Source organism: Pseudoalteromonas luteoviolacea H33-S, assembly GCF_001625695.1.
In the GTDB taxonomy this organism is placed as follows: Bacteria; Pseudomonadota; Gammaproteobacteria; order Enterobacterales; family Alteromonadaceae; genus Pseudoalteromonas; species Pseudoalteromonas luteoviolacea_B.
The window spans coordinates 1-115,343 of the sequence record NZ_AUXY01000001.1; the positions used below are offsets into that span (position 1 = coordinate 1).

At 40.5% G+C, this 115,343-nt stretch carries 105 protein-coding genes, 1 CRISPR repeat array and 1 riboswitch (1 of these 107 running past the window's edge); of the genes, 64 read left to right on the forward strand and 41 right to left on the reverse strand.

All coding sequences use genetic code 11. From position 1 onward, the window contains the following. Positions 1–59: 59 nt before the first annotated feature. Positions 60–2,435 (reverse strand): phosphoenolpyruvate synthase, encoded by a 2,376-nt coding sequence (gene ppsA / locus N477_RS00005; RefSeq protein ID WP_063364241.1) that lies wholly within the window; start codon positions 2,433–2,435, stop codon positions 60–62. Between the two features lie 141 nt (positions 2,436–2,576). Here ppsA and N477_RS00010 point away from each other — a divergent pair, with 141 nt between their 5' ends. After that, positions 2,577–3,386, forward strand: a complete 810-nt coding sequence (locus N477_RS00010) for a pyruvate, water dikinase regulatory protein (protein ID WP_063364240.1) — start codon at positions 2,577–2,579, stop codon at positions 3,384–3,386. A gap of 26 nt (positions 3,387–3,412) precedes the next feature. Here N477_RS00010 and N477_RS00015 read toward each other — a convergent pair whose 3' ends face one another. Next, positions 3,413–4,768 (reverse strand): class II 3-deoxy-7-phosphoheptulonate synthase, encoded by a 1,356-nt coding sequence (locus N477_RS00015; RefSeq protein ID WP_063364239.1) that lies wholly within the window; start codon positions 4,766–4,768, stop codon positions 3,413–3,415. Positions 4,769–7,163: 2,395 nt separating this feature from the next. Further along, positions 7,164–7,379 carry a hypothetical protein gene (locus N477_RS25840; protein WP_419555224.1) on the reverse strand — a complete coding sequence of 72 codons (216 nt, stop codon included), beginning with the start codon at positions 7,377–7,379 and terminating at the stop codon, positions 7,164–7,166. A 635-nt stretch (positions 7,380–8,014) separates the two neighbouring features. Here N477_RS25840 and N477_RS00020 point away from each other — a divergent pair. Then, positions 8,015–8,890, forward strand: coding sequence for a DNA replication terminus site-binding protein (locus tag N477_RS00020; RefSeq protein ID WP_063364238.1), 876 nt, complete (start codon positions 8,015–8,017; stop codon positions 8,888–8,890). A 48-nt stretch (positions 8,891–8,938) separates the two neighbouring features. Here the strand turns inward: N477_RS00020 and N477_RS00025 are convergent, their stop codons facing one another. Further along, positions 8,939–10,153 carry a hypothetical protein gene (locus N477_RS00025; protein WP_063364237.1) on the reverse strand — a complete coding sequence of 405 codons (1,215 nt, stop codon included), beginning with the start codon at positions 10,151–10,153 and terminating at the stop codon, positions 8,939–8,941. Positions 10,154–10,862: 709 nt separating this feature from the next. On the opposite strand from N477_RS00025, the gene N477_RS00030 reads away from it, so the two are divergent. The 6 genes from N477_RS00030 to rmuC all read left to right on the forward strand — a co-directional run bounded on the left by N477_RS00030 (position 10,863) and on the right by rmuC (position 19,143). Continuing rightward, on the forward strand, positions 10,863–12,092 hold the full coding sequence (locus N477_RS00030) for an AAA family ATPase (protein WP_063364236.1): 1,230 nt from the start codon (positions 10,863–10,865) through the stop codon (positions 12,090–12,092). A 17-nt stretch (positions 12,093–12,109) separates the two neighbouring features. Further along, positions 12,110–13,075, forward strand: coding sequence for a ParB N-terminal domain-containing protein (locus tag N477_RS00035; protein WP_063364235.1), 966 nt, complete (start codon positions 12,110–12,112; stop codon positions 13,073–13,075). 147 nt (positions 13,076–13,222) lie between these two features. Then, positions 13,223–16,321: a DEAD/DEAH box helicase gene (locus N477_RS00040; RefSeq protein WP_063364234.1), complete on the forward strand. Its 3,099-nt coding sequence runs from the start codon at positions 13,223–13,225 to the stop codon at positions 16,319–16,321. A gap of 341 nt (positions 16,322–16,662) precedes the next feature. Further along, positions 16,663–16,869, forward strand: coding sequence for a hypothetical protein (locus N477_RS00045; protein ID WP_063364233.1), 207 nt, complete (start codon positions 16,663–16,665; stop codon positions 16,867–16,869). Beyond that, the gene (locus N477_RS00050) at positions 16,869–17,558 is read left to right on the forward strand and encodes a response regulator (protein ID WP_063364232.1); all 690 of its coding nucleotides are present in this window, start codon (positions 16,869–16,871) and stop codon (positions 17,556–17,558) included. The genes N477_RS00045 and N477_RS00050 overlap by 1 nt, the downstream gene beginning before the upstream one ends. A 127-nt stretch (positions 17,559–17,685) precedes the next feature. Beyond that, positions 17,686–19,143 carry a DNA recombination protein RmuC gene (rmuC, locus tag N477_RS00055; protein WP_063364231.1) on the forward strand — a complete coding sequence of 486 codons (1,458 nt, stop codon included), beginning with the start codon at positions 17,686–17,688 and terminating at the stop codon, positions 19,141–19,143. 45 nt (positions 19,144–19,188) lie between these two features. Here the strand turns inward: rmuC and N477_RS00060 are convergent, their stop codons facing one another. The 3 genes from N477_RS00060 to N477_RS00070 all read right to left on the reverse strand — a co-directional run bounded on the left by N477_RS00060 (position 19,189) and on the right by N477_RS00070 (position 23,954). Next, on the reverse strand, positions 19,189–19,665 hold the full coding sequence (locus N477_RS00060; protein ID WP_063364230.1) for a hypothetical protein: 477 nt from the start codon (positions 19,663–19,665) through the stop codon (positions 19,189–19,191). Between the two features lie 197 nt (positions 19,666–19,862). Continuing rightward, positions 19,863–21,899 carry an ATP-binding protein gene (locus N477_RS00065; protein ID WP_063364229.1) on the reverse strand — a complete coding sequence of 679 codons (2,037 nt, stop codon included), beginning with the start codon at positions 21,897–21,899 and terminating at the stop codon, positions 19,863–19,865. A gap of 450 nt (positions 21,900–22,349) precedes the next feature. Beyond that, positions 22,350–23,954: an isocitrate lyase gene (locus tag N477_RS00070; RefSeq protein WP_063364228.1), complete on the reverse strand. Its 1,605-nt coding sequence runs from the start codon at positions 23,952–23,954 to the stop codon at positions 22,350–22,352. Positions 23,955–24,184: 230 nt separating this feature from the next. On the opposite strand from N477_RS00070, the gene N477_RS00075 reads away from it, so the two are divergent. From N477_RS00075 to N477_RS00105, 8 genes are all read left to right on the forward strand, one after another. Further along, entirely contained in the window at positions 24,185–26,362 is a 2,178-nt protein-coding gene (locus tag N477_RS00075; RefSeq protein ID WP_063364227.1) for a malate synthase G, read from the forward strand. A gap of 187 nt (positions 26,363–26,549) precedes the next feature. Then, positions 26,550–27,398, forward strand: a complete 849-nt coding sequence (locus N477_RS00080) for a MipA/OmpV family protein (protein WP_081216633.1) — start codon at positions 26,550–26,552, stop codon at positions 27,396–27,398. Positions 27,399–27,406: 8 nt separating this feature from the next. Further along, on the forward strand, positions 27,407–27,775 hold the full coding sequence (locus N477_RS00085; protein ID WP_063364225.1) for a DUF3019 domain-containing protein: 369 nt from the start codon (positions 27,407–27,409) through the stop codon (positions 27,773–27,775). 10 nt (positions 27,776–27,785) lie between these two features. After that, positions 27,786–28,478 (forward strand): response regulator transcription factor, encoded by a 693-nt coding sequence (locus N477_RS00090; RefSeq protein ID WP_063364224.1) that lies wholly within the window; start codon positions 27,786–27,788, stop codon positions 28,476–28,478. 29 nt (positions 28,479–28,507) lie between these two features. Beyond that, entirely contained in the window at positions 28,508–29,767 is a 1,260-nt protein-coding gene (locus tag N477_RS00095) for an ATP-binding protein (protein WP_063364223.1), read from the forward strand. 270 nt (positions 29,768–30,037) lie between these two features. Continuing rightward, positions 30,038–30,136, forward strand: a riboswitch (cyclic di-GMP riboswitch). Between the two features lie 88 nt (positions 30,137–30,224). Continuing rightward, on the forward strand, positions 30,225–32,456 hold the full coding sequence (locus tag N477_RS00100) for a DUF4955 domain-containing protein (RefSeq protein ID WP_063364222.1): 2,232 nt from the start codon (positions 30,225–30,227) through the stop codon (positions 32,454–32,456). A gap of 105 nt (positions 32,457–32,561) precedes the next feature. Beyond that, a complete protein-coding gene (locus N477_RS25845) occupies positions 32,562–32,732 on the forward strand; it encodes a hypothetical protein (RefSeq protein WP_155731744.1) in 171 nt (56 codons plus the stop codon). Positions 32,733–32,984: 252 nt separating this feature from the next. Next, a complete protein-coding gene (locus N477_RS00105) occupies positions 32,985–33,368 on the forward strand; it encodes a hypothetical protein (RefSeq protein WP_155731745.1) in 384 nt (127 codons plus the stop codon). A gap of 90 nt (positions 33,369–33,458) precedes the next feature. Here N477_RS00105 and N477_RS00110 read toward each other — a convergent pair whose 3' ends face one another. Together N477_RS00110 and N477_RS00115 are read right to left on the reverse strand one after the other, a co-directional pair. Further along, entirely contained in the window at positions 33,459–33,908 is a 450-nt protein-coding gene (locus tag N477_RS00110; RefSeq protein ID WP_063364220.1) for an Hsp20 family protein, read from the reverse strand. Positions 33,909–34,025: 117 nt separating this feature from the next. Further along, complete coding sequence (locus N477_RS00115) at positions 34,026–35,654, reverse strand: alkaline phosphatase D family protein (protein ID WP_231098173.1); 1,629 nt, start codon at positions 35,652–35,654, stop codon at positions 34,026–34,028. A 532-nt stretch (positions 35,655–36,186) separates the two neighbouring features. Between N477_RS00115 and N477_RS00120 the strand changes: the two genes are divergently transcribed. Continuing rightward, positions 36,187–36,894, forward strand: a complete 708-nt coding sequence (locus N477_RS00120) for a TorF family putative porin (RefSeq protein WP_063364219.1) — start codon at positions 36,187–36,189, stop codon at positions 36,892–36,894. Between the two features lie 56 nt (positions 36,895–36,950). Here the strand turns inward: N477_RS00120 and N477_RS00125 are convergent, their stop codons facing one another. After that, positions 36,951–37,676, reverse strand: coding sequence for a YebC/PmpR family DNA-binding transcriptional regulator (locus N477_RS00125; protein WP_039610508.1), 726 nt, complete (start codon positions 37,674–37,676; stop codon positions 36,951–36,953). 122 nt (positions 37,677–37,798) lie between these two features. Next, positions 37,799–38,404: an HAD family hydrolase gene (locus N477_RS00130; protein WP_063364218.1), complete on the reverse strand. Its 606-nt coding sequence runs from the start codon at positions 38,402–38,404 to the stop codon at positions 37,799–37,801. A 332-nt stretch (positions 38,405–38,736) separates the two neighbouring features. Here N477_RS00130 and N477_RS00135 point away from each other — a divergent pair, with 332 nt between their 5' ends. Together N477_RS00135 and N477_RS00140 are read left to right on the forward strand one after the other, a co-directional pair. Continuing rightward, positions 38,737–39,339: a hypothetical protein gene (locus N477_RS00135; protein WP_063364217.1), complete on the forward strand. Its 603-nt coding sequence runs from the start codon at positions 38,737–38,739 to the stop codon at positions 39,337–39,339. A gap of 1 nt (position 39,340) precedes the next feature. Next, the gene (locus tag N477_RS00140; protein ID WP_063364216.1) at positions 39,341–40,633 is read left to right on the forward strand and encodes a S41 family peptidase; all 1,293 of its coding nucleotides are present in this window, start codon (positions 39,341–39,343) and stop codon (positions 40,631–40,633) included. A gap of 83 nt (positions 40,634–40,716) precedes the next feature. On the opposite strand, the gene N477_RS00145 is transcribed toward N477_RS00140, so the two are convergent. Next, positions 40,717–43,509: a methyl-accepting chemotaxis protein gene (locus N477_RS00145; protein ID WP_063364215.1), complete on the reverse strand. Its 2,793-nt coding sequence runs from the start codon at positions 43,507–43,509 to the stop codon at positions 40,717–40,719. A gap of 260 nt (positions 43,510–43,769) precedes the next feature. Between N477_RS00145 and N477_RS00150 the strand changes: the two genes are divergently transcribed. Then, complete coding sequence (locus N477_RS00150) at positions 43,770–43,952, forward strand: hypothetical protein (protein ID WP_063364214.1); 183 nt, start codon at positions 43,770–43,772, stop codon at positions 43,950–43,952. Between the two features lie 359 nt (positions 43,953–44,311). Continuing rightward, positions 44,312–44,821 carry a GNAT family N-acetyltransferase gene (locus N477_RS00155; RefSeq protein WP_063364213.1) on the forward strand — a complete coding sequence of 170 codons (510 nt, stop codon included), beginning with the start codon at positions 44,312–44,314 and terminating at the stop codon, positions 44,819–44,821. 96 nt (positions 44,822–44,917) lie between these two features. Here N477_RS00155 and N477_RS00160 read toward each other — a convergent pair whose 3' ends face one another. Continuing rightward, positions 44,918–45,733, reverse strand: coding sequence for an aminotransferase class IV family protein (locus tag N477_RS00160; RefSeq protein ID WP_063364212.1), 816 nt, complete (start codon positions 45,731–45,733; stop codon positions 44,918–44,920). Positions 45,734–45,811: 78 nt separating this feature from the next. On the opposite strand from N477_RS00160, the gene N477_RS00165 reads away from it, so the two are divergent. Then, entirely contained in the window at positions 45,812–46,174 is a 363-nt protein-coding gene (locus N477_RS00165) for a MerR family transcriptional regulator (RefSeq protein WP_063364211.1), read from the forward strand. Positions 46,175–46,184: 10 nt separating this feature from the next. Here N477_RS00165 and N477_RS00170 read toward each other — a convergent pair whose 3' ends face one another. Continuing rightward, complete coding sequence (locus N477_RS00170; protein ID WP_063364210.1) at positions 46,185–47,042, reverse strand: LysR family transcriptional regulator; 858 nt, start codon at positions 47,040–47,042, stop codon at positions 46,185–46,187. 108 nt (positions 47,043–47,150) lie between these two features. Here N477_RS00170 and N477_RS00175 point away from each other — a divergent pair, with 108 nt between their 5' ends. Further along, complete coding sequence (locus N477_RS00175) at positions 47,151–48,215, forward strand: NAD(P)/FAD-dependent oxidoreductase (protein ID WP_063364209.1); 1,065 nt, start codon at positions 47,151–47,153, stop codon at positions 48,213–48,215. Between the two features lie 113 nt (positions 48,216–48,328). Here the strand turns inward: N477_RS00175 and N477_RS00180 are convergent, their stop codons facing one another. The 3 genes from N477_RS00180 to N477_RS00190 form a co-directional block, all read right to left on the reverse strand. Beyond that, a complete protein-coding gene (locus N477_RS00180; RefSeq protein WP_063364208.1) occupies positions 48,329–48,733 on the reverse strand; it encodes a GNAT family N-acetyltransferase in 405 nt (134 codons plus the stop codon). Between the two features lie 191 nt (positions 48,734–48,924). Next, on the reverse strand, positions 48,925–49,284 hold the full coding sequence (locus N477_RS00185; protein ID WP_063364207.1) for a ribonuclease E inhibitor RraB: 360 nt from the start codon (positions 49,282–49,284) through the stop codon (positions 48,925–48,927). 427 nt (positions 49,285–49,711) lie between these two features. After that, positions 49,712–50,212, reverse strand: coding sequence for a lactoylglutathione lyase family protein (locus N477_RS00190; RefSeq protein WP_063364206.1), 501 nt, complete (start codon positions 50,210–50,212; stop codon positions 49,712–49,714). Between the two features lie 92 nt (positions 50,213–50,304). On the opposite strand from N477_RS00190, the gene N477_RS00195 reads away from it, so the two are divergent. The 3 genes from N477_RS00195 (at position 50,305) to N477_RS00205 (ending at position 53,067) form a co-directional block, all read left to right on the forward strand. Beyond that, positions 50,305–51,177, forward strand: coding sequence for a LysR family transcriptional regulator (locus N477_RS00195; protein ID WP_063364205.1), 873 nt, complete (start codon positions 50,305–50,307; stop codon positions 51,175–51,177). A gap of 85 nt (positions 51,178–51,262) precedes the next feature. Further along, positions 51,263–51,442 carry a hypothetical protein gene (locus N477_RS00200; RefSeq protein WP_063364204.1) on the forward strand — a complete coding sequence of 60 codons (180 nt, stop codon included), beginning with the start codon at positions 51,263–51,265 and terminating at the stop codon, positions 51,440–51,442. A gap of 185 nt (positions 51,443–51,627) precedes the next feature. Then, complete coding sequence (locus N477_RS00205; RefSeq protein ID WP_063364203.1) at positions 51,628–53,067, forward strand: metallophosphoesterase; 1,440 nt, start codon at positions 51,628–51,630, stop codon at positions 53,065–53,067. A 76-nt stretch (positions 53,068–53,143) separates the two neighbouring features. On the opposite strand, the gene N477_RS00210 is transcribed toward N477_RS00205, so the two are convergent. Then, positions 53,144–53,689 carry a DUF6702 family protein gene (locus tag N477_RS00210; protein ID WP_063364202.1) on the reverse strand — a complete coding sequence of 182 codons (546 nt, stop codon included), beginning with the start codon at positions 53,687–53,689 and terminating at the stop codon, positions 53,144–53,146. Between the two features lie 504 nt (positions 53,690–54,193). On the opposite strand from N477_RS00210, the gene N477_RS00215 reads away from it, so the two are divergent. Genes N477_RS00215 through N477_RS00230 form a run of 4 tightly spaced genes read left to right on the forward strand, consistent with a single transcriptional unit; the run spans position 54,194 to position 60,039 of the window. Further along, on the forward strand, positions 54,194–54,430 hold the full coding sequence (locus N477_RS00215) for a hypothetical protein (RefSeq protein WP_063364201.1): 237 nt from the start codon (positions 54,194–54,196) through the stop codon (positions 54,428–54,430). A 55-nt stretch (positions 54,431–54,485) separates the two neighbouring features. Beyond that, positions 54,486–55,706, forward strand: coding sequence for an exonuclease SbcCD subunit D (locus N477_RS00220; protein ID WP_063364200.1), 1,221 nt, complete (start codon positions 54,486–54,488; stop codon positions 55,704–55,706). Beyond that, the gene (locus N477_RS00225; protein WP_063364199.1) at positions 55,703–59,356 is read left to right on the forward strand and encodes an AAA family ATPase; all 3,654 of its coding nucleotides are present in this window, start codon (positions 55,703–55,705) and stop codon (positions 59,354–59,356) included. Before N477_RS00220 ends, N477_RS00225 begins: the two co-directional genes overlap by 4 nt. Positions 59,357–59,367: 11 nt before the next feature. Beyond that, entirely contained in the window at positions 59,368–60,039 is a 672-nt protein-coding gene (locus N477_RS00230; RefSeq protein ID WP_063364198.1) for a class I SAM-dependent methyltransferase, read from the forward strand. Here the strand turns inward: N477_RS00230 and N477_RS00235 are convergent, their stop codons facing one another. Then, positions 60,040–60,582, reverse strand: coding sequence for a DUF6942 family protein (locus N477_RS00235; protein ID WP_063364197.1), 543 nt, complete (start codon positions 60,580–60,582; stop codon positions 60,040–60,042). It abuts the gene before it with no gap. Between the two features lie 131 nt (positions 60,583–60,713). Between N477_RS00235 and N477_RS00240 the strand changes: the two genes are divergently transcribed. From N477_RS00240 to N477_RS00250, 3 genes are all read left to right on the forward strand, one after another. Continuing rightward, entirely contained in the window at positions 60,714–61,253 is a 540-nt protein-coding gene (locus N477_RS00240) for a lipocalin family protein (RefSeq protein ID WP_155731748.1), read from the forward strand. 143 nt (positions 61,254–61,396) lie between these two features. Continuing rightward, positions 61,397–63,256 (forward strand): alkaline phosphatase PhoX, encoded by a 1,860-nt coding sequence (locus tag N477_RS00245; protein ID WP_063364195.1) that lies wholly within the window; start codon positions 61,397–61,399, stop codon positions 63,254–63,256. Positions 63,257–63,318: 62 nt separating this feature from the next. Further along, positions 63,319–64,971 carry a hypothetical protein gene (locus N477_RS00250; protein WP_063364247.1) on the forward strand — a complete coding sequence of 551 codons (1,653 nt, stop codon included), beginning with the start codon at positions 63,319–63,321 and terminating at the stop codon, positions 64,969–64,971. Between the two features lie 688 nt (positions 64,972–65,659). Here the strand turns inward: N477_RS00250 and N477_RS26650 are convergent. Both N477_RS26650 and N477_RS00260 read right to left on the reverse strand, forming a co-directional pair. Next, on the reverse strand, positions 65,660–65,995 hold the full coding sequence (locus tag N477_RS26650) for a DUF3325 domain-containing protein (RefSeq protein WP_063364194.1): 336 nt from the start codon (positions 65,993–65,995) through the stop codon (positions 65,660–65,662). Then, positions 65,992–67,581, reverse strand: coding sequence for a PepSY-associated TM helix domain-containing protein (locus N477_RS00260; RefSeq protein WP_063364193.1), 1,590 nt, complete (start codon positions 67,579–67,581; stop codon positions 65,992–65,994). Before N477_RS00260 ends, N477_RS26650 begins: the two co-directional genes overlap by 4 nt. 614 nt (positions 67,582–68,195) lie before the next feature. Here N477_RS00260 and N477_RS00270 point away from each other — a divergent pair. The 3 genes from N477_RS00270 (at position 68,196) to N477_RS00280 (ending at position 70,020) form a co-directional block, all read left to right on the forward strand. After that, entirely contained in the window at positions 68,196–68,762 is a 567-nt protein-coding gene (locus tag N477_RS00270) for a uracil-DNA glycosylase family protein (RefSeq protein WP_063364191.1), read from the forward strand. A 108-nt stretch (positions 68,763–68,870) separates the two neighbouring features. Beyond that, on the forward strand, positions 68,871–69,254 hold the full coding sequence (locus N477_RS00275) for a hypothetical protein (protein WP_063364190.1): 384 nt from the start codon (positions 68,871–68,873) through the stop codon (positions 69,252–69,254). 271 nt (positions 69,255–69,525) lie between these two features. Further along, the gene (locus tag N477_RS00280) at positions 69,526–70,020 is read left to right on the forward strand and encodes a DUF2314 domain-containing protein (RefSeq protein ID WP_063364189.1); all 495 of its coding nucleotides are present in this window, start codon (positions 69,526–69,528) and stop codon (positions 70,018–70,020) included. Here the strand turns inward: N477_RS00280 and N477_RS00285 are convergent. After that, entirely contained in the window at positions 70,017–70,499 is a 483-nt protein-coding gene (locus tag N477_RS00285) for a GNAT family N-acetyltransferase (RefSeq protein WP_063364188.1), read from the reverse strand. The genes N477_RS00280 and N477_RS00285 overlap by 4 nt on opposite strands. Before the next feature lie 98 nt (positions 70,500–70,597). Between N477_RS00285 and N477_RS00290 the strand changes: the two genes are divergently transcribed. The 4 genes from N477_RS00290 (at position 70,598) to N477_RS00305 (ending at position 73,450) form a co-directional block, all read left to right on the forward strand. After that, positions 70,598–71,515 (forward strand): LysR family transcriptional regulator, encoded by a 918-nt coding sequence (locus N477_RS00290; RefSeq protein WP_063364187.1) that lies wholly within the window; start codon positions 70,598–70,600, stop codon positions 71,513–71,515. 133 nt (positions 71,516–71,648) lie between these two features. Next, on the forward strand, positions 71,649–72,173 hold the full coding sequence (locus N477_RS00295; protein WP_063364186.1) for a chalcone isomerase family protein: 525 nt from the start codon (positions 71,649–71,651) through the stop codon (positions 72,171–72,173). Next, entirely contained in the window at positions 72,173–72,736 is a 564-nt protein-coding gene (locus tag N477_RS00300; protein ID WP_063364185.1) for a DUF3833 family protein, read from the forward strand. The genes N477_RS00295 and N477_RS00300 overlap by 1 nt, the downstream gene beginning before the upstream one ends. 162 nt (positions 72,737–72,898) lie before the next feature. Beyond that, positions 72,899–73,450 (forward strand): metal-dependent hydrolase, encoded by a 552-nt coding sequence (locus N477_RS00305; RefSeq protein ID WP_063364184.1) that lies wholly within the window; start codon positions 72,899–72,901, stop codon positions 73,448–73,450. A 51-nt stretch (positions 73,451–73,501) separates the two neighbouring features. Here the strand turns inward: N477_RS00305 and N477_RS00310 are convergent, their stop codons facing one another. From N477_RS00310 to N477_RS00320, 3 genes are all read right to left on the reverse strand, one after another. Then, the gene (locus N477_RS00310) at positions 73,502–73,819 is read right to left on the reverse strand and encodes a hypothetical protein (protein ID WP_063364183.1); all 318 of its coding nucleotides are present in this window, start codon (positions 73,817–73,819) and stop codon (positions 73,502–73,504) included. Positions 73,820–73,918: 99 nt separating this feature from the next. Beyond that, complete coding sequence (locus N477_RS00315; protein WP_063364182.1) at positions 73,919–74,869, reverse strand: GlxA family transcriptional regulator; 951 nt, start codon at positions 74,867–74,869, stop codon at positions 73,919–73,921. Positions 74,870–74,971: 102 nt separating this feature from the next. Further along, positions 74,972–75,511 carry an isochorismatase family protein gene (locus N477_RS00320; RefSeq protein WP_063364181.1) on the reverse strand — a complete coding sequence of 180 codons (540 nt, stop codon included), beginning with the start codon at positions 75,509–75,511 and terminating at the stop codon, positions 74,972–74,974. A 188-nt stretch (positions 75,512–75,699) separates the two neighbouring features. On the opposite strand from N477_RS00320, the gene N477_RS00325 reads away from it, so the two are divergent. From N477_RS00325 to N477_RS00335, 3 genes are all read left to right on the forward strand, one after another. Next, complete coding sequence (locus N477_RS00325) at positions 75,700–75,906, forward strand: hypothetical protein (protein WP_063364180.1); 207 nt, start codon at positions 75,700–75,702, stop codon at positions 75,904–75,906. A 212-nt stretch (positions 75,907–76,118) separates the two neighbouring features. Then, positions 76,119–76,445 (forward strand): hypothetical protein, encoded by a 327-nt coding sequence (locus N477_RS00330; protein ID WP_231098171.1) that lies wholly within the window; start codon positions 76,119–76,121, stop codon positions 76,443–76,445. Between the two features lie 277 nt (positions 76,446–76,722). Then, complete coding sequence (locus N477_RS00335) at positions 76,723–77,475, forward strand: substrate-binding periplasmic protein (RefSeq protein WP_063364179.1); 753 nt, start codon at positions 76,723–76,725, stop codon at positions 77,473–77,475. 30 nt (positions 77,476–77,505) lie between these two features. On the opposite strand, the gene N477_RS00340 is transcribed toward N477_RS00335, so the two are convergent. The 4 genes from N477_RS00340 to N477_RS00355 all read right to left on the reverse strand — a co-directional run bounded on the left by N477_RS00340 (position 77,506) and on the right by N477_RS00355 (position 83,387). Beyond that, on the reverse strand, positions 77,506–78,954 hold the full coding sequence (locus tag N477_RS00340; RefSeq protein WP_063364178.1) for a dihydrolipoyl dehydrogenase: 1,449 nt from the start codon (positions 78,952–78,954) through the stop codon (positions 77,506–77,508). Positions 78,955–79,021: 67 nt separating this feature from the next. Further along, positions 79,022–79,756 carry a glutathione peroxidase gene (locus N477_RS00345; protein WP_063364177.1) on the reverse strand — a complete coding sequence of 245 codons (735 nt, stop codon included), beginning with the start codon at positions 79,754–79,756 and terminating at the stop codon, positions 79,022–79,024. Positions 79,757–80,003: 247 nt separating this feature from the next. Continuing rightward, positions 80,004–82,166, reverse strand: coding sequence for an ATP-binding protein (locus N477_RS00350; protein ID WP_063364176.1), 2,163 nt, complete (start codon positions 82,164–82,166; stop codon positions 80,004–80,006). Between the two features lie 240 nt (positions 82,167–82,406). Further along, entirely contained in the window at positions 82,407–83,387 is a 981-nt protein-coding gene (locus N477_RS00355) for a DUF4097 family beta strand repeat-containing protein (protein ID WP_063364175.1), read from the reverse strand. A gap of 246 nt (positions 83,388–83,633) precedes the next feature. Between N477_RS00355 and N477_RS00360 the strand changes: the two genes are divergently transcribed. Together N477_RS00360 and N477_RS00365 are read left to right on the forward strand one after the other, a co-directional pair. Next, positions 83,634–84,401: an MBL fold metallo-hydrolase gene (locus N477_RS00360; protein ID WP_231098174.1), complete on the forward strand. Its 768-nt coding sequence runs from the start codon at positions 83,634–83,636 to the stop codon at positions 84,399–84,401. 272 nt (positions 84,402–84,673) lie between these two features. Then, positions 84,674–85,138 (forward strand): GNAT family N-acetyltransferase, encoded by a 465-nt coding sequence (locus tag N477_RS00365; protein ID WP_063364173.1) that lies wholly within the window; start codon positions 84,674–84,676, stop codon positions 85,136–85,138. Positions 85,139–85,143: 5 nt separating this feature from the next. On the opposite strand, the gene N477_RS00370 is transcribed toward N477_RS00365, so the two are convergent. Then, positions 85,144–85,383 (reverse strand): Rho-binding antiterminator, encoded by a 240-nt coding sequence (locus tag N477_RS00370; protein WP_063364172.1) that lies wholly within the window; start codon positions 85,381–85,383, stop codon positions 85,144–85,146. Between the two features lie 158 nt (positions 85,384–85,541). Here N477_RS00370 and N477_RS00375 point away from each other — a divergent pair, with 158 nt between their 5' ends. Further along, complete coding sequence (locus N477_RS00375) at positions 85,542–85,931, forward strand: response regulator (protein ID WP_063364171.1); 390 nt, start codon at positions 85,542–85,544, stop codon at positions 85,929–85,931. Between the two features lie 70 nt (positions 85,932–86,001). Here N477_RS00375 and N477_RS00380 read toward each other — a convergent pair whose 3' ends face one another. After that, positions 86,002–88,164, reverse strand: a complete 2,163-nt coding sequence (locus N477_RS00380) for a M3 family metallopeptidase (RefSeq protein WP_063364170.1) — start codon at positions 88,162–88,164, stop codon at positions 86,002–86,004. Between the two features lie 356 nt (positions 88,165–88,520). On the opposite strand from N477_RS00380, the gene N477_RS00385 reads away from it, so the two are divergent. Both N477_RS00385 and N477_RS00390 read left to right on the forward strand, forming a co-directional pair. Next, complete coding sequence (locus tag N477_RS00385; protein WP_063364169.1) at positions 88,521–89,096, forward strand: DJ-1/PfpI family protein; 576 nt, start codon at positions 88,521–88,523, stop codon at positions 89,094–89,096. A 101-nt stretch (positions 89,097–89,197) separates the two neighbouring features. Beyond that, a complete protein-coding gene (locus N477_RS00390; RefSeq protein WP_063364168.1) occupies positions 89,198–89,746 on the forward strand; it encodes a dihydrofolate reductase family protein in 549 nt (182 codons plus the stop codon). 20 nt (positions 89,747–89,766) lie between these two features. Here the strand turns inward: N477_RS00390 and N477_RS00395 are convergent, their stop codons facing one another. Beyond that, positions 89,767–90,204: a GNAT family N-acetyltransferase gene (locus N477_RS00395; RefSeq protein ID WP_063364167.1), complete on the reverse strand. Its 438-nt coding sequence runs from the start codon at positions 90,202–90,204 to the stop codon at positions 89,767–89,769. 188 nt (positions 90,205–90,392) lie between these two features. Here N477_RS00395 and N477_RS00400 point away from each other — a divergent pair, with 188 nt between their 5' ends. Beyond that, complete coding sequence (locus tag N477_RS00400; RefSeq protein WP_063364166.1) at positions 90,393–90,896, forward strand: GrpB family protein; 504 nt, start codon at positions 90,393–90,395, stop codon at positions 90,894–90,896. A 29-nt stretch (positions 90,897–90,925) separates the two neighbouring features. Here the strand turns inward: N477_RS00400 and N477_RS00405 are convergent, their stop codons facing one another. Further along, positions 90,926–91,681, reverse strand: coding sequence for an SDR family oxidoreductase (locus N477_RS00405; RefSeq protein WP_063364165.1), 756 nt, complete (start codon positions 91,679–91,681; stop codon positions 90,926–90,928). A 119-nt stretch (positions 91,682–91,800) separates the two neighbouring features. Here N477_RS00405 and N477_RS00410 point away from each other — a divergent pair, with 119 nt between their 5' ends. Further along, positions 91,801–92,274: an NYN domain-containing protein gene (locus N477_RS00410; RefSeq protein WP_063364164.1), complete on the forward strand. Its 474-nt coding sequence runs from the start codon at positions 91,801–91,803 to the stop codon at positions 92,272–92,274. Positions 92,275–92,335: 61 nt separating this feature from the next. On the opposite strand, the gene N477_RS00415 is transcribed toward N477_RS00410, so the two are convergent. The 3 genes from N477_RS00415 to N477_RS00425 form a co-directional block, all read right to left on the reverse strand. Then, a complete protein-coding gene (locus N477_RS00415) occupies positions 92,336–93,103 on the reverse strand; it encodes an alpha/beta hydrolase (RefSeq protein ID WP_155731746.1) in 768 nt (255 codons plus the stop codon). 112 nt (positions 93,104–93,215) lie between these two features. Continuing rightward, positions 93,216–94,052 (reverse strand): pirin family protein, encoded by an 837-nt coding sequence (locus N477_RS00420; protein ID WP_063364163.1) that lies wholly within the window; start codon positions 94,050–94,052, stop codon positions 93,216–93,218. A gap of 144 nt (positions 94,053–94,196) precedes the next feature. Continuing rightward, positions 94,197–94,901 (reverse strand): substrate-binding periplasmic protein, encoded by a 705-nt coding sequence (locus tag N477_RS00425; RefSeq protein ID WP_063364162.1) that lies wholly within the window; start codon positions 94,899–94,901, stop codon positions 94,197–94,199. 220 nt (positions 94,902–95,121) lie between these two features. Here N477_RS00425 and N477_RS00430 point away from each other — a divergent pair, with 220 nt between their 5' ends. The 4 genes from N477_RS00430 to N477_RS00445 all read left to right on the forward strand — a co-directional run bounded on the left by N477_RS00430 (position 95,122) and on the right by N477_RS00445 (position 99,432). Beyond that, positions 95,122–96,453 (forward strand): ABC1 kinase family protein, encoded by a 1,332-nt coding sequence (locus N477_RS00430; protein WP_063364161.1) that lies wholly within the window; start codon positions 95,122–95,124, stop codon positions 96,451–96,453. 310 nt (positions 96,454–96,763) lie between these two features. Then, on the forward strand, positions 96,764–97,441 hold the full coding sequence (locus N477_RS00435; RefSeq protein WP_081216629.1) for a M15 family metallopeptidase: 678 nt from the start codon (positions 96,764–96,766) through the stop codon (positions 97,439–97,441). Between the two features lie 209 nt (positions 97,442–97,650). Continuing rightward, positions 97,651–98,247 carry a hypothetical protein gene (locus tag N477_RS00440; protein ID WP_155731747.1) on the forward strand — a complete coding sequence of 199 codons (597 nt, stop codon included), beginning with the start codon at positions 97,651–97,653 and terminating at the stop codon, positions 98,245–98,247. 216 nt (positions 98,248–98,463) lie between these two features. Further along, on the forward strand, positions 98,464–99,432 hold the full coding sequence (locus tag N477_RS00445) for a phosphatidylinositol transfer protein (RefSeq protein WP_063364159.1): 969 nt from the start codon (positions 98,464–98,466) through the stop codon (positions 99,430–99,432). Between the two features lie 45 nt (positions 99,433–99,477). Here N477_RS00445 and N477_RS00450 read toward each other — a convergent pair whose 3' ends face one another. Beyond that, a complete protein-coding gene (locus tag N477_RS00450; RefSeq protein ID WP_081216628.1) occupies positions 99,478–100,509 on the reverse strand; it encodes a M48 family metallopeptidase in 1,032 nt (343 codons plus the stop codon). Between the two features lie 2 nt (positions 100,510–100,511). Next, positions 100,512–101,558, reverse strand: a complete 1,047-nt coding sequence (locus tag N477_RS00455; RefSeq protein ID WP_063364157.1) for a YjgN family protein — start codon at positions 101,556–101,558, stop codon at positions 100,512–100,514. A gap of 180 nt (positions 101,559–101,738) precedes the next feature. On the opposite strand from N477_RS00455, the gene N477_RS00460 reads away from it, so the two are divergent. From N477_RS00460 to N477_RS25530, 4 genes are all read left to right on the forward strand, one after another. Then, positions 101,739–102,611: a GNAT family N-acetyltransferase gene (locus tag N477_RS00460; protein ID WP_063364156.1), complete on the forward strand. Its 873-nt coding sequence runs from the start codon at positions 101,739–101,741 to the stop codon at positions 102,609–102,611. Between the two features lie 103 nt (positions 102,612–102,714). Beyond that, positions 102,715–103,569, forward strand: coding sequence for a cupin domain-containing protein (locus N477_RS25525; protein ID WP_081216627.1), 855 nt, complete (start codon positions 102,715–102,717; stop codon positions 103,567–103,569). Positions 103,570–103,657: 88 nt separating this feature from the next. Further along, positions 103,658–104,674: a tetratricopeptide repeat protein gene (locus N477_RS00470; protein ID WP_063364155.1), complete on the forward strand. Its 1,017-nt coding sequence runs from the start codon at positions 103,658–103,660 to the stop codon at positions 104,672–104,674. A gap of 40 nt (positions 104,675–104,714) precedes the next feature. After that, a complete protein-coding gene (locus N477_RS25530) occupies positions 104,715–105,761 on the forward strand; it encodes a GrpB family protein (RefSeq protein WP_081216626.1) in 1,047 nt (348 codons plus the stop codon). Positions 105,762–105,800: 39 nt separating this feature from the next. On the opposite strand, the gene N477_RS00480 is transcribed toward N477_RS25530, so the two are convergent. The 3 genes from N477_RS00480 to N477_RS00490 all read right to left on the reverse strand — a co-directional run bounded on the left by N477_RS00480 (position 105,801) and on the right by N477_RS00490 (position 108,188). After that, positions 105,801–106,406, reverse strand: a complete 606-nt coding sequence (locus N477_RS00480) for a DUF998 domain-containing protein (protein ID WP_063364154.1) — start codon at positions 106,404–106,406, stop codon at positions 105,801–105,803. Between the two features lie 120 nt (positions 106,407–106,526). Further along, positions 106,527–107,321 (reverse strand): tetratricopeptide repeat protein, encoded by a 795-nt coding sequence (locus N477_RS00485; RefSeq protein ID WP_063364153.1) that lies wholly within the window; start codon positions 107,319–107,321, stop codon positions 106,527–106,529. Between the two features lie 567 nt (positions 107,322–107,888). Then, entirely contained in the window at positions 107,889–108,188 is a 300-nt protein-coding gene (locus N477_RS00490) for a helix-turn-helix domain-containing protein (RefSeq protein WP_063364152.1), read from the reverse strand. Positions 108,189–108,298: 110 nt separating this feature from the next. Between N477_RS00490 and N477_RS00495 the strand changes: the two genes are divergently transcribed. The 6 genes from N477_RS00495 (at position 108,299) to N477_RS00520 (ending at position 114,119) form a co-directional block, all read left to right on the forward strand. Next, positions 108,299–108,793: a hypothetical protein gene (locus N477_RS00495; RefSeq protein ID WP_063364151.1), complete on the forward strand. Its 495-nt coding sequence runs from the start codon at positions 108,299–108,301 to the stop codon at positions 108,791–108,793. A 99-nt stretch (positions 108,794–108,892) separates the two neighbouring features. After that, a complete protein-coding gene (locus tag N477_RS00500; RefSeq protein ID WP_046356818.1) occupies positions 108,893–109,135 on the forward strand; it encodes a hypothetical protein in 243 nt (80 codons plus the stop codon). A gap of 28 nt (positions 109,136–109,163) precedes the next feature. Then, positions 109,164–109,604, forward strand: coding sequence for a hypothetical protein (locus tag N477_RS00505; RefSeq protein WP_063364150.1), 441 nt, complete (start codon positions 109,164–109,166; stop codon positions 109,602–109,604). 436 nt (positions 109,605–110,040) lie between these two features. Further along, positions 110,041–111,846 carry an ABC transporter ATP-binding protein gene (locus N477_RS00510; RefSeq protein ID WP_063364149.1) on the forward strand — a complete coding sequence of 602 codons (1,806 nt, stop codon included), beginning with the start codon at positions 110,041–110,043 and terminating at the stop codon, positions 111,844–111,846. Continuing rightward, positions 111,847–113,595: an ABC transporter ATP-binding protein gene (locus tag N477_RS00515; RefSeq protein ID WP_063364148.1), complete on the forward strand. Its 1,749-nt coding sequence runs from the start codon at positions 111,847–111,849 to the stop codon at positions 113,593–113,595. It abuts the gene before it with no gap. A gap of 245 nt (positions 113,596–113,840) precedes the next feature. Beyond that, positions 113,841–114,119 (forward strand): hypothetical protein, encoded by a 279-nt coding sequence (locus N477_RS00520; protein ID WP_063364147.1) that lies wholly within the window; start codon positions 113,841–113,843, stop codon positions 114,117–114,119. 209 nt (positions 114,120–114,328) lie between these two features. Then, positions 114,329–115,343: direct repeats of the CRISPR family, unit length 28 nt; unit sequence GTTCACTGCCGAACAGGCAGCTTAGAAA; it runs 333 nt beyond the window's last position.

Sequence of the window (115,343 nt, forward strand, 5' to 3'; positions counted from 1 at the left end):
TAGACGGTTTTACTAGATGGTATAAAAAAGAGCACCAAGTTTTGGTGCTCTCTCATTAGTTATTTATTGAACTTTTCAGCCAAATATAACCAAGTTTCTAATACTGTATCAGGATTAAGTGATACTGTATCAATGCCCTGCTCTACAAGCCAAGCTGCAAAGTCTTCATGGTCAGATGGGCCTTGGCCACAAATACCAACATACTTGCCTTTCTCTTTAGCAGTTTTTATGGCCATTGAAAGTAGCTTTTTGATAGCCGGGTTTCTTTCATCAAATAAATGTGCAATAAGACCTGAATCTCTATCGAGACCAAGAGTAAGTTGCGTTAAATCATTTGAGCCAATTGAGAAGCCATCAAAATATTCTAAAAACTCATCAGCAAGTAATGCATTTGATGGTAGCTCGCACATCATGATGACTCTTAGTCCGTTTTCTCCGCGCTTTAACCCGTGCTCTTCAAGAAGCTCGATTACTTTAGCTGCTTCTTCAAGTGTTCTTACGAATGGGATCATGATTTCAACATTCGTCAAATCCATTTCATTACGAACGCGTTTGATTGCTTCACACTCTAAAGCAAAACATTCTCTGAAATCTTCCGAGATATATCGAGACGCACCACGGAAGCCAATCATTGGGTTTTCTTCTTCTGGTTCGTATTGTTGACCGCCAATTAAGTTTGCATATTCGTTTGACTTAAAGTCTGACATACGAACAATAACTTTTTCTGGCGCAAATGCCGAACCAAGTGTAGAGATACCTTCAACTAATTTTGCGATGTAAAATTCTACAGGAGAATCATAGCCAGCAATGATTTCATTGATTTCTGCTTTTAATTCATCTGATTGGCTATCAAAATTAATAAGCGCTTTTGGATGTACGCCAATCATTCTGTTAATGATGAATTCCAAACGAGCTAAACCGATACCTGCATGTGGTAACTTTGCAAAGTCAAAAGCTCTGTCAGGGTTGCCCACATTCATCATGATCTTTAATGGTAAATCTGGCATTGAATCAATACGAGATGAAATGACTTCGTACTTTAGTTCGCCTGAGTAAATGTAACCAGTATCACCTTCTGCACAAGAAACAGTTACAGCATCGCCATGTTTTATAGTCGCGGTTGCATTACCACAACCAACAACAGCCGGTATGCCTAATTCACGTGCAATAATTGCTGCGTGACAAGTTCTACCACCGCGATTAGTAACGATAGCTGATGCACGCTTCATGATTGGTTCCCAATCAGGATCGGTCATATCAGTCACAAGTACATCACCCTGTTGTACTTTGTCCATTTCATCAATTGATGAAAGTACTCTTACAACACCGGTACCAATTTTGTGTCCAATGGCTCTGCCTTCGCAAACGATTTCAGACTTCTCTTGAAGTTGGAAACGTTCCATAACGTTTGAATCTTCATTTGAACGAACTGTTTCTGGACGTGCTTGAACAATATATAGCTTGCCATCATTACCGTCTTTTGCCCACTCGATATCCATTGGTCTACCGTAGTGCTTCTCGATAATAACTGCTTGTTTAGCTAACTCCTGAACTTCTTCGTCGGTGATTGAAAACTGGTTCGATAATTGTGGGTCCATGTCCACAATTTCAACTTGTTTACCGTGAGACTCATCAGCTGAGTAAATCATTTGAATTGCTTTAGAACCAATGTTTCTTCTTACAACAGCTGGCTTTCCTTTCGCTAGAGTTGGTTTGTGAACGTAAAATTCATCAGGGTTTACTGCACCTTGAACAACCATTTCACCTAGGCCGTAGCTTGATGTAACAAAAACAACATCTTCAAAACCAGACTCAGTGTCGATAGAGAACATGACACCTGATGATGCTTTATCAGAACGAACCATTCTCTGTATACCTGCAGACAAAGCAACGCCTCTATGATCATAGCCTTGGTGTACACGATAAGAGATAGCACGGTCATTGAAAAGAGAGGCAAAAACGTGTTTGATAGCGACCATTACGGCATCAATACCACGTACATTTAGAAAAGTTTCTTGTTGACCGGCGAATGATGCATCAGGCATATCTTCTGCTGTAGCAGATGATCTTACCGCAAAGGAGACATCATTTTGATCATCGCCATGTAAAGTGGCGTAGGCTTCGCGAATTGCTTTGTCTAATTCTGGTTGGAAGGGAGTGTCGATTACCCATTGTCTGATTTGGCTTCCTACTTTTGCCAATTCATTAACGTCTTCAACGTCAAGGGTGTCTAAAATGGTGTGGATTTTTTCATTGAGTCCAGATTGCTCTAAAAACTCATTAAAAGCTTCTGCTGTGGTTGCGTAACCACCAGGCACTTGTACACCAGCGTTAGCAAGGTTAGATATCATTTCACCTAGAGAAGCGTTTTTACCACCAACTCGAGGTACGTCTTGCATACCCAATTCTTGATACCAGAGAACGTAGTCTTGCACGGAACTGTCTCCAAAAACAAATTGTAATAAATGTGAGAGATTAATTGACCTTCCTTTAGGTCGAAGGCATTCTACAACGGTAAGTATAGCCTCGTAAACCAAGACTTGAAAAAATACTAAAAAAGTAATGAAAAGGTTAAAATGAGAACAGCATTTTATATATCAGATGGCACAGCCATTACAGCAGAAGTTTTTGGGCATGCAACTTTGTCTATGTTTCCTGTTGAATTCGACCATAAGACTTTACCCTTCATAGAATCAGTAGAAAAGGCTTTGGCTATAAAAGCCACAATTGATAGGGTTGCAGAGTCCAGTGGCGAGCCTCCGCTTGTTTTTTTTACTTTCGTGAACCCTGAATTGTCCGATATCATTTTGTCTTCAAAAGGTGTGTGTTATGACTTTTTATCATACGCTAGTGAAATTGTTAAACGCGAATTGAAAGTAAAACCTGTCCCTAAAGTTCACAGAACACATAGTATTCATGAAAAGACATATGACTTTCGTATTTCTGCTGTTAACTATGCGTTAGCCAATGATGATGGCGCTAATATTAAGGACTATGACGAGGCTGATATTATTTTGGTAGGTGTCAGTCGAAGCGGAAAAACACCGGCAAGTCTATATCTCGCGTTACAGTACGGCATCAAAGCGGCAAATTACCCAATAACAGAAGATGATTTAGAAAAAGGTAATTTCCCTAAATTTTTACTTGAGCATAAACATAAGTTATTTGGGCTCACTATTGACCCTGATAGGCTTGCTTCAATTCGTCAAGAGAGAATGGCCAATTCTAAGTATGCTTCAATTAGACAATGTCGTATCGAGGTTCGAGAAGTTGAAATGTTGTTTAAACGCCACAGAACTCCATTTTTGAATTCGACGAAGTTTTCCGTAGAAGAAATATCGGCAAAAATCATCGCCGAAGCAGGTTTGTCAAGAAACAAGTATTAAAAAAGGCCGCGTAAGCGGCCTTATTTTTAAACTCTGTCTCTTGCATCCTTTAGTAGGTCTGCGACTAAGAATCCGAGCTCCAATACCTGATCTGCATTTAATCTTGGATCACATTGTGTTCTATATCTTTGAGCCAAGTCTTCATCTGATAAACCATATGCACCACCAATACATTCTGTGACGTGTTGACCTGTCATTTCGAGATGTACACCTCCAGGATACGTGCCCTCAGATTTGTGTACTGCAAAGAACTGGCTAATTTCACGTAAAATATTATTAAAACTTCTAGTTTTATAACCTGTGCTGGCCTTTTCAGTATTGCCATGCATAGGATCAGATGACCAAACAACATTTCGACCTTCACTTTTTACCTTACGTACAAGGTTCGGCAATTTTTCAGGTAAAACATCAGCACCCATACGAGTGATTAAAGTCAGTCGACCTGGGATATTTTCTGGATTTAGTGCGTCAATTAAGCGGATCAATTCATCAGGGTCCATCCCCGGCCCGACTTTCACACCTATTGGGTTTTTGATTCCACGGAAGAATTCAATATGTGCGTGGTCTAACTGCCTTGTTCTTTCACCTATCCACACAAAATGAGCTGAGCAGTCGTACCAGTCACCTGATAGGTGGTCTCTTCTGGTTAATGCTTGTTCGTAGCCAAGTAAAAGTGCTTCGTGTGATGTATATAAGTGAGTTTCTTTCAAACTAGGTGCAATCGATGCATCAATCCCACATACTTCCATAAACTCAAGTGCGTCTTGAATACGATTTGCCATCTGCTGGAACTTATCACGTAAAGGGTTTGCAGCCACAAAGCTCATATTCCAACGACTCACCTGGTGCAAATCTGCTAATCCACCTTGTGCAAACGCTCTTAAAAGGTTTAGTGTTGACGCACTATGATGATACGCTTTCATCAATCGATTTGGATCAGGGATCCTTGCATCTTCAGTAAACTCAAAATTGTTTATGATATCGCCGCGATAAGACGGTAGAGAGACACCATTAATCGTCTCGTAATCAGATGATCTTGGCTTAGCGTATTGACCTGCCATCCTCGCTATTTTAACAACTGGGCATTTTCCACCGTAAGTTAGTACCACAGCCATCTGTAGTAGTGTTTTAAAAGTATCTCTTATGTTTGTAGCGCTGAAGTCAGCGAAAGATTCAGCACAATCACCGCCCTGCAACAAAAAGGCCTTACCGTTACAAACATCACCAAGGCTTTTATACAAGCTTCTAGTTTCTTCAGCAAACACAAGTGGTGGTGCTGCATTTAATTCTGACTCTACATTATCCAGTATTTTTTTATCTGGATATTCTGGCTGTTGGACAATTGGAAAGTCTCTCCAGCTATCTGGATTCCAAGGTTTCATTTCTCATTCCTCATTAGTTACCTCACAATGCACGTTATCGTATAGGACGGTATGCTTCAAGCACAAATTAGTTAAATTACAAATAAAATTACATATACAAAAACACTAGGAACACATCATACTTATTATTTATGAAATTATAGAAACATCGAACAGAAATTTAGAGAGTTGACAAAGAACTAAATTAAGTAAATTATTACTTTAATTGCTAGAATAGTAAGCCTTTTCTCTCAAGGTTCTCTTCCTTCTCAGATTATATAACCTCATTCTCACTTCTATCTATAAACGCCTGTTTAAACAGCAAACGCTAGTAATGAGTGGACTTATCAAGTATTGTTTTAAACCAAGTTCATGAATCAATGTAAATCTTCTCCCAAAAAATTAGAATATTCCCTTTGGAAATCAAAAGTACGTTAGTTATCTCTGATAATTCATGTCTATAATTTTGCTTAGTAGAAAATCTAATTACCAAAACATTCATTATCGATAGCTTTACTCTGGCAATATAGTTACAAGCTACATTGATCTCATATTGAAAATCACACCGTTCTTTACTTCCTTTTCATTTAAATAAGCAGCTGTGTAGGCCTATTGACTAAAATCAGAGTGAAGCCAGGCAAGTTTCAATCGCAAAGTCTGATCATTTATGAACACGACTTCATCCAGCTTACCTTTCATTGTCATCTAGCAACATCACTGAACAAAATGTAGTTCAGTGTCATTACTCAATTGTATACAGATTAATTTATAATTTTCTTTATCATGCCTACCCTAAGGTTTTACTGTATAGGATTATGCTCGCAGCACATTAAAACCACACTCCTGGAGTTATGTTAAATTGGATCTTTTATATAACTATGCATAAAATCCCCTTCTCCTAATTAAAAATTCAAAAAAGCTTTAAACTTAACCTCATCTTCAACACTTAGAAATATAGCAATCATGATATTTTATAAAAGTTGCTACCTATATTAGACTCCTGGTTGTTATAACCCTTAGATTCTATGAATTAATAATGATTAAACAAAGTGCTGTTCGTTAAAGCTAACTGTTTTCTAGTTACGCTGTTGAGAGTGAAAACTGCAGCGCTTAATTAAAGTTTATTGCACACCTTAAACAGTTTTTTGCTAGAAGTTCCTCCTCCACTATCTTATTCAATTCTAAAATTTGAAAAATACTAGCTGCAATACGCATTTGTGAATAGGACTTTTATTTTCTTACTGAGTATTTTTTTAAGTCATCACATTAGAAAAAATAAAAATAATTAGAAATGATGCTATCGTGCTATTCTTTACTATTTAAAAAGTTACTTATCCGTTCTCATTTTTTTATATATGCCAACAAAGCAGACATTGATTTAGAATCTGGATTGGATCTTTCAGTACTTGATTGATGCTTTAGCTATTGAAAAAAGCTGTATTCGGAATATTTTTAATTTTTTATAAATTGCATTGTAAATCATTGATTAAGATAAAACCCAACTTTAAAGATAGATCTTTAATTTTAGTTATTGCAACTCTCTAGCTTTAGTGTTTAGTTAAATATTTATTTCTTTATAACAGCCCAAACTATCTAGCACCCAAAATTTACTTCTGTTAGTTCTCAGTCCTAATGAATCACATTCAACTTGCAAAAGTAAAAAAACTTATCAATAATAAAAAGGAACACATCATACTATTTTTTTTAAAATTAAATAGAAACACTTTCTTGAAATTAAAAGGTTATCAAAACATACACTCTTCATCGTAATTCACCATAGTAAGATTATGGCAAATTACTAGTTTTTTAATTTTAAAGATAACAACCTCAAAACTTATTAGCCCCACTATTACTTGAATAATTTAGGGTATCTATCTATAATATAGGAACACATCATACTTAAAATTTTGAATATGAATCCATAGCAACTATTATAAAGTTAATAAAAAGAATACCAAAAGCTATATAAGCATATTTTAAATATCAACATATAAAAACTTTAAGATAAGACTCTTTTTAAACTTTCTATTTCTTAGATACAATAATTTAAAGTAACAATTATAAATAACGCCCAACATAACTGGTCAAAATTTAAGCTCCAATCTCATCGTTCACATTTTAAATGCGAAAAAGCTTCCTTCAATATTTTCTAAACCAATTATATTATTAGTAGTCTAGAAGAGCGTTTTTCTAGCTAATTGCGACAAGTTAAAGGGTTTATTTTTTGATTTACCTCTCGTAACCATGAGTAATATTGTTCGGTGAAGTAAATATTTAATTTTTCTATCCGTTATTCAGTCAAACTTTCGATATCAGTAACGATAAAGCCAGTCCTTCTTTTCCTTCAACAATCTCCTTGCCATATGTCTATAGAAATATGCTCATGTACAATATATAGTCGCTCTAACATACGAACCTAGGCTTTTATCTTGGCAAGTAAATCGCGATATCCAAGCACCTTTTTATTGATACTTTGGTAAGCTTTATTTAACACATCGCCTACTTGATAATCCTCAGTAATCGATCGACAAATAGTCTCATAGCTATCTCCTTTTCCTTTTTTATTTGAACCAGTTTTTAAGTCATGTTTCAAATGAAACTTCAGTTCATAAATTATAAGAAGTATGAACAATTGTATATAGTAGACTTTTATAGCTCAGATTATTTTATCGTACGATTTAAAATTCATCGGAGTAAAAATTTTTACTTCATGCATGATATCGATATTACATAGATCAAGTGAACAGCCAATTAAACGCTAACTTTCATCTATTTGTTTAAGATAATTGATTGCTTTGTTTCTAAGCTATTAGTAGTGTTTTTTACTCCGAAATTGTGATTGGTTCTACATTGATTTTATCAAAAAATGATTAACAGCTAAGTTCTGCTCTACTTTGATATATGATGCATTTTCATGTTGTAGTCTTGAAATTTACAAATTTTTACAGACTTATCTATTCCTCAGTTTACCTGAAGTTACATATTTTAAATGTATGGCATTACAACTTATGCTGCATTTTATGATTTTAACCAAATCAATGGTTAAGGTTGTAGATTCATTCTTTGTTATATATAATATAAGGAACACATCATACTAATAAGCTTTTAGAGTTTAAATTTACCAACAAGAAAATATAAAAATACAGTAATCAATGAGTAAGTAAGATGTGTTCTAATATAACTCTCTTTATGAGAAACAATGTAAAACATACAAAAATCAATAAAATTTGCTATAATTATAGGAACACATCTTACTTATATATTTATATGACAACTAAATTTAAATTAAGAAGTCAATTTGATTATCTATTAGACCAAATAAACCTTTTATGTGAAGAGCTTAAAACACATGAAGTTGTAGATAGTTTTTATTATGAACTTCCAGCAATAACTGCTGAAGACGAAAAAAAAGCACCAGAATATATTCAAGTAACTAAACTATCAGGTGAAAAGGCATTCAATAAATGCCTCAGTAGTTATTTGGATTTATTTGTCGGTGATAAAAAAAGTAGTAAAATATTAACTAGGCACCCAGGTTTGATATCTGTAAATGACTTTCAAGGAAAATTGAAAGCACGCATCAGAGAAGTCAACAAGTCAAAAGAAGATTTTAAAAACTTAATTTTGCAAATTAATAGCAACGATGCAAGATTTGATGCTGTACATAATGCAATTCCAAACTTAATAACTTTAGCAGCATATCGGAATATACATTGTGAAGATCAAATCCCCTACTCCGTAAGATTTACGTGGATGAAAAAACATTCAACTCGGACACTTTCAAAGAAACTAGCTCTTGAAATGTTAAGTAAATCGTCAGGATATTCCAACCCAAGAGTTATAGATCAACAAAATTGGTTACAAATTGTAGAGTCTGAAAAAAGAAGAGTCTCAAGTTTAAATGAAAACTCTAAACTAAGAATAAAACGCCCAACAAGAGTAACACCAGAGGTAAATATACGATTCTCAGCTAAAAACAGATACCACGTTAGTGCTGCTTTGCCTTTTATCTTGCTAAACCCACAAAAAGAAACAAAAATTGGAACTTTGCCCGATTATTCAGCAAAAAATATAGATGTTCGAAAGAAAGATTACTCTTATCTTGTAGAGCGTATTTATTTAGAAAACCTGCCTAAGGATTAATAAAGTACAACTTTTAGGTCAATTTAACATAATTGACCTTTTTGAGTATCACTTTTTAACAATTTCTTCTAAAATATCTTCGTCAATGATTTCAGCGGTTTCAACCAATCTTTTCCCACCTTGAATTTCAATGCGTTTATTATGCTTATTCAGCGCTAATATTTCTTCACAAAATTGTGTAGATGGATGCATTTCATACACATAATCTATGATTCGTCCTGTTGATTCATCTTTAACATTCGAAATGTTGTATTCCGAGATGGCACCTTTTTCAATCAAATCTTTCATTGTCGTCGTCATATCTCGACGCAGTGCTTTTAGTTTGTTGTCTGTAATTTCATCTGTAGAGTAAATCGAACCATATTTTTCCATGATAGATAAAAGTCTAAAATGATATGTTTTTCCTGGTGCAGCATAACGCCACAAGTGATACAGACGCAACATCATCCATCTTGACAATCCACGTTTTAATTCTTGTGCACTATTAAAATAGTAACCTTTATACTCAAGATTATCGATCATGTTATGCACAAATGCATTTAAGCAAGCAACACACTTTATATTTCCACCTTGGCCTTTTTTGCCACTAAAGTGCAGTGAAGATAAAAAGTTCATATTTGATTCGTAAAATGAATCATCAACATCATTATTTTTTGTATCTGTAGCACGATATTTAAACGATAACTTTGAACCTTGCAAAGCTTCTAAAGATTCTTTTATTTGAGGGTAAGGCATTGATTGGCCTACAGCTTTTAATTCTTGAGCCAATTCATTCATAGAAAAAATTACGGCATATTGAATACCGGACTTAAAATTGATTTTTACAATTTTTCCTTTTGAGGCCAGACGGATAAGCGCCCTTTCAACTTTTTCTTCTCTATCCGATGGCCAAACCAGAAACTCTGTTTCTTCACCATCTTTTTTACTACTAACAACAGCTGGTGTAATTTTTATTTCACCATCGTATAAAATGCCATCAACTTTTTCGGATATTCTTCTTGTTATAATTGTTTTTTTAGGCGCTTCTTCTAAAGGTAGCTTTTTATAACCCGAACGCACAAAACGACCCCATAGATCGTAATGGTTAAACGTGTTCGAATAAGCTCTTAAGCCATGGTTTGTATTTTCAATTGAAATACGAACATCTTTGTTGTCTGTAAAAAGGGCTAAACTTTCGTTATCTATCGCACTTTCAACACCATGAATTTGACCTCTTAATGAGTCTGGTAGATTATCAACAGAGATGTTTACCTTGCGGCTCATGATTTTTTACTTCCTGATTCTTTCGACAGCTAATAACAACACATTCAAAGGAAAAAGTTAATAATTAAAGTTAGTAAAAATTTGATCTGACTTCAAGTTTTTTCTCAGATCAGTATTTTATCTACTCATGGAGTTTTGTGGATCAATTATTTACCAACTAAGTGTTGTTTTTTTGCTTTTTCTGACCGTTTTAACCAAAAAAGCATAGCATAAAAGCTATTTTTTCTGAGGCTTGTGTATAACAGCAGTTTCATTTAGTAAAGATCTGATCTGTTCATAGTATAGATCAGATCTATAAGTAGTAAATTTCATATATTTGATTTGACCTGTTGATAAATATAGAATTTAAGTTAGTACAAAGCTGATCTTGAAGCCATAAATTGTTAGTTAGTTTGTGGATAAGCTGTACATATTATCAATTACACTTTTAGAGTTAGTATTTTTATGATCTATAAGTATATAAAGATCTGATCTTTACTACGTATTTTGTTGATCTAAAAAAAAAGTATAAAGTTATAAAAAACAACTACTTAAAGTTTAAATCTTACTTCTTAACCTTATATACCTTTATATTTAAACATACTTAACCTCTTTATTTATTCTTAATTTAGTATTCAATAGGTATTTTTTTGAATGTCTATTAATTTCTATGTTTACCTTTTAATTGATGGACATTATAATATTAGACATAAATTTAAGGAATATACGTATGTCTATCAATAGCAATGCACTTTCCACTTATAAATTGTTAAAAGCAACAGCTGAAGTTGCAGAACAATCTTTAGAAGGTCGAATTCAACATTACAGAGCACACCTCAAATCTGAAGATAAAGAACTGCGAACATATACGCAAAAAGCAGCAGCAGATTTGCTAGGTGTAAATAATAGAACTTTAAAACGCCGACACGATCAAGGAGACTTTGATCATTTATCTATCCAAAAAGGTGCCAACGGACATTACGCTTATACATTAAGCAATATATTTGCTATGGCAGAAATACTCGGGATCAAAGCTGATCATAGAGATCCTACAGACAAGCTTCAGGTGCTTGTAATAAATAGTTTGAAGGGTGGGTGTGGTAAAACAACTTCTTTGGTAAACCTTGCGGCTGCGTTAGCGACCACTAATATTAAGAGATATAGAATTGGCATCATTGATCTTGATCCACAAGGATCATCTTCCAGTTTCTTTCCTTCAAATGAACATGATCCGATCACTGTCGGTGATCTTATGAGAGATTGTATTGAATTAGACGAAGGAGAAACTTGGAGTCAATTAGTTGCTGATTCTTTTCAAAAAACACATATACCCAATATTAGAATTTTACCTTCAGGTATGGATGATTTTTATTTTGAGCATGAAACCGCAACAGAATTAAAAGAGTCAAGTAGTTATGAAGAAACGCGGCATTACCACAAGCTAAAGGAACGCGTTATACAGCCAGTAGAAGATGAGTTTGACATTATCCTGATAGACACTGCACCTTCACTTAATTTTATGTTCTACAACGCTCTGATGGCTTCTACGGCGATGCTAATACCTGTTCACCCTGAGGCCGTTGATTTTGATGCAAATAACAAATACTTAAAACGGCTAGGCGAAATTTATCACACTGTTGCTGCACTCGGTCATGAAGGTTGGGATTTTATGCAATTTCTAGTAACGAATTATGTAAAAGGTAACCACTCTCAACGTGATATTGTCAAAGATGTCAGAACAGCTTTTGGTAGACAAGTAATGAGTTATCCAATTAACCATAGTTCTGCGATTACAGCAAGCTCTTCGTCTTTTAATACTATTTTCGATCAGAAAACTTCTGACTCCCTTGCAAGTAGAGAGTCATTGCTTCGGGCACAAGAAAACATCAAAGACGTTGTTGATGAATTAGAAATGTTAATACGCTCAAATTGGTCATCTACACAGTCAAACTTAGATTAAAATAACAGGTTTATATAATGGCTAGAAAACGTAAAAACGATACTCGATTAGATCCTTTTGCAACCCCTGTTGAAAACAGTAGTTTGGATGATTTGCTTGGCAAAGCAAGCGTAGGTGATGTGATCACTATGCCCTCTCCAAGTGATCCACAAAGAATGATCAATTTAAAATGTGAAGTGATCCCTCATTCTAAAATCGACGAAAAAACGGTTGTATTTGGTCAGAATCGTCGAGAACAATCTCTTTTGAGTGAAAAATCGGTCGCTGATATTTTGCCGGCTATTAAAGCTGATGGCAAAAACATGCATCCTGCACTTTGTTGGTCTAGAGGCAATGAAATATTAGTTTTGTCAGGATCTAGAAGGCGTAAAGCTTGCTTATTAGCTGGCGCTGATTATGTTGTGTTAACATCACATGATTTTAACAGTGATGATGCTAAAGCGCTTGCCGTTTCATCCGATCAATATATTGCCCCAAGTCTCTGGGAGTTGGGTAAAGCTTATGATCAGACTCGTCAAAAGTTGATAGAAACAGGTAATAAAGGATCATATCGAGAAATTGCTGCGATCGAAGGTGTTTCTCACACTGCAGTCGCAGATGCTGTTAAAGCATTTAAACATATAGATAAAGAAATTGTTTTACTGTACCCAACACCTAATCATCTTGGCCGAGAAGTTGCAAAAAAGCTGATTAATGCTTGTAAAGATAATCCGGAACAGTTTAGTGCTAAGTTAAAATCGATATCCAACCAATCTTTGTTTGCAGAGCAAATGAGTGACGAAAAACGTGCCATTGAAATAACGAAGTATCTAACAACATTTGAAGTCTCCTCTGCAAATCGTTCAGAATCATTGCTTGAAAATGAATATGTTAAAGTCCAAAGAAGCTTAAATTCCGGTGCGGTGACAGTTAAAATAGATGATAAGGTTTTAACAGACAAACGTTTAGAACAACTTCAGAAACTGTTAAATAGTTTTAATTAGTATGTTGCGGCCTAGATCTTCTAGGCCTTTTTTACACCTTTTGTCATCCAACCAGTCAATTTTTCATAATTTAGTCCCAATTGGCTCTTTAGCTCAAATCAGTAATTTCATATACTGGTCCTTTACGTTTTATTACTTGTTAGAATAATGTCCTCGCAGTTATCTAAAGAGCAACTATTAGCTTTATTTGAAGAAATTAAACAGGAACAGTCTTCTCAGTTTCCTTTGTCTGATCGCTTTTTGAAGCAGTATTTTAATTCTGCCATGTTAGCGAAAGCTAAAGAGTATCTAAATGATGATCAAATATCTTTTTTGGAACACAGTGAAGACTTCTCAAAAATAGATGCTCAAGTTTTAGGTAATTTTGGTAATACCTTTACACAGCATATTAAGATTGAGCTTGTTAAGGGAGCACCTTCTGTCGAGGCGCAATGTTCTTGTTCTAATAACCCTAAATGCCGACATATAGCTGCTGTGTTGCTAAAGTTAAAAGTTGAACACTCAGGTGGGTTTGGTGAATCTTTCTTAGTCAACGACTGGTTCAACGAGCTATCTTCTTTGCAACAATCTTCTGATTTGAATGCTTCAAATGTGTTGTTATTTGTCTTGGAACATAGAGGTAACGAAGTTTTACTCAACCCTAAGATGTCACCACACAAACCTGATGGGCATTACCCTCTCGGTCGAGTGCTGAGTGAGAAGCAACTCAACGCGCATGTTCCGCCTAAAGATATTTTAGAAAGTGACTATCGCTTATTTAGCTGGGTGAGGTCACAAAATACGCCTGGTCATTTTGAGTTGTCAGGTAAGTGGGGATTCGCAGCGTTACAGCAGCTGACAGCTACGAAACGCTGCTTCTTTGGCAATAGCCGTAAACCACTACAATTTGGCCATATGCAGCACTTGGATTTTTCATGGCAGAATGAAAGCGATAGTTTTAAGCTTGTTAGTCATTTGTCTGATGTAGAGCAATGGTTGCTAATTAAGTCTGATCCACCTGTTTATCTTGATACTGAAAACATGCTGCTAGGGCGAATTGAGTCGGAATTAAGTGCGCAGGAAATCGCTCATTTGCATACAATGCCCAGTATTCAGAAAGATAAAATCGAAGCGGTCATTAAACGCTTTCAAGATATCTTCGCAGATAATGTTATACCGCCACCGCAAGGCTATGAGCAGCTAATTGACAAAGATAAGTTGGTTGCCAAATTGTCTGTTAACGATGGCGAGTATACGCACTTACAATTGACGTTGTTTAATTCTGCCCAAAAGTATTCGACAGAAAAGCAGCTTAATCGCTGTGAAAAAATGCTGTTAGGCCTTGGCTTCGAAGCACAAAGTGAAGGCTTTAAATTGCCAGTAGAAGATGAAGTTTCTCATCATTGGTATAACTGTGAAGTTCGCCCTTACTTGCAAAGAAAGATGTGGCAAGTTGAGGAAATTCATCAAACCAAAAAAGTGTTAGTACCTAAGGTTACTCTTCAACTTAAACGTGATAAAAAACATCATGTTATTGGTAAGGTAATGTTTGATGACAGGCAAATTCTTCTCGACTGGGATAAAGCGCCTTGTCATGAGGTCAACTCAATTGCGAATGTCTTTCAGTACATTCAAATTGCACAGCAGTACTATGCTGTCTCTAAAGACGTTTATGAAGAATTGCTACTGCTAAAATCACGCTTTAGCTATTATTTATCTAGTTCCCAATTTAAATTCCCTTTGTCGTATGCCAAGCGCTTGTTTGAGTTAGATGCAGTGGAGAGCGTCTCTGATGATGTTCGCCTCTTGGACTACCTTAGTGAGCTAAACAAACCAATTAACGACAACGAGTCATTATTAGGCGGCAGCCAAGAGAGGTTTACGTTAAGAGACTATCAGCTACAAGGCGTAAGTTGGTTGAAGTTTCTTAACCGTCATCAATTGGGGGGGATATTGGCAGATGACATGGGACTAGGTAAGACTCTGCAAGTTATCGCCTATTTCATCTCGCAACATAACACCTTGGTGACAAAACCTTCTTTAATTGTTTGTCCGACCTCTCTTGTTGGAAATTGGCAAAACGAATTTAAGAAGTTTGCACCACATTTGCCCGTTTTAACGGTGCATGGCAGTAATCGAGATAAGCAGCTCAACCAAGTTGCTAATGCACGGTTTATCATTACAACATATCCTTTATTAAAACGAGATCTCGCTCATTATTCAGAGTTACAGTTTGACTCTATAGTACTTGATGAAGCGCAGTACATTAAGAACGAGACTGCTCAAATTTCAAAATGTGTAAAACAATTATCAGCTGAGTTTAAGCTGTGTATGAGTGGTACACCGGTTGAAAATAATTTAATGGAGCTTAAGTCTTTACTTGATTTTGTTATGCCAGATGTACTTGGTACTAAACAACAATTCAAGCAAAACTTTCAACTTCCCATTGAAAAAGATCGAGACAGCAAGCGCGCCAAAGAACTCCAATCCCTAATTGCACCATTTATTTTACGTCGAACCAAATCAGAAGTTGTTCGTGAACTACCTGCGAAAACCGAACTTATTAAAAAGCTTGAGTTCATGCCTGAACAAGCGTCTTTGTATCAACACGTGCAAGGCCAGATAGAGAGCAGTTTAATTGACTTATTTAAAGAGCAAGGCGTTGAAAGTAGTAAGCTGGTATTTTTAGATGCGCTGCTTAAACTGAGGCAAATTTGTTGTCATCCTGAGCTTGTTGATAAAGCCGGAGCATATCAACAAAGTGCTAAATTTAAGTGGTTAGAAGAGCACTTACCTATCTTGTTAAAAGAAGGCCGCAAGATCATTATTTTTAGTCAGTTTACCACTGTACTGGATATGATCTCCTCGCTTTGCAATGAGATTGAAATTCCTTTCACCATGCTCACTGGACAAACTAGACAAAGGGACAAGGCAATTGCACGCTTTACTGAGGGTGAAGTGGATGTCTTTTTAATTTCACTCAAAGCAGGTGGAACAGGTTTGAATTTAACACAAGCAGATACAGTGATCCATTTTGACCCATGGTGGAACCCTGCTGTTGAGAATCAAGCAACTGACAGAGCGTATCGTATTGGCCAAGATAAACCTGTATTTGTATACAAGTTGATTGTAGCGAACTCAATTGAGCAGAAGGTATATCAAATGCAAAAAGATAAGCAGGCCTTAGTGGATGCTTTGTTTGCTGATACAGGTGTCAATTTGAATGAGTTTAATGAAGCACAAATGCTCGAATTGATAAAAAATTAAAATTTTTTTGAACTAACTCAAATAAGGCGTGTCTATTTAATTGCACATTGTGAGCTTACATTCAGCAATGAGCACATGTTGATTTCCCCCTTATTAATTACATTTACGTATTTGTAATAACCAGCTCAATTGAGCTGGTTTTTCTTTTTATGTGGCTTTGTAATAAAACATACTTGGTGTAATAAAACATACTTGGTGTAATAAAACATACTTGGTGTAATACAGTGTAATGGCATTTGCCTTCATTTATTGCTTTGTTCCACATTTGATCCACATTCTTTCACTTTAATACACTCATAGGAAAACGAAAACCAAATGAATTGGACTAAAGGTGGGTTATTATGTTGTGCTATGAAAATACGATTTCGCAGTTAAACTTTATTGAACCACAATCGCTGTGCGACTATGATCTCATTAATGAAGTTGCAAGTTCTGAAGACTTGACGAGTATTTTAACGACTTTGCTCTTTGATGATACGCTTTCAGCAAATCTTAAAAAGCAGGTAAAAAAGCAACTGCGAGTATTAAAAGCTAACAAGAGAAACTAATGGAAGACAAAAACCACATTTTGATCGTCGAAGATGACTTTGATATTGCAGAACAAGTTATGCTGTTTTTCAAGGCTTCAGGCTTTGAGATAACACACATTGCCGACGGTGCAGACGTGGTTGACTGGGTGCGAGAAAACAGCCCAGATGCTATTTTGATGGATATAATGTTGCCCAATCAAGATGGTGTTGAGTGTATGAAACAGATTCGCGAATTTTCTATGGTGCCCATAGTCATGCTCACTGCGAAAGTATCTGAGGCCGATCGACTTAAAGGTCTTGAGTATGGTGCAGATGACTATGTTTGTAAGCCTTTTAGCGCGGCTGAGCTGGTCATGCGTATCAAAGCGATATTGCGTCGTTGCAGTGCTCCGCAGACTTCAGAAGCACCAGACATTGAGGTGAATGAGTCACAATTATTGGTTTCTCTAAAAGGGCAATCCTTAAGCTTAACTAAAGTTGAGTTTGATGTTTTTGCGATGCTTTACAATGCGCCAAATCGTGTCTTTTCACGTCAGCAAATTCTTGATCATATACAACCAGATAATTTTGATATCTCTGATCGTGTTATCGATAGCCATATAAAAAATATACGTAAAAAGATTAAAAACATCGAGATATCACCAAAAATTGTTGAATCAGTTTATGGTGCTGGTTATCGATTCAACGAGCAGCATATTAACAGCTAATTCCCCTTTCCTACGGGTGCTATCATCTGCTGGCACCTATTTTTATTCTATATATCTCTTGGTTATCAGTGCTTAAAACTCCACTCTAAGGTATGATTTAACAAGAATTAATTGTTAGAGTCACACTATGCTTTTAAGTGGTTTTTCTGCCCTGAGTTGGCAAACCATATTGGTACTTTTAGGCTTAGGTACCACGATATCCAGTATTGGCTTTTTTATTATTATCCACCTGTCAAAACAAAAATCACGGACACTGCATGAAATGTCCCAGGCAAAAATCGATGCACTTCAGCAGGCCCATGATGAACTTAAAGACAACCTAAATGCGGCGCAGCAACTTCAGCTAAAAACCCACGGAGAGGCTCAGCAATATCAGGCAAGGCTTGCAGAGAAACATGCTCAAGTTAAAGAGTATTACGGTTTGTGGCAGCAGGCTCAAAATAAAGCACAACAATCTCAAGAGGAAGCGCACCAACTGGCACTCCAGCTGACAGATATGGAAGCTAAACTTACTGAAAAGCAACTAGCATTTGACGCGCAAATTGCGCAGTTAGAGCAGGCTAAAAACACGCTTAAACAAGAGTTTGAGAATGTAGCAAGTAAGCTATTTGAAGAGAAGAGTCAGCAATTTGCCCGCCATAGTCAGGAAAAAATTCAAACAATCCTGAGTCCTGTTCAGGGGGAAATTAAAGGTTTCCGAGACAAAATGGAAGCGATCCACAGTGAAGAATTAAAGCAAAGAGCGGCCTTAAAAACAGAGCTACTTCACTTACAAGCTAACAACCAAGCCATGACGGATCAAGCAAGCAAACTGACGACGGCATTGCAGGGACAAACTAAAACCCAAGGTAATTGGGGTGAGTTAATGCTGGAAAATGTGTTAGATAGTGCGGGGTTAAGGCCTGGGTATGATTATAAGCGTGAAGTCAGTTTCACCACATCAGAGGGAAAATACCGCCCTGATGTCATCGTGTATTTACCACAAAGCCGCCATTTGGTTGTGGATGCGAAAACATCTTTGAATGCGTACACAAGATATGTCAATGCACAGGACGAGGTATCGGCACAGCAAGCAATAAAAGAACATGTAGGTGCGGTGAAAGCAAGGGTTAAAGAGCTGGGCGATAAGTCTTACGAACGTTTGCCAGGACTGAACTCGCCAGAAGTTGTGATCATGTTTATCCCTGTTGAATCTGCTTTTGTAGAAGCAATTAAATACGAGCCTGATATTTATCAGTATGCTTTAGAAAATAAAGTACTCGTAGCCACCCCTACTACTCTGCTAACGAGCTTGAATATCGTTAAACAGCTTTGGCGCTTCGAAGAACAAAGCAAACACAGCAAAGAACTGGCACTCAGAGCCGAAAAATTTTATAACAAGCTCAATAGCTTTTTACATAGCCTTGAAGGTGTTGGCAAGCAGCTTGATAAAGCACAAGAGACCTACGATAAAGCGGTTGGACAACTGTATACTGGAAAAGGGAACTTAATTAAGCAAGCTTCTGAATTCAAAGAGCTAGGGGTTTCGGTCACCAAAGAGCTGCCAGAAGAAATGCTTGAAAAGGCGAAGTTAGAACTAAAGTAATAGGCACAAAAAAAGGGCTTTCGCCCTTTTTATTTATTGCTTAATTTATCTTGTACACAGCGCATAATCGCCATTTCTTGGCTTATCAGAGTAAAGGTAGATAAAGAGTGAGTTATTTTTCACATCATTCCATACGGTACTCTTTGGATGTGGACAAAGAGATTGCTTTATATAGCTTTTAATTTCGGTGCTGGTCATAGCTAATGGTGTTGGGATTTGAACAAAAACATTCAATTCACCGTCGTTGAAATTGATACGACTTAGCTTCCAGCTACCCATCATGTATTGCTTAGAAAAATAGCGGTCAATACGAGTTTGGGCATCGTGACTTATTTCAGCATGTACAACAGAATGTGGCTTATTGTCTACCCAGTAGTTCCATGCTGAAGCCAAAATGATAAATCCAGCTAGCAGCAAAGACCAAAAAGGTAATACATTTTTTTTAGGTCGTACTTTATTCCTATGCCTTTTTCTCTCGGCAATTTTGACCCAATCATTGTGTTTCATTGTACGCTGTGTCATAAGTAAATTCCTCCCGTTCATGTTGCTTATTAAAACAGGGCAATGTGGATAAAAAATGGATCAAAATGGAAGTTATAGTGCTCGGATCAGTTGGTGTGATAAATTTATAAAACTAGTACTTTAGGATTGATTTGTTTTTTGCTTACAAGATTAAAAAAGCCACGATTTTGAATAAGTGGCTTTTTCTCGGTCATGTTTTACTTAAGTGGTAAAGCGATTGAGATATCCAATCCGCCAAGATTACTGCGTTTTATATCAATGCTTCCCGACATGAGCTCTACTAAGCTTTTGCAAATCGAAAGACCTAAACCAGACCCGCCGGTTGCCCTGCTTCGAGAGCTCTCAACACGATATAATCGCTCAAACAGTTTTGGGAGCTCTTCGTCTGTTACTGTTGGTGACGAGTCTTCAATTTGTATATTGAGATGATGTTTATCTTGATACATTTTAAATACCACTTTTCCTGGACTGTCTGTGTATAAACACGTGTTCTTACACAAGTTATCGACAACCCTATCTAGTTTGGGTTTATCGATATTGATAGTCGAACCTTCAGGAATGCTGATTTCACTGCTAAATGTTAAGGCGTGGTTTTCAGTCATGCGTTTAATATCATAACTATAATTTTGCGATAAAGTTTGAACGCATTGGATTTGCTGGTTTAAAGCAATTGCATTGTTCTCCGCTTGAGAAAGTTGATATACATCGGTTATCAAAGAGTTTAGCTGAGATATTTTTTCGTTGATTTTGCCATAAGCCTTATTATTATCTTCAAACAAGCCATGCTCGAGTGCTTCTATATGTAGCTTTAAGACACTCAGTGGTGTTCTGAGTTCATGAGAGATATCAGCAAGCATTTTTTCTTTTTGTTTTAAATTTTGCTGGTAAAGCTTTGCTGCTAGGTTCGCACTTCGGTGCTTAATAAAGTAGATATAGGTTAAAAGTAAGCATATAAACAACGCTGATAGTCCCGCTATTAACCATGACTTTTGCATAAGCTTGGTATGTTTTAGCTCACTTTGCGCAAGAGCCTTTTCTTTTTCTGAGACTTCGAGCTGTTGTCGCTGTACTAGGCTACTTATGCTATTACGATAGGCTTCTGCCTTTTGATTATTGAACTCTTCTCCAATTGCTTTGTTGAAATTAAATGCTTGATAAATATGCTTGTATGCTAGCTCCAAATCACCATTTTGGTGAGCGAGATCGGCGGAGACCTCGTGAAAATAAATTGCCAATGGGCTATGGTGCTCTGAGTTAATAAGCTTTTGCAACTCTTGAATATAGTTTTTAGCTATATGAGGTTGTTTTAGATACAAATAGGCTTGGGATACGCTTATATGTGCATAGATCATCTGTATTTGGCTTTGTGCTTTTTTTGCAAAATCTAGGCTCAGATGTGCATTGATAAGTGCAGCATCTCCTTGTTCTAATTCTATATAGCTGCTAGCAAGCATGTGATAGGCACGCGATAAACTCTCATTTGCGTTGGTCTGTTTCAAGTATTTCAGTGCATCATATATATTATCAATAGCGACTTGATGGTTATTCTTTTTAAAAGATACTTGGGATAGACGCAATGCACTGTCTGCTATAGCCACAATATTTCCATCTTTTTTGTCTTCACCTAACGCCCAACGGAAAAATATTTCTGCCTGATCATAATCATCAAGCCTGACCGAAATATCACCTAAATTATAAAAGTTACTCGCTTTGATACTGTGATTATTACTATCTTTTAAGTAACTTTGTGCCTTTAACTGAAACTGCATTGCTTGCGCTAATTCACTTCTATGATCAGACAATGTACCTAAATTACTGTATGCCAGACCTATAAGTGTTTTGTCATTCAGCTCTTGAGCGGCTTTTAAGGCCTTATAATAATGTTCTTCCGCTTCTTCAAGCCGCGACATGCGACGATAGTTAATGCCTTTTTCATTATTAATCGTGCGTATTAACTGAGTATCTAAATAATGATTCTGCTCAATGTGGTTAAGGGTCGATATAGCTTTCTCGAACAGTCCTTGCTTTCGATAGATTTCGGCTTGAATTAATAACACTTCCAATGCTTTGTCTTGAGATAAATTTTCTAATTGCCAAGGTTCAATCAAGTCCAAAGCAATTTGATATTTCCCTTGCTTTTCAAGTTGCTTTAATTCATCAATATCTATACTTGCTGAGGCTGTATTGGTAGATAATATGCAAGTTAAAAGCAAAGGTACGAATATTTTTTTCATATTTTTTCAAGTTAAATCAAGACGGTTGCATCCTATGCAACAAATGTGTGACAAATATGGATCATGTAAAGGGGGTTTACAGGGAATGAGTAAGTAAAATTGTGCTCTAAGCTTTAATGCGTTAGTAAAATTATGATTTAGCAAAGAAAACAGTTAGTAAAAAGTAGATCTCGAGGGGTAGGCATAGTTGGTAAAAATTTGCTTTATAATGACAGTGATAAGGTAATTGTTGTTATTCACTGAGTAATTGAGCGATTTAATGACTTATTTTGGGTTAAAAATTGACATGTTACTCAAATTTATACTTTAGATCTGTATTGAGCATGCACGCTAGTATATTTCTGATCTGTATATGGGCTAGTAAGTAAAAGTGTGATCTAACTGCTGCTTGATTTAATAAAGATGTGATGTAGAAAAGGGCCCAGCAGGCCCAAGTTGGGATTAAACTATTTAAAATTGATTCATCGTATTGGCTTCACCACCCGCTTTAAGCGCATTGTCTCCGCTAAAGTACTCTTTATGCGTATCACCAATATTAGAACCCGCCAAGTCTTGGTGTTTGACTGAAGCTTGCTCTCGGCGTATCTCCTGTCTTTGAACATCTCTGACATATGCCAGCATACCTAAGTCACCAAAATACCCCTCTGCGAGAATATCAGTGCTAAGTGCTACAGTATGGTAGGTTGGTAAAGTAATTAGATGATGGAATATACCAGCATGAGTCGCGCCATCTAGCTGGAAGCTTTTTACTTTTTCATCGGCTATTTTTGCCAGCTCAGTTGAATCTAGCTCTGGTGCCATGAGTGCTTGCGGGTCAAGTGATGGGTCTGGGTAAGATGATAGATCTTTGCCTTGTGACTTGAGTGCCTCGTAAGCTTGTTCACGGAATTTCAATGTCCAATTAAAAGACGGAGAATTGTTATATACTAACTTGGCGTTAGGTACTTGCTCTCTAATACGATTCACAAGCTCAGCGATTTGCTCAACGTTAGGTTTTTCAGTTTCAATCCAAAGTAGGTCAGCGCCGGCTTGCAAACTAGTGACACAATCCAATACAACTCTGTCTTTTTCAGTGCCTTCTTTAAACTGGTATAGGCCATTGCCTAGACGCACTGGTTTTTGTAGTTGGCCATTTAGTTTTATTGCCATATCCCCATCTTGTAATTGGTCTATGTCATGAATGACTTGTGTATCCAAAAATGCGGTGTATTGACTAGCGATGTCCCCCGCTTCTTTAGAGACAGGGATTTTTTGCGTTAAGCTTGCACCCAGAGAGTCTGTTCTGGCGACAATAATGCCATCTTCAACACCGAGCTCTAAAAATGCATATCGCACAGCATTGATTTTTGACAAAAAGTCTTCGTGTGGCACGGTCACTTTACCAGCTTGGTGGCCACATTGTTTGGCATCTGAGACTTGGTTTTCAATTTGGATTGCACAAGCGCCCGCTTCTATCATTTGTTTCGCTAATAAGTAGGTCGCTTCCTCGTTACCAAATCCTGCATCGATATCAGCAATAATTGGCACAATATGCGTTTCAAAGTTATCTATCTGAGACTGTAATTGACTCGTATCTTGACCTTTTGCTTTAGCATCATCGAGTGCCTTGTACAAATGGTCGAGTTCTCTCGCATCAGCTTGCTTTAAAAATGTATAAATCTCTTCAATTAATTTAGGCACCGCGGTTTTTTCGTGCATGCTTTGGTCAGGTAAGGGGCCAAATTCAGAACGCAGCGCAGCGACCATCCAGCCACTAAGATAGACATAAGCACCCTTTGTTGTTTTTTGGTGCCTTTTAATTGCCATCATCATCTGTTGTGCAGTAAAGCCATGCCAGCAGCCAAGAGATTGCGTATATTGTTTTGGGTCTGCGTCATAGCGAGCCATGTCTTCACGCATGATTTTGGCGGTGTACTTGGCAATATCTAGCCCTGTTTTGAAGCGGTTTTGCAAGTGCATTCTGCTGGCATATTCAGGGTTAATAGATTGCCAGTTATGATCTTTGGTTGTACATAGGGTAGTAAAGCGGTCAATTTGAGACTGATAATTGCTCATGATAAATATCCTTCGAACGAGTTGTACACTAAATTAAAGTGGTTGTGCCAAAGCGTTTGTGTGAGAGTTGCTGCGGCTTAATTAAACACTAGAACGGCTTTTAAAATTTTTTAAATTTATAGTTGTTATTGTCAGTATATTTATTATGAATGGCTTAAGGGGTTTGTTTTTGGACAAATTGCTTTATTTTTGAATAACCCGTTCAAAAAAATTGCACTAGGAACATAGCTATGAATGCAACTGTGAAACAGGCAGGGCTGACTATTGATGCTGACTTTTATGACTTTGTAGATCAGGAGCTACTTGATGGTTTATCAATAAGCTCTGATGCTTTTTGGCAAGGTTTAGCAAGTATTGTGACCAAGCTCTCACCAAAGAACCATGCTTTGCTCGATAAGCGCGATAAACTGCAAGCCCAGATAGATAATTACCATGTTCAAAACCCAGTTTGGGGTGCTAAAAAGTATCGGACATTTTTAGAATCGATAGGCTACCTTTTACCTCAGCCTCAAGACTTTCAAATAACGACTGAAGTATCTGAGCCGGAAATTGCCCACGTTGCGGCACCGCAACTCGTGGTACCTGTGAACAACGCGCGTTTTGCATTAAATGCCGCCAATGCAAGGTGGGGATCTTTGTATGATGCGCTTTATGGGACTGATTTAATTAGCGAAGAGGATGGTGCTGAAAAGGGCAGTAAATATAACCCTGTACGTGGCTTTAAAGTAATGGCCTATGCAAGGCAGTTACTCGATAAAGTACTGCCTCTGAGCGCAGGCTCTCACATAGAAAGTACCCATTATGGCATAGTTAATGGAGCATTAATCGTCACTTTAAATGATAGTCGCCAAGTGCAGCTTGCAAGCCCATCTCAATTGATAGGTTTTCAGGGGCAGTTGCAAAATCCAGCTGTGATCTTAGTGAAACATCATGGGTTGCACATTGAGATCTGTATTGATCATGATGATCCGATCGGGAAAGTCGATAAGGCAGGGATTAAAGACGTTATGTTGGAGTCTGCACTGACCACGATTATGGATTGTGAAGACTCAGTGGCAGCCGTTGATGCTGAAGATAAGGTTTTGGTATACCGAAACTGGCTAGGTTTAAACAAGGGCAACCTTGCTTTGCACTTTGAAAAAAATGGCGAGCAAATAACTCGAAGTTTAAGTGAGGATAGGGACTATCATGCCATTGATGGGTCGTTATTGACTTTGAGCGGACGAGCCATGATGTTTGTTCGAAATGTTGGGCATTTAATGACAACGCCTGCCGTTTTTGATGCGGATGGCAATGAAGTGTATGAAGGTATTTTGGATGCCGTTGTAACCTCGACCGCAGCGCTTCATGATTTACAGGGAAATAGTCCTTATAAAAATAGTAAAACAGCCAGCATTAATATAGTGAAGCCTAAAATGCATGGACCGGAGGAAGTTGCTTTTACTGCTGAATTATTTGACCAAGTAGAGCACATGCTTGGATTACCTGAAAATACCATAAAAATGGGGATCATGGATGAGGAGCGTCGCACATCGGTGAATTTAAAAGCGTGTATTGAGGCCGCTAAGGCGCGTGTTGTATTTATCAATACCGGATTTTTAGATCGAACAGGTGATGAAATTCATACTTCAATGCTTGCAGGTGCTGTGAAGCCTAAGGAAGATATCAAAGCCCAACCTTGGATCTCTGCATATGAGCGACAGAATGTCGAAGTCGGATTAGCCTGCGGATTTAAAGGTCGCGCTCAAATTGGTAAAGGTATGTGGCCCAAGCCTGACGAAATGGCAAACATGATGAATGCAAAAGGGGCGCAATTAGAAGCTGGCGCAAGCACTGCTTGGGTGCCCTCCCCGACCGCTGCAACACTTCATTCAATTCATTATCATGAAATAGATGTTCAGGCATTACAAAACACCTTGCTCAATCATCAAAGTCATTGTTTAGATGCATTACTCACGCCTCCTTTACTACAAGACAATATGCCTCTATCTCTCTCTGATATACAAGCAGAGCTGGACAATAATATTCAAGGTATATTGGGATATGTGGTGCGCTGGATTGATCAAGGAATAGGGTGTTCAAAAGTACCTGATATATTTCATGTTGGATTAATGGAAGATAGAGCGACATTAAGGATTTCCAGCCAACACATTGCCAATTGGTTGGAACATCAAATATGTACTCAAGAGCAGGTGCTGGCGACATTTGTGAAAATGGCGAGTGTGGTCGACAGTCAAAATAGCCATGATCCCAATTACGTCCCCATGTGTACAGATGGTCACCCAAATTCAAATAATCTCGCATACCAAGCTGCCGTTTCGCTTGTACTTGAAGGAAAGCAACAACCTAATGGCTACACGGAACCCCTGTTACATTATTATCGTAGACTGAAAAAACAGACTCATTAATCTTTCTCTGTTAAGTGCTCTGAGTTACTTTAGACAGAGCACTTTTGTAAACCCCCTTTCCAATTACCTATCTTATTTTGATGATTTGGTGTTAGATACAAATTGATACAGTTTGTTATAATTCCACACGCTATTTTTCTATAAATTCAATACATTAGTTAGCTAATAATAAAGATAAGAAACTGCTATGTACTCTAAAAGAAAGTGGATGCCCATATGTTTGGCTGCTTCAATTTTTCATTTTCCAGCCGTTTACGCAGAAGAAGAGACTAGCTTCTGGGAAGGGTTTTCAAATAAGCGCGAAGCAGGCGGGTTCCTGTCGTTAGGTTTTGGTGCTTCTTATGGCGGGGGGCTACTTACAAATATTGCTACCCGACCAATTTTAAATATAAACGGCAATTATTACTTTGAAAATGGACTTTTTGTTGAAGTGCCTGGGAGCGACAGTAAATTTGAGCCGCAATGGGCGATGGGCTACAACCTTTATAATTCCAGCCAGTGGGAGTTTGATGTCATTTTTTCTGCTGCGCATGCGCACATATCGTACTATGGATATGTATCAAATGCATATGATGAGCGGGATTTGACTGGGTATTTAGGGCTTCGTGTCACTGGCGCCATTGGCAGCTATCAAATTCAAACCATCCTTGCGCCTAAAGCGGACAATAGTGAATATGATGGAGGGGCTTACGCCTCTTTTTGGGTTGCGAAATCATGGCAACATAAAAATTGGCACTTTTATAGTTCGGTCGGCTTTCAATATCGTAACAGCGCTATACTTAATTATTACTATGGTGTGCCTTACAAATCAGCAAGAGTAGATCCTTATCAAGCCTCTGGTGGGGTGAACACTAAATTAAAGTTGGGCTTTACGACGCCAGTTGGCAAGCGCTGGGTGGTTGATGGCGCTATTGGTCTGACTGATTACGCCACCAGTATAGACGATAGTCCGTATTCGTTAGATGCGCTTAACACCATCTCCAATCGTAGCAGGCTTGGTCGCCATATTAGCGTTACCATGAGCTACGTGTTTTAGGAGGCGAAATGAAAAAATATATTGCTGTTTTTTTCCTTACGCCAGCCCTCGCATTAGCAGCCTCTAACGAGCCACAGTTTACCATTAAGCCTGAGCAATGTGTTGCATTGGAGCAGGGACAAGAATGCTATATCGATGTTTTTGCGAGCTGGCAAACGAACAGTATCGGTAACTATTGTTTATTTGCCAACGAGCAGCAGTTGCATTGCTGGCAAAACGTTGCACATGGAAAATGGAAAAGCGAAATTATGATGACAGATAATTTAGCAGTCAGCCTAAAAAACGGCAGTGAAGAAATTATCTTCACCAAAACAATAGAATACGCTTGGATTTATAAAAAAAGAAAAAGCAAAGCGGTACGATGGAGAATGTTTTAAGGATGTGTAGATGAGCCAGTGCAAGGTTGCTTTAGTTGAAGATGATATCGAATTGGCCCAGTGGATAGCCGATTATCTAAGCGCAAAACAGTACCATGTTGATGTTTATCATGATGGGTTAGTTGGTTTTGAAGCGATTCAAAAGACCAAGCCCGATCTCATTATTTTAGATGGCATGCTACCCAGTATGGACGGCTTAGATGTGTGCAAAGCGCTGAGGCAATTAATGCAAACGCCGATTCTAATGTTGACGGCCAGAGATGAAGAAATTGACGAAATCTTAGGCCTAGAAATGGGTGCTGACGACTATTTAACAAAGCCGGTGAGAGGCCGGTTATTGGAAGCCCGAATACGGACCTTGCTGAGGCGTGCCACAGTGACTAAAGAAGTTAATGATGAAAAGTTAGTGATCGGTGCCCTTGAGGTCGATGTGGGTAATCGACAAGTGCTACTCGGTGGTCAAAATATTCAAGTATCAAGCAATGAGTTTGATGTCTTATGGGTGCTAGCTAAGCACGCCGGGAGCGTCGTAACACGTCAGGATTTAGTGCAAGAGCTGCGAGGTTTTGAGTATGACGGCTTTGATCGCACCATAGATTTGCGCGTATCTCGGTTACGGAAAAAACTCGGCGATAAAGAAGCGCCGTACAAAATAGCCACTGTGTGGGGCAAGGGCTATCAGCTGTCTAAGGATACTTGGTAATGGAATTATCTCGAAGGCAGTCTATTTAAATGTGGCGGTTTGTCATTGCGCTTGTGAGTGTGCTGATCATCGCAAGCATAGCCCTGGGTCAGGTATTTGATGTCCTCTATTCCTCGGAGGAGTCTGCACAATCCGATGTATCAGAGCAACTTGCTTTGGCATTGCCATTATTAAAGATGATGGCATCTCAAGAAAGTCATCTCGTTTTCGATAAACAACTTCAGCAGAGAACGCTAGGTGATCGCAATGCATCTGTGCGCCTTTACTCTGTAGATGAGTACCCTTTACCGATTCAATTGCAACAGCAGCTTCAAAAACAAGAGCCTGTATTCCTTGAGACGCAGGATCACGTGAAAGTTCATCTGTTGACCAGTGATCAGACTATTTTGGTTTATCAGTATGATAAGTTGGCCGAACAAGATAGTTACCGCCTTTCTTTAACGCTTATTTTTTACTTTCTTCTTGTCATCATTTTAGTGCTTTTCTTAACCCCTTTTGTTCGTCGGCTAATGCATTTAAGCGATACAGCCGCCAAATTTGGTGATGGCCAATTAGATGTAAGGTTAAAGGTGGGCACGCTTTGGTATATTCGAGATATTGAGCTGTCATTTAATCAGATGGCAAATAAGATTAACCTGCTTATGGATGATATTAAATTACTTGCGGGCGGGTTGTCCCATGAGTTAAGGACGCCATTGGCTCGAATACGCATGGGCCTAGATACCATTGTCGAAACACAAGATGAAGCGCTTAGGACCAAATACGAAGCGCGCGTAAACCAGCAATTAGATGATATGGAAGGCTTGCTGATCCATATGTTGGATTTTGCTAGATTACAGCATAGTTTAGATGAGGCTACTCCTCAGCCGCTTGATCTGGTCACGGCACTCCCTAACTTGGTTGACCTCTCTTTTGATGGTGCCGTTGAGCTGAATATCATATTGCAACAAGCGTTCATTCATGTTGATCAACGTTATTTTACTATGGCTATCTCTAATATCATTGATAATGCGCTGAAGTATGGACATAGCCGTTGTGTGGTAACGGTAACGCAAGAGAAAAATGAGTATGTGGTTGCAATAAGTGATGATGGAAACGGCATTGATGAGAGCAAAGCGGCTGAAGTATTTAAACCGTTTGTCAGGCTTAACCGCCAGCACTGCACTGGATTTGGGATTGGTTTAGCATTCAGTGCCAAAATTATTGCGCGCTATCGAGGGGAAATCTTTGCGGGTGTTTGCGCTGAGCTAGGAGGTGCCTGCATAACCGTGAAGTTCCCTGCCTTATAAAAGACGCTTATATTGGTGAATAATTATGCTAACGACTTCATTGCAATAATCTGCATTTGAGCTTTCATAGATCTAAAAATCCGCGTACTTTGTACACAAAACAGTGCTTAATACGCTGATATCGGTACCTTTAAAAGGGAATATTTTATCTGTCACATAAGTTTAATAATTTATAATTCCTGTTTGTACAACGGATTAGGATTTTTGCTCTAATTTGTGTTTGACCAATTTGGAACCTTCCTATACATTCCTCCTGAAATTTACACAAACTGTAGTTACTGGCAAACTAGGTGAAAGCCTAGGACGCAAAGCTTCCGGTCTAAATGCGCTGTATATTCATGCAATGCACACGATAGCGGGGTTGCTTCATAGTTAGGGATACTGTGAATATTCAAGATGGATGTGACTGCCAGATCTACTCAATACCACTACTGAACGTAGTTATTTGAGGATAGATATGAAAACACTTTCTAATAAACCGTTACTAGTTGCACTATGTGCTGCGACAGGTTGGCTTCCAATGCAAAGCTATGCAAACGATTTCTGGCATAGCTACCTAGAGTCTAGATCATCACAATCAGATCTGAGAGATCCTAACACGCAAATAGCAGATGATCAGATCATCTCTAACTTTTCATACGCGGGATACCAGTTCTCAAACCAAACGATCCCGAGTGTCAATGAACTTGGCTACCGTATTTTTGATGTAACTGGCTACGGCGCAGATATCGCCCCTGGCCGTTCTGACAAGCAGGCGGTACGTGATGCCATTGCAGCAGCTGAAAAGCACATCGATGAAGGTGGTAAAGGCGCAGTTATTTATTTCCCTAACGGTACGTATGATTTGAACACTTTGTCTGATGTTGCAGACATAGATAAGTCCGATACTGTTGAAGGTCGTAAGAGCCGTGAAAGCGCAACTATTAAGATATCACGTGGCAACATGATATTGCGTGGTGAGAGCCAACTAAGTATTTTAAAAATGGATCAGCATTTAGATTTGGTTTATCCAAACAAAATGTGGACTAGTCCGTATCTATTTGAGATTGGTTATAACTACGCTAACCGCGACCCAAAAGTGAAAAGTGTGCGCGAGTCGGTAACCTCTCCTAGCAAAGAACGTTTTATTACTGATATTACTTCTAGCCACCCAAGACAATCTTCACGTTCTGTGCAAGTTCGTGATACATCTTTGCTTAAAGTCGGTCAGTGGGTACAACTGTCTCGTTTTGACCCTCGCCCAGAGACGATTGCCAAAGCATTATCACCTTATAAGTTAGATGGTAAGTGGGGCATGATCAAAAAAGGGGTTCGCTCACAAGAGTTTCATCAAATTACTGCCATTGAAGGTAATGAAGTGACATTCGCTGCGGTTATTCATCATGATGTTGAAAACGATGGGTACTGGGGCTTGAAACAAGCACGACTGGTGCAAAATATCGGTGTTGAAAACCTAACAATTCAAGGTAATTGGCAGGAAGCATTTAAACATCATAAAAGTGGTGTGCATGATGGTGGTTGGAGCGCTATTCGTTTCTCTCGCGTTGCGCATGCATGGCTTAAAAACGTGGAGTTTATCGACTTAAACCAAGGCGTTTCTGTGGTAAACAGTGCTGCGATGACCCTAAAAGACTTAGCGTTTACGGGTAACCCAGGCCATATCAGCTTAGACATTAATGCATCGACCCATGTTTTGGCACAAAACATTGATGATCAAGCTGAGCACTGGCATGCAGCGGGCTTTTCTCATAAAGCTGCGGGTAACGTAATTTCTGGATCAACGCACTCTCCTGATCGTTTCCATAACTTGCATGCCAATATGCCTTACAGCAATTTAATTGAAAACAGTACTGGCGGTTGGAATTATGGCTTTATGGGCGGCTCTGTCGGTGCACAGCCTAACCACCTTAAGCATTTAGTATTTTGGAACATCACCAATACAGCACAAAACGAGTCTATTGATAAGTGGGCGTTTATGCGCCACGACAGCAAGTATGGTCGTGTGATCATGCCATATGTAGTTGGCTTAAAAGGTGCTGGTTTTAATGGCTTTGAGAGTCAGCAAAGATATGACACAAGTTTGGCTGATAAGCCACAAGCACATGTGCAAAGTCACACTGATATCGAAAGTTTATACGCGCAACAGTTACAGCAACGCCGCTGTGCAATAAAAGTGACTGGCGACAATTTAATTGGTGCTTGGTCATTGAAAGGCAGTGTGTGTGACCTGTCAGGTCAAGGGCAAGACGGTAAAGTGTATGGTGAATACCAAGGCACATTTAATGGCGTTGATCAGCGCATTGAGCTTGGTGACATCGACCAATTCAGCAAGATCGAGCTTGAGTTTAAATACGATAATTTCAGCACAACTAAAACGGGTTTCATGTTATCGAAAGGCAATTACGGTACACAAAACGCGTATTATATCCAAGTAAACAAAGAAGGTGTGATCAGTGCGCGCATCAATGGCAAAGGCGTCAATGCTGGTAATTTTGCTGATGGTCAATGGCACAAACTTGAAATGCAGTTAGAGGGCAACGTTTTATCACTGAGCATTGATGGTCAGTCAATGGGTAGCAAGAGCATTGTGCTACCAAAGCAAAATGACGTGCCACTTAGCGTTGGCTCTACACCAAAGAACACTTATCCGTTCAAAGGTGAAGTCAGAAACGTTCGCGTATATCGCTAATTTTTACAAGGTGCCCACCTAGCTGGATACAAGCAGTTGGCACCTAATTTCAAGATTTATTTGGCCACAGTAGAAGGCCGACAAGATAGTAGTAAGGTATTAAACATGACAACATTACCTCCATATAAAAAGTATGCAATCGTGGCTTTGGTGTTAGTTTTTGGCTGGTTCTCAACCTTTATGATTAATGGTATTGAAGTGAACGAAACCTCTATGTATTGCTTAAAGCTTAAAGATAAAGCAAACATGGATTTATGTAGCAAAGACGTATTGTAAAGTTGATTGTGAGGCTCGGTGCAAACCTAGTGTGCCGAGCACTATATCGCAACTTTAGGTGTTGCTTGTTTTAATTTACTTTTTTCAATTGAATAACTTTATCAGCCCCACCCTGCTCAATTTAAACCCTTTTTAGATATATTATTAGATCTTCAGCCCCTAAGTCGTTGGTTAAATAGTCTACACATTGTTACAAACTTTGTTTATCGAGCCTGCTATATTCAATGTTCAATTGGAATGTGTGAGGTTGTTTTGAAAAACTATAAACAAAGTGTAGTGTTAGCGGTTGCAGTTGGTTTGAGTGGTTGCGTTTTTGCACCGAAAAAAACGGCCTACTTAGATGAGCACTGTGATATTGTGCGAGAAAAAACGGATATTGATGTCATCGTCTTTGCTGATGAAGCGTCAAATGTGACGCCTTATTATCCGAGTGATATTTATATTCCTGCCTTGGTGGCCGCTACTTCTGCTGCATTTTCATCAGTTGCTTATATATATGACAATATACAGGACTCAATTGAGTATAAAGAACAGTGCGGTGACAGAACACACTCGGAGCAAGGTGCTAAAGGCACTGAGGAAGCTGCAAAGTCATGTTCAGATAGTGAACTGTGTGGAATTGAAAGAAAGCGATGAGTGACAGTTTGTAAAGGGGGTTTACGGCAACAGAAAAAGCCGCACATAGCGACTTTATCCAGGGGTAATCAAATAGGTTGCTTGCTGAGATTAGCGCTCGTTTTCGAGCAATTTGCCTTTGCTAATTTCAATTTTTCTTGGCTTTAATGCTTCTGGGACTTCTCTTTCTAATTTGACGACCAGCAAACCATTTTCTAATTCTGCACCAATGACTCGAACATGATCTCCTAATTGGAAGCTTTGTTCAAAATTACGTTCAGCGATGCCTTGGTGTATAAATTTACGCTCTGCACTGTCATCTTTATTGACTTTCTGGCCTTTGATTCTGAGCGTATTGTTCTCTGACTCTATGTGAAGTTCATCTTCGCTGAACCCAGCCACTGCCATGGTGATTTGGTACTTGTCTTGGTCTAGTGCTTCGATGTTATATGGTGGATAACTTGCCTGCTTGCCATTGTGGGCAGCGCGGTCCATGAGTGATGCTAAATGATCGAAGCCAATGAATGAACGGTATAGTGGAGTTAGATCTACGTTGCGCATAATAATATCCTCTTAATAAGCGATAATGTTTGTTTACCCTTCTTTTGAACTGATAAACAAACTAAAAAAATAACATTTGTTTTGGTTGGGACCCTGTCGGCGTCCTCACAATACTATCTATGGACGGGGCAAATAGTTTTCAAGTAAAAAATTAAAATAAATTTTAAAAAGCCCATTTATCGGGCTTTTCCGGATAGTTTTAGCATAGTTTGGATTCGCCTGAATATACAGTAAAGCGCTTTCCAATATGTACTTGGTCATTTTTGAAGCCAACAAAAGGCACGTGATGCCAATTGGCTTGTAGTCGTTCTGCGTTGATTTCCATGTCACGAACCCTCGGTTTGCGAGATCAATATAGCGAATATGTGGGTTCTCAGGCATTAAGATTTTGCCAACGTCTCCGACTAGCTGCTGTAGTCCCGGCACAGGAATAGAAGGTGAGGTCACTGATGAAGTCACGATTTCCACAGCGACGGCACCATCATGAGTAAAACGGTTGTATTTTCGCCAGTCATAAGGGTCTTTGCAGATGTTAGCTGCCCAAGACGAGTGCACATCTCCGGTCAATATAACGGCGTTATTGATGTGATTGTGTTCAATAAAATCTAATAGTCGGTTTCTGGCTGCTGGATATCCATCCCAAGAGTCTGTATTAATAGGCTTACCAAGCATCTGAATTTGCATCATTTGTACTTGCTGGCCAATTAACTGCCATGTTACGCCATTGCGTTTGGCATCTAACAAGTTGTCTTGTAGCCACTGTTCTTGCTCATAGCCGAGTAATGTGCGCTGTTCATCGAGGCGTGCTGGGTCTTTCACATCGACTTGTTGATCTCTACCAATAAAGCGGGTGTCTAACATATTAAGTTCAGCCAGGTTACCAAATCGAAAACGGCGGTATGCTTTTTCTCTGTTAGTGTGCTGAGGCTCTCTTATTGGCATCCATTCATAGTAGGCTTGAATGGCGGCACGGCTACGCCCTTGCCATGTGCCCTCTCCATCATTATGATTTTTTGCACCTTCTCGCCATGTGTCATTAGTAAACTCATGGTCATCCCAAATACAAATCATCGGGTGGGTTTGATGCAGTTTTGGTAGATCAGTATCCGTTTTATAGCAAGCATGTCTTTGTCGGTAGTCGGATAATGTCACCATTTCGTGATTTGGTGTGACTTTACGATTCCATAAAAAAGGATTTCTGTAGATGTCTTTATTGCCATACTCATATAAATAATCACCCAGATGCAGTACAGCGTCTAAGTCTGCAATCTCTGCGATACGTGCATACACATTAAAGTAGCCGTAACTGAAGTGAGAGCATGATGCCATCGCTAATTTGATTGTGCTGACATCATATTCTGGCAGGGTTTTGGTTTTTCCGGTTGGTGAGATAATTGGCTCATCGAGCTCATCGAGCTCATCGAGCTCATCGAGCTCATCGAGCTCATCGATAATAAATCGATACACATATCGTGTGTTTTCATGTAGGCCTTTGGCATCTACTTTTACAGTAAAGTCTCGCGCTTGGCTCGTGAGGAAATGACCACTGGAAACGATATTAGAAAAACTGCTATCAGTTGCTATTTGCCAAATTACCTTGACCGTTAATATGTTGATATCTAACCGTTCTTTTACTTCTTTAGGTATCGTGATTCTAGTCCACAATATCACGCTATCCGACAAAGGGTCGCCGCTTGCAACACCATGGCCAAAAGGATTCTCTGAAAAGGTACAGCCTGATAGCATAGGCTCAATGCTAAGCTCGAGATGATCATGCTGCTTTTAATAAACTGGCGACGGGAAATATTCATAAGTAATTACTCTAATTTTGGTGTTTTTTGTCTATTTAACCCCTTTGTTGTTAATTTTTTATTTCTTTATCGTAACTATTGAGGTTTTTTAAATTTATAAATGAAAATATAGGCATAGTATCTGTATCGAGTAAATTATAAGCTTTATGTCATTAGACGCTGTTAAAATTGTCGATTATTTAATATTAAGTTATTAAAAATAATGAGTTATATAACTTTTTGTGATTTTTTTTAGTTAATTTCTGATAAAGTCTTGCGTCTTTATAGAGCCTGTCTATGTGCTGTGTATTGCGTTTATTGAAATTTTAACCGGTTGGAATATGTATAGAGTGTTTTTTAGCGATAGGAAACGTATTGTTTAACTGGTTAGTTACACTAAACTTGATGCTAATGAAGTTTATAGACGGCGCAATTATGACTTTTAAACTAAATAGGTTCGGGAACACCGTACGTTTGAGATAAATATTATGAAAAAAAATCTGCGACTCACTTTGTCTACACTGTCTGCTTTACTGGTAGCTAATACGGTTATTGCAAGTGATTGGTCCTCGACTATTACAGGTGCTTCTGACTATACATTCAACGGTATTAGCCAAACGGAAAATGACTTTGCACTGCAAGCTAGTCTCGATTATAGCAACTCTGAAACTAACTGGTATGCTGGCTCTTGGGCTTCAAATGTTGACTTTGACAATGGGACAGATGTTGAAGTCGACGTCTATTTTGGCAGAACGTGGACGCTTACTGAGTCGCTTAGCCTAGATACTGGGATTGCTTATTATAGTTACCATGGTGGCGATGACTCCAGTGATAGCAATTATCCAGAAGCATACACAAAGTTTGGTTTTGATAATGCACTCGGTACTACTGAATTTAATTTCTGGTATAGCTGGGATTATGCTGGCTTAGATGAAAAACATACCATCACAACCTTATCTCATACATTTGAAGTGGCTGAGAATCACGATATTTCTTTGAGTTATACGGTGTCTAATTATGTCGGCGGAGATGAAACGTGGGATGGCACGGACAGTTCTTATCATCACTATGAAATAGCATACTCCACCAGCTTAGCGGGCTTTGATTTAGCCATTGCTGCTGAAGATACTTCAATTGATTCGGATACATCGGACGAGCGCATTGCGTTTTCAGTGTCTCGAACCTTTGATTTTTAAAATTTAAATATAAAAAAAGCCGGATCTACTCCGGCTTTTTTAAGTAATTTTATCTATTATTTTTTAACGATAGCATTGTGATACACGTTTTGTACGTCGTCACAGTCTTCAAGCATGCCCATGAACTTCTCGAAGTTAGCAATATCATCTTCGTTTTCGATTTCTACATGAGTTTGCGGGATCCATGTGATTTCGTCTACTTCGAATGTAATACCTTCAAATGCTTCAGTTAATGCAGTCTTTGCTTTGAAGTACTCTGTGTTAGGTGCAAATACAGATACTTTACCGTCTTCAACTTCGACATCAGTTACGTCAACATCAGCCATCATTAATGCTTCTAGCACTGCTTCATCATCGTCGCCAGCAAAACCTAAAATAGCAAAATGATCAAACATGTGTGCTACACAGCCCGGGCTACCAATTTTTGAGTCAGTTTTAGTAAACGGTAGGCGTACATCTTTGATTGTACGATTTGGGTTGTCAGTTAAGCAGTCAACGATAACCATACAGTTACCTGGGCCATAACCTTCATAACGTGCTGGTGAGTAGTCTTCGCCTGCGCCACCAGCTGCTTTTTCGATGGCTTTATCAATAACGTGTGCTGGAACCTGATCTTTTTTAGCTTTTTCGATCAAACGACGAAGGGATAGATTTGTTTCAGGGTCTGCGCCGCCATTTTTAGCAACTACATAGATCTCTTTACCATATTTTGAGTTAACTTTAGTTTTTGCCGCTGCCGTTTTTGCCATGGCGTTTTTGCGGACTTCAAATGCTCTACCCATCTTAATTCTCGTTATTTGAAATTCAATTGCACAAGATTCTAACAAGACTCGACGCGTTGGGCTATACCCTATCGGGCATGAGCTTGGTGATAAGACAGGATTATTACGATAAAACGAGTATGTCAGGCTAACAGGTGTTGAAAATTGACGTTGTTTTGCTCTATCAAGGGTAAAAAAGCTTCCCAGTGGCGAAAAACCATGTCTGCTTGCTGCGCGTAATCAGGTGTTACTTCTGGTGTGTATAAACAAGATATCATGCTGGCATTGTTTGCAGCCTCTATGTCGTACAAGTAGTCTCCGACATACATGCACGCACTATTTTTTAATCCCCACTGCTGCGCAACAAGGTTGAGTGCCGCTGGGTTGGGCTTAGCGGGTGCATCATCACGTGTCAAAATAATATCAATAGGCATCTTGCATCGTGCAAGCTTTATTTTTGCTGCTTTTGCAAAATTACGTGTGACGATGGCCATAGGAAAGCCTTTGCTATGAAGCGCATCAATAGATTGCTTAACACCAGGTAAAAACTCTGCTTGATGGGCATCTTGCATCTCATGCTGGTGAATGAGTGACATGGCTTCTTCACGCATGTAGGGAGACGGCAGTGCCTCAATAAACCCGAGCAGATCTTCATCTCTTGGGCAGCCCAGCTGGGCTTTCATCATTGCGAAATCTAAATTGGATGTCACCAAGGTCCCATCCAAGTCAAAAATAATTCCTTTAATCATGTGCTTCTTACCTCGTATTCCGTAGCAAGACACTCTGCTTGCCTTTAACCATAGAGTACGTCATATAAGGTTGCAAAGATCACAGTAAAAAATAATCAACAGATGTCACAGGACCTACCTGAGCGTCATAAAAATTGCGCAATTTATGATGGTCAATAGCGATAAAATAAAAGCGCGTATCGGCTAATTCAACTCGCTTAAATGCATCGAGTGCATGTGTGTAACGTGACTGCGTAAATAAGCTGTTCTTTTAAATTTATATTAAAATTCATATCATTGACTGTTAAAGTAATAAAAAACACCACACAATAAATATAACTAGGGTGTCCACTTTGGCTTATTTAATTACTACCGTCATTCTCATTGCCTGCTGTACCGTACTTTTTATACCCTCTTTTAGACAGTTTACAAAAGACAATGAACTGGCATGTAACTTCGCACTTACCATGGTCGCAACACTTATTGGTGTATTATTGGCAATAGCTATTAGTAACTACCATGAAGATGAAAAAGAGCGTCGTGATTTAATAAAGTTGCTCCATGCTGCAAAAGCAGTGGCGACAGAAAGCCTTGACTATGGCCAAGCGGTGATGGCGTTTTACCAAAAAAATGAGGCGGGCTCTGAGACGAAAAATTCGAAAGCACAATTCTTTGGAGATAACCCCCTGCCCTACCCCGAGTATCTTGATGCATTAATGTCTCAGCAATTGTTTATTAAAAACTTATCTCAAGAGTCACTAACAGAATTAAGTGAATCACTCATTTTAATGAAGCGCGCAAATACGCACAGACCCGAACTTTTTTTGTCGAGTTTAAACTTTGTGCTGTATGTATTAGAGCAAGAACAGCGTTATCAACAAGGAGAGATTTCATTACATGAACTGGAAGCAACTTTGCGAGAGCGAGAGGCTCAACTTGAAGAAGAAGGAAGTTAAATTGATATTTAAAATGCCACGTAATGCGAAAGTTCATATAGCAAATACGCTTTTTTGCAGTGCGATGATGGTGTCTGGCTGTAGCTTTGCACAAGGTAGTACGCCAACTTTGTCTACTCAGCAAGTCAATGAAGATATTAGAGAGTTTACTGAGCTTTTAAAGCAAAGGTATGCTTATCTCGATAAAAAAAATGTACACCAAGCATCATTTGATGCTTGTTTGCAAAAGCAAGTCTCTCAAATCAAAACGGTGAATGCGCTATCAGGACACTTGAATCATTGCTTTGAATTTTTTTACGACCAACACAGTGAAATAAGACCGCGTCCTCGAGATTACTACTTGCCTATGCCGACCGCTTTAACTATGTGGGCTGAAGTGAAAAGTGAGACGGCGGTGATCACCTCGATACCGCACAATGGTTATGCTTTTAGAGTTGGTTTTAGAGCTGGCATGACGATTGAGAAAATCAATGGTAAAGCCGTTTTTGATGCCATTAAGGCAGCGAATGTATCTGGGCAGCAAAATGCTCAGACTTGGGTGCTTAACCGTTTGCTAACTGGTACTCGAAACCAAACTATGACAGTGACTGTAAAGTGGCAAGGGCAGTTACAAACCCTCACCATAGATACTAAGCAAGTTGTTGATGAAATCATCAAAGAAAAACCCATATTGACCAGTGAATGGATAGGAGATATTGCTTATATTCGACCCGAAAACAGTCTTGGTAACAATGCGTTGATCCCCGCCTTTGATGAAGCGCTGGCAAAGTATAAAGAAGCATCAGCTTTGATCTTAGACTTACGCAATACGCCAAGTGGCGGTAACAGCGATGTGGCACGTGGCATAATGAGCCGCTTTATCTCTGAGCGTTTTCCCTATCAAGAGCATGAGCTGGTGGCTGTAGAACGCGAGTTTGGTGTGAAAAGACGCTGGCAAGAGTTTGTGTACCCTAGAGGCGATAAGACATTTACTAAGCCGTTGGTGGTGCTCAGCAATCGTTGGACAGGGAGTATGGGAGAGGGTATGACCATAGGGTTACACGGTATGCAACGTGCGACTGTCATTGGTACGCCTATGGCGCAGTTGCTGGGGGCTATTTCTGGGCATACACTGACGCACTCTCAGCTTAATGTGGTGATCCCCGTTGAAAAGCTATTTCATATCAATGGCACGCCCAGAGAAGCATTTTTACCTGATATCGTTATCGATCATGTCGACAATATTGAGAACGAAGATCTTGCACTAAAGGCTGGCTTACGCCATCTGTCAAAATTAGCTAGCAAAACCAATTAATAAGTCGAATTGAATAAGCCATGTAAGTCACAGCCTACATAATAGTTAAGCTGTGACTTATTTAACTTATTCGCAGATGAAGCTTATCCTGCATTGAGCCTTAACATGCCTCTCGCCTCTGGTGCAGGTATCAATTCCTGGTTAGTCTGTGGCTGAGTTTTGAAGTTATCGACTTGCTGCAGCAAGTGCTGTGCTTGTTGTCTCATGACCTGGCTTGCATGCGTTGATTGCTCAACCAAATGCATGTTGTTTTGGGTCTCATTGTCCATTTGCGCTATGGTTGAGGAGACTGCGGCCACACCTTCGGATTGCTCTTGGCTGGCGGAGGTAATTTCTGTGATCATCACATTCACTTCTTTAACGACTTGGATGAGCTGGTTAAAGGTGTCACCTGATGCAGAGACAAGCTGGCTCCCTTTGGACACGGCTTGAGAGCTGTCTTGAATGAGCCCTTTAATCTCTTTGGCGGCAGAAGCACTGCGCTGCGCTAAATTACGCACTTCACTGGCCACAACGGCAAACCCTCTACCTGCCTCCCCTGCTCTTGCCGCTTCGACAGAGGCGTTGAGTGCCAGTAAATTGGTCTGAAAGGCAATTTCATCAATGACACCAATAATATCTGAAATACTATTACTGCAGGTTTCGATTTCATTCATGGCTGCAACAGCATTGGAGACTGTTTCACCCCCTTGTTGTGCCTTCTCCATTACTTCATCTGCGTGATCTGACACATCTTTTGCGCTTTTTGCATTTTGCTGCACGGTGACTGTTAACTCTTCCATGGTAGAAGCGGTTTCCTCAATGCTCGCACCTTGGTTTTCGGTCCGTTTATTAAGCTCTTCGTTGCCAACGGCAATACTTTGTGCGCCTTGATATACGTTATTGGAGGCTTCTGTGATTTCTTGTACCATGCTACTTAAGTTATCCATTAAGCTGTTCATGGCGTCTCTCAAAACATTAAATTCAACGCCTAAGTCTTCTTCAATGGTATGTGTGAGCTCCCCTTGGGAAAGTGCCATAATGGCTTGCTTGATACTAGTGACAGCATGTTTTCTTACTGTGATATCCGTGGCGTATTTAACGACCTTAAAGGGATTGCCTTCAGCGTCAAAAATGGGATTATAAGAAGCTTGGATCCAAATTGTCTTGCCATTTTTTGCGATGCGTTTGTATTCTCCGCTGTCGAACTGACCGAGGCGTAAACGCTGCCAAAACGCTAGGTATTCTTCACTGTTTGCATACTCTGCTTCAACAAACATTTTATGATGTTTCCCTTTGATCTGTGCAAGTGTATAACCAGTTGTTGCTAGGAAGTTTTCGTTGGCATCAATGATGGTGCCATCTAGATTAAATTCAATCACTGCTTGAGACTTGTGAATGGCCGCAAGCTGCCCTGCAAAATCAGCACTTTGTATTTTTTGTGCGGTAATATCTGTGGCAAATTTAACGACTTTGAAAGGCTTACCATTGGTGTCAAATATCGGGTTATAGGTTGCTTGGATCCAAATCTTTTTTCCATGTTTACCGATGCGTTGATACTCACCAGAATCAAACTTACCCTGATTGAGTTGTTGCCAAAATTCGCGGTATGCTTGGCTTTGAGCGTAATCAGGTTCGGCAAACATACTATGGTGTTGACCTTTGATTTCATCCAGTACGTAGCCGGTTGTTTTTAAGAAGTTTTCATTGGCATCTATGATGGTGCCATCCATATTAAATTCGATCACGGCTTGGGACTTACTTATCGCTTGGAGTTGACCTTCATAATTGGCCGCTTGACGTTTTTGCTCTGTGATATCCGTAGCATATTTCACGACTTTGAATGGCTTGCCACTGAGGTCTAGTATCGGATTATAAGAGGCTTGGATCCAAACTTCCTTACCGTGTTTGCCCTGACGCAAGTATTCGCCCGTAAAGTAATGGCCTGCGTTTAAATCAGCCCAAAATGCTGCATATTCAGCGCTTGCTGCATACTCTGGGCTGGCAAACATGCTGTGATGTTGGCCTTTAACTTCATCTAAGGTGTAGCCCATAGTCGATAAAAAATTGTCATTGGCATCTAGGATGGTGCCATCCATATTAAACGCTATCACAGCTTGAGATTTGCTGATAGCTTCAAGCTGTCCTTGGTAGTCTGCTGCTTGTAATTTAGTTTGGGTGATATCGGATGCATATTTCACGACTTTATAAGGGTTACCATTGGCATCAAAAATAGGATTATATGAAGCATGGATCCAAACTTCCTTGCCGCCTTTTGCCTGTCGTTTAAATTCACCGGTGCTAAATTGCCCTTGATTTAATTGCTGCCAGAATAGAGTGTAGTCTTCACTTTGCGCGTATTCAGGTTCTGCAAATAGACTGTGATGCCTGCCAATAACTTCATCAAGTGTGTAGCCCATTACTTTTAAAAAGTTATCATTGGCGTGGATAATCGTGCCATCCATATTAAATTCGATAACCGCTTGAGATTTGCCGATTGCTTCTATTTGCCCAAGTTGGTCAATACTACCGTTTTTATATTTGGTGATATTATTAAGTAATAATAGTTTGCTCTGAGTGCGTGTTTGTTGGTCATAAGTGGCGTGCACATGTACTTGAAACCAAAGTTCCAAGCCCTCTGAGCACCGTAATTGAACTTCTTGCCAGTTGCTATCAGCTTGCTCGTCTAAGCTGAGCCGAGTTTTTATAATGCGGCTGTAATGTTGATTAATGATGTCACGGTGCTGCGCGCCAATTTGTGTTAAGAAATGTGTACTGGCATGTGTGATTATTCCATCGTCATTGAGTTCTATGATGGATTGATTTTCAAAAAAGACGTTAAGTTTGGCTTCGAGGGAGTGTAATTTCTGACGATCTGTCCTTGATGAAAATATCATAGGGCACCTAATTAATGAATGTTGTTATTAGTCAGAAATATAGTAGATAACACCATACACGCCACTTGTTCTTATTGTTGACAATAGCTTCAAGAACCATTCCTTGTTAAAAAATACTCAACAAGATGATATGAAAGTGTTGTTTCGGATGAAAATTTCCATGTTTACTGTGCTATGAATTTTGCGGATAGTGGTGTTCAGTATTTGGGCTGTGTTTCCTAATTACTGCATATAAAAAACAATGAATTAAAGGAATAGTAATGAAACTTAAATTACAAAAAACGAAACTAAAGTCATTAACAAACAATGAAGTGTCTAAAGAACAAACTGGTGCAATTGCCGGTGGTCAATATCAGGTTCAGTACAAAACGGATCCGTGGTTGTGCAAATATAGCTACCCTGTATGCCATACTGATGGTCCACATGTAAGCTGCTACAACTAATGTAGATAAAAAAAGCGCACCAAAGGTGCGCTAAAAGTCTTTTAAGACAGGGAAATCAACATGTTAAATAACTACAATAAACGTATCTACAAACTGCAGGTGTATATGTGTTTACTCAACGAGGTAAAGTCTACCTAAAACCTGTGTTGCAATCCCGATGCAGTGTGCAAATCCTTGTGAGTGCGTGTTACGCTTTGTAACTTTCTTTTCAAATACAGCCTTTATGACTACAAAACTAGCCCTAACCTGAACATACCCGCTTTGACTTTATGGTTTTTTGTTCGTACAGTCATGTTCTTATTTAAGAAACATAGAATAGACTTACGAATAATAATGCTTGCAAGGAAGGGTGTAGATCTATGACTTTACCTGATATCCAATTAACCTCACTGGGGTTGCATCATAGTGCCGAACTGTATAACGCAGTGGAGCACAACAGGGTGAGCTTGGAGCGCAATTTGCCTTGGGTGAAGCAGGTAACTTGTGATGATAGTGCACAGAGATATATTGATGAGCGAATTAACAGTGGCGAGCCAAGTTCAAGGTGGATAGCCATCTCAGTGAGCGGTTGTTTCAGTGGTGTCTTTGGTGTGAAGCACATAGATCCGGTAACAGGCCAGTGTGAGGTCGGGTACTGGCTATGTGGGAAGGCTCGAGGACAACAGGTCATTCCACGAGTTTTAAATGAACTCATTCCTTGGATAAAATCTCAAGGTGCAAAAACACTTGAGTTTCATTGCTTAGAAGACAACATAGCCAGTATTCGAAACGCTGAAAAAGTCGGCGCTATATTGCAAAGTACTGCGCCAACCACGTTGGATATTTCAGACACAACCAGAAAAATGTGTGTTTACGCCCTTAAATTTTAATATAACTGAGTGTCGTTTTTGCAGGACTCCATGGAGCAATCAACAGTATTGGCACAAAAGGCAAGTGTTATGTTGGTGCTCCCTATCGTCAAGGCGTTAAACTTCCTCTAATGGCTCGTATTGATATGCGTTATGTAATAGTGCGTTCAATTTATCTGAGTCAGTAAAGACAATACTGTCAATGCCCTTTACACTTACCCCGGGCGTCCACGAATTCATTACCGCTGCGCCACTGAGTTTTGTAAGGTCGGTCAGCTTAAGTTCTACAGTGCGCTGTGGTATCTGAAGTTTGGTGAGTTGTCGTTGCAACATGCTCATCATGGTCCCTTGAAGCATTGGGGCTTTTGGCCAAAAAATGGTGTGTCCGTCCCAAAAGACGAGATTCCAAATTGTTCCCTCACTTATTCTTGTTTGCCCATCAACAAATACCGCGTCATCAAACCCTTTTTCTATTGCTCTGTGTAAATAAAAGGTTTTACCAATTTCTCCTACATGCTTTATTTCAGGCATAGGTCGCTGGTGTTTAATTGCGGTGAGGTGTAATGGTCCTAAGGGACCGTTTGACGGCGCACTGGTGCGCACGAGTACTTGTGGGAGCGTGTTCAAACTGTGAGCAGTAAATTCACCGTGAGAAGAGTACAGTGTGATAGTCAGTGAGCAATCTAATGGGCTTTCTCTAATTGCATCTTTGATGTAAGTACGTATCTGCTTGTCTGAGAGCGCATTATTAAATAATTTTTGCGACGCTTTACGCAGACGCGTTAAGTGTAAGTCTATTCCTCTCACTTTACTCTCCCTCACTTGCATCGCACTGAAGTGCGCAAAGCCAGAAAATGCTAATGAGTTAAGTGCAGAGTTGGGTTGATACTCACCATTGATAAAGGTATTTTCTGAAAATTCATTATTAGTCATTGTGTTACTTCCATTGAGTCCATATTTAGAAGCCAATACGATAAACCCTAACAGTGCTGTTAAGGTCAAGGAGTAAAGATGAGAATTGGTGAACTATCTGAGCAAAGCGGTGTGAGTGTGCGCATGCTTCGGTATTACGAAGAGCAAGGGCTATTAACACCACGTCGTACCGCAGCTGGGTATCGCGATTATGATCAGCGTGAGGTACTGACGTTAGAGCGTATTCAATTGTTAAGTTCAGCAGGTATGACGCTAAGTACTATATTACAATTTCTACCTTGTATTAGAGGCGAGCGGCCCATTTTTGAGCCTTGTGACGAGTTAAGAGTGTTATTGCACAGCCAGCTAAAAGAAGTCGATGAAAAAGCAGCACGTTTAGCAAAAAATCGAGCCGTGTTAAGTGGGTTTATACAAGAAATTGAAGCGGCTGATAATGTATAAGTTCGCTCTTTTATCGTGCTAGCTTTAGCTGGTCGATAAATTTACGTACCTTTGGAATATGTATTATGTCACGATGTACCAATATCCAAGTATTCACCTGCCACATGTCGCCTATGGGCAATATGTGTAGCAATGGGTTGTTTTGTGAAGCTTTTTTTGTACTAACAGAGATCCCACACCCTGCATGCAGCGCATAATCGAGTACTTGGTGAGCATTACTGGTGGTGACAATTTGACTTTTTTCTACCTGAGTGTGGATCCATTCATTCCAAGGCAAATGTGCAATACGTTCGGAATTGGCGATAAATTTATGTTGTGACCAATTGTCTTTTGTTGGCAGGCCATGTTGTTCAACATATTTTTGATGCACACACATGACCACTTCTATGCACTGGAATGGGATCACTATGTTATCAAGTGTGTGCGGCTTCTCACCCATCCGAATGGCTAAGTCTGCTTCTCCATACTCTAATGCATACTTTCGTATATCACCCAATATTTCGAATCTGACGTTTGGGTATTGTGCTTGGAATTGGTTTATCACTGGAAATAACAATTCGGCTAGTTCATTGACACAAGTGATTTTAAGTACACCGCTCATCATAGCATCTGAGTTTGTTGCTTTATCGACAAACTGATTAAATTGTACATCTGTGATTTCCCCCAACCGCATCACTTCCTGCCCTGCTTCAGTTGGAATATACCCTTTGTCATTGCGTTGAAAGAGCTTGATACCTAAGTGCGCTTCTAAGCTATCTATTTGCCGCATGACGGTTGAGCGGTGTATGCCCAGATCGGTTGCTGCGGCGCTAAGTGTCCCTAGCTTTGCTAATCGGTAGGCGGTTTTAAACTCTGTCCATTTATCCATGATATGTCTCTGTTGCATATATGCACATAAGGGTATTTAAAATGCGCATTAAAAACAAATTTGCAACGGTATATGCTACATCTCATTGAGTAAATTGAGGTAATAGATATGAAAACGCAAGTACTGATCATTGGCGGTGGTTTTGGTGGCGTAACGACTGCACAAAAATTACATGAAAGTGGCGTGCAGACCATACTCGTAGACAAAAAAGATTATTTTGAAGTCACTTATGCTGTGCTCAGAGAGTCCACAGCACAGGGCCAATTTAAGGGGAAACCACGTCGGTATTATCGAGATATTTTAGCTGGTCAGTTTGTTCAAAGTGGTGTGAAAACCCTTCAAAATAATATCGTGCTGCTAGAAAATGGCGAGTGTATTGAGTTTGAGCAGGTTGTGATTGCCAGTGGGTCTAGATATCCGACTTTGCCATTGGCCAAGAGCATGGATGCACATAGCTTAAATGACAGAGAGAATGAGCTTAGACAGCATTATGCGCAGCTTAAAGACGCAACTGAGATATTAATCATAGGCGGCGGTGTTGTAGGCGTAGAGCTGGCTGGTGAAATTGCTTATGCCTTTAAAGATAAAGTGGTTACCTTAGCTCACAAAGATAAAGCACTACTTTGCGGCTTTAGTCAAAAAGCACAGCGCAAAGCACATAAACAGTTAGAAGAGCTAGGCGTTCAGATCAAGTTAAATAGTGATTATCAACGGTGTGCCAAAACTCAGGATTACCAAGATAAGCGTTCAACAGATGTGTTAAAACCCGACATGGTATTGTGTGCAACGGGTACCAAACCAAACAACGCATTTTTGCAAGAAAACTTCTCACATATACTCAATGATAAAGGTTTGATTCTGGTGAATGACACGCTTCAAGTTGTAGATCACGAGAACTTTTATGCACTGGGTGATATTGCTGATGTAGGAGAAGCTAAACTGGGTTATTTGGCAGTGGAGCAAGGGAAATATTTGGCTAAAAGGATAGTACGAAAGCGCCAAGGTAAGTCGGTAAAAGCATACAAACGTAATCCGTTTATGGCGTTAATTCCCACGGGGCAAAAAACGGGCATAGTACAAACGCCGTTATTCACCTCAACCTGCAATCACTTTGTTAATATCAAACAAAAAGATTTGTTTATTACTAAGACCTATAAAGCGTTTGCAAAGTAATATGTGGTATAGCATGGTCGTTGTGCTGTGCTTTTGATGGTTATTTATCTATCAATTTGAGGCTGGGGCTTAAACTTATAATTATATCGATCTAATGGTTGAGTTAGTAAATTTTACACCTGGGTGCTTAGTAGTTTCGGGCTGCCAGAAAACCCAAACTTTTCGTACAGGCTGTGCGCATCATCAGTGACGAGAAATTTAAATTTAGTGCACCAACGTGGATCATTGACGATCGTCTCTGTTAACCATACTCCGAGCCCTTGAGATCTATGATCTGGGTGAATGATCAGATCGGCGACGTAGGCAACCGTTGCAAAATCAGTGACGACTCTTGCAAAGCCGACTTGGTGCTCTTGATAAAAGAGCGAAAAGCATTCACTGTTTTTTATAGAGGTTTTAATGGTTGCTAAGTCGCGTTTGCTGGCCCAATAGGAACTCCTTAGTAATGATTCAACCTGCTCGAGTTGAATGTCTTCTCGTGAATCACTAATTCGATAATTGTCTTTTTTGTATTGCATGATCTCTGATACACATTTATTTTTATTTTAAACAGTAGAGTGCACGATTTTTTGATGTAAACCAAGTGTAGGGTAGTTTATTAGCTTATTAGCTTATTAGCTTTTTGGGTAAGAGCTCAGCGCGGTAGTTATGATGCCATTCACTAACATGAATAGATTGGATTATGTTAGTGAGTTGGCTGTATTAGGTATTATCCGCCACAGGGGCTACATACGGCCCATGAGTTACAAGTGCCATCTAAATGCGCAACTAATTTACTTAGTCTGACTTGTTCTTGGCCGACAAACTCATGGGTGACTTTATTTTGTGTAGTAAATAAGACATAACCTGGTGCATCACCAAGCTCAATATCTTCTGGATCTGACTCTATAAAATCAGCACCGTGTAATTTTTCAGATATTTCATTTTGCTGATGTTCGCTCAGCGGCCAAGTCTTAAATTCAAGATAAAACTCAATCGTGTGTGTGGAGCCAAAATCAAAGCCTCTTTCGTCTAGTACTTTGAGTACTTCTCCATCGGCATCGGCTGGCCAAGTGTGTGTATCTGTCATGAATGCGCGCTTTCCTACTTATTACTCTATCAATATAAGTCGTATGACAAGTCGATAAATTTAGTGTTTTTGGCGATTTATCGTAAATATCAAGGCCGAAATAAATAGTAAGGCTCGCAAACGACTAGGATTTATATACATCCTTGGTTTTCAGCATGTCATATACGTGTTTTTCTCTGACTTCATCAAAGCCGACTTTAGACACGTAATCTTTGGGGTTTGAAAATGTGCCAAATAACAAATCCCATAGAGCGAGTCCGTAATTTTGTTTATATCAATCATAGGTGCTTGATGTTGTATTTGGCGTTGCATACTTTTGAAAGGATCTATTTTTTCACTGGTATCGAAATGCAAATGGGCTTTACACCCCTATTAAGCCCAAGTCATGCAATTTGATGAGCGTGATTGAATGATTTGATATGTGAGGTTAGTAGGCGCCTTCACTGTAGATCAACTCATAACTATGGCTATAAATTTCTAGGATATTGCCAAATGGGTCTTCCATATAAATCATGCGATATGGCTTTTCACCTGGATAGTAGTATCTAGGTTCTGCCATGCGCTTTTTGCCACCAGCTGCAACAATACGCTCCGCAAGTTCTTCCACATTCGGGTCTTGTACACAAAAATGAAAGATACCGGTTTTCCAATACTCAAAGTTGTCATCTGGGTTAGTTTGGTTTTTGAATTGAAATAGCTCTACGCCAATTCTGTCACCCGTTGATAAGTGTGCAATTTTAAAGCTGTCCCAATTTGCACCAAATACATCGGTGCACATTTGGCCAATGGGACTGTTATCTTCAGTGATCTCTGTGGGTTTCATGATTAAATACCAACCTAATACTTGGGTATAAAACTCAACAGCTTTTTCAAGATCTGGTACTGAAATACCAATATGGGAAAAATTTCTTGGATAAACCTTGTTCATAAAATGTGCTCCTCATTGTGATGTGAGCAGGTTACAAATCAAAGTTCATTAAGTAAAATTATCAATACTTATTAATTTGAGTACAAAATGTAATGATTAATCTAATCTGGCTACGTACTTTTTGCACCTTGGTTGAAATTGGTCACTTCACGCGCACCGCACAGCATCTTCATATGACACAATCAGGTGTGAGCCAACATATTAACAAGCTAGAGCAACAGCTTGACAAAATATTGTTGTTGCGTGAAGGCAAGCAATTTTCACTCTCTGAGGCCGGTGAAAAGCTATATGTGCATGGGCAAGATATTCTTCATGGGGTAGCTTCGTTAGAAAAGCTTATTGGGGAAGACCCTGCTTATAAAGGTAACGTGCGAGTGATGTCACCTGGCAGTGTGGGGCTAAAGCTGTACCCGAGCCTTCTGAATTTACAGCAGTGCTATCGCGACCTCACGATTGATTATCGTTTTGCTCCTAATCGTGAAATCGAGCAGGCCATTGCTGGTAAACGCATCGATATTGGTTTGATGAGTAAAAAGTCCAGTGATGCCAACGTGCACTGTGAAGCCATTGCTCAGGAGCAATTATTACTTGTGACGCCAAAAAACTTGGGTTCACCTGATTGGCGGTCGCTCAGTGCTTTGGGCTATATCAACCACCCCGATGGCAGTCATCATGCAGAGTTATTACTTGGCGCTAATTTTCCAGAGTTCCAACATAGTGACTTACTAAAAAATCAAGGCTTTTCAAATCAAATTGGATTAATTTTAGAGCCTGTCGCACGAGGTTTTGGATTTACGGTATTGCCTGCTCATGCTGTCGCAGCCTTTGCACAGCCAGAGCTTATTACAGCTCACTCTTTAACACATCCTGTTTATGAGACTGTCTATCTAGGTACACATCGAAATACAACGCAGCCACAACGAGTAAATACCCTGATCAACGAAATTAAACAGTGTTTGGGGTAAATATTTTAATGACTGATAAGCATCAGCCACTCAGAGTTACGCAGGAAAGCGAATGTCAAAGCGTTAGCTTACAGGTTCAACAAAATTGTTTATACATCAGCCGAACAAGCACAGTTCTTGCTTAATTTCTATTCTGAGCGACGAGCAAATCGCAGAGTTAGATGCATTTGATCGCCAACAATTAGAGTATGTCGTCACCGTTTGTTTGCAAAGCCCTAGTATGGCTGCTGCGGGACGCGTGTTATTTGATGTCAGTAGAACGTAAAAAGCCACCATTAACGATTCCAGTCGTTTGCAAAAGCACATTGCAAAGTTTGGTATTAAGTGGCGAGATATTGCAGCCTTCAAATAGTATGTTGTCCGTGTAGGTAATTGTCTGTAATAGCCCTTTACAGAGTTTTTACTACACTAAACAAGGAATTAGTGACGCAAACTAGAAGGAAAACGACAATGCGAGTTGTGAGTATATTGTGTGGGCTATTGGTATTGGCTAGTTGCAGCAGTCCAAAGCCAATAAAAAAATCCGAAGTGATCACGGCTTATTCAATGCTGGCTCCCAGCAAATCTGGTGAAACACTGATTTATGTGCGTGCCATCATCCCAGGAGTTCAGAGCAAACACCAAGTGTGTCCTTTACTTGAAAGCGAAAGTGGCGAGCGTAGCCAGATGAAAATTCGTGCGCTTCATCCCGGTAAACACTTTCCGGTTATAGTGTGTGAGTCTATCGTTCAAGCAGGTATCGCATATCAAGTGGGCGGCACTGAACTACAGTTTGATGCAATGACACTTAACCCCAAGCGTATTCAGGTCTATGGTGATTCAGGCTGTAAATCACATGTATGTGACGGTAATGGACCTGCTGAGCCTTTTAAAACTTTGATAACACAAGGCGCTAAGCGAGATGTTGACCTTATTCTACATATGGGGGATTACAATTATAGAGGTACCAGCGGCAGTATTAGTAAAGGTGTTTATGCCTATGATGCAGGCGATGGTGGCTATGGCGGAAAAACCTGTGGGTTAGAGGAAACCTACTATAGTCAAAATGCGCAAGGCAGCCCAAAACCTGATACGTGGCGCGCTTGGCGAGCTGACTTTTTCAGCGCTGCTGATTCTATTCTGACGAAGGCGCCTTGGGTGTTTGCGAGGGGAAATCATGAATTGTGTAGCCGAGCCGGACTTGGCTGGTTTTACTTTTTCGGTCCTGGGTCAAGTTTGGAGCAAGGCATAGCCCAGCGCGCGTGCCCAGCACAAGGCAATTTTTCTCAGCCTCTGAATTCAGCGGCCTCTGCCATCGCGATGATAGAACCATATATGCTGAAGCTTGAAAAGCTCAATATTTGGGTGCAGGATTCGGCCAATGCATGTGATGATCGGTTTTCAAATGCACTAACAGCGCAGTATCAGAGTCAATATGAATCTTTACAAAAATTTGCGAGCAAATACCCAGATAAGCCTATTTGGACGGTGACACATAGGCCGCTGTGGGGGGTGAATAATGTGGCAACTGACAATACATTAAATATCATGCTGCAGCGGGCATTAGCAGATACCCCGCTTGGACATCTGCCTGAGCAAGTAGCTCTGGCATTATCGGGCCATATGCATATTTATCAGTCATTGAGTTTTGATAAGCAATACAAACGCCCGCCGCAAATAGTGGTTGGTAATAGTGGTGTGAGTCTCAGTGAAGAGTTACCTTACACGAGCTTTGAAGTTGTTGTGGATGGGCTGGAAGCCAATGGCAATGAGCAAGCAAAATTTGGCTTTTTAGAGCTCGAACTAGATCGCTATTCTGGGTGGTATGGACGATTTTTTGATGAGCAAGGCGAAGCGTTTTTACGCTGTGACTCGCAGTTTGCCGTTCGAGACGAACAGGTATGTCAGTAATTCAGTGTTTATGAAGCAGTTTATCTCTATGTGGCGTGGTAGGTGACATTTATTACGCCGCTTTTTGAGTGGCTGCTTAATTTTGTTTAACATTGGCTGGGTTTGGGATATTTGGTTTGATTACTTCATCAAATTGTACACTTAGCCAATTATCATCTTTATCAAAATACATGGTTTTTACTGGCCCCATGCCTCTGAAATTGACTAAATTGATTTGCTCAGGCCAGATATCTCTCAATGTGCCATTGCGCATTTGTAGACCTGTTAATGGTACTTCTTTTTCGTATAACGCTTCTTGATAAACTCTGAAGTATTTGCGGTCTATTTCATAAGTGGGTTTTGATAAAGCCAGTGCTTGACCGTTTAAGCGCCTTAGTGATGTTTGTGTATAGACGTAGTCAGAAAATTGCTGTTGCACTTTTATATCTTGATAAATATTTTTTGAATCATTGAATAGATGAACTACAGCATGCTCAAGGTCGTGCATATGAAATCTATACTCTAGTTTTATATGTCCACTGTGTGGCAACACTTTTGCCGTTGCCAGTGATGCCTTTAATTTGTGTGCTTGTACTGGTGAAAACCAAATTAAGCTGAGCCCGGCAATAAGCCAAGTTCTCATATATCTAACTCCTTCAAAGATAAATGATAGTGTTTACTCACTTACTTACAGTCTACAAGATTCTAAATACTTTTAAGAGGATTATTGTGTTTTTTTCTAATATCTTGCAAGTTAAATGTCGGTTTTTTGACCTTTAAAGGTGTATTGATATAACATATCCACTGTTAAGTCGAGTTCTTTTACCTCATGCATATCAAGATATTAATCTTAAATGTAATAAATTGTACGAATAGATAGGTGGTTCAGAAATTGTTCAGTTCGATCATTTAGGCTGGTTATAGGGCCAAAAGTGATGAAAAAATGACAATTTTAATTGTATGCCAAGTATGCATTTTCCATATTTATTGTCTCTATTTTGAAAAAAAATTTAAAAACCCCAAGTTTACTGTTGATATTTGGCATTGTTTATCATTAAAATCGCGCTCTTCCTTATTTTGGGTAAAACTGGCGTTAGTTTTGCTCATTGATTAATACCCGTTTATAGAAAAAAATGTGGTGAGCAGTATGGACTTTTACATACTAAAAAAACAAGAGAAGCTCGTAGCGATACCTGCTGATGAACAAAATTGTAAAGCGTACATAGAAGATGGCTACTGTTACGTTGATAAAGTGGCTGCCTGTAATGAACGTGCTGCAATTAAGCGCTTAGAGGCTAAGCAAAGTAAGCTATATAGAGCACCAATGCTACTTCTTTTGGCGTTACCTTTATTAATTTTCGCATGGTGGCGGTTGAGCTATTAATAAATAGTCCCAAGCAATGTTATATTAGCGTTCCTAATTAGGAAAGGAACGCTGTATGAAAGTTGTACACACATCAGACTGGCATCTCGGTCAGCAATTTTATGAACATAATCGCTATGAAGAGCATCAGGCTTTTTTAAACTGGCTCATTCAAGAGTTAGTTGAAGTTGATGCTGATCTGTTGGTTATTAGTGGCGATATTTATCATACAGCAACGCCTCCAGCGACAGCTGAGCAACAGTTATATGCGTTCATCAAGCTTGTTAAAGCGGCCTCCCCTCATTTGCATATCGTTATCATTGCGGGCAATCATGATTCTGCTAATCGTATTGAAACAGCCAAGCCATTGCTACAACAGTTTGATACACATGTCGTTGGTAAATATGACAAATATGCACCCGAAGATGTGATTAAACTGATCAACACCCGTTGTGGTGCAGTTCAAGTTGTCGCAATGCCTTTTTTGCGCAGTGCCGATATGACTCAAGTTGACGGCGACGACTCTGGTTACGCACAAGCAGTGCAGCAGGCTTACCAGTCTGCGTATGAGCAGATACACGATAAGTCGCTTCCTGTGATAACTTTAGGTCACCTACATGCAAAAGGTGGGGATATTTCAACGGATTCTGAGCGTAATATTACCATTGGTGGTTTTGATTCGATTCATGCTGATGTGTTTGGAGATACGCCTGACTATGTGGCCCTTGGTCACCTGCATAAAGCACAAAAGGTCGCAAACAATGAAGCAATACGTTACAGCGGTACACCTTTCCCGATGTCATTCTCAGAGCGTAACTATAAGCATCAGATATTGCTGGTTGAGTTTTCCGGTAAGCACATCACTGAGATAACACCAAGATATGTGCCAAGGCACAAGGATGTCATTTTATTACCAGAAAAAGGCGGCGCGACTTTGCAAGCGCTTTGTCAAGCTATTGAAGATTTGGAGTTACCCGCCGAGGGAGCAGCCCCTAAGCCTTATTTAAGATTGCGTTTGAACGCCAACGAAACTGACAGTCAATTCCGTCATAAAATAGAGCAAGCCTTGGCTGATAAACGCGTCCATTTTTGCGGTATAGAGCGTGTCGCGCAGGCGACAGATAATGAGAATACGCCACTATTTGAGGACTTAAGTAAAGTGAATGACCTTGCACCGCTTACTTTATTAGAGTTGGCATACAAAGAACAAATAGATAAGGAATCTGCATTGCCACAAGAATTACAAGCATGTTTAGAGACGGTATTAGTTGCATTAAATGAGCAAGGAGAACTATGAGGATCCTTACTATTGAGGTTAAAAACTTAGCCTCTTTGCCAGAAGCGCATATCGACTTTAACGCTCCTCCTTTGAAAAATACGGGTTTGTTTGCCATCACAGGTGAAACTGGAGCTGGTAAAAGTACCCTGTTAGATGCTATCTGTCTGGCGTTTTACGGTAAAACGGCGAGATTAAAATCAGACTCAAAAAACAAAGTCGCTTTTAATGGCGATGAAATCAAACTGAGTGACCCAAGGCATTTATTGCGAAGAGGGACAGTGTCAGGTTATGCGCAAGTCGGATTTGTCGCCCAAGATGGTGAGCAATACACTGCGCGTTGGCAAGTGGCTCGAGCCCGCAATAAAGTGGATGGGCGAATTAAAGAAGCTGAATTAGTGTTACTGGATGCCGCTGCCGATCAGGTACTGGCGCAAAAATCCAACGCAAAGCAAAAGCTATTACAATTAATTGGGTTGAACTTTGAGCAGTTTACCCGAGCGGTGTTATTAGCTCAGCACGACTTTGCTGCTTTTTTAAAGGCAAATGCGGATGAGCGCGCTCAGTTGCTGGAGTGTCTGACCGCGACCGAGCAGTTTAGCCGAGTTGGCAAAACCATTTTTGAGTTTCATAAGCAAAAGTCTGAAGCGCTTGTTTCGTTTAAGCAAAAGCTTGGTGATATTGAGCTACTCAGTGAAGAGGCGCTTGCCCAAAAACAGCAATTTTTAGCAGACCTACAGCAACAGCAAAGTCAGTTACAATCACAAGTAAAAATCCTCGAACAGCATCTTGGCTGGTACACAGCAAAAACCAAGCTAGAGCAGCAATTGACTGTTTTGTTGAGTAGCGTCAAAGAGCAAGATGCGGCGCTGGCTAGCCGCAGTGATGAGTTCAAACGTGCACAGCAAGCACAACTGACTCAGCATGTTGCTGATAACCGTACTCAGGCTAAGCAATTTCAGGCCAGTATAGTGCGTGCCCAATCTGATCTGAGCGCTTTGGCTGCGCAGGATTTCCACAGCGAGATCACGGCTCAAGAATCAGCCCTAAAAGCCAGTAATGAGCAGTTGTCTCTTGCACAGGCTGCATTGAAACAGCATGAGCCTGATATTGCTAAGGTGAGAGAGCTTGATAAAGTTTGTAGTGAAAATACGAAACTTTGTGACCAATTTGAAGAACAGGTCGCTCAGCAAAAACGGTTGGAGCAACAGTATTCTCATACACTTCAAACACTGAAATCACAATTTACAGCGTTTGATGCTGAGAAAACGCTGGTGGATAAGCAATTGTCAGAATCGCCACAGTTGGTATCGCTGTGTGCATCTTGGCCTCAAACTTACGAAGTACTGCAACAGTATTTACGTGCGCACCATGACAGACATGCATTACAGGTCGAGCAATCAGCTTTGGGTTCGCAATATCAAGCTGCGAAGCAAGCTGTTATGGAAGCGCAGCCCCAATGCAATCAGGTTGAGCAGCATGTTAATTCAATGCAGGCTGAAGTGAATCAATTGCAGCACAGCTTGAGTGAATTGGACTACGAAAAATTGCAATTTCAGAAGTCACAACTCAATAAGGCACAGCAAGCATTAGAGCAGCAAAGAGTATTGAGTGATGAACTACTGCAGTTACAGGCACATCTTGATGGTTTGAGACATCAACAGCACAGTGCTGAAGCTCAAAGAAAAGATGCTGAACATCAAGATGAACTCACTCGCCAGCAATTGAATTTAACCCAAGAAAACTTACATCAGGTTAAATTGCGTGCAAGTGACAACATAAGCGCGTTGCGCGGACAGTTAGAGCATGGTAAAGAATGCATGGTGTGTGGTGCGACCGAGCACCCTTATCGTGTAGATCATATCGATAGTCATTGGCAGCAATTGATCCGAGACTTTGAAGGCCAGTATCACAGTGCAGAAAGGGCACGTCAGCAAACGCAAGCGCGTTATCATGAAGTGGTGTCTAACTTAGAGCAAGTAAACGGACATCTGCAAGCCGCGCTGCAACAAAAAGCGCAGATATTAAACAAGCAGCAAGTGAATCAGACCTTGCTTGATGAACTACCTGAATCACTTCGCGATGCTAAGCAACATGCGCAGCAGCTTATACAGATTGATAATAATCTCGCCCTTTACAGCGAGCTGAGTAAATCTCAACAGCATAAATGGCAATTACTACAGCAGAATCAGCAGCAGCTTCAGCAGCTGCGAAGTGCTTTGCAACAGTATCAGCAGCAACTTCAGTCAATTGAGCAATCACAAGCCACATTAACACAAAGAAGCAATGAATTAGCGCAGACTTGTGAAAAGTTGACGCTACGAATTTCTGAAGTCTATGGCAATGAGACGTGGTTATCTCAGCTGACTCACTCTGCTGATACCGCAGTGCAGAACTTGTGTGAGCAAGTGAATAATGTGATAGCACTGCAAGATAAGCGCGCGCAAATAGTCAAAGATATCGAACAATGTTTACCTCAGCAGAGCACCACTCAAGCACTGCTTGATAAGGCTTTACAGCAATTAAGCAGCTTTAACGCACAGCTTAGTCAATATCAGCAGCTACGCGATCAAGCGCAAACTCAGCGCGGTGCATTGCTGGCACTGGAAACGACGCCTGAGCAATGGAATCAGCAACTACACCAAGGTGTTTCTTTGGCGCAGCAACAACTCCAAACGCATAAAGATGAACTTACTCGTTTAAATAAGGTGCGTGATGAGCAGGCTTTACGTCAAGCGCACCTTATTCAGCAGATAAAAGAATATGAGGCTAATCTAGCTGACAACCACACTCGCTTTACAGATTGGTTGGCGCAAACTCAACAGCAATACCCTACTCTGACTGAAGCATTAGTCGATGAGTTACTCGCTTGGCAGCCTGAGTTATGGATGCCATTAATCGAACAGGCAAAATTATTAGAACAACAGCGCGATAACGCAAAGTCACAGTTAGCGCATGTGAAGCAGAACTTAGCGGAGCATACAGAGAATGGCAAACCTGAGCATGCACAGTCGGAAATAGCCACAGCTTTAGACACACTCAATGCGCAGTATAATCAGTTGCAAACTGAAATGGTGACAGTTTCGGTAGTGCTGCAAACTCATCAAAACAATATGCAAAAGTTACAGTCTCAGCAAGGTGAGCTAGTACAAATGCAAGCTGACTATGAGCATTGGCATTTACTTAATCGTTTACTAGGCGATGCAACAGGCAAAACTATGCGTAATTTAGCGCAAACACAAACGCTAAAAATCCTACTGCATTATGCCAATCATCATTTAATGAGCTTGTCGCGGCGTTATCGTCTGACTGTAATTGGTCAGTCATTGGAAATAGCCATTATCGATCGTGATATGGCCGATGAGCAGCGTAGCGTGAATACCCTATCTGGTGGAGAATCATTCCTAGTCTCTCTGGCGTTGGCGCTAGGGCTAGCATCTCTGTCATCAAACCAAGTGAAAATCAATTCTTTATTTATCGATGAAGGGTTTGGCACACTCGACCCAGAGACATTGAGTGTGGCATTGGATGCACTGGATGCCTTACAGTCACAGGGTCGAAAGGTCGGAGTTATCTCTCATGTGGCTCAAATGACAGAACGTGTTGCGACACAAATTAGGATTAAAAAGCAGTCCGGTGGATACTCTACCGTGACAACAAAGGAAAGTTAAAGAGGAAATATATGCCTACATTCACAGGTGATGAAGCGCTCAGTTACGATAAACGCATTGGTAAATTGGTGCCAGGCTATGAGCTGCTGCATCATACGACTGCAGCACAGCTGAGTGTGACGTTAGATCAAGATGCAACCATACTGGTTATTGGTGCAGGCACAGGCAAGGACATTATTGAGTTGGCAAAGCATAATGCTGGCTGGCAGTTTATTGCGCAAGATATTTCTGCAGATATGCTCGCTATCGCAGATCAAAATTTTACTAACTTGGGGTTGAGTGACAGAGTCACTATTCACCTTGGTCCAATTAAAGATGCAATCTATCAAGCAGATGCAGCTTTATGCTTATTAGTACTTCATTTTGTAAGTGATAATGGCGATAAAGCTGAGCTATTAAAGCAAATTGGCCTGAATTTGCGTGCCGGTGGGCAATTGTTTTTAGCTGATTTGATGCAGCCTGATACCGACTTTGAACGCGCGGCACAGCTACATTATTGTCAGAAGGAGCTCGGGCTGACAGACGCGGGGGCGCAAACGATGCGTCATCAATTCCAAGAAGCCTTTTACCCTATAAGTGGTGCAAGGTTGCATGAACTGACAAGTCTTACTGGGTTTTGCTCCCCTTCCCTTTATTTTAAGGCACTTGGTTTTAGTGCCCATGCCATTGCAAAAGGACAGTGATTAAGGCGTATGCGCCCTAATTAATTCGGCCAGCTTGGTGATCTTGATATTGCTGAGCTGGCGATAATCAAAATACGGGCATACGATGATCCTGTTTACCTTATCAATGGCAAATTCTTCATCTAACCAGACCATTGAGTGGGTAAAATCGTGATCTCTGATGAGCTTTTTAGCATATGTTCGCCCTGCAATGATGTGCCACTGGTAGTTGTTTTGGCCCAGATCTGGCGGAGAAAACAGCAAAGCTTCTTGTGAGCAGGCTTGAAGTAAGCTTTTATCTCTATATGCTTGCCATGTGAGCGTACCTTTCTCTTCCTTAGTAAAATCATGATCTGGATGACTTAACTCAGAGAGAAATTTACTGTATACATTGAACAGCTTTCGCCATCCATTACCGCATTCTTGATTAATATAATCGATCTCACCATGACGTAATGGTATGACTTCATTGAGATTTTTGTATTCTATGAGGTTAGGTTTATTTTCGACGTATACAGCTAAAATGCCCGCTGGCGCGCCAAAACCATGAGTTAGTATTTTCATGAACTGCCAAGTAGTTTCAACAACTTAATATTCTGCCAGCAGATAGATCGTTTGGCACTCAGTGGCCGTATAGACCACAATATTTAATTGTATCAGTCTACTTACCAAGATAGGAGTGTTGCGCTTTGAAAATACATTACTTTGTAAAAGCTTGTGTGTTGGGGGCTTTTTTATCTTTAACAGCATGTACTGGCTTGCCCGAAGGAATCACACCAGTAAAAAACTTTGATCTGCAGCGTTATCAAGGCACTTGGTATGAAATTGCACGCCTTGATCACCGCTTTGAGCGTGGCATGCAAAATGTGACTGCAACATATACTATAAATCAAGATGGCAGTGTTGGAGTTGTTAACAGAGGTTATGTGACTGCCGAGCAAACATGGAAGCAGGCTGATGGTGTTGCCAAGTTTGTATCTGAGCAAGATATAGGTCATTTAAAAGTGTCTTTTTTCGGTCCGTTTTACGGCAGTTATGTTGTTTTTAAATTAGACGAAGCAGATTATCAATACGCTTATGTGACAAGTTATGACAAAGACTATTTGTGGCTATTGTCTCGCACACCACAAGTATCTAATGCTGTTTTGAAAGACTTTCAAAAGACAGCCTTGAAACTTGGTTATGACGTCGACGCGCTAATTTATATGGAACATCACATCATTAGTTCACTGTAAGCCCCCTTTACAGTCATATTAATAGAGTTTTTCTTTTGACCAAAAAGATTAATATTTCATAAACTTATTTGTCATTACTTCCGTTCAGGCTAGTTGCGCTTATAAAAACCCAATGTAGCAACAAATAATTCGGAGTAATAAAAATGAAGAGCATAGCCTATTCGTTAATTGCCGTGGCCGTTACTGTGGCATTAACAGCATGTGATGGTGATGATGGTGCACCTGGTGTTCAAGGGGAACAAGGATCTCAAGGTGAGCAAGGTACTGTTGGCGAAAATGGGGTGGATGGTAAAAACGCTCAGCCGGATCTAAATACAGGAGCTGGCTTGGTGCGTATTGCCACTGTACCAACTGGCTCAGAGGTAACGGGAATATTTTTAACTGAGCAAGGGGACCTATTCTTTAATGCTCAGCATCCAAGCGATAGCAATACCGCTGAAGATAACTTTAACAAACGCCCATTTAATACAGGCACTGTCGGTGTGCTTACTGGTGTGAATTTCAATGAATTACCGCGCAATTTGGCTGATGCCCCCCTTCATTCAACTGACTTCGAAAAGCAAACCGTGGTCACTGCAATTGGTCAATATCAAATACTGGGCCAGACGGGAGATACCTTTTCAGATCTTGGCGATAAAGGTTTAGCTGGCGGTTTAGGCGTCATTTACGGTATGACCTCTGGTGATGAAATCATCAAAAATGATATGCCAGATTTTAACGGTTTCATTTTTGAGTCTGAAGCGACAGGTTATTTATTTACCAACTGGGAAGATTACCCCGGTGGTATGAGCCGTTTAAAAATGTCGAAAAGTGATAGTGGTAAGTGGAATGTAGAAGAAGCCATGATGTTAGATTTTGACGCTGTCAAAGGCACCGCAGCGAATTGCTTCGGTTCGGTATCTCCATGGGACACACCTTTGACATCAGAAGAGTGGATCGTAAATTCAGAAGTGGATACGACGACAAATCCTGAATGGAATGCGCCAGAGGTAAATTCACGCTTAACGCAATTTAGAGAGTTTTTAGCGCCGGAATCACCAAACCCATACCGCTATGGCTATATCGCAGAAGTTAAATCTCCATTATCAGATAAGCCTGTTGTTGAGAAGCACTATACTATCGGCCGCTACGAACATGAAAACGCGGTTGTGATGCCTGACAGTCGCACTGTGTACTCCTCGCAAGATGATACGGGTGGTGTGCTATTTAAGTTTGTTGCAGATACAGCGGAAGACTTAAGCGCTGGTACCTTATATGGTGCAAAATTGACCCAAGATAAAGGATTAAACGACCCCGCTGTGACTGGGTTTGATATTGAGTGGGTGGAAATTGCCTCTGGTACGAACGCAACAATACTTGAATGGATTGAAGAGTATGATGGCATAACACCTGATGAATATGTGGAAGGCAAAACGAATTATATTGCTATGGCTGACGTACAAGCATGGGCTGATGGTAAGCAAACTTATCCTACCGCTGAGGAAGGTGGCTCTCCAGTTACTGCTGGCAAGCCAATGGATGACCGAGTAGCATTTTTAGAGTCACGTCAAGCTGCACGTCTTAAAGGTGCAACTGCTGAATGGCGTAAGCTTGAAGGTTTGGCAATCAATCATGACCGTGTGCTTGAAGCCGTGTCAGGTCAAGACGTGATTAAAGGCGAAGTCGTAGAAAAAGCCTACTTATACATAGGTATTGCAGATATCAATAAGACCATGATTGATGGTGAAGGCGATATTCAATTGTCTGATCGTGTAAAAAGCTGTGGTGGCGTTTATCGCGCCCATATTGATAACAATTACAGCCTTACGCGCATTGAACCTGTGGTAATGGGATCAACTTATCGTTCTTCACTGGATGAAAATGAGCGTTGTGATGCAAGTTTACTGGCGCAGCCAGACAATGTGATTGTTATGCGTGATGGACGTATATTGATTGGTGAAGATCACAGTGCAGATTGGAAATACAACAATACATTATGGATGTATGACCCAAAATCAGAATAAAAATTAACGACTATGCGGTGCTTTGCACCGCTTTTTTGGCATTAAAAATGGAAGTCATACAAATGCAATACCCATTACTTATTTCCACACTCGCTTTGACCATCGTGTTGAGCGGCTGCACTGAGCCGCTTGGACAGAACAAAATTTTACCAACCGACACAGAGCAAGTCAGTCACCTCACGCCGTATAAACAAGGGGATGATATTCCTGCAATGGCGTATATTGAACATCAAGAAGTCTATAACCCCGAGTCTGTGATACCGCCACAGTGTTATACCAAGACTGACGGAGTAAACAACCCATGTTATGCCTGCCACCAGTCATATCATGATGACAAAACGCGACCTAATGTGATGAAAGATGGAGATTTACAAGGTGATTATGCGTTTTCAGATCTCGGTTTAAAAAACCATTGGAAGAATCTGTTTATCGACCGTACTGATTTGATTAAAGGGATCTCAGATCAAGAAATTACTAACTGGATCGAGCAGGATAACTACACACCTTTTATAACAAAAATGATCAAGCGCAGCGACTGGCGTGGTGAAGTAACGCCACTTAAGAATTTGGCGTTTCCAGAGAAAGCCTTTGACGAGTTGGGATTTGCCCGCGACGGCAGTGGTTGGGTTGCATTTAATTATAAGCCTTTTCCAAGTACATTTTGGCCAACAAATGGTTCAACAGGGGACGTGATGATTAGGCTCCCACGCGGATTTCAAACCAAAGATGGCCTTTATAGTCGGGATGCTTACCTTGCAAATTTGAGTCTGACCGAATTGGCTGTGAAGGGTTTGGATGCCATTTCTGTGCCGCGTATTTCAGAGCAAGTTATTGGCCGAGATTTGAATGGAGACGGTAAGCTCAGTGACATTACTCGCATAGTGAAGCAAGCACACTATGTCGGTGACGCAGAGATTGGTTTAGCGCATATGCTTTACCCAGAAGGCACTGAGTTTTTGCACACGGTACGTTATTTGGGCGTTGATGAACACGGTAAAATTTATAACGCACCTCGGCTCAAAGAGTTACGTTATATGAGAAAGCATAATTTTAAATCAAAAAGAGAAATCGCAGGCTCTTATTACCGAGAAGCAAAAGAAAAGGAGTTTGAAAAGCTCCCTGTGACACTTTATATCGGTGATAAAGGCGTAAATAATACATTTGGCTGGACGATTAATGGTTACATAGAAGACAGTCGTGGTGAGCTGCGCCCTCAACATGCCCAAGAATTGGCATTTTGTAATGGTTGTCACAAGACTGTGGGGGCGACGTATGACCAAACATTTTCGTTTGCTCGCAAGGTTGAAGGTGCTGCTGGTTGGGGGTACATCAATCTAAAAACGCAAAAAGATGTGCCAAATGTAGGTGAAGAACACGGTGAGTTTTTGACGTATATGTCCCGAGTTGGCGGCGGTGATGAGTTTCGTCAAAACCAAGAGATGCTTAAAAAGTGGTTTACCGGCGGCAAGGTGGATATGCACAAAGTACAAAAGGCAGTTAACCTTTACGAGTTGATAACGCCTTCAAAAGAACGTGCACTGGCTTTAAACAAAGCGTATTTAACCATTGTGAGAGAGCAAAGTTATCTCTTTGGTCGTGATGCAACGCTTGTAAAGGCGAAAAATGTATTGGAAAACGTAGATGATTCACAAGCTCCACTGCAACAAGACAAGCAATTTAAATGGGATATGCAGCTAGATTGGTCTAAAAATTAGTGGTTTTTAGATTGAAGATATCAAAGCGCGTCATATGAACTTGGATCAGTGACGTTTCTTTGATGTATCAAGTGGCGATTTCATCATGAGATCATGATTTTACTTACTGATAGGCTAAGCTGAGGTTGAATACGTAGTAATGAGCGCTCTTACCTACTTTTCAAGGTGTGTTTTCTTTAATGATGGGCTTTTAGTACCCAGAGATCACAATTTTACTAAGGTAAAATCGAAGAGATCATATTTTTACTAACTTATCCGCAGTTAACTTGGTAAAAATCTGACTTATTATAAATGAGATCATATTTTTACTAACTTACCCTACTCAATCTATTCATTTATCTATTAAGTAGAAGAAAACCAACAGTTTTCAGTATATTGTTGCCCTCTTTATAGTCTCATAGATCACGAATTTACTAACTTACCTGCCGTTTTAGAAATTAGAGATCACATTTTTATCAAGTCAACTTTTCTTAGATCAGATTTTTACTAACTTTTTATGTGCGATTGATGGTTGGGATCAGTTTTTTACTAGCTGGTGATGCTTTCATTGAGTCATAGATCATATTTTTACTAACTAAATCGGATGTGAATAGGCCGAAATAGGTAACGAAAGCGAGGTTGTCCAAATAAAGCTAGTAAAATGATGATCTGAGCGGCTGATAATTGATATATCAGCCGCCGAATAGCACTAACTAATGATAGTCAGTATGGTTAAAAGACTTGTTAGAGTGGGAAGTAAGTAAAATAGTGATCTTAACCACTTTGCCTTATATGTCATGCACAATGAGATCACGAGTACGGAGAGTGCCATTTGCCCACAAAACATTAAGCTGCCGTAGCCGATTGATTGCGATAGGTTAATGACAAAGCTTAGTAAAATAATGATCCAGGCACCATAGGTAAAACGCTGGGTTATGGTTTGATTTGGGCGAACACCAAACACACTTTTATAGTGAGCCGTTTTAGCCATTGCAAATCCATAAAACGCACTGAAACACAGAAGGGTGGCTAAGCTGTAGATCATGCTTTTTGCTCCTTACCTGCGGGACGTTTTTGGCGATTAGTTGATTTGACCGGATTTGCTTTAAGCCCGAGCTTGTTTCCTTGGAAGAAAAACACCGCTGCAGTCGCTAAAAATACAAGGTCAAAGCTTGCTAAAATCCATTTGCTATCCATCAAATAGGTGACTAGATTGCCATTTGTTGTAAGGGCATTGCAAATTGGTAGTAATAGCCAGACTATCGCATTCAAATAAGCGAAACCTTGCCATGCGCGTTTAGCGCGCCAAAGCCCTGCTGCTACTGCACTAACGAGCCAAATTAAAAAGAAAGCGAGTATTTCTTTATCTGCTCGGCCTGCGATATCTGCTGGCAAAAGCCTATTTGCGTAGAAAAACCCAGCCGTTGCCAGTGGCAAGCCCATTATCGTGCCTAAGTTTAAAGCTTCCACTAATTTAAGCCCAAAGCTAGGTGATTGATTGGGTTTTAAGCGCTCTCTTATGCGTTTAGCCCACATAATACAGCCCGTGGCAATCATTACGCAGCCCGCAATACCACAAATAAAATACAACCAACGCAGACCTGGGTGAGCGAGCCTACCGCTATGCACTGCAATCATGCCTCCATACAACACTTCACCGCCACTTGGATCAAGACGCGCCGTTTTTATCAGTTCACCTGAGGCCGCAGAGTATTGCCAATACGGATATTCATCACGAATTAAAGTGCCATTGTCACCATAAATTTTGATTGTCGCACTGATACTACTTGGGTGGTCAACGATCACGCGCTTTATTTTTTGCTCCGGCCAATTTTGATGAAAGTGTGCAAATGCAGTATCAAAAGCGGGAGAATGAAGTGCTTGTTCTGACTTTTCGGTACGCTGACGTTCGGGATAAAAGTCCGCTCTAAAGCCTTTTACGCCATCTTCGTATAGTGTATTTGCTGGATCTGGAAACAGCATAAATATCAAAGTGACCAATCCTGTATAGGTGATCATAAGGTGAAAAGGTAACGCCAGTACTGATGACAAGTTGTGTGCATCAAGCCATGCTCTTACGCCTTTTTGTGGTCTAAATTGGAATAAGTCTTTGAAGATTCGTTTATGGATCACAATGCCGGAGATGAGTGCTATGAGCATAAACAGCGATGCGAAACAGACTAACCAGCGGGCGAGTTTACGGTCCATATAGTGTAAATCGAAATGTAATCGATAGAAAAAGTTACCGCCTCGGGTCTCTACCATCCCTTCAACCGGATCCAGTGTATTTGGGTCTAGTTGCTCATCTATCCATTTGTCTCTTTGTCCATCGGGTTGGCTATGCCGATGTGATACATGTACTTCAGGCTGCCTTGGTGAAGGAAGCCCTATCCACCACCTATTTGCGTCAGGTGCTTTGTTTTGTAAGTAATCCAAACCGGTATTAATTAACGTGGCTTGTTCAACTTTGGGTTGCTCAATTTTGTGTACAGCAGGTTGGTTCCATAAGCTAATTTCGTGTCGAAAAAAGCTAATCGTGCCAGCAAAGAAAATTAAAAATAAGAGCCAACATAGCAAAAGACCAACCCAAGTGTGAAGCCAAGTCATCGAGCGAAAAAAACTGTCTTTCATATACTTCCCTGAACAAAATTGGTGATTAGCGCAATGACGCCGGTGCTAATGATTAAAGCGACCCAGACCTTTATCAAGGAGCGAGCGGCAAAAGCAGCGATAAATACACAGCTATAAATTAAGATGCTAAGACAAACACTGTATAAAACGGCATCTACTTTACTGGTTGGAAGCAGGAGACTTAACAGTGAAATACAGTAGGCTGTAAAAAAGTAACCGCCCAAAATTGCTGCGCAAAATCGGGACACAACGCTCAACCTGTATTGAAAAGTCAAAGCATTATCGGCTTGTGACATAACGTTCCTAAATTTTTTTATCAGATCAGTGATTATCTACGAATAGTTTTGTAAATAACAGTAATTATCATTATTAAATGCGCTAAATGCACAATGATTTATGTTTAAAGAAAAGTGTTAAAGGTTTAGCTACAAGAAAGAGAAAAAATTAATTTGTTGGCAATGTTTATTCTTTTTAAATGGACTATTTTATTCTTGCAAATGGCGAGTATTTTTAATCTAATTGGAAAAATTTGTAGCTGTTTGAATTACTTTCTGATTTAACCGGTCTATTAAAGCAATAATGAGTTAGCCTTTTTGGTTTATGAAAGTTGAATTATGACATTACTTGATGACATTGCCGCTTGTCGTTTGTGCCAAGCACATTTTGACCATATACCTTCGCCAGTTATTCAAGGTAGTAAAAAAGCGAAGATATTGATTGCGGGTCAAGCTCCCAGTTTGACAGTGCACAAAACAGGTAAACCATTTAATGATGCAAGTGGAAAAAAGTTAAGATCTTGGTTAGGTGTGACTGAATTACAGTTTTATGATCCAGCGCTATTTGCCATTGTGCCTATGGCATTTTGTTACCCTGGTAGGGGAAAAAGTGGAGATAAAGCGCCACCCAAGCTCTGTGCTAAAACATGGCGGGAAACAGTACTGTCAGAGTTTAATCATATCCAACTGACGGTCTTGATAGGTCAGTATGCGCAGGCATATCATTTAGACAGTTTTACCAATGTGACTGATACAGTACGGCAATGGCAAAGCTATATGCCAACTCAGATCCCAATACCGCATCCAAGCCCACGAAACCATCATTGGCTTAAACTAAATCCATGGTTTGAGATAAATGCAATTCCTGCATTAAAAAGTCGTGTCTCAGACATTTTAATGAGTTAAACCTAGTGTGAGTCATCTCAAAGGAGTTGCGAATTTGCTGCACATCTACCATAATCGCCATGTACTTTGGTTTACAAAAAATAACATTTTAATTCAAAGGAACTGATAATGATTTATCATCTATCGGGATGGATCTCGGTATTGATTTCGATTTTTGCCATCTATCCTAGTTACCAACCGGGTGCTAATTCCGTCATTGGATTTTATCTGTGTTTATTTGCACTCTTAGTGTCTGCATTTGCAAGCCACCTAGGCCATTCGCTTTATTATCGTGCTGTATTCTCTTTATCTATCGTGAATGTGTTATTTGTGAATGATGGAACCAATATCTCCTTACTTACCAGTGAAAATGATTGGGTCTATATTGGATCAATGTACGGGATATACATTGTTGTGAGCACAATATGTGGATTTTTAGTAAGCAGAGAAGACTTATTGGGTAATTCAATACGCAGAAAAGAGTCTAAGAGAACACATAAACGAACGGCTTAAAGCTGTGTTCAAAAATTAATATTTTTATTGTAAAAGGATGTGAAAATTCTAATTTTTGCATTTGTTTACATTAAATTGTAATTTTTATGTACCTTTTTAGTGGGAGAATTGATGCAGTGACACTGTCAAACCGTCCTGCATTGGTCCTATCTACTTGGCCGACATGCCACAAATATTACCTTAGATCAAACTTGCCCTAAACTAGGATTGTAAGGCTATCATTTATGTTGATAGATTCTACTGATCTTGAATAAGAGGCCAAGGGGGAAATATGTATTGGGGGTTAATCGTTGTGGTCGTTTTGGCAGGTTTCTGGTTACACAATCGTTATAGCTCTGAGTCTCAAGATTTTCCACCACTTGAGACTGACCCAAATGATCCATTAGTGTTAGAAGCGGTAGAGCTTGCTAAAGCTACGTTAGATGAGTTTTTAGCGCTATTTCTAAGGTATCCAAATGATGCTTTCGTCAAGCTTGGCTTTGAGAGTGATGGCGGTGTGATTGAGCACTTAGGTGCGCATGTAGAGGCGATTAAAGGAAATGAAGTGAGTGTTTTCTTAGTCACTCCACCGATTACACATGAAGGTAAAATGGCGCATAACTATGTATGTCAATTACAAGATATTGAAGATTGGCAGATCACTGACAGTGATGGCAATATCTATGGTGGATTTATTCAGCGAGCGATGTTTACTATCGCTGAGCGCGAAGGCATTGCTTTGCCACCAGAGCTTAAAGCAATGCAACATAAATATGTGGATGTTTAAGGTTGCTCTGCAAAGTCTTTAAGCGCTTTGCCTGTTAGTCGATAAATAATCCACTCATCTTGCGGTTCTGCGCCTATACTTTGATAAAAGTCGATGGCAGGCTTGTTCCAATCTAAAACTACCCACTCAAAGCGGCCACAGTCTTTTTGTATGGCGGTTTGAGCTAGGTGTTTCATGATTGCTTTGCCGGCACCTGCGCCTCGTTTATCTTGTGTAACGTATAAATCCTCAAGATATAAGCCGTACTTCCCCAACCATGTTGAATAGTTAAAGAAGTAGACGGCGAAGCCAATGGCTTCCCCATCTTGCTCACAAATAAGCGCGTGTGCTCTTACGTCATCACCAAAAAGTTTCTGTTCGATATCTTGCACAGTGTTTTTAACCGCATCAGGTTCTTTTTCATAAATTGCTAATTCATTGATGAAGTGCAAAATAGTGCCTGCATCTTGGATCTTTGCAGGACGGATAGAAATACTCATGGTTGTTAATCCCTGTTTGACTTAGTTGTTTATCAGTGTACTGTTAAGTTATACATGAATAAAGTGCATAGTTTGCACTTGCCACATGCATTATTTACATGAGAAACATACCAAATATAGATTTAAATCTACTCAAACTATTTGCTGTTTTGTATCAAACAGGCTCTGTAACACAAACGGCTAGTATTTTGCATATGAGTCAGTCTGCATGTAGCCATGCATTGACTCGTCTTCGCACAAGTCTTAAAGATGAGCTGTTTGTCAGAGAGAACAATCAAATGTTGGCCACTGACTTTGCGAATAAGCTGGCGGCGGACGTGTTACCTGCATTTGAAGCAATTATATCTGGATTACAAGAATCAAAGCCGTTTGATCCCTCGCAGGTGGAGCGCTTAACGCTTGCTGCAACCGATTACACCGCGTGGTGTTTAAAACCATTTTTGAGTGATTTGTTAAGCCGATATCGCAACCTGTCAGTTCAGATAATTCAATTAGAAGAGCGGATCCCTGCTCAAGCATTAAAAGAGTGTAAGTTGGATCTGGTGTGTGGCTTTGAGCACCAACAAGAAACACTTGAAAGCCTAGCGCAACTTCACTGGTTTGAAGGTTCTTATGTTACGCTAAGCTGCAGGAGTCAAGCCCTGCCCCATCAGCTGCCGCTGCAATTGTTTTTATCTAAGCCCCACGTGCTGATTGCTCCTTGGAACGAAACGCGAGGCATTGTTGACCAAACGTTGGCGCAATCTAAGAAGTCCCGCAAGCTTGTATTGGCGACGCCTCATATGCTCGCTACGCCCGCACTTTTATCCGGCACAGACTGGCTACTGACATTGCCAGCTAAATATGCTGAACACGCCGCCAACATGCATCATTTATCAGTTCACCAGCCACCTGTTAACGTGCCGAATTATCGAGTGAAGCTATACTGGCATAAAACGCGTCAAAAAGATCCTAAGTTATGTTGGTTTATAGCGCAGTTTTGCCAATTTTTTGAGTTGCAGACAGGGTCTAATTAGTCGCAAATGCGTTTGAAAGCATGTACTTGGTTATATTTTGTAAAAATGAAATGGTGGTAAATTGTCTAAGATGAAGTGAACAATCCTGACCACCGTTGCGTATAAGCTGTTGAACATAAATGATGGATTAAAAATGAAACAGTTTAAAAATAGCCTGCTGGCAATGCTGCTTTTGGTGAGTGGAATGGCCGTTAGTGAAGATAATCAAGGACTAGACTTAACAAAAGGCATGACACAAGTAGGCCAAACGGCCCGTATGACGTATTTATTCTGGGATGTGTACGATATTAGCCTCTATTCCCCTTCTGGTAGTTATAACAGTCTCGCTCCTTTTGTGCTTCAACTCACCTATTTAAGAAATTTAGATGGCGAAGAGATAGCAAAGCGATCATTAGAAGAGATGCAGAAGCAAGGGTTCGATGATGAAGCGCTTGGTGCAAAATGGCTTTTGCAGATGAAACAAATTTTTCCTGATGTAACAGAAAACTACTCACTTTATGGTGTACGAGATGAAAACGGTGCAACACGTTTTTATGACTCTGAAAAGTTACTTGGGGAAATTACAGATCAAAATTTTACTAAGTGGTTTTTCGATATCTGGCTGAGTGAAAAAACCACAGAGCCAAAAATGCGCTTGAAGTTACTAGGAGAAAAATAATGAAACTGGTTGTATTACTTTGCGCCTTAGTATTGCTATCGGCTTGTCGTAGCTCAGTACAAAGCGATGAATATCAAAATATGACGCCAAACATCGATGTGTATGATTTTTTTGATGGGCAGGTAAATGCATGGGGTATTGTGCAAAATCGCAGTGGTGAGTTGGTACAGCGTTTTAAAGTGCGCATTGATGGTTCAGTTAATGATATTGGTGAACTGGTCTTGGATGAAGCGTTCACTTATGGTTATGGTGATGGTGTTAAGCAGCGTGTCTGGACAATCAAAAATGGTGATAATGGGCTTACAGGTAACGCACCAGATATTGCAACGACAGCTATTGGCACGGTATATGGTAACGCTTTGAGATGGCAATATGAGATGGATTTGCCTGTCGATGATACCACTTACCGAGTTGTGTTTGACGATTGGATGTGGGCCTTTGATAAGTGTACCTTGATGAATCGCTCCTACATCAAAAAGTTTGGTTTGGTGATGGCTGAAGTGACAATTTTCATGCAAAACACAGAAGTTAGCAAAGGCTGTACAGGGGCTTTACACCCATAACTAAGCCGTTTATCGTTTTATAAAGTGTGTATTTAACCTGCACACTTTATACTATTTACAAGTCTTTCCAACGCAAACTTTCAACACGTACATTCAGCATAAATTTATCCTGTTCCCTTTATATTCTTACTCCATTCATTGACGCATGATTAGGATTATTAAATGGCGCCAGCAACGCATTTTTTATTGAGCTGGGCACTGTCTGCCACAGTTTTACAAAATCGGAGAAATCGTGTACTTGCTAGTCTATCTGGGGTAGCGCCTGATTTAGATGGAATCGGGGTTGTTGTCGATCTCATCTTTGCCAAAACTAACCTGTATGGTAAATATCATCATGTATTAGGACATAATTTATTAGCTGCATTGTTGATAGCATCGATATGTGCTTTTTTAGCAAAGTCGCATAAGGTAAGTATGTGGTGCCTGTCATTTATTTGCTTTCATTTACATATTATATGCGATGTGCTCGGTTCAAAAGGCCCTGATGGTTTTCAATGGCCTATTCAATATCTCTATCCTTTTTCCACTGATTTTACTTTAACTTGGCCTGGGCAATGGGAATTAAATGCTTGGCAAAATCAATTGATAACTGTGTTATTAATGCTGGTCTGCGTTTATATCAGCGCAACCAAGAAAATCTCATTTTTTGAGATATTTGGTCGCCGTATAAACGCTGAGGTGTTTAATATGTATGAAAAATACATAAAAAGGTGACAGGTTCATGTCACGGTTTTTTTTACGCATATGCACGGGCATGTCAGCAGACTAGAGTTTACCCTGCATGTAGGCGTCAATTTCTTCTGCCATATGTGACTCTATGTCGTCTTCTAATTCAGGCTTTGTCGTGTCGTGCATTGAGATAAACTTATTCGCTTGTTCGGTGCTAAGCAGTTTGTTTTTTACTCTATATTCCCACTCTGGTAGGGTTTTATCATATCTGGGCACAACGCTCACTGTGGCGAACTGGTTCTGCCACGGAGAAGCGTTTTCTTTTTTGCAAAATGCTTCGATATGATCTTTACCCTGCGGCCCCATGCAGCCTGGTTCTAATCGCAATTGTATATAGAGTAATAGGTCACTCATAAACACTCCAGCAGTATTGATTTCTTTGAGTTTAGACATTCCTAAAGATAATATAAATTTATTATCAGATAAAGGTATTGATATGACGCATAAAGCGGTTTAAGCATCACAGTGTAGCTGGCGAAATTGCTGAGGGCTCATATGAGCCGTTTGGGTAAAGACTCGCCTAAATTGACGACTGCTGGAATATCCACAGTGCTGTGCGACTAGTTCAATACTATGATTGCTGCGCTTTAACAGTTGCTGTGCATGGCCCACTTTGATGTGTTGAAGATACTCTCTTGGGGTTATGCCCAAATGAATGGAAAATAAGCGGCTCAACTGTCGCTGTGATAAACATGCTGTGTGGGCAAGTTGCGCCAAGGAGTAGTGTTTGTCGACGTTGCTGCACACCAAATCTTGTACTTTATGAATGCCACGGTGCATATGGTTACGATACTGAAGCCAGCTGCTGAGCTGTGGGTCTTGGCCAGTTCGACGGAAATAGACTAACATTTCTTGCGCTACTTGAGCACCGATATGCTCTGTGAACCGAGTACTAACAAAATAGATTGCCATGTCGATCCCCGAGCTAATCCCTGCGCTGCTTATAATATTGCCATCTTCAACAAAAATTCTATTGTCTAGTACTTGGCAGTTAGGAAAAGCGATACGCATTTTATTGATGAGTTGGTAATGCGTTGTGCACGATTTGTTGGCTAATAAACCTGCTTTTGCGGCAAGTATAGAGCCTGAACAAATTGTTAAAACCGTCTGCTTAGTGACAGTACTTTTCAGCCATTGAATTGTTTTATCAGCATCTTGTGTCGTATATGCACAAAATGCATCATGGCAGCCCGGAAGCACAATGATATCATCGCAAGCTAGTTCAGTGGGCAAAGGTGCTAGGTTATGCAGTTGTAGTCCGCCATCACAATTGAGCTGTGTCGTCGCACTGATGTATTTTATTTCGAATTGTATGCCCAGGCGTTTGGTTTCTAAAAATACCTGCAATGGCCCTGCAAAATCCAAAGGCAGTGTATCTGCGAGTAATACAAAGTATATGGTCACGATAGAGTGCTACCTATAACTTGACTGATGAAAATGCATAGATAGTTTTTCATCAGGCAATATGATTCGTATGAATTTAAAAAAGTATACTATTTCACAGTATTAGTAATCACTGGGATCTTGAATGGAAGCAAAGCGCTTAGCAAGCACTAAATTGGTTCTGGCTTTAAGCTCCTCCGCTGGGTAGAGTTTATGAGTGATCGGACATTTCATGTCAAAGGTCAATGTCGCCTTGGTGACAAACTCAACATTAAAACCGAGATCGGAAGCGACCCTTGCTGTGGTTTCACAACATTGTTCAGTTCGTATACCTGTGATCACGACTGTATCGATATTGTGGCGCTTTAGCCATGTTGCTAACCCGGTATCTGTAAAAGCATTGTGTACTGATTTATAAAACACTTTTGTAAATGAGCTTGGTAAAAAGTCCATGGCTTTAACCAAGCCTGAAGCAGGGTTAAACGGACTGTCAGGCATATCTTCCCGGCTATGCAGTACTTTGATAATCGGCAAGTTAGCACTGTTAAAATGTTCAACTAGGCTCCCTAGGTTTTTTTTGAAGTCGAGGAAATATTTTTCCTGCCAATAATCAGTTTCAAAAAAAGAATCTTGTGTATCAATAATGATAAGCGCTTTGTTCATAGAGTTTGTCCTATTACGGTTACGTTGTTGTGACCAGTTTAAAGAGTGAGGCAATGCGCGTAGATACCTATTCATGACAATCATAGGACAAAATAAGACACACTATAGTTGGGTGTATATTGTGCAGATTAATCGTTGACATAGATGATTAATGTATATACGTTTGTATATACAAAAAGGGGTTGTATATGGCAAAGAATAAAGACGCGCAACTTATTGTGCGGATCAATAAGGCCCAAAGAGATGAGTTTGTTGCTTTATGTAATGAGCTAGATACCAGCTCATCCAAAGAGATCAGAAAGTTTATCAAGCGGTTTGTAAATAAGCACAAGCCGAAGCAAAAGGCGCTAAAAGGAGATCAAAATGGCGAAAAAAGTAGAAGTGAAACAACTTAAAAAAGAAGTTAAGCAACGTATCAAAAAAATCGCAAAGCACGAAGCAAAGATCAAAAAGTTAAAAAAAGCGATTAAAAAAGCATAGTCATATGCAAAGTAATCAAAGGGCAGCGTAAGCTGCCCTTTTAGTTTGCGGTTAAGCACTATCGCTTGTCCCTATAAGTATATTTTGTTGTTTAGAATCATATTATATGATGGTATGTTGGCATTTCATGATTTTTAAACTATTGGGCCTAGAAATGACTTGGACTTGCGAAAATTGCCATACTCACATTGATGATGATGCATTTGAGGTCTGTTGGAATTGCAGTTGTGTAAGGGGTGAAAAGCCTGTGAATGCAAGCACTGCCGCTTTATGTTGTTTAAGGTGTGATATTCCACTCACATTTATTGGTACCAAGGAGTTCCATGAAGGGATGCGTTGGGGCGTGTTAGGTAATCTGGCCGAGTTCTTTGTCAATAAAGAGCAACTTGATATGTTTGCTTGCAAGCACTGTGCAAAAGTCGAATTTTTCTTAGCTGGAAAACATCCTCATTAAAACCGGCTCCACAGTAAAAACTAGTCTGCCTTGTAAGGCCATATAGGTGATAATTGGTTTATTGTTTAGAGCGAACCTGCTGATAAATTAAGCGTCCCAAGATAACTTACCAGCAACTTTAATCTCGTTGACTTAAGCTGTGATGGATGATCTGTTAGAGCTTGCACTTAGTGCAATGATTCAATTAAATGGCTGCTTAGTTGATTGATTATTTGCGGAGATAGGCCTTACAAACCTCGTGTGAGCATCTACACTTTAAGGTGTAGCGAGGAAACATATGATGCCTAAGTTTGCGTTTTACATAATGATGGTGTTGTTAGCGCAGTTCGCTGTTGCTAAAGGGCCTAACCTTGTTTGGTTCACAGAAGACTACCCGCCTTTTAATTATCATGTGAATGGTCAAGTTGAAGGTATTGCGATCCAAGCATTAAAGCTCGTTTATCGTGATTTAGGATGGAAATTCGATGACAATGAAGTGATGTTACTGCCTTGGCCTCGAGCTTATCAAATGACATTATCAAATAATAACGCCTGCATATTTTCAATGACTTACACTGAGGAGCGAGCAAGGCTGTTTCAATTTATTGGTCCTACGATGGATAACCATGTGGCCATCATTGGTCATAAAGAAACAGATTATCATTTACCGAACCTACGAAGCATTGGCGACTTAAAAATTGGGGTGGTAAAAAATGACATTGGTCATCAGTTGTTACGTCAGTTGGGAGTTGATAAAGAGAGCTTGGTATTTTTGGCTTCCGGTTTTGAGCTGGTACAAATGTTAAAGTTAAAACGCATAGATCTTATCGCGTATGGTGACGTTATTGCGCGTTATCAGTTTAAACGAGCTGGGATAAATCCTAAGCACTATCGCATTGTGATGCCGCTACGCTCATCTTATTTGGGATTTGCGTGTAATAAAGCGATAGATAAGCGCATTATCGATAAAATGAATGACGCGTTGAAAGTGATTAGAGGCCGTCAGCCTGAAATTTTTGATCCAGAATACTTTTACAGCCAAACTGAGTGAGCTGTGTGCTCACTCGAGATTGCTTGTGGCTTATGCGCCAGGACCACACTCTAAGCAATGTTTGATAATGTCTGGGCCGAACTTTAATTTTGCATTGACGTTACGAAGCGCTGTTCTAACCCCTTCTTCAATGACCGGGTGGTAGAATGGCATATCCAGCATTTGCGGTACCGTCATCTTATTTTGCACAGCCCAAGCAAGTAAATGTGCAATGTGCTCTGCCGCTGGTCCAATAAACTCAGCGCCTAAAAATAAACCAGTCCCCTGCTCTGCATACACGCGCATATGGCCTTTATTTTTTAACATCACGCGGCTGCGACCTTGGTTTTCGAAGCTAACTTCGCCGATTTCATAACAACCACATTCGCCGTAGTTAGCGGTCAATTGAGCATAATTATCGCCAACCATGCCTATTTGCGGATCGCTAAACACAGCAGCGATGGGTGTGCGGCGTAAACCATTTCTGATATCAGGAAAGCGCCCTGCATTCACACCAGCAATGGTGCCTTGATCAGCGGCTTCATGCAGCAATGGAATTTGGTCGCTGGCATCACCGGCGACAAAAATGTGGCTATTTCCGCATTGCATGGTATGTGGATCAGCAATCGGCACGCCATGATCTTCCAGTTCTAAAGAGGTATTTTCCAGACCAAGTTGGTCCACATTCGGTACCCTACCTGTTGCAGCAAGCACGTAATCAAACTGCTCAGTTTGAGACTGACCTTGCTTGTCCACATAAGTTAATTGTGCTTTACCGTCTACGACCTTCATATCAGATACTTTTGCATCCGTATCGACATAAAACTCGTCAGCAAAAACAGTATTGGCATAGTCTCTAATCACAGGATCTGTGAGTGGCCCAATATTACCGCCTACGCCGAATAATTTTACATTTACACCGAGTCTATGCAGTGCTTGACCAAGCTCTAGGCCAATCACGCCTGGGCCAAATACTGCAACGGACTCAGGTAAATCTTGCCAATCAAAAACATCATCATTGATGATAAGCTTGTCACCAAATGCCAAAAATGGGGGGGGGATATTTGGTCTAGAACCGGTTGCAGCGACAAAGCGCTTAGCTGTAATAACGGTGTGATCATCAATTTGCACGCGGTGGTCATCAAGAAACTTAGCGTGACCAATGATACGGTCTTCAACAGGCAACTCCTCTACAGCTTCAACAACAAATCCGACAAAGCGATCTCTTTCACTGCGTACACGGGCCATCACCGCTTTACCATCAATCTTTGCAGGTTCTGACATGACGCCAAACTGAGGAGCTTGTTCAACATGATGTGCTGCCTCTGCAGCGGCGATTAACAGTTTACTGGGCATACAGCCTACACGTGCGCACGTTGTACCATATTTACCGGACTCAATCATAAGCACGTTGGGTGTATATTGTTTTGCATTACGATAAGCACTTAGGCCAGCAGTACCTGCACCAATCACAACGACATCTGTTTCAAGCTGTTTCATTATTACCTCACTAAAGATTGGAAATGTGGTTTAGAGGGGCTGTCATGCCCCTTTACAGTGCTGTTATTTAGTTGTTTTCAAAGTAAGTTGTTAAATCATCTGAGCCGCCAATGTGCGCGCCACCAATGAATACCTGTGGTACCGTTTCACGTCCTGATAGTGCTTTTAAACTGGTTAAGCTTGCTTGCTGGCCCAGTACCAACTCTTCATAAGCTAGGCCTTTTTCACTTAGTAGCGCTTTTGCTTTGGCACAGAAAGGACAGCCAGGTTTAGTGATAATTGAAACCGGTTCTGGCTTTTTCTGATTTGGGTTGATGTATTCAAGCATGGTATCTGCATCAGATACTTCAAACGGGTCGCCCGGTAAATCTGGTTCAATGAACATTTTCTCGATAACGCCATCTTTAACTAACATTGCGTATCTCCAGCTGCGCTTGCCAAAGCCAAGGTCACTCTTGTCTACCAGCATGCCCATGCCATCTGTGAACTCGCCATTGCCATCTGGGATAAGTGTTACATTTTCTGCTTCTTGATCTTTTGCCCAAGCGTTCATGACAAAAGTATCGTTAACAGACATACAAATAATGTCATCCACGCCATTTTGCTTGAACACATTTGCCAGCTCGTTGTAACGAGGTAAGTGTGTTGAAGAACATGTTGGTGTAAACGCACCTGGTAGTGAAAACACGATGACAGTTTTGCCTTTGAATAATTCGTCAGATGTAATGTGTTGAAATTCATCACCTACGCGAACTGGGAAAGTGACTGATGGTACGTTTTGGCCTTCAATATTGTTTAGCATTTTATATTCTCCTCGAAAGTTGATGGAGTTATTATGTCGCCGGAACGGTAATTTGTATATTTGATTGAATTAATCGAACCAATCAAAAAAATTGATTGGTTAATTTCACTCTTATCAAAATATAGACGTTAAATGACAAATTGATTAGGGGCGTATCAACTAAGGTACGCCTTTAATACTGAGAAGCGAAAAGCGGCCATTGAAGTAAGACCGCAACCGAGCATAGGTGAATGGTGTTGGAAGGGGATTAGGACTTGATTGGTAAGGTAAATTGGATCACTACCCCGCCTAAGTCACTGTGCTTTGCTTCAATATGACCCTGATGTAACTCAATGATTTTCTCGCAGATTGATAAACCGAGTCCGGAGCCACCCAAATCTCGACTGCGGGATTTGTCACAGCGATAAAGTCGCTCAAATAGCCGGCCTAATGCCTCGTTGCTCACGCCTGGGGCACTGTCTTCAAAAGTACAAACGATATCTTGTTCTTTTTGCATAACAGTTATTTTGATTTGGCCCGGTTTGTCTGTGTAATGTACGCTGTTTCTTGCCAAGTTATTAAATACCTGATTGAGTCGGCTGATATCACATTCAACTTTTATAAGTTCTGATAACTGATTGATGTAGATGACTTCTAGATCCGAGGTATCAATAATGGGCGCGATGGCGATAGTAAGATCATCAAACAAGGCTTTTGCTTGGCACTGTTCAAATTCAAGCCGCAGGTTGTCTGTATCCGCTTGGGCTAACTCATAAATATCTGCAATCAGGGTATTGAGCATATCAAGCCTTCTTTGTAGCACTTTATACGTTGTTTTCGGATCTTCTGTTAAATTGTACTCAAGGGCTTCAATATTCAACTTAAGCACGGTTAAAGGCGTACGTAACTCATGGGATACATCTGCAAGTAGTTGTTGTTTTAAGCTTAGACTTTGGTTGAGTAGCTCAGTTTCTTTTTCCATGACGCGGCGGCGTTTTAAATGGTAAAGATAGAACAGCAAGAGAAAGTTGGTCAGTACGATGATGGCTGCTGCTAGGACAACCGTGCGTGTTTTAGTGTCTTGTTGAGACTTCGCAAGGCCTGCTTGTAATTCATTAACCTCAAGTCGCTTTAGGCCTATTTCGCTATTGAGTTTTTTCGCTTCTAGGCGGGTGGTAATGGCTTGTTGGTTAATTGCTTCTTTAGCCGCGAAGGCGCGTTCTTGATAATGTAAGGCTTGTTCAAAGTCTGCTAGGTTCTTAAATGCCACAGCAAGGCTTTGCAATACGATGAGGTTATCCTCATTACTGACCTTATCTAGTAGACCGGATAGATGCGCAATGGCTTCAGAGGGTTTTTCATGAGCCAGTGCCTCACCTAGCTTGACGCTAAATTCATTAAATAGGGTTTTATTATCCTGCGGGCTGAGCTTTTTTAAACTCTGTGTAATGAGTTTGATGGCTTTAGGGTATTCAGCGTTAGCCAAGGCTATTTTTCCTTGCACAGCGTGTGCTCTGGCTAAGTTTTTCTCGTTTTTAACAATCGTGAAGAGGTTATTCGCCTTGTCAATTGCAATACGCGCAGCAGTGAGATCTTTAAGTTCAATATATTGCTGTGCAATATGAAGCTGTGTCACCCCCATGTAGTTTTTATCGTCTAGTTTGGTATCTATCTCATAAGATTTATTGAGTGCGTCAATTGCAGCTTGGTGGTCTGAAAGCTTTTCATAAATACGCGCCAAGCTGAAGTAGGTTGAAGAAATATGGGCAAGACTTATATCAGGTTCACCGAGCTGAAACTCTAACTGTTGATTTAAAACATCGAGCGCTTTATCAAGTTGGTGGAAATCTCTATATATTTTGGCTTCTGTACTTAATGCGGCACTGAATAAATGCGCGTTATTAATTTTGTTTGCCGTATCTTTGGCTTGAAACACATGAGAGAGCGCTTGAAAGTAATCTTTTTGTTCCGAAAGCACGTTAGCTAGCATGCGATGGGCATGGCTTTGCATTCGAACATCGTTTGATTTGGCAAATTGAGCAACGGCGTGCTCAAAGTGATGCTTTGAGTCGGTGTTATTACCAAGCAAGATTGCTAAATCCCCTGCTACCCAATGATATTTACCCAAAAAGTTAGCATCCGGAAACTGGGTTAAATGAGCGGCAAGGTGTTCGAGTCGTTCTGCGGCTAAACTGAATTGATTGGTTCTCACCAAATGCAATGCGCTTCGATGTAAAACGTAGGTGCGCTGTTTTGCAGTTAAAGCCGGATCTGTGAGTAAGGTGTGTGCATCTTCTAACAAGGCAATTCTATCTTTGTTACCTTTTGCTTCCGACTGTGCTTTGTACTGTTCGAACTCTTCCAAGGAGTGAGCATGATGACAGTATGTCGCAAGTGACAATAAACACGTCGAGATAAAGACCTTAAACACAGAATTCCCATAGGTTTAGCAAGCAAGAGAACTATATTATGAAAACTGAGTAGGATGGGATATAGGTAATTATTATTAACAATACCAGATTGCTATGCATTTTTTTCAAATATGCGACAGCTTTGGCATAAGTAAATGTCGTAATGGGTCGGAAGTTCTTCTTGTAGAGTCATCACTTTTAAGGCTGTGCCCTATTTTTAGGGGCACAGCGATTTGTATGTGGTTAGCTTTAGTGCCTCATTATCTATCTAGATTGAGGGTTGAGACATGTGAAACATTCGAGATTTTAACGTCACCTGAACCATCTTCCGTGATTTCCAGTGCATGACTATCACTGACTGCAATATCACCAGCATCATCTTCAATCGATACCTGGCCTCTTGTTTGTGTTACCCTGATATCTCCAGAGCCGTCATCAATAGTGACATTACTTGCTATGTTCGAAATTTTTATATCACCCGCATCATCTTTGAGTGTTACCGATTGACCTCCAATGATATCAATTTCACCAGAGCCGTCTTCAAGGGTGATCTCACCTATAATATTTCTTAGCTTGATATTGCCAGATTCATCATCAATGAAGACAAATTGACCTGCGTTGATATTAATATCTCCAGAACCATCTTGAATATGAATGCCTTGTTTTGCATTGGTTAGGGTGATCTGCCCCGAACCATCCTGAATACGGATATCTTTTGCTGCATTGGTAACAGTAATATGACCTGAGCCATCTTCAATATTGATTTCGCCATCGATATCGGCCAGTTCGATGTAACCTGAGTTATCGTCTATGGTAATGCCTTTGACATTAGAGACTGAAATATCCCCAGAGCCATCATCTATTTCAAGTAGCATATGTTGTGGCATGTGTACCTCAACACTAATTTGCGGGCTTTGGCCTGAATACCAAGCCACACCTATGTATGCATCATGTTTGGCAATCAGTTTTGCTGTATCGCCCTGCTTATCTAATGTGAGTGTGTAGCTTCTGTCGGGGGCTGTGATGATGTGTGCAGTGAGTGAGATAGACTTGGCGTCTTCTATGCCTTTGACAACAATATTGCCTGCACTGTTGTCTATCTTAAGTTCAGTTAGATCTGCTGAAGATAGAGAGAGTGTTTTAGTTTGTTCTATTAGTTCATCTTGAGCATGTCCGTTGACGTGTACTACGCAGCCACTTAGTAGTAAACCGGCGATAATAGGTGTAATTATTCTTTTCATCTTTTTAGTCTTATTCGAGTTTGTTGCTGATATTACAGCAAAGATAAGGCCACATTCGAATAAACCTATAAAACATTGATATTTAATGTTTTTATTTTTTCACTTTCTGTTGGCGTATGACTTTTTTGACCAAAATATAGTGTTATAAGTAATAAAATCGTCAATTCTGTGTCACGATGTGGTCAACTTAATCATGCAGATTCTTTTCAAGGTACTCAGTGAGCTAAGGTGAAGGTATTGCAAGAGGTGATAATTGCAGATGCACTCGCACAACAGTATGAGGCGCCATGCACAGCGGCACCAGACTCTGCACTATTTCTGGGAGTGGGAGATGCAAGCTCTGTGGAGTTAGGTAACTCTGCCTGTTTATTGATACGTAATAACCTACCGTGGCTGTTAATTGACTGCGGTCATGATACGTTAAGACGCTTTGCTGAGGTATTTTCAAATAGATTGCCTGAGCATATTTTTATTACCCATTTGCACTACGACCACGTTGGTGGACTTGAGCAACTGTATTTTAAGGCGGCACTGGCTGGCAAACCGGTGAGATTATATGTGCCCGTTTCTTTAGTCACGCAGTTGTGCGCTATGCTCAGATATACCAAGCTTGCCGAGGAAAAAACAGATGTGTGGCAGACATTCATACTGCATCCTGTGAGCGAGTATTTTTGGCATCAAGACTTAAAAGTTTATACATACCCAGTACGTCACCATGCGCCTAATTCTGCATTTGCATTACACTTACCCGGTGTGATGTTTTATTCAGGAGATACCCGCCCTATCCCTGAGTTGTTGTCTCATGTTTCTGCTAAAAGCGAAATCATATTTCACGATTGTGCGGTTGCAGGCAACCCTAGTCACAGCGGAATAGATGACTTGCTCAGAGAGTACTCAGGTGCTTTGTTGAGTCGTTTATGTGTATACCATTACCATAGCGCGTCTGATCGAGCGCATTTTGACCGTGCAGGGCTAAGATATGCACGTGCTTTAAGCGCTATTCACTTGCGCTAAATTTAATTGAACGATTTATGCACATAGTGGGGTGTTTTGTACCCATTTAACGCAAGAAATCGCATTTTAATAACATTTTAACTATTTTCCGTTATACTTGCGTCAATTTAGATTACACTGAATCGTTTACCTGAGTAACTTCTAGCGTTTATATGTGCATGTTTGCACTTGGAAACTAACTTTTGGCTCGTTGTAAGCGCTTACGTCTACAACCGATATCGGTGTATTTTCGCAGTGTGCGAGCGACAAAATAACAATGTTAAAGGGACCCTATGCAGCTAGTAGAGCTAAAGCCTGACGATCCTAATGTACAAGATTTATTCTCGGAAATAGATCGATTAATGAATACCCTTTACCCTATTGCCAGTGATCAATCGCTTGCTTTAGAGGAATTGAATCAGCCAAATGTGAGAGCGGTTGGTTTAAAAGATGAATCTGAAATTGTGGCATGTGGTGCCATTGTTAAGCAGTTTGATAAAACCTTGTATGGTGAAATTAAACGTCTCTATGTTAAGCCTAGTTATCGTGGTAAAGGGTTGTCGAAGCGTATCATGCAAATTTTATTGCATTACGCGGGTGATGCTCAAATACCGCTGATCCGTTTAGAGACAGGTGTGAAGCAAGAAGAGTCAATTAAACTGTATGAATCTTTAGGCTTTGACCGCTGTGAGCGATTTGGTTTATACAGAGATAACCCTTTGAGTGTGTTTATGTCTTTATCTCTTAAATCTGAGTAAGCCGTTTAGCTAAATCGAATGGTTTCAAAAAAAGGATTTTGAGTCACAGCTGTCAGCTCTTTTATGGCATCTAACTCAATCATGACTTCTTCAGAGCCCTGTTCGATGACTAGACATTGTATTCTCTTTTCGTCGTATACAATGTCTTTTGCCCTACCCTCAAAGGCTTCAGTTTCTGTCTTAACTTTCAGTATGAAGTACTTCATACATGCAATTTCAATTAAGTCGCTTTGCTCACATTTCATTGCCAGTTCACGCTTTTATCTTCTTAAATCAACCATACCATAGCTGAAGGCCTTTTAGGATAGCTGTTTTTGTGGTTGTAAAGGGGTTAGACAAGCAAATAAAAATTGACTAGCTTTGTAGTTCGAAACTTATTCTATGCACGTAATAAGGACATAAGATGAGAATTTTAGTGGTAGATGATATGACATCAATGCGCCATGTCATGATTAATATGTTGAGAAATCTGGGCTTTGATAATATTGACGAGGCCACAGATGGCAAGCAGGCATTAATGCTCTTGGGCAAGCGTAAGTATCATTTGGTTATCTCAGATCTAAATATGCCACATGTCGACGGACTCACCTTATTGAGTAAAATTAGAGAGACACCACAACTGTCAAAAGTACCTGTCTTAATGGTGACGTGTGAAAGCAGTAAAGAACGGGTGCAGGCAATTTTATTAAAAAAAGTAGATGGATTTGTGGTGAAGCCATTTAATATGGCAACGTTAATTCAGCAGCTTAAACGCATTAATGTTTTGGATGAGCACGGCCAACTATGCAGTTAGTAGCCTGGGTGTGAACTAAGTAGAAAAAGGGCATATTGAATATGCCCTTTTTGTGGTCAAAAAGCCAATATTACTTGGTCTCTGGGAAACCTCTGTCGCGCATCAATGCACTGACATCTGCGTCACGACCACGGAACTTGCGATAAGCTTCAGCTGGGTCCATCGCATTTCTAACTGCAAATAAGTAGTCTACCAAACGTTTAGCAACGTCTTTATCGTAAAAACCACCTGGTGCATTGGCAAACGCTTCAGCAGCATCTGACGTCAGTACTTCTGCCCATAGGTAACCGTAGTAAGCGGTAGCATAGCCTTCGCCTGAGAAAACATGGCCAAAGTGTGTTGTTCTATGGCGCATAACAACTTCGCTAGGCATACCAATCGCTTCAAGTTGTGCTTTTTCAAACGCTACAGGGTCGCCAATTTTATCTGGATCAGTTGTGTGGAACTTCATATCCATAATGGCAGATGCCAAGTATTCAGTGGTTGCAAAACCTTGATTGAAAGTTGCAGACTCTTTGATCTTCTTGACTAAAGATTGTGGCATTGGCTTGCCAGTCTCATGATGAACTAAGAATTTATTGATAACTTCTTCGGTAGACAACCAGCGCTCAAGCAATTGTGACTGAAACTCAGTATAGTCACGTACACCTGCGTTTGAACTTGGGTATTTCACGTTTGAAGAGAGCGCGTGTAGTGAGTGACCAAACTCATGGAAATAAGTTTCTGCATCGCTCCATGATACAAGTGTTGCTTTGTCTTCAGGGCCTTTAACGAAGTTAGAGTTGTTGGTACTGAGTACATTAGTTTTGCCATCCATAGAAGTATGGCTACGGAATGATACAGCCCATGCACCAGAGCGCTTACCTTGACGAGCAAACGGGTCTAAATACCATAAACCAATATGCTTACCTGTTGTTTTATCTGTGACTTCCCATACCTTTACATCTTCATGATAAACTGGCACAGAGCCGTCTTCAATAGGTGAAAACTCATAGTTAAATAGTCGGCCTGCAACATAGAACATCGCATCAGTGAGCTTGTCTAATTGCAAGTACTGCTTAATTTCATTTGAGTCTAGGTCATATTTTGCTTTACGTACTTTTTCTGCATAAAAACGGTAATCCCAAGGCTCAATTGTAATATTTGCACCGTCTTTATCCGCGATCGCTTGCATATCTGCAACTTCTTCTTTAACGCGTGCAATAGCAGCAGGCCATACTTTATCCATTAAAGCGATGGCATTTTCTGGGTTTTTCGCCATGCGGTCTTCTAATCGCCACTGTGCATAGTCTTCGTAGCCAAGCAGTTCAACACGCTCGCGACGCAGTTTTAGGATCTCTGAGATCACCGCTTTGTTGTTGTGCTCTCCTGCATTGTTTCCGCGGCTGTAATAGTTTTGCCAAACTGCTTTACGTAGCTCACGTTCAGTTGAGTAGGTTAAAAACGGATCCATTGATGAGCGTGTATTGGTGATCGCATATTTACCTGGTTGGCCTTTTTTCTCTGCTGCACTTGCTGCTGAATCAATAAATGCTTGTGGCAAGCCAGATAGCTGATCTTTGGTCAAGAAAGTGGTGTAACCTTCTTCATCTGCAAGTACGTTATTACCAAATTGTGTGTATAGTTTTGATAGTTGCAGGTTGATCTCTGCATAACGCTCAGAATTTTCGCCTTCTAAGGTTGCGCCATGACGAGCAAAGCTATTGTATTGACTCCAAGTGACGCGTTGTTGCTCTGGCGTCAATGTTTTAAATTCAGCACCTTCATAAACCGCTTTTACACGCTGGAATAGCGCTTTGTTTTGGTTACGTTTTGATTCGAACTCTGACATCTTTGCCATCACAATAGCTTGCTGCTTGCGCACTTCTGGTGAAGACAGGTTCGTAATATAGGTAACGAAATATGGGTACATGTTGTCTACAGCGCTTCCCGAGCGTTCAAGTGCTGCAATGGTATTTTCAAATGTAGGTACGTCAGAGTTGTTGACGATAGCATCAAGCTCAGCCAGTTGTTCGGCAAGCGCAATTTCAGCCGCAGGTACTAAATCTTCTAGCTTCATCTCGCCAAACTGAGGAACCCCTTGATAAGGCCCGGTATACTCTTTTAATAATGGGTTTGAGTATTGTTTTTTTACTTGTTCAACTGGTGCTGAGTCTTGTGAGCTAGGGGTCGTGCCGCACCCAGCTAGCGCTAAACATACCGCAGCGCTTAAAAATGACATTTTTAATTTCATAGTGTTCTCAGTTTGTTCGATTGATAATTGTGAGTCTTTACGTTGTAACCCTGACCAAATATTGGTCGCTATATCTGATGTTTTGGAGATACAAGCTTGCTATTTCGGGGACATACTACTGCAATACCGATAAAGTGCAAATTTGATCAAAGGTAAAAGTATTGCAAAATGTTTAGGTGATATCAGTCGGTGATTCTATCGCTCATAAGCCACTGTTTATCGAAAATTTAGTGAAATTTTTTATTTTCAAATGTTTAAATTTAATAAATTTTAATTGCTTTCATAAAACTTTCCCTTGATTGTTGGTTAAAATTGATCCACTTTAATGACACATACTACAAACCCGTGATGACATCATGGAAATTGGTATTTTTATATACAATGGCGTCGAGTCTATGGACTTTTGTGGTCCGCTCGAAGTGTTTACAACTGCCTCTCGTATTTCAAAACGTCCCATTAATGTCAGCTTAATTGCACCAAGCAACTCGCCAATTAGAGCGCGTGGCGACTTATCGATAAATCCTCACTTTTGCATACATGGCCATCCAAGGTTTGATTTATTGATTGTCGCTGGTGGCAAGCTTGACCGAGTGATAGATAATCAAGCGGTATTAGATTGGTTAGCTGAAACCGCAACGCATACTCGGCACTGTGCTTCAATATGCAGTGGTGTTTTTTTGTTTGCAAAAGCGGGTTTAATTGAAGGAAAAACTGTCACAACCCACTGGCAATGCATTGAAGAGTTAAGTCAAAAGTACCCTCACCTATCTGTGATCAATGACAAACGATTCGTCACAGATCAAAATTTTACTAGCTCAGCGGGCGTGGCTTCTGGTATCGATATGAGCCTGGATATGGTGAAAAAAAGGTTCGGTTTTGATGTGGCGAGGAAAACGGCCCACCAAATGGATTATTTGTGGTCTGAACTATAAACTGCTTGAGCGCTTTTTTACTAAAAACTGTATCAAAGCCGCTAATTAATCTAGACTTTTAGCCGATACATAATCATTGGCTAAGGCAAGCGGTTAAGGTAATGAAGACAAAAAACACAGTATATTTAGCACAAAGCTTAGATGGTTATATTGCAGATCAGCATGGCAACATTGATTGGCTCTCGAAAATTGACAACCCAGAGCATAGCGATTTGGGATTTGGTAACTTCATGGCTGACATAGATGCAATTGTGATGGGCAAAAATACCTTCGAGCAAGTAATGCGTTATGGCCAATGGCCTTATGACAAACCTGTATTTGTGCTGAGTCAGTCTCTTGAAAAGTTGCCAGAGCAAAGTAAAGGCAAAGCTTATTTAGTATGTGCCAGTGAGCAAGAAGTCGTATCTCAACTGCATCAGTTGGGCCATTACCGACTTTATATAGATGGTGGAAAATTGGTGCAAAGCTTTTTAACTAAAGGTCTGATCGACGAGTTAATTGTGCTCACTGTACCTGTGGTTTTGGGACAAGGTTTAAAGTGGTTACCAAGTGAACCTTTGCAAGGAAAGATAAGCTTGCTTGCGACGTCTGTGTTGATAGGGCAATTAGTGCAGTCACATTATCAAATTGAAAAGCTCCCCTTGGTGTAAAGGGGGCTGACAGTCTCTATCTAGCCGTCAAACTTAGGTAATAACATCATGTGGTACTCAAACTCATCTTCGGCATGTACTACAAAGCCGAGTTTGTGATAAAAGCGTTTAGCCGGGTTTTGTTTTAGTACACTCAAACGCGTTGGAAGATGTGGGTATTGGCCTAAAAGCTGTTTGAGTATGGCACAGCCAAAACCTTTATTTTGAAATTGCGGCAACACTTGTATTTGCATAATCTCAAGACTGAGCACAGTGACCTTGTATCTAAGACAGCCTACTTTTTTATTGTTTACGTAAACGATATTGGCATACTGATAGTGTTCTTCTAGGCGACTTAGATGAGCTTCTTGAGATAAGAAGATCCCTTGCCGCTCTAAATGTTCTGTCATTGTTTGCATGCGTAAAGACAGCAGAAAGTCTTTGTCTGACTCTGTGGCGACCTGAAGTATGATATTCATATTCACCTCTGTGCTAAGAAAGCGTTGTCTTGCAAAGTATGATTACCTCTACATAAACACATTACGAAATAAAAGTGACAAAATTTGGAGAGCTGGTCTATTTTGACTTTAAATTAGCTGGCGGGTATGAGCGAGCTAAACATAAGGATATGTTTTGCGTCTTGTCATTAGAGTAATAAGGAGAAAAGATGAATATAGCGCTCGTCAACTATGATGAAACTTGGCCCAGTCAATTTAAAAAGGAACGCGATCGACTCCAATTATTGATTGCACCTTGGATGGAAGGTGACATTGAACATGTTGGCAGTACATCTGTCCCTGGCATGATTGCGAAACCCATTATTGATATTATGGTTGGGGTAAATAACTTAAAAGATGCACGTGGCGCGATTGATGTGCTGAGTAACAATGGATATTGCTATTACCCATATAAACCTGAGCAAATGCATTGGTTTTGTCGCCCCTCGCCAGAGTTTAGAACGCATCATGTGCATTTGATCCCCTACCAAAGCCCGCTTTGGTTTGAGCGCATTAATTTTAGAGATATTCTACGCACGAACGCTAAGGTGGCTGGGCAGTACGCACATTTAAAGCAAACACTAGCGCAAACTCATCGTCATAACCGAGAGATCTATACACAACAAAAATGGCCCTTTATTGAGAAAGTATTGGCTTCCGTGAGCTCTTCATGATGAAAAGCCCTTTGTGTTTATCGCGAGGTTCATCGCGTGATAAAGCCGCCATTTACAAACAGCGTTTGGCCTGTTGTCCATTGAGACTGAGGTGAAGCGAGAAACGCGACGGTTGGTACAATGTCATCTATGGCGCCAAGTCGCTGAGAAACACTCGCGGCACTTAAATAAGCCACAGATTCAGGAGTTTCTTGTTGGTGGAAAAAATCAGTATCAATGGGACCTGGGCAAACTAAATTGACTGTGATCCCCCTATTGCCGATTTCTTTGGCAAGCGCTCTGGTAAATTGTTCGAGCGGTGCCTTAGAGCCTGCATAGAGCGAGTAATCGCCAGTAAATGCCCCTAACAATGATGTACCCATGTTGATGATTCTGCCATTGTCTTCAAGGGTTTTGGCCGCTTCTTGCATGACAAAAAAAGCACCTTTGCAGTTGATATTAAATAAGTTATCAAAATCGCTTTCACAATAGTCAACAAATGCTTTTTTGATCACATTACCGGCATTATTAATAACGATATCAATGCGGCCAAATGCTTCTAATGTTTGTAAAAAGAGATTTGTAACATGGGAGGTGTTGGTAAGGTCGCCTTGGACTATCAGTGCTTTTTGTCCAAGCGTTTGAATATGTGCCGCTGTTTTTTCTGCTTCACGCAGTGTATTGTCACTGTGATAGTGTATGACGATGTTGCATCCTTTTGATGCTAAATTGATAGCGAATGCCTGCCCCATGTTTTTAGCGCCGCCAGTGATCAATGCAACCTTACCTTGTAATTCTTCATCCATACGTTATTCCTTTGCCATTTGTTTATCCTTATACACTATAGCTGCTTTGCGCATGGTCATTCGTTACATTGATGTTAGACTAAGGTTTTTATTCATCAGCGAATTGTCGAGAGAGCTTAATGCAAACTGTGAGCATTTTTGTGGACGTACAAAATATTTATTACACCACTCGGAGCGCTTATCAGCGTAATTTTGATTACAACCGTTTTTGGGCTGAAGCAACGCACAACCGGCAAGTAGTCAACGCATATGCCTATGCAATAGACAGAGGTGATGAAAAGCAGCGCCAATTTCAAAATATTCTTAGGGCCATCGGGTTTGAGGTCAAACTAAAACCCTTTATCCAGCGCTCGGATGGCACTGCAAAAGGTGATTGGGATGTTGGGATCACCATTGATGTGCTTGAGTCAGCTAAGGATTCTGACTTAATAATTTTGGCATCAGGAGATGGTGACTTTGATATTTTATTAAATACGGTATGTGATAAATATCAATCAGAGGCGCATGTGTATGGTGTACCTTCCTTGACCGCTGCGAGTTTGATGAATGCCGCCACCCAGTTTACCCCGATAGAATCTTCTTTGCTTTTATAGCGTTATTTGCCATAGGGTGCGGCGAAGCGCAACCTATGGCAATTGGAGCTATACTGCCCTTCTATTTTTCTGTTATTTTGCTCTGCAACCGCTGACAAGATTGACCATTTAAATGTGCTTTGAATAATGCTGACATTGATTTTTTTAGCCACATTGGCCCTTCATCTGTCATATCATTGTGCTTTGAGTAGGGAATTTTAACCACACACCCAGGGTACGTTTGCAATTCTTTTTCCGTGTACAAAACGCCCTTGTCTGCTGGAAAGTCACTGCCGCGAATGGAGAGCACAGAGACCGTTTTATTGCGTGGCAGTGGTACACGTCGATGATCAAATGTGACCAGCCCAGAGACATATGTTTTGCCTTGGTTGATTAACAGTGAGGATATATCTCCGCCATTGGAGTGACCAACGAGCAAGAGGTTATCAAAGTCATATTCTGGATAGTCTGTTGCCAGGGTTGAGCGCACAAAGTCCAATGTTTTTGCCCCTCGTTGCCAATTTTCTTGTCGAGTCTGGTATAAATTGCCAGTCACAGATAGAGGGGGATCAGCTTTTAGCTCATGGCGAATAGACACCGAAAGGTAGCCTTGATGCGCCAATGTATCACTGAGAAATTGATAATTTTGATGAGGTTCACCATAGCCAGCACTGATAAAAGCGACTGGGCACTGATTGTCTTTTTTGCAAAAAGCCGCATTGGTTGGCTGTTTAATTTCAATGGGAATAGATCTTTTTCTAGCTTCGTCGTGCAATACATTGATCTCGCTGCCACTTGCATTGGCATAGGTTGTTATTATCGTTATAAACGCGAGGACTGACTTTTTCACTGAGTTAATTTCCTTGTTAATTAAAGCGCAGCGATTATAGGCTGCACTCAATTAATAGTAAACATATGAAAAATATCAGTTTGTCACCTGTAAACGGGGTTGACAGTATTTGCTAAATATTACCAAATAAGCCAGCATGATAATCCCGGACCGCCTGCTGAATCTCGGCTTGGGTATTCATCACAAATGGTCCCATATGGGCAATGCGTTCGTTAATCGGCTGACCTGCAAGTAGCAAAAGTCCTGCTTCGTGCTCTGCTGTTTCCAAAACTATGGGTGTCTTTGGGTCTAAGGTAAGGAGATAACCAGCTCGATGATCTGTGTCTTTTAATTTGCCAGAGTGGATATAGGCAACGACTTTACCAAAGTGTGATAAATCTAAGCTTAAGGCACTATTAACTGGCAGAGAGATATCACTGATCGCGCCATCGCCTGCTAGTTGATTCAAATCGGAAGTAATTGTTTTGCCCGCTGTTTGCCACTCACCGGCCAGTGCGGTTAAGGTCGCTTTGCTATCAGTGGTGAGCGTCGGCAATGGGCGAGCACTAGAGTCTTGATATTTCGGCGGGTTCATTTTGTCTTTCGCTGGCATATTTAGCCATATTTGAAAGCCATGCATCCCCTGCTTTGCATCTGCTAATGGCATTTCAGAATGGATAACGCCCCTACCTGTGCTCATCCATTGCACTTGTCCTGCGCGGATGGCTTTTTTATTTCCCATTTGATCTTGATGCTCGAAACCACCCTTACGAATGTAGGTAAATGTTTCAATTCCTCGATGGGGGTGTGCTGGAAAGCCACCAATAAAGTCTTGTGTGTTGTCGGATTTGAGTTCATCGATCATTAAAAATGGGTCTATGCTTTTTCCATCAAACCCAGCGATCCGTTGTATTTTTACACCAGCCCCATCTTGCGTTGCTTGTGCTTTAGTTAGCCTTAAAACTTTCATAGCTGTCTCACTTATGTGTGCCAATAAGTGTAATATATCTCTCAGGCTAGTCGAATAAAATTGATAAAAAGAGAAGTGTTTGTTCTTATTTTAAGAATGTTGAATGTTGAATGTTGAATGTTGAATGTTGTACAAGCATCATGCTTATTGTTCTGTCATCACTTGTTTTTCAGCCATTTTAATGAGTCGTTCTAGCTCTCCGGACTTTTCCATTTCACTGAGTTTGCCGTTTACTAAAGGTACAAGGTGTTTTTGTGATTCGTGTATATAGTGATATAAATCAAGCTCGGCCAAGCTTGGGCCGTGCACGACATTGTTTATTCCTAGCTTCTTTAAATACATAACGCCATCCATTTTATTGGTGAGTGCCACATCTGCGAGTCCTTTTGAAACAAGTTTTAGTATTTGTTCTGTCGTATCCATATCTTCAACGTGTTTCATGCCTTGGGTGATGTTGTTAGTGTGCTTAACCCCTCTTACTTTAACGATATGATATTTATGTAGATCAGCTGCTGTTTTGATATTGACGTTACTGTCTGTTCGAACAAATACTGCTGTTTCAAGGGAATAATATGGTGTAGGTACTCTAATCGTTGTAGGTGTTTCATCACCGTAACTAAAAATGCGCATAATTTCACCATGTTTAAGCCCTGTTTGTGCCTCAAATTGTGCCCGCTTTCCTGGTAATGGCGTAATGGTAATTTGAATATTTAATTGCTTATAGACTTCAGTTAATACGATTCGCCCCACTTCTTGTTCAATGAGATAATTGATCGAGACAAAATGGTAGGTTTGGCCATATAGAGGCTGGGTGAATAGTAAAAAAAAAGCTGCAATCAAATACTTCATTGGCGACAGTGGGTGATTTATAAAACTACCCAAAGTATAGCGCAGAGCTTATTTAATAAAAGGATGTGCTTGAGCGTTGGGGGTAACGTATTGATTTTGATATACTCGGTGTGATCTCTCTATGCTTTTTGTATCACTGCGGTCACAATATTGATCCAAATAGCAAAAAGCAAAGTACCTTTATTGCGCACGCACAACATAAACTTGATTGGTTTTAAAAATGACAGATAAAAGTAAGCGGGTTCCATCCTCACGTATCTCTCGGTTAGCCCATTTGGGTGGATTGGCTTCTAAAGTTGCTTCTAATGTTGTGCTTTCTGGCGCAAAACAAGTGCTTTCAGGGCAAAGTGTAAGTAAAAAAGAGCTCCTCTTACAACCTAAAAATGTGCATGCAGTGGCAGATAAACTAGCCCACCTCAGAGGCGCTGCGATGAAGCTTGGTCAGCTGGTGTCTATGGATGCAGGCGATCTGCTACCTAAAGAGCTGGCTATACTGTTAGAAAAGCTACGTGCTGATGCTCAGCCAATGCCGCATAAACAGCTAGTACAGCTGTTAAAGCAGCATTGGGGCCCAAATTGGTTAGATAAATTTAGTCATCTAGAATTAAGAAGCTTCGCAAGGGCGTCGATTGGTCAAGTGCATGAGGCCACCACTGAGTCAGGTGAAAAGCTTGCTTTAAAAATTCAATATCCAGGCGTCGCAAATAGTATAGATAGCGATGTCGACAATGTGGCAATGCTAATAAAAATGTCAGGATTGATCCCGAAGCAAGTGGTGATTGACCCGCTTATTGAGGAAGCAAAGCAACAGCTTTTGGTTGAGACAGACTACTTTGCAGAGGGCCAGCGTTTACAAGAGTTCAAGGAAGGGTTAAAAAATTACCCTGCGTATCGTGTGCCAAATTTTTACCCGCAGTACTCGACAGGCAGTATTTTAGCTATGGAATATGTGGTTGGAAAAGAGCTGACGTGTTATGACAGTGCATCTCAAACACAAAGAGATAAAATTGCCACAGATTTGATCCGACTGTTCTTCATTGAAATGTTTGAGCTTGGCGCAATTCAAAGTGATCCTAATCTAGCTAATTACCTATATGACGATAAGATGCAACAGGTCGTACTATTGGATTTTGGCGCTTCTCGTACAATCAATATGAGCCTTGCTCAAGGCTATTGGTCATTATTGCGTGCTGGCCAAACTTACGATAAAGACGCTATGACTGACGCAATTTATGAAATTGGTTATTTTAGCGACGATATCGACGATGCCTATCGAGACATTGTTTTGGAATTATTTTTTATGGCAACAGAGCCGCTCAGAGCAAAACAACCTTTCGACTTTTCTGCAAGTGATATTGCAGCTCGGATCCGCGATAAAGGGATGGATCTTAGTACTCGAGAAAGGCAATGGCATACACCACCCGTTGACGCACTCTTTATACATCGAAAATTAGCTGGGTTGTACTTAATTGCAGCGAGATTGCGCGCCAAAGTTGAAGTGAGCGATTTGTTTTCGCAATTTATTAAGCCAACTGGCCAAGGGGCGGAGTAAGCGATGGGTTACCGTCGTGAAAAAGTCATCGTCCTTGAAAAATAATGCATATAGCATTTGTCCATCCCAAAAGTAGCTTACTTATAGCTTATGACATTACGTTTGAAATGCCGTTATAGAGTGTATGAATAAGTAAAAAAGTGTAAGTAAGCACCTACTTTAATCTTGGGGTGTCTCATCATCTCACTGTGTTCTACTGCCACGTAATTTACTGAACTGTTGAAATTACAAGTCTTTAGTCCATACTTCTTCCATAATTTCAATCCACACTGTGTTACTTGTTTTTAGTAAAGGTACTTAGAGGTTTTAAATGAAAACATCAGTTTATGGGCTGGTTTTGATCGCTTTGTCTGCTTCAAAGCTCTCTGCCACAGAGCTATCCACGGCAGAGTTTGTTGACATCACCACTAAAGTGCCAAATATCCACACAGAGATCCGCTATTTCACGAAAGATAACTTTGTTGGTGAAAAAATCGATGGTTATTTAGCGCCTAAATGTTTACTAAGCGCAGCGGCAGCATCAGGGGTTGCTTTAGCACAACGAGAACTCAACACATTTGGTTTGGGTCTTAAAGTATTTGATTGCTATCGACCACAGATGGCCGTTGATCATTTTGTGCGTTGGGCAAAGGATCTAGATGATACTAAAAACAAGGCCCGTTATTATCCTGAAGTGCCAAAAGATAAGCTTTTCGAGCGTGGTTACATCGCCGCACGTTCTGGGCATTCTCGTGGCAGTACCATCGATTTGACTGTTGTTGACTTAAAAACAGGTCGAGAGTTAGATATGGGCTCTGGTTGGGACTTCTTCTCAAAAGTGTCTTGGCCCAGTTATCAAGGTATTAGTACTGAGCAAAGAGCCAACCGTATGCTGTTATCGAAGGTGATGCATACAGCAGGTTTTAAAGGGCTTAAAGAAGAATGGTGGCACTTTACATTAGTTAATGAACCCCATAAAACGCATTACTTTACGCAACCTGTTCAGTAAATTTTTGCCGTCTGAAAACGACAAATAAGTATTCATTGTAAATGAGTGTAAAGAAATAAATACTTGCAAGTTATTGAAATTAATATGTCAAGCATATGACTTTTTATCAATGTGAAAATTTTGTGATTGATAAAAGACTTTTATTGCTTGATTAACTTACTTTCACCATTTAATGTACCTAAATAGCTTATAATTGTTAATATAGTGATATGTATAAGGGAATAGCCTGTGCAGTCGTACTGTTCATTGCATGTCTTCTTTGGGGAAGTCTGAGCAATGTATGTGCAAATGGAATAAAGCCTCATGCTTTAAGTGCTGCGAATGGCCATATGGAGCTCAACCTAGGGCATGCCACATCTCATCAAAACGAAGAACACTTTGTTATTAACAAAGCCTCAACGAATGCAAGAAAAGCACTATTTGATAATCATGAATATATCAGCCAAGCCTATGTAGAGTTTAACATTAGGCGTATTAAAAATTTGCAAGAGTCTGACTTAATTGCATTTTATGTTCCTCAACAAGCACGTAGTTACATGATCACCATTCACAGTATTGAGCAGTCTAAGCTAGGCAATCTCGTTGCATCTGGATATTTTACAGATGATAAATCACAGCATATTGTCCTAAAACTGAAGTTAGATGGGCGTTCAGTGGAGGGGAGTTTGCAGACTACCAATGGCGAATATTTGTTCCGTTCTCATGCGCAATATGGTTGGATTGCTGCGCAATATGAAGGTAAAAAGCAATATCTTAAATATCCAAATGAGTTTGCACACCCAGTTGACGTCATTGCTAAAAAGTAACTTTTAGTCGCTGTTTTCTACAGTACTATTCTTTTACGCCTGCTTTTTTTCCTTTAAAGATAAATAAAGTTCCAATTTATTCATGGTCTTATATTCGCAGTTTAATTCCTCACAAGAAATTTTTCGCTTGCTACTGGAAAAAGAAAATTTTTTGTTAATAATTTTGTAATGTGGAGTATTTACTCTTCGTGTGACAAAAATATGATGGAAACAAAAATGAAAAAATTGGGTTATATGGCATTGATTGCTGGTTTTTCTTGCGCAGCAAATGCGCTTCCTACCTGTCCAAATTTAGCATGGCTTGAAGCTAAGTTTACCAAACCTGACATGCCGACCACAGAATATCGAAACCGATTAAATAAGTTGATTACTTGGTTACCTGCGTTTCATATGGTACACGATGAAATCTCTGCAGAAGGACACGCTGTGACCGTCACGGCCAAGTTTGACTATGGGGCCGTGGCACATAAAGATTTAGAGTACGAAACCATCAAGTTTTATATTCGCTCCGAGCAAGACACTCAATGGCATTTCTTGGCAGACGCAGTGACTAACCGCGATGGCAAAGCCAGCATTTCCTTGCCAGCTTTACAGGCGGGACAATACCGTATTTATGCAGGGGTTCCTGCCGATAATTCTGGCGCTGAAGGTTATGTGACAGTGGTTCAAGCTGGTACACAAGCCGTGCTTTTCGATATTGATGGCACGTTGACTGAGTCGGATGCTGAGCAAATTGGGGATTATACGGGGATTGATCGCGCGGATGAAAAAGAGGGCGCATATTCGTTGGTGCGTCGATATCTGGATCTGGGCTATCAGCCTGTTTATCTCACAGCACGGGTTTACTGGTATGCAAAAGGGACAAGAGATTGGCTTAATTGGATGGGGTTACCGCAAGGCTTTTTGAGAACATCGCTGAGCAATGAAACGAGCTTATTTCGCACTGCTGAATATAAAATAGCGGAGATAAATCGATTGCAAGCGCAGGGGTTAGATATTGTTCGTGCTTATGGTAATGCAAAAACAGATGCTGAAGCGTTTATACGTGCTGGGTTAGGAACAAGTAATAGCTTTACCATTGGTCATGATGCAGGTCACTATGGTACAACGCCAATTGAGGTCAATAATTACTTTCAACATATACAAACGCAGGTGGACGATTACCCAGCTGCACTGTGTGAGTGATAGTGTGTATTTTTAATAGGGTAGGGCGGCTAAGTGTCTGCCGCCTTATTTCTTTTGGTATGTTTGCGCGTGTTTGATGCGCTCATCTAAGCTTGGGTGAGTAGAGAGGTACTCAAGCCAAGTTCCGTCTTCTTCGCTTGTGCTGTCCTGCGCTTCAGAGAGTGCTTTTAAGCGCTTTAAGGCATCGGCAAAATCTGCACTTGAGTGACCAATATGAGTTAGGCGTTGCAATGCAAACTCATCGGCTTCCCACTCCATTTTTTGTGAAAACTGGGCGCCCATAATGAGGTTGCCTGAGCCGATAATCAGTTCGAGTATGCCTTCCATATCTCCAAAGATAAAGCTCATAGCAATAGTGCCGGCAAATGCTTGTGCTGCTAATCGAATACTATGTTTGCCTTCAATATGGCCAATTTCATGTAAAAATACGGCTCGAATGGCATTGGGATTATCCTCCAAGGCCTTTATTAAGTCATCGGTTATCACTATTTGCCCATGAGGCAGTGCAAAGGCATTGGCACCAAAGTGCTCAGATGCATAGATATCTAGTTGATAACGCTCTTTTGACAGCGCAACGGCGGCTAAGGCTTCATCCCAAATGAGATGAATTTGGTTTCGTGTCTCTGGTGGTAGCTCTGTTGGAGAGAGGAAATTTTCCTCAATTAAATACATGGATTGTTGTCCCATGGTATCTACCACAGACTCAGGCACGTAATCTACCAACCAAACTGCTGCGCTAGGGACAACTTTAAATAACAGAGCGTAAATCAACAAAGGCGTCAGCAGCAGTGCTGAGAAGATCATGATGTAATGACCTTCTAGTTTTGCCATTCCCTTGTGCTTTTTATGCGCTGGCCACACAAAGTCTGCACTGTGGGGGACAAAGCGCTCACCGGAGGGAAATGATGCTTGTGTAGCGACGCCGGGAATTGGCGTCGACAAGGATAGGCTATCAAGTGAGCAGCGTACCGCACGATTTACATCGTAAGAAATATGTATTTTCCCATTGTCGAGCTGTGCTTCTACTTCGAAGGATGCACTGCTCGAAAATGGGTAGAGTTGGCCGCAAACACGCATTGCTAAGTCAGAGATACGTCTACATCAAATAGGTTTGATGCTTCATCACCCAAGGATGACTCTGTGTTATCCATGGTATCAATGATATTTTCAGCGGCGGGCATCATGGTGACTGCAGTCGCATCTGCAAGCACCTTAGTTTTTCGAACTTTCGCCCATGGGTATGCCAAGCCCGCGGTGAGAATAATGGCGAGTATATTTGTTACTTCAACGAAGGCAAAACGCGCCGCAGATAAATCCGAATGAAACAGTGCGACCTCTTTAATCTCGGCATTGTTAAAGACATGGTTTCTAATGATCGCTTGATAAATTGCTTTTAAAAGGTACATACAGACAATGTATACAGGTATCAAGGTTATCAGGACTTTGCTGGAGTCTTCAAAACTGGTACCAGCAACATAAAGCCCTAATGCAATAAAGGGAATTGCTACAAAAGAGCTTAATAATGTGATTAACAAGGCACTCAGGTATTTACTTGTTGAAAGCTTTGCAGAGAATGGTTTGTCACCAAATTGAATATTAGTGAGGAGGTATTCATCCATTTTTTTCAATGTCCAAGGTAGCAGCAAATACATGGTAAATACGCACAGCAGGGGCATGAGTAAAAATATCTTAAACGCACCGCCATAGCTGCCTTTAAAATTAAAGCGAACATTTCTAAAGCGCGTCATGCGCATATTAAATCTAAAGCTTTGGTTGATAAGCCAAGGTGCTAAAAGTGTGACCATGAGGGCTAATATTGCGCCTACTAATGGGAAGTAATGTGTAAAAAACAGGTATATCACCAATAATATTGATGCAATGATCCGGCCTTTTAAGATTTGCATTGGTGTTGCGAGGTATTCGAAACGGTGGTTATCGATATGTGTATTGCTAAAAAAATACTGTTTTGTTCTAACGGTTGCCCATGCTGAATAGACACCCAGAGTCACAATACTCAGCATTAGGTTGACGATCCAAATACCGAAAAAATCTTTTCCATTTCCAGTAAAGCGCACTAATGATGGTGTGCTTGCGCCTGATTGTAACGGCTTGCTAGCTATGTCCATATAATTATACTCCTTGTAATACCCAATTATAATACACTGAATGTTTCAAAAAAGGCAACGTATCGCTAATTTATATGCGAATATTTATCAATCAGAATTGGTTGTGGTTGAATTTCATATTTCCTTGATTAAGCTGTAGAAATATTTGACTGTAATAGATGATTTAGGTGAGGCGGGTAAATGGGAAAGGATGAGTTTGTGATCCGAGCAATGAAAGATGATGAAATAGACATTGCCATTGCATGGGCTGCACAAGAGGGGTGGAATCCGGGAAATTGTGATGCAAAAAGCTACGTCATAGCAGATCCGCAAGGTTTTCTTATTGGCTTACTCAATAATGAGCCAATCGCTGTGATTTCGGCGATTAAATATGATGACAGTTTTGGGTTCATTGGGTTTTATATCGTTAAGCCAGAATATAGAGGGCAGGGCTTTGGCTATCGTATTTGGCAAGCTGCTATGGCTTATTTATCTGGTTGCAATATCGGTTTAGATGGGGTGGTAGAACAGCAAGGTAATTACCGAAAATCAGGATTTGAGCTTGCATATCGCAATATTCGATATCAGGGGACATTTACATCAGAGTTATTGGCGGACAAGGCGGTAACCTTTGATGGGACGGTCTGTGACGTTGATGAACATCAGATCCAAGCCTATGAAAAGCCATTTTTCCCTGTATGTCGAGATGATTTTAACCATCAGTGGCGAGTGCAACCTAATGCAGATGCATTGAGCATAGTAAACCAACGTACTACTACTGGTTATGGTGTGATCAGAGCGTGCGAAGAGGGTTATAAAATAGGCCCACTTTACGCTGAGAATCTGGATACGGCAAAAGCGCTCATTGATGCTTTGCTTGGAAAAGTGACCGCAGCCACTAACGAGCCTGTCATTGCTTTTTTAGATACACCAGAGCCGAACCAAGATGCGGTATGGTTAGCAGAGTCATTGGGTATGACTAAGGTTTTTGAAACTGCAAGAATGTACACCGCTGATGAGCCCGACCTGCCAATAGCACAAACATTTGGTGTTGCCTCATTTGAAATTGGTTAGTAATGACCCTAGCTAAATACGAATATCTGTTTTTATATGAACGGAGAGACCCGTTCATACTTCACATCTCGCTCAACGCATAGAAGTAAATTTAAGGAATTATATGACAACACACAATGCGATTTTTGTTCTTTTTTGTGGTGGTGAAATCACATTAACTAATGAAGATTATGCGCCGTCCTCATTGCAATCTGAGGGATATATTCATGCGTGTACAGCTACGCAAGTAGAGGTTGTCTATCAGCGATTTTATGCGAACTTAGACTCGGTTAAGGTGGCGGTGATTGACCCGCGACGCGTTAACGCTAAGCTTGTTTTTGAAGCACCCTCTGAGCCTATGGACGCACATACGGGGTTTCCACATATTTATGGCAAGCTCAATCTGGATGCTGTTGTTGATATTGTTGATTATCAGTTATTTACCCATCAAGAGATCACACCAGATATTCTCGATGTACTTGCCCACTATCGATTCGATCGCTTACCTGTCGAGGGCACCTTGTATAAAAGTACTTGGCGCGCGGATAATGAATTAGGTGATAGTACGCCGGTCGGTACGGCTATGATGGGCATGTACTGTAGCGCCTTAAAAAGTGTGTCTTGCTTTCATCGCCTAACACATGATGAGGTTTGGCACTTTTATCAAGGCGATGCATTCAATCTTTATTTGCTCTACCCAGACGGAACATCACAAACAATCGTAATGGGCACTGACTTTTCAAAAGGTCAGCAAATACAGTGTCGAATTCCAGCCGGCGTATGGCAGGCAGGTGAGCTGGCACCAGGTGGGCAGTATGCATTATTTGGCTGTACGATGGCGCCGGGCTTTACTGGGGACTGTTTTGAAGCCGCGGATCATGATGCGCTTAAGCAAAGTTATCCAGAAATGGCTGCGGTATGTAATAGGTTAGCTATCAACAATCATGAAACAAAAATGCCCGCTGGGTTTGCTTCTTAATCCAGTATTCTCAGTCTAAAGTGAATTATTTGGCCTCTCGACTTTGTTCCTCTATATTCAATAGATGATTAATAAATAGGAACTTGAGTTGATAGGTCAGGTAGTATTTATTGCCGCTGGGCTGCTGTTTTCATCGCTACTTAGCGCACGTCCTTCGATTGAGCAGCAGATGGACATGCTTCAAGAAGCGCAAGATTATCTCACGGTTAAGCCGTCTCAGTCGCTGCACATCCTTGCCTCAATCTCTGATGTTGAGGCGTTACCTTTAGGACTTCAGATCCGTTGGCACGTTCTGCGTGTGAGAGCATCGGTGCCGACCAATCAGTTAGTGCAACTTGAGCAATCATTACAGGCGCTTTTTGCGTTAAGTACTCACTCTTACTTCAAAGATAACTTACCCAGTGTACTCAGTGCACTGGGCATTTGGCTGCGCCGTAAAGGGTATTTACAAGAAGCTGATATTAGCTTGCAATGCGCATTAAAGTACGCCAAAAATGCATCACAGCAGCTTACGTTAATTAATAGCAGAGCATTGGTTGCAAGACATATGGGTAAGTACCCAGACGCAATTTCACTATACAAAGAAGCGGCTCTATTGGCGAAAAAACAGCGCAATATATCCATGATGGCAACCATTGATAACAATTTGGGGGCGATAGCTTTAGATTTGGCTAACTACGATGAAGCTGATGTGTATTTTCGTGCTGCACTGGCTGGCTATCAGCGTATTGATAAGCGCTCAGGTCACATTACCGCAGGGACTAATTTACTGTTTTTATTTATTTTAAAAGACGAGATACTCAACTATCAGCGCCTTTATTCACCCATAAAAGCGCTGACGGACGGATTTCCTAATCAATCAAAAAAAGCACTTTTAACATGGATCCATGCTGCGTATATAGTTAAGCAGGGGGGTCATATGTCAGATCAAGCACGTCAAAACTTGCAAACCGCCTATTCACAGCTAGAAAGCCACCAAGTTAAATTATTGGTTGGTATGTATTTGGCCCCGATTGTGAAAGTTACGCTGCCACCGTTGCCGACACGAAAATTAACGCTATTTACAGCCCCGTGGTTTAAGCAGGTACAAGATTGTCGCTGGTAATGGCAAGATAGAATTTTTAAAATCCCCTTAGTTATATGTCATGCCAAGGAGCGTAGATGAATTTCATGAAATTAAAGAAGATTTACAGTGTTTATTGGGTGACTTGGCGGTTGATATTGATCACATTGGCTCGACAGCGGTCGTTGGGCTTGCAGCGAAAGACATTATTGACATCCAAGTGAGTGTAAAGGCCCTTGACACTCACTTGCTGGTTGCTGCATTTCAAAAAGGCGGATATATCTATCGTGGTGATATTACGCATGACAATTTGATTGGTTATAAGGACCAAGATAAAGAAATACAAAAGCTATACTTTCGTGAACCTGAAGGGGCTAGACAAACCCACATACACGTTAGGGAAGTTGGTCGCGTCAACCAAGCATATGCGTTACTGTTTCGTGATTTCTTACGTAATAATGAAGCCATTGCGATGGCTTATGAAAAAATTAAAAGGTCTCTTGCGAAGCGTTTTCCGAATGATATAGACGCATATTATGAAATCAAAGATCCTTATATGGATACGCTTTTTTGTGCTGCGAATTTGCTAAACGTCAAAAATGAGACAAGAGAAAATTTAAAAAATCAGGATGTTAATATGGATATAAAAACAGATTGGCTCGAAATCAAAAGGTTATTTAGGTGTTCATTTAAATCGTCATTTCACTATGCGATTGCAACAGTAAAAGACGATGGCAGTCCACACATTACCCCTATCGGCTCATTGACCCTAACGGAGGCAGGGAAGGGCTATTATTTTGAAAAATTTACTTCTCAGTTGCCTAAGTCGGCTCGTACACATGAGCGGGTGTGTATTTTAGCGGTGAATGGCAGCATGTGGTATTGGCTCAAGTCATTACTTAAAGGTGAGTTTGGCACTCGACCTGCCGTTAGATTATATGGCACTTTAGGCGACTTACGAGATGCGACGGAGAGTGAAAAAGCGCGTTTTCAAAGGCGAGTAAGTAAAACCCGCTTTACGCGAGGATATAAGTTATTGTGGAAGAATATGTCTAAAGTGCGTGAGATCGAGTTTGATAAAGCCGAGCAAGTTAAGATTGGAGCAATGACCAAGCTGTTTTTCAACTAGTTGGTCAAACCTCTGCACAGACAGTGCAGAGGTCACGTATTAATTGGCTACCCATAACATAATAGATAACGCAGCCAGCCAAATGAGTTTGATCCAGTAAGATAAGCGCTGATATAAACCGACTAGATTGGCCTTTTGTTTAAAGGTAAGTGCCATTTTATAAAGGTAATAACAGGCAATAATGACACATAAGCCGGAGAAAAACCGGAACCAAAGCTCAAACTGACTGAATATCATCAGCGTCGGAGCAATAAGCAGAGACAAAAGCATGATAAAGCCAGCATAAGAATGCACTTGGCAATTAAAACTCGGTGTTGTTGTGTAAGGGTCTTTATCCATAGGGAAAAAGCCTGCTACCCACGTACCAATACCGTGAACGATGATCAACCCGCCAACGCAAATTAACAGTAATGACTCGTGTGCATGTATGATAATGCTCCACCCAAATAAGCAAAATAAAACGCCTAAGGGGTAATTGTTGATAAGTGGAGATAGTTTCTCTGTTGGGCTACCAGCTGCACCCAGTTCACTGCAAAATTGGGTTTTATGATTGTAGTTTGGGTAATAACGAGCGGCGATATACACCCCTAGCGTGATCCAGATTGTGGCAAATAAGCCACTAAGCAGCACGACACTGCCATCCATAAAGCACTCCTTTTTATTCACTGTGGTTATGTTGAAAATAAACTACGTGAATGTTTTGGTGGAGTCAATCAAAAATGATTGAAAATCAGTCAATCAATGAATTGGTTTTATTGATAGTCATTAAAGCGCGTTGTGCTGCAGCTTGTCGTAAATTTCTTCAAAAACGTGACTTTGCTCAGGAAAGCTTTCAATGCCTTGCTTGAATGCATGACGGGCCTTTTCATAATCTTCTAAATTTATGTAGCACATACCTTTGTAGTATTGAGCGGTGATACCCTTTGGGTGGATCTGTAAAGATTGATTGAAATAAGTAATTGCCGTTTGAAAGTCACCCATATCCATATAAGCAAAACCAATGCTATCAATGGCTTCAAAATATAATGGATATATGTTGATTGCTTGTTGATATGCTTCAATCGCCTGCTTGTATTGGGCAGCCTGATTTAACGCATAGCCTTTTGTATAAAGGGTATTAGCCCTAAAAATTAGGTCGTCTACTTTTTGATTGGTCGCTTCAGCATACTTATGAAAGTTATGGTGCTTTAGGTAGTTTATATAGCCTTTCAACTCTGCTTTTAACGGGGTGTCATTACCAATAAAGAGCCATTTTTGCTCTAAATTTGCATGTGCAATCGTCGAGTGATAAGCCTGTATTGATAACTCATCTAAGCTTGCTAAGGTCGGCTTATGTTTTGTATTGCTGTATAGCAGAGCATGGATTGTAGAAGACTGCTCATTTGTATCAATATCTAAAATTTTCGCAGTGCGCCAAACACCATTTTCGTTCGTTGTGAATACATCACCAATATTGTAGTGATATGTTACTTTATAGTAAGCATTGCTTGCTGCAACTTCTTGTATAAGTTGGGGGAGAAATGTAAACAGTAGTAGGAATGACACTAGGGCGTTACGCATTTTTAATACACTTATTGTTATAAATTGCTTTGCAGTAAGTAAATACTGACTTATGTTACTGTTTATGGTGGCGGATTCTCTCAGATCCAATATGGTTTGTCATTAAAAAGAGGATTATTTTCGAGATTTTTATTAAGAAATGAGATTATTCATAATAACAAAATAAACACCTGTTGAGCATGTGTGTGAAGTATGTACATTTTCAGTGATACTATGAGTCCAATCATGCCATTTGCCATAATCGATATACTCTCTAGCAAAGGCCTATAAGCTGTTTTCGGTCACTGCAAGTCGGTTAATATTTGTTGGGTTTTAATTGTTTGCAGTTCACATATTGAAAATAGCGGCGCATATGGATGCATTTGTCAGATAGGTGAGGGACTATGCGTCAAAAGAGGCTAATTAGGTTCTACTGCCCATATTGGTTTTAGTACTTATAAGGCAAGGGTAGTTGTAGGTTATCACGGGTAAGTTTTTCAGAGTGATGCTAAGGTCGCAATAGTCGGCAGCCGCCTTTTTCCACTACCAAGCATATTATCTAAAACTCAGCTCTGACAAACTCGCTGGTTATTTTTCATGCTTTAGCTTATTAACTTTACGGTACCTATGCAGATTATTCTCTATGACTAGCTCTCTAAGCGCTTGAAGTTGCTCCTCAATAGCACTTAAGTCAAACCTGCATGCGAGTGACCACTTTAAGTAATCTTTATATTTTATATCACTCACGCCATTTTCGTAGTTTATAATTGTTGCTTCACTCGTCCCGAGTACTTTGGCCATTTGCTTCTGAGTCTTGTTTGCTGCGAGCCTCATTACCTTTAAGTCACTTAAGCTTTGCTCATCGTGCGGCCTAACTGTTTTATTCAATGTCTCGCCCTACATACAAAAATGTTAATTAATCTAAAGATTTTTTTATGTTTAAGTAATTATTATTAAAATGTTAAAATATGTAAATACTATATATGGAGCATGGCCGAATGACAAGGATTGAACATGACATTACGTTGATCAATCAATTTATAGAGAACGTAGAGCAGCGAATTAAGAATCAAGTTGAGAGTGGACCTGTTGAAATACTCTCTACCGATAAGTGCCCTGTAGTCAATTATCAGCCTCTCTATAACAAGCAGGCACCTATTTGGGTTATTTATACACAGATGGGAGAATATCAATTTAAGTCACTGGCGAGCTTGTATACTTTTATGCCGCCTCAATTGTTGGGCGTTGTTTTAAATACGGCCAGTCAGCCGAGCAATGTGATGGTCTGTGTGACGTTGAAGGGGATAGGGAATAAATGTAATAGTGGCTTTTTTTTAACTTTGCCTGAACTGGTAAATGGGGTAGATGAATATGAGGCACAAAGCCGAGTTCAGTCAGATTTTGGTATCGCATCACAGTTAATTGATTTACTAAACGGGGTAGATCCCCAGATCAAAGCAATGGCAAAAGCCACTTGTATGGGACCTGCTTAAATAATTCCCAGTTTGGGTATATATTAGGCTTTTTTCTATTGCGCATACACCATACATCCACTAGAATTGGAAAAAAGCTGGATATTTTTTGGAGTTTTAATGGCGGATACGAAGAAGACAGAAGTGAGATTCTCGGTTGATGCAGACTATTTAGCGGCACTACAAAGCCGTTTAGGACTAAAAAAATCAAGTGATCTTACAAAAGTCGCTTTAACGTTATTAGATTGGGCATCAGACGAGGTGGTCCATGATAGAACAATTTTATCCGCAAATAAGCAGGGAAAAGACATACATCGTCTTGTCATACCCGAGCTAAATAATATCTCCAAAACAAATCTGTAGAATACGAAATATTTAAATGAGTTAAGTCATGTCTTTAAGTGCACAGGACTGCACACCATCACACGCAATCCAATCACAAGAATCATTGCAAGATATTGATCTTGCGTCTGCACAGGATTATACACCTGAAGATGCCCCTGTCTCCGAACCGCTCACTGGCAAAGAACGAGCGGGCGTTAATTTAACTTGGGGGATCATTGGTGTATTAATCGGTTTTTTGGTCATCATTCTCTGTATTTTTATGTGGGGTGAGTATCAGTTCTTTGCGGCTATGAGAGAGACCCAAAATCTGATATTGACAAATCAAGTGGCAAATTCCGATGCACTCATGCAGCTGACTCAACAGAGAAGTGATTTTCGAGCTTTTTGGTTCGATACCTTGCAGCTCATTTTACTCAATGTGCTGTTTCCAACACTCACTGCATTGTTGGGCTACGTATTTGGTACTAGCAGAAACGGTAGTAGTTAAATAAGCGAAAATAGGCCGCGACGTTTTCCTAATATAAATGTATTGGTTTACAGCCAGTTACATGCTCATTATTGTGATTTTAGAGGCTGATAAAACCAAGATAATTTGATGGGTTGGAAAAAAGGGCGGGCTATTTACGCGTTGTATTTATGAATAAAACTTAAGTTCACGCGTCTTTTTGTTGATAAATATTGCCAGATAAATGTACTTTACATGAATAAATTAACATTGATAAACATAGCGATCATTGTAATCTGAATTCAGTCTTTATCACTGACTTCACTTAAAGGAGTCGGAGGTTTGTTTGATGTATAACAAACTCACCTGAACAAAGTCAGTGTTTTGTAGCAAGGTGATTGCATTACTTTGTGACTTACATATTATCTGGCTAGCCGTTTGGCCCTGATTCAAATACGCATTTCAAGGAGCTGTTTATATGCGTGATGAGCCTTATGATACTGAGGAAATTAAAAGTCCTTGGTTGGTGTTGAGACAAATTTGTGCACCCCACAAAGCGACATTGATAATGGCGATGAGCTTAATTGCATTGGTCAGTGGCTTGCAGTTACTGCCTGTGTATTTGTTGTTTCTGTCGCTCAATGAAATATTAATGCCTGTGATTGCCTCTGCTGAAAAACTGATGTGGCTTGGTGCTGGGTTAGTTGCAGTTGTATTAGGCAGAACATTCTGTCTGACTGGTGCTTATTACTTAAGCCATCAAATGGCCTTTAAAACCTTGACCGAAGTCAGGCTCGAACTTGCTAACAATCTCGCCAGTTTGTCATTAAAGTGGCTCAACAAGCAAAATAGCGCAGCACTGAAGCAACAATGTCTTCAAGATGTCGAAAAGTTAGAAAACTTCATCGCGCATCAAAGCGTTGAATTGCTCAATGCGTGTTTAACTCCGCTCTGTATTTTATTTGCACTATTTATGATTGATTGGCGGTTAGCTTTGAGTGTTATAGCTGTGGTGCCTGTTGCGTTTTTTGTTAGTGCATTTTTTATGCGCAAAACAGCGCAACATTATGCGCAATTTAGTGAGGCGGAGACTGCCCTAAACACCACATTAAGTGATTATGTAAAATACGCGCCTTTGATGAAGTTGTATAACTTAGACAGCCAACGTTTCGCTATACTTAACAATAAGCTCAATAATTACCAGCAAGTGGTTCACGAGGTGACTAAGCAAACTGCGCCTGGTTGGGCGCTGTATACCGCTCTACTTAGCTCTGCATTTATCTTTTTATTACCATGTACTATTTGGTTGCAAAGTAGCGGGCAAATCACACTGAGTCATTCGTTGCTGGCTTTTTTGTTAGCCGTTGGGATGCTGGGACCTGTGGTTAAAGTCAGTCGCTTTTTTATGGAAGTGAATGATTTATTGGCAAGTATCCAGCGTATTACGCCGTTGTTTAGTATCGAGTCAACCCACCGAGACGACGCGCCTATACAAGTCAATTCAAAATACCCCATGTTGCAATTTTATTGTGTGGACTTTGGTTATGAACAACATAGGGTGCTAAGCAATGTGCATTTTAAATTGCTTCCCAATGCCATTAATGTGGTTGTTGGCGGATCCGGTGGCGGCAAGTCGACACTGGCAATGTTAGCATGTGGATTATTGGCACCCAGTGCAGGGCGTGTGCAGCTTTACGGTCAAGATGTATTTGGTTTGTCTGATAGTGCGCGCGCGCAGGCTATGAGTGTGGTGACACAAGACAGCTATCTATTTGAAGGCACTGTGCGTGACAACATTATATTTGGACGAAGTGGCATTAGCACAGAGACGCTTGAGCATGCGGTGGTGGCTGCTCAACTTAAGCCTTGGCTACAGCTGCAACGAGAGGGGCTTGAAACACCCGTAAGCGCCCGAGGTGCTAATTTATCGGGTGGAGAAAAAATGCGTATCGCGATTGCACGTGCACTACTTGTAGCCCCTCCTTTGGTGATCTTGGACGAGGCGAGCGCCGCCATGGATAACTTAACACATAGTAAATTTTATCAAGGCTTAAAGGGACATTACCCCAACACCACATTTTTAGTGATCACCCATAAATACTTTGGCCTTGAGAGCAGCGATCAGATCTTTAGTTTGGTCGATGGTGAAATCGTGGCGCAAGGAGATCATGAATCCTTGCTCGTTCGTTGTGAGCATTATCAAAAAGGCTGGCAATTACAAGGCGGCGACTGTGCCTCTACGCCTCATTTTACACCGGCACCTATACTGAGTTATGAGAATTAAATGGATAGACAAGTAATAAACAGTATTGGCCGTATATTTGGTCACGTGAACGACGGAAAAAAGACCTTTATATCTGGGGTTTTATTTAGAGGGGTCGAGCGCTGTATCGGCATTATGCCGATGATGTTTTGCTTTTATTGGCTTCATACTCAGCAGAGCTTGGGCACGCTAGACGGCGCTTTTTTGTCGTCACCAGTAGACTATTTCATTGTGCTAGTGGCAATTTTTGTCGCTCAGTTATTGTGTGCTTACCTCGGCCAAATGCGAAGCTTTGCAGGTAGTTACCAACTAGCACACGCGTATCGCACAAAAGCGATTAATCATTTTCGGCAGTTACCTTTGGGGTATATTCATAAAACCCATAGCAGTGAGTTTTTAGAGTTACTCAGTGAGGACATCAAGCAAGTTGAAAGTATTTTTTCACATGTTTTGCCAGACTTATTATCTGCCGCCGTCGCGTCCGCCACTATTTTGTTATTAATGCTGATCATTTCGCCTTTGTATGCCTTAGGGTTATGTGTGATTTTGCCTTGTGCTTTTTGGGTGTTACGTGCTGCAAAGGCAAGGTTTAATTGGGCGGCCAAAGCAAAAGTGCAGGCGTATAAGCATACCAGCAGTGTTATTACCGACTACATAGAGGCGCTTTGCACGTTAAAGTTATTTAACCAAACACGCCAATGGTTAGCCCGCGTGAAAAAGCAACTTGAGACAAGTAAGCAGCATAGCTTGCAAGTTGAAATGTGGGGCGCAGGACCTGTGATTGGCTTTCAAGTCATATTGAGTTTTACGGTTGTTTTATTTGTTGTCATGTTAGCGCTGACAATGCCTGAAAATAGTGTGGGTCATCTCAATTTGAGTGCCATTATATTCGCCATATTATTGTTGCAACTACTAACGCTGCTGAATGAAATCGCAGAGCAGAGCATGAGCTTAAAGTTGGCAGTGCAATCAGAGCAAAAAGTTGAGTCATTGCTTTGTGAAGCGACGTTAGAAGAGCCCTATAAACCGCAAAAACCAGAGCAGTTCGACATCAATTTTGAGCGTGTATCGTTTAACTATGATGATAAAAAAGCCCTAGAACATATCTCATTTATTGTGCCGCAAGGATCTGTGACTGCTATTGTTGGAGAAACAGGCAGTGGCAAGTCGACGCTAATCAATCTATGTGCGCGATTTTTTGAGCCGCAAAGTGGTTGTATAACCATTGGCGGGATTGATCTTCGAGACATTGGTTCTGAAGGGGTGCACAACCTTATCAGTATGGTGTTTCAAGACATGCAGCTCATTGACGCCAGTATTTTAGACAATATTCGTATAGGCAAGCCAGATGCCACCCTTGAAGAAGTACATCATGCATGTGAGCAAGCACAGTGTCTTAGGTTTATTAATAAACTCCCCAATGGATTAGATACGCCTGTTGGCGAAGGTGGGGTGAGATTATCTGGCGGTCAGCGACAACGCATTGCAATAGCTCGAGCTTTACTTAAAGACATGCCCATTGTGCTACTGGATGAAGCTACTGCCTCGCTCGACCCAATTACCCAAACGGAAGTCGTTAGCGCAATCAAAAATTTGCTAAAAGACCGCACTGTGATCACCGTAGCGCATCGTCTTTCAAGTATTGTGCATGCAGATAATATTTTGGTGATCAATGAGGGCAAAATTGTTGAGTCTGGTACACATCGCTGTTTACTTTCTATTGGCGGCTACTACACACGTTTATGGCGTGCACAATCAAAAGCCGCGTAAAGGGGGTTGACGAAACATCGTATCATTCTGGCGCTGCACTATTTTGTTGCACAAACGTTGTTAGTAATTCGCTCTTTAAAAACTTGGGAAATATAACTGCATAATCCTAGCTAAGCTTTGTGCTAGAAGATTGTGTGGTTTATCCACATAAAGGGTGCGGTTAAAAATAACTCAATTGTTAATTTTGTGTAATGGTGATAGCGTTTTGTGGTTTTAATTTGATATAGGCGACTCAAGGAGAAATCATGAAAAAACTATTACTTACAGCGGTGAGCTGTTTAGCAATGAGTGCTGCAGTTATTGCAGCAGATACGCAATCGACTACTGCTAATCAAACGTTAACGGTTGATGGTGTGACAGCAGCTACTTACCCAGCTCAGCCAACCATTTTAGACCAACTAACCCCATCAAATGCGTGTGAAGCGCGCTGTCAAAGTCACTACGAGGCGTGCGTGAAGTGGGCGCCACCTTGGACAAACTGTAATGATTTTATTAGACGTTGTATGAACAACTGTTCTAGATAAATCCATCTATATAAAAAATGGGAAATATAAAAGGCCAGTAGAATGGCCTTTTTTGTGCGCCAAATAATGAGCAAAAATACCTTTTATTTTTTGCTCATTAACAGAGGTTTTAAAATCAATAAGTTACAAGCGTTCTAAAAAAATAAGGTATTTTCCACATTATTTAGCTAGGTGTTTGTATTTATGAGTTTTTGTGTTAAAAACCTATAGTTCACTGCCGAACAGGCAGCTTAGAAATGTTAGAGCGTTTTTGCATTCTAACTCCTGTAGTTCACTGCCGAACAGGCAGCTTAGAAAAGACAGCATTCTGAGCGCAGGCGGCGCTGATTGTTCACTGCCGAACAGGCAGCTTAGAAATGAAGGTTTTGAGCATGTTGGTGCTGTACTACGTTCACTGCCGAACAGGCAGCTTAGAAATATCCAGTTCATACCAAGTGTGTACGCATTCCGTTCACTGCCGAACAGGCAGCTTAGAAACAAACCCTCGTTTTGGGTCATATTGCGTATCAGTTCACTGCCGAACAGGCAGCTTAGAAACCTTGCGCTATAGATACAGTAGGACTTGAGAAGTTCACTGCCGAACAGGCAGCTTAGAAACTAACGTTCGCAACGCTCTGATTGTCGTCAATGTTCACTGCCGAACAGGCAGCTTAGAAATTGCCGCCTTAAGCTCTGTAGCTTCTGCTAATGTTCACTGCCGAACAGGCAGCTTAGAAAAAATATCGTGGAGAAAATTGCGTCTGCACAGCGTTCACTGCCGAACAGGCAGCTTAGAAAAATCACCATGCTCACATTTCTAACACTCATTGGTTCACTGCCGAACAGGCAGCTTAGAAATTTGCAAGTGGCTGCAGACTTTGAAGCACAGAGTTCACTGCCGAACAGGCAGCTTAGAAATAATTATCAGCGTAGTCATGTGCACTTTCAAAGTTCACTGCCGAACAGGCAGCTTAGAAAATGCGGGAGATTATTTGCTCACCATTCGGCCCGTTCACTGCCGAACAGGCAGCTTAGAAATACCTGAAAATAAGCAAACTTATAACCCGCTTGTTCACTGCCGAACAGGCAGCTTAGAAAAAAAAGAAAAGGCGCGACAACCTGAAGAGTTGGTTCACTGCCGAACAGGCAGCTTAGAAAACAAAACACAGGGGTTAGCTCTCAATTATTCAGTTCACTGCCGAACAGGCAGCTTAGAAAGAGTAAATACCACGCTAACAGCCCAAA

Excerpts from the sequence above, each read along its gene's own strand:
- N477_RS00455 (WP_063364157.1), bottom strand. The coding sequence starts at position 101,558 with ATGGACATAGCTAGCAAGCCGTTACAATCAGGCGCAAGCACACCATCA.
- N477_RS00440 (WP_155731747.1), top strand. The coding sequence starts at position 97,651 with ATGTATAAGGGAATAGCCTGTGCAGTCGTACTGTTCATTGCATGTCTT.
- N477_RS00085 (WP_063364225.1), top strand. The coding sequence starts at position 27,407 with ATGAAAAAATATATTGCTGTTTTTTTCCTTACGCCAGCCCTCGCATTA.
- N477_RS00300 (WP_063364185.1), top strand. The coding sequence starts at position 72,173 with ATGAAACTGGTTGTATTACTTTGCGCCTTAGTATTGCTATCGGCTTGT.
- N477_RS00225 (WP_063364199.1), top strand. The coding sequence starts at position 55,703 with ATGAGGATCCTTACTATTGAGGTTAAAAACTTAGCCTCTTTGCCAGAA.
- N477_RS00445 (WP_063364159.1), top strand. The coding sequence starts at position 98,464 with ATGAAAAAATTGGGTTATATGGCATTGATTGCTGGTTTTTCTTGCGCA.
- N477_RS00510 (WP_063364149.1), top strand. The coding sequence starts at position 110,041 with ATGCGTGATGAGCCTTATGATACTGAGGAAATTAAAAGTCCTTGGTTG.
- N477_RS00365 (WP_063364173.1), top strand. The coding sequence starts at position 84,674 with ATGCAGCTAGTAGAGCTAAAGCCTGACGATCCTAATGTACAAGATTTA.
- N477_RS00290 (WP_063364187.1), top strand. The coding sequence starts at position 70,598 with ATGAGAAACATACCAAATATAGATTTAAATCTACTCAAACTATTTGCT.
- N477_RS00190 (WP_063364206.1), bottom strand. The coding sequence starts at position 50,212 with ATGAACAAGGTTTATCCAAGAAATTTTTCCCATATTGGTATTTCAGTA.
- N477_RS25530 (WP_081216626.1), top strand. The coding sequence starts at position 104,715 with ATGCCAAGGAGCGTAGATGAATTTCATGAAATTAAAGAAGATTTACAG.
- N477_RS26650 (WP_063364194.1), bottom strand. The coding sequence starts at position 65,995 with ATGATCTACAGCTTAGCCACCCTTCTGTGTTTCAGTGCGTTTTATGGA.
- N477_RS00050 (WP_063364232.1), top strand. The coding sequence starts at position 16,869 with ATGGAAGACAAAAACCACATTTTGATCGTCGAAGATGACTTTGATATT.
- N477_RS00485 (WP_063364153.1), bottom strand. The coding sequence starts at position 107,321 with ATGCGTAACGCCCTAGTGTCATTCCTACTACTGTTTACATTTCTCCCC.
- N477_RS00320 (WP_063364181.1), bottom strand. The coding sequence starts at position 75,511 with ATGAACAAAGCGCTTATCATTATTGATACACAAGATTCTTTTTTTGAA.
- N477_RS00330 (WP_231098171.1), top strand. The coding sequence starts at position 76,119 with ATGATTTTTAAACTATTGGGCCTAGAAATGACTTGGACTTGCGAAAAT.
- N477_RS00115 (WP_231098173.1), bottom strand. The coding sequence starts at position 35,654 with ATGCTATCAGGCTGTACCTTTTCAGAGAATCCTTTTGGCCATGGTGTT.
- N477_RS00390 (WP_063364168.1), top strand. The coding sequence starts at position 89,198 with ATGAAGACAAAAAACACAGTATATTTAGCACAAAGCTTAGATGGTTAT.
- N477_RS00170 (WP_063364210.1), bottom strand. The coding sequence starts at position 47,042 with ATGGATAAATGGACAGAGTTTAAAACCGCCTACCGATTAGCAAAGCTA.
- N477_RS00010 (WP_063364240.1), top strand. The coding sequence starts at position 2,577 with ATGAGAACAGCATTTTATATATCAGATGGCACAGCCATTACAGCAGAA.
- N477_RS00355 (WP_063364175.1), bottom strand. The coding sequence starts at position 83,387 with ATGAAAAGAATAATTACACCTATTATCGCCGGTTTACTACTAAGTGGC.
- N477_RS00325 (WP_063364180.1), top strand. The coding sequence starts at position 75,700 with ATGGCAAAGAATAAAGACGCGCAACTTATTGTGCGGATCAATAAGGCC.
- N477_RS00045 (WP_063364233.1), top strand. The coding sequence starts at position 16,663 with ATGTTGTGCTATGAAAATACGATTTCGCAGTTAAACTTTATTGAACCA.
- N477_RS00505 (WP_063364150.1), top strand. The coding sequence starts at position 109,164 with ATGTCTTTAAGTGCACAGGACTGCACACCATCACACGCAATCCAATCA.
- N477_RS00385 (WP_063364169.1), top strand. The coding sequence starts at position 88,521 with ATGGAAATTGGTATTTTTATATACAATGGCGTCGAGTCTATGGACTTT.
- N477_RS00430 (WP_063364161.1), top strand. The coding sequence starts at position 95,122 with ATGACAGATAAAAGTAAGCGGGTTCCATCCTCACGTATCTCTCGGTTA.
- N477_RS00150 (WP_063364214.1), top strand. The coding sequence starts at position 43,770 with ATGAAACTTAAATTACAAAAAACGAAACTAAAGTCATTAACAAACAAT.
- N477_RS00425 (WP_063364162.1), bottom strand. The coding sequence starts at position 94,901 with ATGAAGTATTTGATTGCAGCTTTTTTTTTACTATTCACCCAGCCTCTA.
- N477_RS00340 (WP_063364178.1), bottom strand. The coding sequence starts at position 78,954 with ATGAAACAGCTTGAAACAGATGTCGTTGTGATTGGTGCAGGTACTGCT.
- N477_RS00040 (WP_063364234.1), top strand. The coding sequence starts at position 13,223 with ATGTCCTCGCAGTTATCTAAAGAGCAACTATTAGCTTTATTTGAAGAA.
- N477_RS00090 (WP_063364224.1), top strand. The coding sequence starts at position 27,786 with ATGAGCCAGTGCAAGGTTGCTTTAGTTGAAGATGATATCGAATTGGCC.
- N477_RS00305 (WP_063364184.1), top strand. The coding sequence starts at position 72,899 with ATGGCGCCAGCAACGCATTTTTTATTGAGCTGGGCACTGTCTGCCACA.
- N477_RS00460 (WP_063364156.1), top strand. The coding sequence starts at position 101,739 with ATGGGAAAGGATGAGTTTGTGATCCGAGCAATGAAAGATGATGAAATA.
- N477_RS00110 (WP_063364220.1), bottom strand. The coding sequence starts at position 33,908 with ATGCGCAACGTAGATCTAACTCCACTATACCGTTCATTCATTGGCTTC.
- N477_RS00185 (WP_063364207.1), bottom strand. The coding sequence starts at position 49,284 with ATGACAGATACACACACTTGGCCAGCCGATGCCGATGGAGAAGTACTC.
- N477_RS00125 (WP_039610508.1), bottom strand. The coding sequence starts at position 37,676 with ATGGGTAGAGCATTTGAAGTCCGCAAAAACGCCATGGCAAAAACGGCA.
- N477_RS00285 (WP_063364188.1), bottom strand. The coding sequence starts at position 70,499 with ATGAGTATTTCTATCCGTCCTGCAAAGATCCAAGATGCAGGCACTATT.
- N477_RS00065 (WP_063364229.1), bottom strand. The coding sequence starts at position 21,899 with ATGAAAAAAATATTCGTACCTTTGCTTTTAACTTGCATATTATCTACC.
- N477_RS00060 (WP_063364230.1), bottom strand. The coding sequence starts at position 19,665 with ATGACACAGCGTACAATGAAACACAATGATTGGGTCAAAATTGCCGAG.
- N477_RS00270 (WP_063364191.1), top strand. The coding sequence starts at position 68,196 with ATGACATTACTTGATGACATTGCCGCTTGTCGTTTGTGCCAAGCACAT.
- N477_RS25525 (WP_081216627.1), top strand. The coding sequence starts at position 102,715 with ATGACAACACACAATGCGATTTTTGTTCTTTTTTGTGGTGGTGAAATC.
- N477_RS00030 (WP_063364236.1), top strand. The coding sequence starts at position 10,863 with ATGTCTATCAATAGCAATGCACTTTCCACTTATAAATTGTTAAAAGCA.
- N477_RS00180 (WP_063364208.1), bottom strand. The coding sequence starts at position 48,733 with ATGCAATACAAAAAAGACAATTATCGAATTAGTGATTCACGAGAAGAC.
- N477_RS00145 (WP_063364215.1), bottom strand. The coding sequence starts at position 43,509 with ATGATATTTTCATCAAGGACAGATCGTCAGAAATTACACTCCCTCGAA.
- N477_RS00215 (WP_063364201.1), top strand. The coding sequence starts at position 54,194 with ATGGACTTTTACATACTAAAAAAACAAGAGAAGCTCGTAGCGATACCT.
- N477_RS00380 (WP_063364170.1), bottom strand. The coding sequence starts at position 88,164 with ATGAAATTAAAAATGTCATTTTTAAGCGCTGCGGTATGTTTAGCGCTA.
- N477_RS00450 (WP_081216628.1), bottom strand. The coding sequence starts at position 100,509 with ATGCGTGTTTGCGGCCAACTCTACCCATTTTCGAGCAGTGCATCCTTC.
- N477_RS00520 (WP_063364147.1), top strand. The coding sequence starts at position 113,841 with ATGAAAAAACTATTACTTACAGCGGTGAGCTGTTTAGCAATGAGTGCT.
- N477_RS00220 (WP_063364200.1), top strand. The coding sequence starts at position 54,486 with ATGAAAGTTGTACACACATCAGACTGGCATCTCGGTCAGCAATTTTAT.
- N477_RS00120 (WP_063364219.1), top strand. The coding sequence starts at position 36,187 with ATGAAAAAAAATCTGCGACTCACTTTGTCTACACTGTCTGCTTTACTG.
- N477_RS00025 (WP_063364237.1), bottom strand. The coding sequence starts at position 10,153 with ATGAGCCGCAAGGTAAACATCTCTGTTGATAATCTACCAGACTCATTA.
- N477_RS00345 (WP_063364177.1), bottom strand. The coding sequence starts at position 79,756 with ATGCTAAACAATATTGAAGGCCAAAACGTACCATCAGTCACTTTCCCA.
- N477_RS25845 (WP_155731744.1), top strand. The coding sequence starts at position 32,562 with ATGACAACATTACCTCCATATAAAAAGTATGCAATCGTGGCTTTGGTG.
- N477_RS00435 (WP_081216629.1), top strand. The coding sequence starts at position 96,764 with ATGAAAACATCAGTTTATGGGCTGGTTTTGATCGCTTTGTCTGCTTCA.
- N477_RS00015 (WP_063364239.1), bottom strand. The coding sequence starts at position 4,768 with ATGAAACCTTGGAATCCAGATAGCTGGAGAGACTTTCCAATTGTCCAA.
- N477_RS00310 (WP_063364183.1), bottom strand. The coding sequence starts at position 73,819 with ATGAGTGACCTATTACTCTATATACAATTGCGATTAGAACCAGGCTGC.
- N477_RS00400 (WP_063364166.1), top strand. The coding sequence starts at position 90,393 with ATGAATATAGCGCTCGTCAACTATGATGAAACTTGGCCCAGTCAATTT.
- N477_RS00495 (WP_063364151.1), top strand. The coding sequence starts at position 108,299 with ATGACAAGGATTGAACATGACATTACGTTGATCAATCAATTTATAGAG.
- N477_RS00080 (WP_081216633.1), top strand. The coding sequence starts at position 26,550 with ATGTACTCTAAAAGAAAGTGGATGCCCATATGTTTGGCTGCTTCAATT.
- N477_RS00335 (WP_063364179.1), top strand. The coding sequence starts at position 76,723 with ATGATGCCTAAGTTTGCGTTTTACATAATGATGGTGTTGTTAGCGCAG.
- N477_RS00210 (WP_063364202.1), bottom strand. The coding sequence starts at position 53,689 with ATGAGAACTTGGCTTATTGCCGGGCTCAGCTTAATTTGGTTTTCACCA.
- N477_RS00395 (WP_063364167.1), bottom strand. The coding sequence starts at position 90,204 with ATGAATATCATACTTCAGGTCGCCACAGAGTCAGACAAAGACTTTCTG.
- rmuC (WP_063364231.1), top strand. The coding sequence starts at position 17,686 with ATGCTTTTAAGTGGTTTTTCTGCCCTGAGTTGGCAAACCATATTGGTA.
- N477_RS00130 (WP_063364218.1), bottom strand. The coding sequence starts at position 38,404 with ATGATTAAAGGAATTATTTTTGACTTGGATGGGACCTTGGTGACATCC.
- N477_RS00205 (WP_063364203.1), top strand. The coding sequence starts at position 51,628 with ATGCGAGTTGTGAGTATATTGTGTGGGCTATTGGTATTGGCTAGTTGC.
- N477_RS00260 (WP_063364193.1), bottom strand. The coding sequence starts at position 67,581 with ATGAAAGACAGTTTTTTTCGCTCGATGACTTGGCTTCACACTTGGGTT.
- N477_RS00095 (WP_063364223.1), top strand. The coding sequence starts at position 28,508 with ATGTGGCGGTTTGTCATTGCGCTTGTGAGTGTGCTGATCATCGCAAGC.
- N477_RS00375 (WP_063364171.1), top strand. The coding sequence starts at position 85,542 with ATGAGAATTTTAGTGGTAGATGATATGACATCAATGCGCCATGTCATG.
- N477_RS00280 (WP_063364189.1), top strand. The coding sequence starts at position 69,526 with ATGTATTGGGGGTTAATCGTTGTGGTCGTTTTGGCAGGTTTCTGGTTA.
- N477_RS00165 (WP_063364211.1), top strand. The coding sequence starts at position 45,812 with ATGAGAATTGGTGAACTATCTGAGCAAAGCGGTGTGAGTGTGCGCATG.
- N477_RS00250 (WP_063364247.1), top strand. The coding sequence starts at position 63,319 with ATGCAATACCCATTACTTATTTCCACACTCGCTTTGACCATCGTGTTG.
- N477_RS00020 (WP_063364238.1), top strand. The coding sequence starts at position 8,015 with ATGACAACTAAATTTAAATTAAGAAGTCAATTTGATTATCTATTAGAC.
- N477_RS00175 (WP_063364209.1), top strand. The coding sequence starts at position 47,151 with ATGAAAACGCAAGTACTGATCATTGGCGGTGGTTTTGGTGGCGTAACG.
- N477_RS00410 (WP_063364164.1), top strand. The coding sequence starts at position 91,801 with ATGCAAACTGTGAGCATTTTTGTGGACGTACAAAATATTTATTACACC.
- N477_RS00405 (WP_063364165.1), bottom strand. The coding sequence starts at position 91,681 with ATGGATGAAGAATTACAAGGTAAGGTTGCATTGATCACTGGCGGCGCT.
- N477_RS00155 (WP_063364213.1), top strand. The coding sequence starts at position 44,312 with ATGACTTTACCTGATATCCAATTAACCTCACTGGGGTTGCATCATAGT.
- N477_RS00295 (WP_063364186.1), top strand. The coding sequence starts at position 71,649 with ATGAAACAGTTTAAAAATAGCCTGCTGGCAATGCTGCTTTTGGTGAGT.
- N477_RS00195 (WP_063364205.1), top strand. The coding sequence starts at position 50,305 with ATGATTAATCTAATCTGGCTACGTACTTTTTGCACCTTGGTTGAAATT.
- N477_RS00480 (WP_063364154.1), bottom strand. The coding sequence starts at position 106,406 with ATGGATGGCAGTGTCGTGCTGCTTAGTGGCTTATTTGCCACAATCTGG.
- N477_RS00035 (WP_063364235.1), top strand. The coding sequence starts at position 12,110 with ATGGCTAGAAAACGTAAAAACGATACTCGATTAGATCCTTTTGCAACC.
- N477_RS00235 (WP_063364197.1), bottom strand. The coding sequence starts at position 60,582 with ATGAAAATACTAACTCATGGTTTTGGCGCGCCAGCGGGCATTTTAGCT.
- N477_RS00500 (WP_046356818.1), top strand. The coding sequence starts at position 108,893 with ATGGCGGATACGAAGAAGACAGAAGTGAGATTCTCGGTTGATGCAGAC.
- N477_RS00370 (WP_063364172.1), bottom strand. The coding sequence starts at position 85,383 with ATGAAATGTGAGCAAAGCGACTTAATTGAAATTGCATGTATGAAGTAC.
- N477_RS00100 (WP_063364222.1), top strand. The coding sequence starts at position 30,225 with ATGAAAACACTTTCTAATAAACCGTTACTAGTTGCACTATGTGCTGCG.
- N477_RS00245 (WP_063364195.1), top strand. The coding sequence starts at position 61,397 with ATGAAGAGCATAGCCTATTCGTTAATTGCCGTGGCCGTTACTGTGGCA.
- N477_RS00160 (WP_063364212.1), bottom strand. The coding sequence starts at position 45,733 with ATGACTAATAATGAATTTTCAGAAAATACCTTTATCAATGGTGAGTAT.
- N477_RS00070 (WP_063364228.1), bottom strand. The coding sequence starts at position 23,954 with ATGAGCAATTATCAGTCTCAAATTGACCGCTTTACTACCCTATGTACA.
- N477_RS00275 (WP_063364190.1), top strand. The coding sequence starts at position 68,871 with ATGATTTATCATCTATCGGGATGGATCTCGGTATTGATTTCGATTTTT.
- N477_RS00230 (WP_063364198.1), top strand. The coding sequence starts at position 59,368 with ATGCCTACATTCACAGGTGATGAAGCGCTCAGTTACGATAAACGCATT.
- N477_RS00075 (WP_063364227.1), top strand. The coding sequence starts at position 24,185 with ATGAATGCAACTGTGAAACAGGCAGGGCTGACTATTGATGCTGACTTT.
- N477_RS00515 (WP_063364148.1), top strand. The coding sequence starts at position 111,847 with ATGGATAGACAAGTAATAAACAGTATTGGCCGTATATTTGGTCACGTG.
- N477_RS00420 (WP_063364163.1), bottom strand. The coding sequence starts at position 94,052 with ATGAAAGTTTTAAGGCTAACTAAAGCACAAGCAACGCAAGATGGGGCT.